The following is a 115,343-nucleotide window of genomic DNA, read 5'->3' on the forward strand; positions in this document are numbered from 1 at the left end:
AATGTATTATTGTTTATTGTAATTTTCGTTCAAAATCTTACGCATGGTAGCCAACTTTCTCTCGGTCTCTTCCCACTCTTCATCAACTTCTGAAGAGGAGAGAATTCCTCCGCCTGCATAGAGACGTGCATATTCAGAGCCAATCTGCATACATCTTAAGTTTACATATAGCTCTGTTCCGTTATCTGCATCCAGCAATCCTACAATACCGCTATAGTATGATCTGTCGTAGCCTTCGTTAGCAACAATAAACTCTCTTGCCTCTTCCATTGGAACACCACATATTGCCGGTGTAGGATGTAACTTATCGAGAACACGTCCCAAAGAGTTATTATCTTTCAGATGGAAGAAGAAGTCAGTCTTTCTGTGGACAAGATGACCTGCACGGGCTGCGTAAGGTCCTTTCTCATCTATATTTCCTAATATATCAATTTTCTTTATTGTCTGCCTTATATAATCGGCAACATATTTCTGTTCATCAATATTCTTCTTACTCCAATCTGTAGGGATAATGTTATCATGAACGGTCATTGTACCTGCTAAGGCAACTGTATGCCATCCTTCAGTATGTCCACTTAGTATTATTTCAGGAGTACTTCCTATCCATGTCCCTGATTTTGTTGTGTGACACAAATATATAAACATGCGTGGATAGTTGTTGCAAGCATTTACAAAAGCTTCAAAAGGAGAGAAGTTCTCGGGTATCTTCTCGTTTATAGTTCTTGAGAGTACAAGTTTGGTGAACTTGTTTTTATCTATTGAATTATGGAATTTCTCAAAGCAGCTTTCATACTCCTTTTTTGCTCTATCTTCTATCTCTGAGATAAAACTTTTATTTTCTATTTTATCCTCTGTTCTATTTACTTCCGGCAAGGACTTTTTGTAAAGGGTTCTCAGATTTGAACTTATCTCATCCCAGTCAAAGGCTAATATGTCAGGTCGTATTAATAGTATTTTCTTGTTATCATCCGAAATGAATGGAGACATTACGAACCCTTTTCTTCCGTCAAGCTCGCTTAATGAGGAGAGCTCTTCTATATCACCATCCTTTTGTAGCAGAAGATAGCATGCATCAGTCCAAGGTAGCCTGTAAAATGCAAAGTTTACGTTGCTCTTAGATAATGCATTTATGATACCAATAGTCTCTATATCGGGGATAATCATTTTATTTTTTTGATAAAATTGACAACTCTTACGGATGAGACAAGTCTTCCTCCAGGAGTGGTTATATCAACGTTCCATACGTGTGTTGTCACACCTTTATGAATAAGTTTCCCTGTTGCCAATACAGAATGTCCAACCTTTACGGAAGAAATGTGATTTGCTGAAACTTGCATACCAGCTGGAAATCTGTCATCACCACAAATAGCCATAGAACCATAACCGGCAGTAATTTCGGCAAGAGCGAGTGAAGCCCCTCCATTCAGAATACCATAAGGTTGGCATGTGCGGTTATCAACTGGCATCTCTGCAATAATAACATTGTTTTCACATGATAGGAATTTAATTCCAAGATGTTCGGTCATGGAATTATTGTAGTATGGAAATTTCTTATTTTCTGTATCCATTAATTTTTCACTTAATTATGCAAAAGTATGAATTTTATTTCTCTCATACAAAGAAAAACTATTCACTGAAAGATAAATGAATGTTGTCTGATATAACTGTTTAACTATTCATGCTGATGATTTTATACTCAAAAGTGACTATATTTGCAGCTAAATTATAAATTATCAGAAAAATGAAAGTCTTATTGTTGTCCGGCAGCCCTAGAAAAGAGGGGAACAGCTATATTGCCCTTAAAGAGATAGGTGATGAACTACAGCGTAATGGTGTTGATTATAAGATAATAGAGCTTGGCAATAAACCTGTTCGTGGATGTATAGCTTGTTATAAATGTATAGAACTTGGTCGTTGCGTTTTTGAAGATGATATCTATAACAAGGTTTTCGAAGCTGCTAAAGAGTGTGACGCTCTGGTTGTAGCATCTCCTGTATATTTCGGAGGTCCTAATGGTTCTCTATGTGCACTTCTTGACAGGCTCTTTATGTCTGCCGGAAAACATCTTCAATATAAGCCTGCCGCTTCTGTTGCAATATGTCGTAGAGGAGGAGCCAGTGCAACCTTCGATAGTGAACAAGTACTACCTTATGACAAATATGCTAGTTATCGGTTCACAATATTGGAACAGTGTTCATGGACGTACACAAGGTGAAGCTATGCAGGATGAGGAGGGATTGCAGACAATGCGTACTCTAGCCAGAAATATCGTCTGGACCTTGAATAGCATAAATGGTAAAGAGCTTCCAAAGAAAGAAGCCAAAATAGCAACAAACTTCATACGCTAATAAAAAGTGGACTCTACATACTATTGTCAGTAGATATTAGCGCGTTTTTATATAATTTTGCGAATTATTTTAATATTCATAACCAATGGAACCAGAAACTAAACAGACTCCTGCCCAATTAATTTATGGCATTTCTGATCGTCCTCCAATTAAGGAGACAATTTTTGCGGCAATACAACACTTATCAGCAATTTTTGTTGCTATTATTACTCCACCGCTTATTATCGCCGGTGCACTACAACTAGACTTAGCTACTACAAGTTTTTTAGTTTCGATGTCACTTTTTGTATCAGGTCTTGCTACTTATATTCAGTGCAAGAAATTTGGACCTGTTGGTTGTGGATTGCTCTGTATTCAGGGAACAAGTTTCTCTTTTATCGGTCCTATAATTAACATGGGACTTACAGGAGGCCTGCCTCTGATTATGGGAAGTTGCCTTGTGGCTTCTCCCGTTGAGATGATTGTCAGTAAGACATTCAAATATCTTCGTAATATAATAACACCTTTAGTATCGGGTGTTGTTGTTATCCTTATAGGTCTTAGCCTTATTAAAGTAGGAATAACAGCTTGCGGCGGTGGTAATGCTGCTATAGCAAATGGAACTTTTGCATCAATGGAAAATCTTGGAGTTGCCACAACAGTGGTACTTTGTGTACTTTTCTTCAATCGTTGCAAAAATAAATATCTGCGAATGGGCTCTATTGTTATAGGTCTTGTAATAGGATACATATTGGCACTATTCTTAGGAATGGTCAACACAGATTCTCTTAATACAATCTCTTGGTTGGATTTCAACTTCCCAATGCCATTCAAATATGGTTTGTCATTCAATATTTCAAGCATCATCGCTGTAGGTCTGGTTTATCTTATCACAGCTATTGAAGCAACGGGAGATGTTACAGCAAACTCAATGATTTCTGGTGAGCCTATTGAGGGAGAAAAATATCTGAAACGTGTATCAGGTGGTGTACTTGCCGATGGTATGAACTCCGCTTTGGCAGCTGTATTCAACTCATTCCCTAACTCAATTTTTGCTCAGAACAATGGTATCATACAACTAACAGGTGTTGCCAGTCGTTATGTAGGATATTTCATTGCAGCTATGCTTGTCATCTTGGGGCTTTTCCCTGCTGTAGGAATAATCTTCTCGCTTATGCCTGAACCGGTATTGGGTGGTGCTACACTGCTTATGTTCGGTACAGTTGCTGCTGCAGGTATCAGAATTGTAGCTTCTCAGAAGATAGACAGAAAAGCAACATTAGTCTTGGCAGTGAGCCTCTCAATGGGACTTGGCGTTGAGTTGATGCCCGATATTCTTGCTAAAATGCCTGAGGTGATAAAGGGCATTTTCTCATCAGGTATCACTACCGGTGGTTTGACTGCGATAGTTGCTAATGCACTAATTAGAATAAAGGATTAAAAAACTAAATATATAGCATAATGGAATTGCTAAAAAAGAGAATTATGCAGGATGGCAAATGTTATCCTGGAGGAATACTTAAAGTTGATAGCTTTGTAAATCATCAGATGGACCTGACTTGATGTACAAATGCGCACAGGAGTTTGTAGATCGTTTCGAGGGAACTCAGATTAATAAGATTGTTACTATCGAGGCAAGCGGTATTGCTCCGGCAATAATGGTAGGTTTCATTATGCATCTTCCTGTTGTATTCATAAAGAAAAAACAGCCAAAAACGATGGATAATATGCTTACAGCTACTGTATACTCATTTACAAAAGATCGTGAATATACTGTATGCATAAGCAACGACTTCCTTACAATGAAAGACCATGTGCTCTTTATTGATGATTTCCTTGCTAATGGAAATGCATCTTTGGGTGTTGTCGACTTGTGTAAACAGGCAGGAGCAACAATCGAGGGTATGGGATTTATAATTGAGAAGGCTTTCCAGAATGGTGGTAAGGTTCTTGAAGAACTTGGTATTCGCCATGAGAGTCTTGCTGTAGTTAAGAGTCTTGAGAATTGTCAGATAGAGTTGATGTAATAAGACTCATATACATAAAAATAGAAGAGGATATACATGGTGTATATCCTCTTCTATTTTTATATCTACAATGTAATCTTGCTATGATTTTTATTTTAATGTAACCTCAACTACGTAGTCAATATCTTTTGGAACTTCAGGAAGGTTTATAGTGATTCCATTCTTGCTCTTCGAAAAGTTCAGTTTACTCTTGTCGGCAAACTTAACCATACTATTTACCTTAGCAGGTGCCAGAGGAAGATATAGTGCATCATCCTGTAGATTTAGTATATGAATATATAGTTTGTTACCTTTCTGAGTTGACACTCCCCAAGGATGAGGCTCAACCAAACCGGCACGAGTTCCATATATTGTCTCACCATAAACATTCATCCATTTGCCAATCTCCTTTAGTCTATCTATAGCTGTTGCAGGCATCTCTCCATTTGGCTGAGGCCCAATGTTCATAAGTAGATTTGCACCTTTTCCTGCAGCCTTTACAAGGTAATGTATAAGTTCTTTTGTCGACTTATAGTTTTGGTCTGCTATCTTATATCCCCACATGCCATTCATGGTCTCGCATGTCTCAAGTGGAAGATGACTTATCTTCTGTCCCGATAGTCCTGACTGGTTCTCACCTGGTAGATCTCTTTCGAACATTTGGAAGTCCTCACCCTCAAATGGTGCATGATGATGGTTGTTACCTATAAGGCATGCAGGCTGTAGCTTATGAATCATAGCATACTGCTCAGGTAGTTGCCAGTCAAAGCCAGGGTTCTGATCCTGATCCCACCATCCATCGAACCATATTGCACCAACCTCTCCATAGTTTGTAAGAAGTTCTGTGAGCTGGTTGTTCATGAATTTATAGTAGCTCTTCCAATTACCTTTTGGATTGGGGCGACCTGTGCCATTACCTGTTCTTCCCCACACAGCATCCTCTCTTGACCAGTCTATATGTGAATAGTAAAGATGTAGTTTGATTCCCTGTTTTTTACACTCAGCGGCAAGCTCTTTAAGAATATCTCTCTTAAAAGGAGTAGCTTTAACAATGTTAAAGTCCGACCATTTAGAGTCAAACATAGAGAAACCGTCGTGATGACGTGTCGTTAAGCAAATATATTTTGCTCCCGAGCTCTTTATGTCGCTCACCCATTTTGCTGCATCGAATTTTGATGGATAGAACCCTTCTGCAAGTTTAGCGTACTCTTTGTAGTTTAAATCATTATTATTCATTGTCCATTCTCCACTAGCAAGCATGCTGTATATACCCCAATGGAGGAATATACCGAACTTCCTATCCTGAAATTCTTCTCTTGCTTTTATATTTTCCGCAGTAGGAGTGTAATTTGTTTGAGCTAAAGTTGGGAAAAGTGTTCCCAAGACAAGAGCTGCTGTGATCATACTTCTTTTCATAAAGTCTGTTACGGTTAGATTATTCACTAAATATAGTACATTTATTTAAAAGTAAACTGCTGTTTCTGCAAGAGACAGATATTTCTCCTTTTTTATAGCTGCTTTGAATTATAATCTGTGCAAGCCCGTTGAAAGTCTTTACTTTGAACCTCTTGCAATCTGCTTGAGCAGGGTGCTCAGGGTCAAGGTTCGCAGGATCACCATTCCCCACGCCAAGGATACGTCCCTCACCTGTAATTTCAATATCTATCTCCTCGCATGCAGTAGGTACAAAGCGGCCTTTCTTGTCGTATGTAGAAACAGTAAGAACAGCTACATCCTGATTGTCGGCTTTAATAGTAGTACGGTCTGCATTAACCTTTATGCTTGCAGGAGCTCCTGTAGTATAGATTGTCTCCTCCTGAGCTTTTCGTCCGTTCTTATATCCTATAGCTTTCACCTTTCCGGGTTGGTATATTGCTTTCCATGAAAGATGACCATTCTTTGGCATGCTCTTTCTCTCAAGTTTCTTTCCGTTAACAATCAGCTCCACCTCATCCATATTGCTATATACATATCTCAACCTCTTCACCTTCATGTCCTTCAAGATTCCAGTGAGGAAATATGTGCAGTACAGGCTCATTTGTCCACCATGATTTCAGGTAATATGCTTCATCTTTCTCGAAGCCGCAATAGTCTAGTATTCCGAATTCACTTCCAACAGCAGGGTACTTCAACGGATTAGGCTCACCGCGGTAGTCAAATCCTGTCCAGTAGAAGAGTCCTGCCAACCACGGTCTCTCATCATAGAATTTCCATCCTCTCTCTATTACGTTGATGGTTTTGCTATGTTCCTGCATGTTCAACGACTTCATATGTCCCTTATCTATATTGTCGAAATATACACCGCGTGTGCCACTGCCTGTTGTCTCCTCTGTTCCACAAGCTATCCATTCAGGATTTTTCTTGTGAAGTCCTTCGACATCATTCTGAGCAATATAGTTATATCCAACAACATCCAGCGACTGTATCATCTGGTTTCCTCCTGCATTAGCAACTGTTGTAAGCCTTGTAGGATCGAGTCGGTGAGTATACTCTCTCATTGATGCTGCGACTCTGATTCCTTGAATATTATTCTCCAATCCCCACTCCTCATTACCATTACTCCAAAGGATTACTGAAGGATGGTTACGATCACGTTTTACCAATCTTTCCAACAGACGAAGATGTTCATCATTTACTCCCATAAGCCTGTTCTCGTCTATAACAAGTATTCCTTTTTTGTCGCAAATATCTAATAGGGCAGGGGTCATCGGGTTATGGCTCGCACGATAAGCGTTACATCCGAAACTCTTCAGACGTTCTATCCTATATGCCTGCAGTGCATCAGGAATTGCAGCACCTACACCTGCATGATCTTGATGCATATTCACTCCTTTAAGTTTGACCTGTTTACCATTTAGCAGAAATCCTTTCTCTTTATCGAAACGGGCCTCGCGTATTCCTGTTGTAGTGATATATGAGTCGGCAACCTTATCACCATCCATCACTACTGTCTCTACACTATATAAATATGGATTCTCGCAACTCCACAATTTTGGTTTAGTTATGCTGCATTGTTGCTTAATCTTTATAATCTCTTTTGCAAGTATGTCCGTAGGAGCAGAACTATTGGTTCTTGCAATCTCCTTACCATCCATATCTCTGATAATATTATATATATAACCCTTTTTACCTTTTATATCCGAGTTCTTAATCTCTGTCTCTATAAATAGGGTTGCATTGGTATAGTTGTCTTTAAGTTCAGAGTAGATAAATGTTCCGTAGGGAGCAACATGCAGTTTCTCACTTTTACATATCGACACGTTACGATATATGCCTGCTCCCTCATAGAACCATCCTTCCTCCAGTGAAGCATCAGCTCTCACTGTTACAAGATTATCTCCACCATAGTTTATGTAATCTGTTATATCGTATACTTGTGAGGCATATCCACTAGGCTCTGTCCCCATGTAGAATCCATTTACCCAAAGTGTGGCATTACGAAAAATTCCATCAAACTCCAGTGAAATATTCTTTCCCTCATCCTCTTTCCCGATCTTAAATGTCTTGCGATACCATCCCACACTATTCTGTGGATATTTATAGCCTATGGCACGATATCCGTGGCTATGACTTGCATTTTTGTCGAATGGTAGTTGCGTTACCCAGTCGTGTGGCATTTTCACATCTTGCCACAAACTGTCACTGAATTTCTGTGAGTATGGTCCCTCATTGTGTATTGAGTTTGCTTTGGTGAGATAGTTGAAATATTCAGTTCCATTTCTGAAATCTTTCTCGTAAGATGATGCATCACCCAATGAGAATTTCCATCCATCGTTGAAAGATATTTTCTGTCGAGATGATTGTGCGCTGATAGTATAGGAGAAAAAGAAGAGAACAACGGCAATTAGATAATGTGTTTTCATATTTCAATATAGATGTTATTATATTAATTTGTTCGAAAGCAAATGTATGCAATAGGTATCTTAATGAGTGGAACTTATTTATCTTTTTCTTCTTTTATTTTATCATTGTCTTTCACTTAATTGTCCTATTTGATCAAAATATTGAGAGTTATCATCTTTTTCATCTTAAGAAACGGTTTATCATTTCTGATAATTGCTTATCATACGATATCATTTTTTATAATTGATTTAAAATTGTGGACTATATTTGTACTATCTTTGCTTATAAATCTAACGAAAAACATCTATTCAGCATAAGGATAAACCGAAATGAGAATATTGAAGAGATTATCTTTTTCTCTATTAGTTGTACTTCTTGTAGTACTGGTCATAGCAACTATAGCAGAAAAAATATATGGCACATCATACGCTTTCCAATATATATACAATTCACCTGTTTTTGTATCTCTCTGGATTGCATTAGCTCTTTCTGCATTGACATATCTAATAAAAAGAAAGATATTTCGGAAGCCTGTTACTATGTTACTTCATCTCTCTTTCTTAGTCATACTTGCGGGAGCGCTGTTTACACACATATATTCAACTGAGGGTACTATTCATCTTCGCAAAGGAGATAGCAAAGGTATGTTTATAGATAGTGATGGCATGGGACATAAGATGCCATTTTCTATTTCATTCGACAGGTTTCAGATAAATTACCACACAGGTTCACATTTGCCATCCGATTATCATAGCCGTGTAGTCATTACAGATGAAAAAGAGAGTATAGATGGCGATATATCAATGAATAACATTCTCAAATATAGGGGATATAGATTCTATCAGGCAGGGTTTGATGAAGATGAAGAGGGTGTTACACTTATGGTGAAGCATGATCCTGTCGGCATTGCCATTACATACATAGGATACTCCCTTCTTTTTATATCCATGTTGCTCTTCTTATTCTCGTCAAGGACAAAATTCAGGACTCTTATTAAAAAGATGCAGATGAATCGTGCTCTCCTTATTCTGTTATTTTTTATATCGAATCCGTTCTCTTCCTTCTCAAAAGAGAGTGCAAAATTTCTTCCCGAAGAAACTACAGCCAAGTTTGATAATATAAATGTCATGTATAATGGCAGGATTGCTCCATTGCAGACATTGATGCAGGATTTTATGTTGAAAATATATGGCTCGACATATTACCAAGGGCACACTTCGGAAGAGGTGTTTACAGGAATTATGTTCTTCCCCGACTCTTGGAAAGGAGAGAAAATTATAAAAGTTGGCGATAATAGAATACGTTCGATATTGAATATTGATGGCAGTTACGCCTCTATAAACGACCTGTTTGATAAGGATGGCAACAACAAGCTTGATGCTTTAGATTATAATAAAATATCAAATGATGCTAAGCTTGTCCGTGCAATAGATGAGATATCAGAGAAATACTCATTGGCTTTTATGGCTATGGAGGGAGAACTGTTCAGAGTAGTTCCCGTTCGTGAAGATAAGGAGATAGAGTGGGTCTCTCCAAAGCAAATATCTCTAGGCAATGATAGCCTGAAGATTGGTGAGTGGTTGGATGTAGCAAAGAAAAGTATCAGTGAAAAGAGATTCTCACAAGTAGACAGTCTGATATCCGAACTACGCCATTATCAGAGTTCTGTATCCGGAGTATCTCTACCTTCAGAGGCAAAGATTAAGTCAGAGCTATTATATAACAGGTTAAGAAACCATACCCCAATATCTATAACACTTATAGTTATAGGAGTAATCTCATTTATCTATTTTGGAATGTTGTTGTTAGATATGAGCAAGGTAAAGAGGGTAGTAGTATATCTTCTAAACGCTATTCTGTTATGCACATTTCTATATACCACCCTCCTTATTGCATTGAGATGGTTTATCGGTGGTCATATACCGGTCTCTAATGGTTTTGAGACAATGCTCTTCATGTCGTGGTCTGTTACCGTCTTAACTCTCTCACTACAGAGAAAGTTCGGAATAGTACTTCCTTTTGGACTGATATTATCCGGATTTACACTTCTTGTATCTACATTGGGTGAGACTAATCCACAGATAACATATCTTGTACCGGTATTATCATCTCCACTTCTATCTATTCATGTTGTAGTGATAATGATATCCTATTCTCTTCTTGCATTTATGATGCTCAACGGAGTTATGGCATTTCTTATAAAATGCTTTTCAAAAGAGTGTGAAATGCAGATTGAGAGGCTGCAGATATTTAGTAATATATTGCTCTATCCTGCTCTATTCCTACTAGCAGCAGGGATTTTTATTGGTGCTATATGGGCCAATATATCATGGGGTAGCTATTGGGGATGGGACCCAAAAGAGGTGTGGGCATTGATAACTATGCTCATATATTCTCTTGCTCTTCACCAAGAATCATTACCTTTGTTCAGGAATAAGATGTTTTTTCATCTATTTACTATAATTGCATTTCTAAGTGTATTATTTACCTACTTCGGGGTAAACTTTATATTGGGTGGAATGCATAGTTATGCATAAATTTATACTATATATGAGAGACTTCATAAAATACCAAAACTACGAATTAAGTACTAATGTAGAAATTTCATATTTTTCTTCACTCGCTAATGGTGTATCCGAATATATGGCAATAATAAAGGGTAATGATACCAGCCTGCCTTTTATAGACCAACTTAACAATATTAAGAAGAGCCTGGATATGTTGCCTGATAGATGCGGTGGAGCATCAGCTGTTTTTGCAAGATTTTTCCTCAGTGATATAGCAAATCAGCGTGGCATAGTGGAGGAGATAGTGGAAGATTATACAGATTGTTCATTTTCCATAATAGGTCAGCCTCCTCTTGACGGAACAAAGGTAGCTCTGTTTGTCTACTTGCAGAGTGCTATGGAATCGAAAAGCTATCCTGACGGTCTTTTGTCACAAAAGCATGGCAGCTATACTCACTATTGGGGTGCTTCAGCTTTCAACAAAGCTGCCAACTCGGAATATCAGATGAGATTACTGTTCAATGAGTATGTAATGCAGTTGGCAAACAAGGGCTGTTCTCTTTATAATAACTGTATTCGTACATGGATATTCGTACAGGATATAGATGTAAACTATCATATGGTTGTGAAAGCTCGTAATGAGGTTTTTGCATCACAGAATCTGATAAGTGAGACACACTATATTGCAAGTACAGGCATAGCAGGTGTAAATGGTGATCCTAAGGTTTCGGTACAGATGGATACTTATGCTATTGATGGATTGAAGGAGGGTCAGGTGAAATATCTCTATGCATCGCATCATCTCAACAGGACATCCGAGTATGGAGTAAGCTTTGAAAGAGGTACATATGTAATTTACGGGGATAGAACACACACCTTCATATCAGGTACTGCAAGTATAGATCACAAAGGTGAGATACTATTTGCAGGTGATGTGATAAAACAGGCCGAGAGGGCTTGCGAGAATGTTAAGGCTCTTTTAACCGAAGCAGAGTGTAGCTTTGATGATGTAATGCATATTATAGTATATCTACGTGACATATCCGATTATGCTAATGTTAGCAGCTACTATGATAGCAGATTCACTTCAATTCCGAAAGTATATGTGCTTGCACCTGTGTGCAGACCAGGTTGGTTGGTAGAGATGGAGTGTATAGCCATTAATGATAGAAGAAATGATATGTTCGAGAATTTCTAATATTCTCGGGCATATCATTATCGTAATGTCCTTTTATCAAGGTAATTATTAAAGTTTTCTTTGTAAGCATCCGAAACGCGTATAATCTCATTCCCAATGTATAAACGGTTGTTCCTGTCGATTGATCTTATCTTATCCATGGCAACTATATAGCTCCTGTGAATACGCATGAACTTCTTTGTGCTTAGCATAGATTCTACCGCTTTCATGGTGATGTGTACTATGAGTGGACGTGCAGAGTCGCAGAGATAGATATGTACATAGTCTTTAAGTCCGCTGATATATAATATATTGTCTACCTCAATACGTTGCAGTTTGCTATCTGTACGGATAAATAGATAGTCATCGTTGCTGTCGCTATCTGTCTTGGCAGAATATATATCGTTTGTCCTGTTCTCATTGGGATTGTTAGCCCCATTCCTGGCACTTTTCATCTCAAACCACTCTTGCGCTTTAGTGGTGGCCTGTATAAACTTGGAGTAGCTTATAGGCTTAAGCAGAAAGTCGAGTGCAGATACCTCATAACTGTCGAATGCATACTCTTTGAATGCTGTGGTAAATATTATTTTTGTCTCTTTCGGAACAAGTCTTGAGAGTTCCATACCATTCAGGTCAGGCATCTGTATATCTAGAAAGAGCAGATTGACCGGTCTTTCAGATATTGCTGCCAGTCCCTCTATTGAATTATCGTACGATCCGCACAGTTTAAGGAATGGTGTACGCTTTACAAAGTTCTCTATAAGCTTTATTGCAAGAGGTTCGTCATCAATTATCAAGCATGTTATTTCCATTATTGTCACACTCTTTAATAATAATTTGTGCAAAGAATATCTCTCCACGTTGTTCGTGAATAAATGAATACTGTCCAGGATAAATCAGTTCCAGTCTTCTCTTTAGGTTCCCAAGCCCTATACCTGAACCACTTCTGTTGTTCTCATTCTTTGGATAGAAAGAGTTTTCTATAGTGAATATCAGGTTATTCTCGTTAATATTAAGATCAATCTTTATTGAAGAAGTATTTGTTGCGCTCACTCCATGTTTGAAGGCATTCTCTATAAGTGAAATATAGAGCAAGGGAGGTACATATATTGGTGTCTCCGGTTTAAAGAAGTGTGACTCAATATGTACTTTAGAGCTATATCTCAGGCTCATCAGTTCTATGTAATTATTCATGAATACAATCTCATCGGTGAGCTGTACTTTTGTTTTGTTGGTCTCGTATAGAGCATATCTTAGCAGATCACTTAACTGTGATATCCTCTGCTGGGCATCATCTGGGTCAATCTGTATCAGACTGGAGATATTATTGAGCGTGTTGAAGAGGAAGTGTGGGTTGAGCTGATTCTTCAGCCAGGCCAGTTCAGCCTCAGAATATTTCTTCTCCTGCTCCATTATGGTATGTTTTACCTGATTCCAATGTACAATATATCTTACACCCACGGCACAACCTATGAAAAGAGAGTTGAACATTGTTGTGAAGAAAACAATCATTAGCCATATGGCCAGGTCGAACATGCCTTTATTTAAAAAAGGTAATATACTAAAAGACTGTGCAGCAATATATATACCTATAAGTATCATGTTGACCCCGAAGAATTTTACATACTTATGTTCAAAGAGTTTGTAAGCTAGCCAATAGAAATTGATATAATATAGTATAATAGCCGGAAGAAGGCATCTTAAAGAGTAGCTGAAGATGTAGATAGCTCCATGCATGTTATAGCCATGGCCAATCCATTCTATTGCCGGTGGCAGCAATAGAATGGTTAGCCAGAATAGCATCTGAATAATATCTATAATTCTTTTATGATATCTGATTTTCATATATTATTTCGTTAACTTTTGCTAAATAAATATTTTTTCCAGACAAATCCATCAATTTACTGATTTATAATATTTCCTATAGATTCAGTATCGCTGGTACGTTCTTTCAAATCGCTATTATTGATAGTACGTTTAGTTTTCTTAACCTTACTGCTATTATTGCTAAGAGAGTAGCTTATGCTGAATGAAATATTCGAAATAGCTATCTTGCTGATATTGTTGTTTATAAAGTCTGCACCTTTGGTGTAGCTCTTCATCTCCATCTTACCTCCTGAAAGAGGAGTCATGCAGCTCAGGCTGAGACTTAACTTATCATTCAGGAAAGTCTTGCTCACGCTTCCCATTGCCATGCTGAATCCTGTTCTCCATCCTTCAAGGCTGTAGCTGCGTGATGAGCTCATAAGATTAAGGCTTAATCTGTAATTGTATGGGAGAGTCTGTTGGAATCCTACCATTACATTATCTTGCCATCCACTGTTACTTACTCCTAGCTTATCACTTCTCATATCAACATAAGTTACGCTTGAGTTAGTATATATTCGCGTGTTCTTTCCAGGGTTCCAGTTGATGAAAGCTGTAAGTCCTAAACTATTGTTCTTGCTTATATTTCCATAGGTCGTATTCATAACATTGTTGTTGTCATAGAAGCTATAGCTATCTATTCCGTTGTTACAAAGAGAATATCTCAGTGTAAGGTTCATCATGATTCCTGTAGTATAGTAGTTGTATACCATGCTTATGTTGTGTGCCTTCTCACACTCCAGATTTGAGTTACCATAGTTTATGACCATCGGATCCTGACGGTTTACATATGGATTGAGATAGGTAATACCGGGGCGGCTTATTCTCATGTTGTATGTAAGTCCAATATTTTGCTGCTGGTTGATTGCATATGATAGATCAGCACTTGGAACAAGATTCCCATAATCTATATCAAAGTCACCACCTTGTCCGATGAGGTATTTTACGCTCTGGAAAGTATATTCATAACGTAATCCTGCTTTGTATCCTAATTTTCCACTTTTCCCGCTATATTCAGCATAAGCAGCCAATATATCACTGCTATGTTTATAGTTCATGCTGCTGTTGTTTATAAATTGATACTCTCCGTTCTTGTCAATGTAGTATTTGTTATCCGATGAGTTATTACGCAATATAAGTTTCACTCCTGCGCTTACACTATTTGTCTTCTGGAAAGTAGTTGTAAAATCTGTTTGGAATGTATGCTCGGTAGTCTTTTCATCTCCATGACTGTATCTGTCATCAAACTTGAGCCCGGTTAGTGAAGAGTTATCGAATGTGCTATACGAGTCATTTTTCATCGGAGTAGTATTTAGCTGATAGGATAGTGTGAGAATACTATTCTTATTGCTTGCAAAGTTGTGTTGGAAGTCTACGCTTCCTGTTATTGAATATCTTTTGTTCTTCTGGTTTATATAGCTTATATACGACATTTCATTGCCGCCATATGAAGTTCCGCTCATTGATGTCACTCCATTATTGTTTGTCTTGCTGTTGAATCCCATCACTCCGAAAGAAGCAGAGATCATATTGAGTTTATTTATCTCATAGCTTGCGTCCATGTTTCCCATCAGCATATCTATCTTCATATCAGTGTCTGATACTACAAGATTCGATGAGTTACCTTTGTCGCTTATCTGTATACGCTCGCCTGTAGTCGATACATCTGTTCCACTTGAGTGGTTCATATTACCGTTAACTGTTAGTGAGAGTTTTCCCTTCTGAACACTTCCGAAGAGTCCTCCTCATATCCTTTTGTGCTTGCTGTAGCACGTGCAGTTCCATTGTATCCGTCACTTATATTTTGTGCACCAGCCACTTTGCTTGTGATAAGGTTTAATACACCTCCCACACCCTCAGCATCATATTTAGCACCGGGGTTTGTCACTACTTCAACTTTAGTAACAGAAGTAGCAGGCATATATTTAAGTATTGTAGATGGGTTGGCACTTATCATTGCATTTGGTTTTCCGTCCACATACACTTTGAAGTTGCTGTTCCCGTTTACTGTTATATTATCGCTACCGTCTACAGTTATCATAGGTACCTTGCGTAACATGTCAAGCACATTGCTGGTCTTTGAGTCCGGGTCGTCAGCCATATTGTAGTTCATCTTGTCTACGTCCATCGTTACAAGGAGTTTCTGTGCTACTACCTCAACACCCTTAAGTTGAGTCACATCATCTTTAGTATATATTGTACCAAGATCAATCTCTTTTTCACCTTTTGCAGTAAATGGAACAGATATTGTGGCTTTTCCGACAGATGAGAAGGTGATTATGAATTTTCCTTTTCCTGAGATTTTCTGAGAGAAAAGGCCATTGTCATCAGTAACAGCCATTCCTACAGCTTTGTCCTTGTTGTTTGCCTTTGTGATCTTTATTGTCGCATAAGGTTCGCTCTCATTACTTATAGAATCTCTCAAAATACCTTTAATGATTGTAATATCTGCAGGTTCATTTGCAAATATTTTAGTAGGACTTCCTATAGCAAATAGGATTGTTAAAGTGAAAACTAATAGAATTTCTTTTTTCATGACTATATTACATTAATTATTTTTAAAGCTGTGTTTCATCTCCTCTCATCATTGTGATGGGGTGAACTATTTAATGCTTCAAAGATATTTATCTATATTCCTATATTAATATAATATTCGACGAGACCTTGCTTTAGTTTCGACCAAATATGAAAAAAGTAAAGTTTTAGGGGAGAGAAAATTTATGGATGTATGTTTTTCCTGCACTCAGGCATATTGCTCATGACATTGTATAGATAGGCGCAGTAATCTATATCAAGACAGTCCCCACAAGTATTGTATCCTTTGAACTCAATACATTTACGTATTTCACAAAGGCTATCGCAAAGAATGCTCTTAACACCTTCTGTGCGGCATCCCATACAATTAATATGCTCTGCTGTAATAGCAGAAATATTATTCAGGGCGCTCCATTTTTTTGCCACCTTTTTCTTTAGCTCACAATCGTTCTTAATTGTTGCAATTCGAGCTTCGCATTTTTCGCAGTCAATTCCGCAGCAAGCAATAAGGCTTTTCATTTTATTAATTAAGTATTATCATTTCACAAATTAAGTCTTATCATTTTGACAAATATAATAAACTGTTTCTTTATTACCTTATTTTAGTGTAATTATTTTTCGGAATAATTATCTACCGGATTTTCTCTTTTTTATGCCATATTCTATCGGTTTTTATACCAGATAACACCTAATGATATAACCAGCTATTTTTTCTATGATTTATCTTATTAGTTTTGCTTGGATTATCCTAAAACTTAAATAGTACGACGATGAAACAGCTACTTTACATGTTATTGTTTATTTGTTTTCCAATGGCTATTGCTACTACATCGTGTAGTAAAGATAATTTACCACCGGAAGAGCCTGCCTCAGAAACAAGTAAGCCGTCGGTGGTGAATTTTGATCCTACAGAAATAACATTTTCATCAGCTAAACTTATGGCGTCTATTACAGATAATGGTGGCAGAAATGTTACAAAACGTGGTTTCCTTATATCAAGTACTCCAATAACTGAACCAAGTATAGATTGTGGAGAAGAATTAAGTTGTGGTGATGGTTCCGGAGATTTCACTACAACAGTAAAAGAGTTGAAGGAGAGTACTAAGTACTATTATGTGTCGTATGCTAAAAATGAGAATGGTTATGGTTTTTCTTCTATTTCATCATTTACAACATTGGAAGATCCGAATAAAGTCTCAGACAACGCATCAATAGTTCTTCAGAAATTGGAATTAGTATCTATGGATTATTCTTCTGCGGGATTTGATAATGGTGGAACAAAATATCCATATCGAATGAGTTATAAGATAAGTATCGATGTAAAAGAATATACCTCTTTTCAAAAGGCAGGATTTAAAATAGATACCAGTATATGGTCTTTTAATAATGTAACTCAGGATGGTTTGTATGTTGCTGATATGGCTACCTACAGCAGTAGTTCAACAATTAGCGTATCAGTCTCATCTTATGGTACATATATTAATGGAAAAGAGTATGTAGGCAATACTGAAACTCTATCTGCAACATACAAAAGTGGTGACAGTGGTAATACAGGAGGAGAGAGTGGTAATATAACCAGTAAGGCAGCTGACGATACAAAAGCCGAATATGTATCTTCCGATAATAATGATTATATGTATATCACATGCAGTTCGTTAGTATCAAATCTCAATAGATATGGGCTTACAATATATAAGAGCGGGTCAAGCTATTATTGGAAAGACTTTGATCAAGTAAAACATTATGTGCAGCCTGGCACATCATATAGCAATAAAGTATATTATTATGATTCCTATATTTCAGGTAAAACAATTAAGACAGCATATGTCTATGTATCGTTTAGATTTTCAGCTTTTTAGTTTTTTATAGTATGTCAAGTTCAGATTTAAGTTTGGAGTAGCACCTTCGTGATGCTGTTAAAGCATAGTCCTGAAAAGGAGCTTTAAACAAGCATTTCATTGTGCTACTCTCAATAAAATAGAGATAATCTATATTTATTATATTATTCGGGTTAATCTGGACAAATTTCTCGCTTATAGCCAATATATTCTTTGATGAGGTCTGTTTAATCAATCTAATCTCCTTATCTGATTCTCTTAATGTAGCTGACCAATAGTGGGTGTCAGCTGAGTAGTTAAAACAGAATATATCATCCACATTTGCCAGAACCAATCCTGAGATAGCTCTTAGGGCTTTTGTCTTAGTGTTGTCAATTGATTCAGATGATTTATAATTCTCGGGTTCCGATTGGTTCTCGAATCGATTAAGAATATCTTCGAGCTCATCACTGGTATATGGTTTTTGAAGAAAATCGAAGTTGATTCTCTGAGAGCATTTATGATATATTCATTGTGTGCACTATACATCACCACTTTCATATCATTATTTCTGTCTAAAAGTTTAAGGAAGTCGAATCCGTTGCCCTCCGGCATCTCTACGTCCATAAATAACAGATCGATATCATTTGCCTTTATATCAGCCATAGCTTTCATAAGTGAAACGGATGTTCCTATGATATCATATTGAGGGAAGTTCTTTAAATCCTTCGCCAGCCTGTCTATACTGTGCTGATTGTCATCAATAATATATACTGAGTATTCTTTTATCATGATTATTTTAAATTAATCAAATCTATATATTGTTGGAATAATAAAACAAATTACTGTTCCATGTTCATCTTCAGAAATAGTGCTAAGGTCGGTTATTGTGAAAGAGATTTTATTATCGTTTTTGCTATTCAGCATATCAATCATTTTATGAATCAGGCTTAATCCGTTATGAGTGCCTTCGTATATTGCACTTTTTCTTGTCGATTTCGATGCTATACCTATACCATTATCTCTGATTTCTATACTAGTACTCCCTTCCATCGTTTTTCTAATAGTTATTGTTATTTTATCTTCCGATTTGTTGAAGTCCTGAAATGCATATTTTATTGCATTTTCTACAGGAACCTGTATAATCATCGATGGTATTTTGGTGTCAAGTAGATTCTGATCTTTTATATCCCATACCACTTCAGGAACATTTCTGCTGCTTGTTTCTCGCAGATCTATATATAGCCTGACCATATCAATTTCTTCTTTCAAGGTAGATGAAAGAGTGCTTGTTGTCAAATTGGCACGTAGGTACCTGATAAGTCCGTCTATTGTCTTACGCTGAGTGGAATCATATGATGCAGTAGGCAACAATACATTCAGAATATTGAATAGAAAATGAGGAGAAAGTCTGTTTTTGGCATTAAGAACTTTCAACTCCATTATTTTTATCACCTGTTTTTTTCTATTCTTTTCTGCCTTTTGTCTCACTCTTAAATATACGGCAGTAAAGATGAACAGTAACAATAGTGTAATAGATATGCTAAAGAATATAGCTCCCCAGAGCCTGTCTTCCTTCTTTTGGCTCTCTGCTATCTCTATATTCTTCTTAAGCAAAGTCTTGTCATGCTCGTATCTATATTGAAGTTCAGATATGTTGTTTTTGTTTTTAATATTTCTAAGTGAGTCATCATAAGCCATAGACTTTGTGAGGTATTTAAGGGCTTTGTCGCTATCTCCGATTTTACTGTAGTATTCTGATAATCTTTTACAGTGTATATACCAATAGCTTTTCCCTATTTTGGCAGAATCGCACTTAAAGTCCAAATATTTAGCAGCCTCTTTCATTTTATTCTCTTTTAGTGCAAGGCCTGCATATAGTCCATTTAAATAAAAAATTATACTGCTATCAGTCTCCGGTTTATTGAAGAATAATTGTGCTTTATCCAGATAATAGTGAGCAGAATCGAATTTATTTGTTAGAGTGAATATTTCGGCCATATTGCTCTCTACAATGGCTTTAGTTGAGAGAATCTTAGTCTTTTGTGCCTCTCTGTATGAGAGCCTGAAATATTTCAAGGCATTATCATATTTACCCTCAAAGTAGTATGCATTTCCACGGCTGTTATATAGAAAATAGCGTTCGTAGTCATTCTTTGGCTTATATTTATTCTCCGCCTGGTCGAAGTAGAACTGTGCCATGTCGAAGTTGCTCAAGTCGGCATACACCAATCCGAGTCCTGCCAATATGCTATGCCTTGATTTATCAATTTGTAAGGTGTCGCAATGAGATAGAGCTCTATGGTACCAGATAGCAGAATTTACAAGATTACCTTTTTGACGATATACGTCGGCAAGGTTTATGCATATATCGGGTGTTTCATTTTTATAATTACTTTTTATTGATAAGTCGTATGCATCTTTCATAAACAGAATAGATGAATCCCTTTTGTTTCTGATCTGATAAAAAATTCCTTTGAAATTGTATGATAAAATTTGTAGTCGTGCAACATTCTTATTACTATTATCTTTATCTAAACAGTAATAGATTACTTTATTGCATAGTGATAGAGCCTCATCATCGCGGCTTTGGTAGTATAGACATCTGGCCTTATAGAATTGACAAAAAAAGTAAGCAGTGCTATCTCCAGGAAGAAATGAAGGGGCCATTGAATCTAATTTTGTATATAGGCCAATAGGGTCGTTAAATATGCTTTTATTATGATAGGCCATAAAGGTATCAACCTTTGCTACTCCATAATCTTCTTCAGAACCATAATACTTTTTATTGGTACAACTTACGAAAGCTATTAATAACAATAATGTAATAAGTGTTCTCATATTTTATCTTATATAATTAAGAGTCTTATAATTAAACGCTACTAAAATAACGTATTACTTCACTAACATAAATAAAAAAATTCACTTCTTTTTCATAAAAAAGCGATAATCATATTTTTATTTGTCATAATCAATATTATCTACAGATGGAACTTGCTATCTCTTCCATGTAGTGATTATCAGTACCGCAGCATCCTCCGAATATTTTGAAACCGAATTTATCCTTTAACTCTCTGCATCCATTTGCTAGATCGGAAGCCGAAGAGGTAGCTTCCAAAGCACAACATCCATCAAGCTCTTCATACGATAGAGATGAGGTATTAGCTTGAATGCCAAGGAATCTTCTCCTGACAATATCCGTCATGTTGAATTGTTGTGAAAGAGCTTCGTTCACAATTATAGGATGTACACAATTTGTCATATAGCACAAAGGAGCATTATCAACAGTGCTATCTATGGTCTCAATAGCATGGCTTATGGTAGAGCCATCAATTAAACATCCATCTTTGCGTATAGTGAAACTTATAATATATGGAATATTAGTATCACTCATAGCCTTTGCCATTCCTATAGCTTCCGGTAGAGTAGGCATTATCCCGGCATAGAGAAAATCCACGTTTGCCTCCTTGAATAGCTGTGCCTGCCAACTATGGAACTGATAAGCCTCATCACTATCAAGTGCACCCTCTCCGGTGTAAGCATCCCCTTTACATCCCATCAATCCCCCTAGATACATATTCTGAGGTTCATCAAGTATAGTTCTGAGAAAGTCTACATTATCCTCGATTATTGATTCTGAGAAGTTGTTGCCAAGCACCCTGTCCCTGTTGGCTCTGCGGGTAGGAGTGGTAGCCATGAAAGGTAGGTTATATCGTTTTGCAATATCCTTATATTCATTCCAAATATTCCTTAAAGCTTCTTTGCCTTCTTCAGAGTAGATGAGAGAAGCCATAGCTACAGGACCATCAATATTTATATTATATTCCCTTTTAAGTCTTTCTCCCAATGCCCCTTCCATAAGGAACAGCTTTGTATTGTCGAAGTCTGTTTTTAGTGACATTATACTTTAGAATTGTAGTATTTATTTACAAAAATACATTAATTTATTAGTAGTGTATAGAGTTTTATAGATAAATATTAATCTGACACTAATGTATTTAGTAATGTATAATAGACTAAGAACCAAATTTGGAGTATTATTTACATCACTTCACACTTCAAGTTTATATACTTTACAGTTGTAATCTATATAGACTTCAATTGTGGTTTATATACTCCACATCTGTGGAGTGAATAATTAATTGAAATATCGAATAAAGTTATTAGGAATTAGATGGTAAAAAAGAACTAAAAATGGATAACGTTACTTTGTTCCTGCCGAACGATTTTTACCCACTGGAGAAAGAAACGTTCCGGCTGTACTATATTTCCGCTTTCACTGACCAGCAACAAATTAATTTGTACATAGAAGATAATTTTGGGCAGTTGGTACAGCTAACATTTGCTTTTAATAATGAGAATGATAAAGAAGAGCAAAAGTAATAGCAAGCTTTAGGCAACCTGTTGAAAAACACTTGACAAGATTGCTTGTCAGGTGTTTTTTATAGGTATTTTTGCCAATAAAATAATTAGTATGGGTAAAGGCGACATAAAAACTCGAAAAGGTAAAACCCACAGAGGTTCATTCGGGAAGAAAAGAAGTAAAAAAAAGAAAAAGCAAAAGATAAAAACCAATATTGAGTGTATATATTGTGGAAATCCGACTATTAGTAAAAATAGAGCTTTAAAGTTAGAAAAAAAACAGGCAAATACCCCAATTTAGGCCTTACTAAAGACCATGTACCTCAACAGTGTTTATACGATGGTTATGAACCCAAATATAAAGCTAATAGATATACTGTTCCTGCTTGTAGAAAATGTAATGAAGAATTTTCGAATTATGAAGCTGAATTGAGAGATTTTATCGGTGTAGCAAATGAGAATGATGCAAAGCAGGAATCTATAACTAAAAATGCCGTAAAAAACATCTTATCAAAATCTGATGGGAATAAGAGGTTACGTAAGGATGAAAATGGAAAAGTCATTGGGGTGGAATTTGATTATAATAAATTGCAGCCAAGTCATATTAAAAATTTTAAAGGAGTATATTATAAAACTTATGGTAAAAGATTAGCGGATAGTTTCGAAGTAAACGTAGTAGATATAGATCTGAAAAGCGGTTTTGAAGAACAAGCAAATAAGTTCTTAGATAAAAATAGTAATTGGAAACATTCCGGTCATGAAGATATTTTCAAGTATAGAATTGAATTAGTAAAAGCTGATGCTTCAGGAGAGTTGGTTAAGGCTAATAATTCTAATGAAGCAATAATGGTTTTATGTCAGTTAGTATATCATCAGAATTACGCAATAACCGTAATAGGTTCTAAGAAAAATCTAAAAACAAGAAAAATCAATTAAAAATAAGTTTACAGCAAAATCAACAACGTTACGTTTTATGAATCGAGATATTGCATAATTGGAACAGTAGGAATAAGGATGCTTTAGGCAACCTATTGAAAAACAATTGATAAGTAATTTTGTCAGGTGTTTTTTATGGGTATTTTTACAGGTAATAATACTAAAGAAAATGAAAAAGACAATTCTTTTTATAGCATTGGGGATGCTTATTTTAGGTGGAATTATTTCCATATATTTCATAATTAACACCTATTTAGATGGCTATTGGATATGGGGGAGTTATACTAAATATGATGTTACAGGACAATTTGGAGATTTTTTTGGTGGGGCTATAGGTACTTTTTTTTGCATTAGCAGGAACTCTTTTGGTTGTATTAACTTTTAAAGAACAAGCTAAACAAAATAAGAGAGAATCTTTTGAAACTAAATTTTATGAAATGCTCCATTTACACAAACAGAATATAGATGAAATACAAGTTGATGGTTTGAAAGGGCGAGAAGCAATAGAGAGACTTTTCTATTATTTGAAAGACATTTATAAGATTGTGGAAGATGCTGTAACTACAATAGAAAGTACAAATCCCATATCAAGTGACGAAAAGGAAGTAAAATTGTTTTACCGAATGAAGGTCTTTTTATCAAATCGGAATAATAAATTGAAGTTTATCCATAACCTTTCGTATGGATATTTCTTTTTGGAATTGAAAACTACTATGTAACAAAAGACAAACAAGATGTTCAATATGACATAAATGTTTATATAACTTTTATTCTTGTTTCACAAAAGAAACCAAAATCATTGCTTGTTCCACGTAATTCTTTATTAGGGCATTATTTTAGACATCTATATCAGACAATACAATTTATCGCAAAAGAAGAGGATTTTAAAGAAAATGATAAATATAACTATGCCAAGATGGTTCGGGCTCAACTTTCTGATTTTGAACAAGCTCTGTTATATTACAATTCTTTATCTGTAATGGGGCAAAACTGGATTAAGCCAATAGGAAAAAACAATATCAAAGAAATGTGTTTAATTGCTCGTTTTAGGCTTATAAAAAATATGCCATATTATTTCGAGTATTTTGGGATACGCCCGGGTAATTTATTTGTAACAGAAAAAAATGAGTGGGAGAGATTAGGCAAGAAATTTTTTGAAATAGAATTCAATTAATTCTAATTTCAATCTTCAGGAACATGAAAAAATCACCGGGTTAGCGGTGGATCCTTTCATCAATAAAAATCAAAAGTTTGGAAAGCGATTTCTTTGCTACTTTCTTTTTCAGAACACTTCACGAAAGAAAGTAGCGGGCGGGTTTCCGCCCGGTGGTTTATATTTCTTCAAATTTATCTATATCACATTCGATGATTACGACTTCCGACTGGTAACTGTATAAGCTGTTTTCTTTTGCTGCTGTGATGGCTTTTTCTTCCGTAGAAAAAACACCAAAGCAAACACGGCTCGACTTTGTTTTGTGTACGTCCGTTTGAAATAAAACATATACCTTAATAATTTATTGTTTTTCGTTTAGCCCATTTATCCCGCCGTTTCCGGCACTCTTCCAGCGTTTTGGCTACAGTAGAGAAAAGTTCTCCATCTGTATGGAGATAATCATACTGGAAATATTCTGTTCCTCTGAACGCCCCGGCAATGAACGTTACATATTTTTCCTGTCCCGGCTCTTGAGTTGTAGATAAGCCGTTTTTAATTAATGATTCCATAAACTTTATATTAATAATGAGAGTAATAAGGCAATGAAAATCGCAGCCATCAAAAGGCTATATAACGCGGATAGGAATAACCGCAGGATAAAGCGGATAACGAAAAACGCTATTATCAATACCGCCCATATACCCGCCGAAGTACACAGAAAATAAATTACTAAAGCCAGTAAACCCACCCGGAACAATAACCTGAATAAACCGCTTGCTTTCATTATAATTTGTTTTGTGGGCGGTTTTCCCCGCCCGGTGAACAATCAGAAAGCCCGGAAAACAAAACCATCTTCAAACCAGTAATCACCCATAAACAGGTCACGGGCAAACTTTTCGTAATCGAAGTATGTTTTTGCGAACTCTGGCGGTTCGTAGCACTCTTCTACAATTTCATAGGCGTAATCTTCTTCATCGTTGTATTTGCCTTGAAAATCGTCCCTGAGAGAAGAAATAAGGTCGTTTGCATCTTCGGTCGATAGGTAGTGTGAACCGTGATTACACCACACTAAGATAGCGGAGAGAGAGGATTATGAACCTTCGCCGCTTTATCTCGTAATAATCAACACTTTAACCAAATGCCAATTTATGTCTGTAACGTTTCTGTAACGATGCTTTGTCTGTCATAGTCTTCGATTGACTACTACGTGTCTGCTCGTTATGTTTTACATAGGCAAAGATAAAGGAAATTCTTTGGACTGCTAATTATTTGGTCTTTCTTGCAAATCTATTTTTTAATCGTAAATTTGCAAGAAATGTAATTTGTATGATAGAAAGAGTCTTAAAAACCAGGTTATTAGAATTAGCGAAGAAGTACCCGATTGTAACTGTAACAGGTCCACGACAATCTGGTAAATCCACATTGCTTAAAAACTCCTTCCCTGATTATAAATATGTCTCTTTAGAAGATCCTGATATGAGATTATTTGCGACAGATGATCCGAGAGGCTTTTTAGCTACATATTCAGATAAGACAATTATCGATGAAGTACAGCGCGTTCCAACTCTATTTTCATATATTCAGACTTATACAGATATAGAGAACAGAGAAGGTATGTATCTGCTTGCAGTATCACATAATTTCCTTTTAATGGAAAACGTAAATCAATCATTAGCTGGAAGAACTGCTATTCTAAAGTTGTTACCATTTTCTCATTACGAAATGATAGAAGGAGAAATACTTCCGAAAAGTGTTGATGAGGAAATATTCAAGGGGGCATACCCTCGCCTTTATGATAAAGAGATCTCTCCAACCGATTATTATCCATTCTATATTCAAACTTATGTGGAACGAGATGTAAGATTGATGAAAAATATTGGTGATTTGAGTAAATTCATCAAATTCATCAAACTTTGCGCCGGGAGAATAGGGCAATTACTTAACCTTTCATCATTAGCCAATGAATGTGGGGTTGCCGTTTCAACGGTTTCAGTTTGGATTTCAGTGTTAGAAGCGAGCTACATTTGCTATTTGCTAAAACCAGATTATAATAATTACGCAAAACGATTAGTGAAATCGCCAAAACTATATTTCTATGATACAGGATTAGCATGTTCCTTACTTGATATCAAAAGCGCAGATCAAGTAGCTACGCACTTTCTCCGAGGAGGACTTTTCGAAAATCTTGTTATCAATGAGTTTGTGAAAGAGTCTTATAATAGAGCGGAGAATCCAAATATTACATTTTGGAGGGATAGCACTGGCAATGAAGTTGATCTTCTTCAATACATAAATGGGAAGCAAAATGCCTATGAAATAAAATCAGGAGCTACATTTTCGCCTGATTTCTTTAAAGGAATATCCAAATGGGCAAAATTATCCGGTGCAAAACCAGAACAGTGTTTTGCCATATATAATGGAGATAAGAATATGAAAACTTCTAATGGAGAAGTTATTGACTTCAAACGATGTAGACCCAAGAGATTGGAAGGGGAAAGATAAGAATTTATCAAGCAACCTAAAATATCAGTTGAGCCGTAACTTAGAAAAATGAAATTGACAATCTTGCAATTTTAGACATATAAAAAAGGTGTAAATCTCGTTGCTACTTGATTTACACCTTTTTTTGATAGCGGAGAGACAGGGATTCGAACCCCGGGTACCTCGCAGTACAACGGTTTTCAAGACCGCCGCAATCGACCACTCTGCCACCTCTCCAAACTCCTTTTGAGAAGTACTTCGTTTCAGAAGCGGTGCAAAGGTACGCTTTTATTTTAATTATGCAAATACAGGCTGAGTTTTTTTGCAATAAAATTAGCAAATTGTACATTTGTAGATATATTAATAAGGCAATATTGTAGGGGAATTTATGATATATCCACAGAATTTTGAAAATAAGATTGGATTTGATACCATACGCAGAATGCTAAAAGGTAAATGTCTCAGTACACTGGGCGAAGACATGGTGGAAGCGATGGGATTCATGGATGACTATGAGGAGATAGATAATAGACTAAACCAGGTGGTGGAGTTCGTGAGAATTATTCAGGAGGAGGATAACTTCCCTGACCAATACTTCTTTGATGTACGACCATCTCTGAATAGAATAAAAATTGAGGGAATGTACCTCGAAGAACAGGAACTGTTTGACTTGAGACGCTCTTTGGAGACTATAAGCAGTATTGTTGCTTTTCTTAAACGTGATGCCGATGATGAGGATAGTGATTCGCCATATCCGGCACTGAAGGAGCTGGCGGGGGATGTAATAGTATTCCCTCAACTCTTATTAAGGATAAATGGTATTCTTGATAATTTAGGTAAGATAAAGGATAATGCTTCTGCCGAACTCCTTAAGATACGTCGTGAACTGGCATCTACTTCGGGTAGCATATCAAGAAGTCTGAACTCTATACTTAGAGCTGCACAGAGTGAAGGGTATGTAGATAAAGATGTTACTCCTACTATGCGTGATGGACGTCTGGTGATACCGGTAGTTCCTGCTCTGAAAAGAAAGATTAAAGGTATTGTACACGATGAGTCGGCTACTGGTAAGACGGTATTTATTGAACCTGCCGAAGTGGTTGAGGCAAACAACAGAATACGTGAGCTGGAAGGAGAGGAGAGACGTGAGATTATAAGAATACTCATTGAATTCTCAAAGGTTATACGACCACAGATTCCTGCAATACTCGACTCCTATGAGTTCCTTGCTGAGATAGATTTCATACGTGCAAAAGCTCATGTGGCTATAACAACAAACTCTACAAAACCATCTTTTGAAAATAAGAAGATACTTGACTGGATACAGTCGGTACACCCTATACTTCAGCTATCTCTTGCAAAACATGACAAGAAGGTTGTGCCTCTGGATATAACTCTTGATGAGAACCAGAGAATACTTATCATCTCGGGACCTAATGCGGGTGGTAAGTCTGTCTGCCTTAAAACAGTGGGATTGCTGCAATACATGATTCAATGTGGTATGCTCATATCAATGAATGAGAGAAGTCATGTGGGCATATTCAAGGGTATATTCATAGATATTGGCGATGAGCAATCTATAGAGGATGATCTGAGTACATATTCATCACATCTTACTAATATGAAGATAATGATGAAGAATTGTAATGATGAGAGTCTGATACTTATAGATGAGTTTGGAGGGGGTACTGAACCTCAGATTGGTGGTGCCATTGCTGAGGCTGTGCTGAAACGCTTCAACGAGAAGAAGACTTTCGGTGTGATTACAACTCACTATCAGAATCTGAAACATTTTGCTGAGGATAATGAGGGGGTGGTGAATGGTGCAATGTTGTATGACCGACATAATATGCAGGCACTATTCCAACTGCAGATTGGTAACCCAGGCAGCTCTTTCGCTGTGGAGATAGCAAGAAAGATAGGATTGCCGGAAGAGGTGATAGCCGATGCTTCGGAAATAGTGGGTAGTGAATATATCAATGCCGACAAATATCTGCAGGATATTGTGCGCGACAAACGTTATTGGGAGACTAAACGTCAGAACATACGTAAGCGTGAGAAGCAGATGGAAGAGACTATCGCAAAATATGAAACAGATATTGCTGAGTTGGAGAAGAGACGTAAGGAGATTCTGAAAACAGCAAAAGAGGAGGCTGAAAAGGTTCTTAGGGAGTCGAATGCGAAGATTGAGAATACCATCCGTACAATAAAGGAGCTCAGGCCGATAAGGAGAAAACTCGTAATGCGCGTCAGGAACTGACTGACTTCAAGAGCTCTCTTGAGGAATTAGACAGCAAGGCTGTTGATGAGAATATCGAGAAGAAGATGCAGAGATTGCGTGAGAAACAGCAGCGAAAGGAAAATAACAAGAAGAACAAGCAGAATAAAGAGACGGAACAAAAGGTAATAAAGCCTAAGGTGAGACCTATAGAGGTTGGATCGACTGTAAGAATTAAGGGACAGACTACCGTGGGCAAGGTGCTTGAGATGGGTGCGAAGAGTTCCATAGTGATGTTCGGTATGATAAAGACAAACGTCAAGACTGAGAATCTGGAACATGCATTGGAACCTGTAAAGAGCGATAAACCTATTGCAAAGAGTACTTTTGTTTCTTCTGAAACCCAGGACAGAATTTACGAAAAAAAGCTTAACTTTAAACAAGATATAGATGTGCGCGGTATGAGAGGGGATGAGGCTATGAATGCCGTAACCTACTTTATAGATGATGCCGTACTGCTTGGAATACGACGTGTACGTATATTGCATGGAACAGGAACAGGAATATTGAGAACACTGATAAGAGATTATCTCTCTACCGTACCGGGAGTAGCTCATTTCCAGGATGAACATGTACAGTTTGGCGGCGCAGGTATTACTGTAGTTGACTTAGAATAGAAAAAACTTTAATTATGAAATCAATAAGAGAGATTTATAGAATTGGTACCGGGCCATCCAGTAGCCATACTATGGGGCCGAGAAGGGCTGCAGAGATATTTCTCAAGAGATGCCCTGATGCTTCATCTTTTGAGGTTACTCTTTACGGTAGTCTGGCAGCAACAGGTAAGGGACATATGACTGATTTGGCTATTCTTGATGTCCTCGGAAAGGTTGCTCCGGTGGAGATTATATGGCAGCCACAGATCTTTTTGCCGTTCCATCCTAACGGAATGAAATTCATTGCTTTCGATAGTGATAAAAAAGTTATTGATGAGTGGATGATATATAGTGTGGGAGGTGGAGCTCTTGCTGAAGAGGGGAAAGAGTTTGAAGGTGCTGAAGTGTACGAAATGAATTCTATGAGCCAGATCCTTTATTGGTGCGAACATACAGGCAGAAGTTACTGGGAATATGTGGAACAGTGCGAAGACCAGGGAATATGGGAATATCTGGCAGAGGTATGGGGAACAATGAAAGAGGCTATAGAACGTGGACTTGACAAGGAAGGTGTACTTCCGGGACCTCTTAACCTTAGGAGAAAAGCTTCAACGTATTTCATAAAAGCTAAAGGATATAAGGATAATCTCCGTAGCCGCGGACTTGTCTTTTCGTATGCTCTTGCAGTGAGCGAGGAGAATGCTTCGGGCGGAAAGATAGTTACAGCTCCTACTTGTGGATCTTGCGGTGTTGTACCGGCAGTACTCTTTCATCTTCAGAAGAGTCGTGAGTTCAGTGATACGCGTATACTAAGAGCCCTTGCCACTGCGGGACTTGTTGGTAATATCGTAAAACGGAATGCTTCAATCTCGGGTGCTGATGTGGGTTGCCAGGGTGAGGTAGGAGTGGCTTGTGCAATGGCATCGGCTGCTGCCAGCCAACTTTTTGGTGGTAGTCCTGCTCAGATTGAATATGCTGCAGAGATGGGACTTGAACATCACCTTGGAATGACTTGCGACCCTGTGTGCGGACTTGTTCAGATTCCTTGTATTGAACGTAATGCATATGCTGCTGCACGTGCTCTGGATGCAAATATATATTCAGCTTTCACCGATGGTACTCACCGAGTCTCTTTCGATAAGGTAGTTGAGGTGATGAAACAGACAGGACATGACCTTCCATCTCTCTATAAGGAGACAAGTGAAGGCGGTCTGGCTAAAGACTATAAACAGATGGAATAAAGAAAAAGAGCTCTTTGGGGAGCTCTTTTCTATTTTAGTTGCATAGATGTTTATGCATTATGTTTCTCTTCCTTTTCTCTTACACCTTTATTATGGTTTCCATCTTATAAGGATGTAGTCAAAAAAAGCTTTTACAGATATCTATTTTATCTCTTTTACGAAACTCTCTGCCTCAATAAGGGTATCGGGTTTACCAATGTCAAGAAGTCGCAGGTTTGGATCAGCAAAGCCATATGCTTCAAGCTCTCCCTTATCCAGCATATCCATGTAGAAGTCTATAATAGAAAACTTACCGCTGTAGCCATATTTTTTCATCAGGGCGAGTGTCTTTATGTTCACCACCTGAATACCACTGAAGGCATATTCATTATATTCTCCCTCATTATATACAAAGCTTTTTGGCTTTGTCTCTCCGCTGTTCTTGTTTATCCAACCGCATAGACGGTTGCACTTATCGAACAGCAACTTGCGTGATGAGTTGCGGTCGCTGACAAGCATTGTGGCATTAGCACCAGGATGAACTTCCTTATGTGCCGAACAGAGTTTTTTTAAATTGCAGTTTGAGAGTATATCTACATTGTGAACTAAAAAAGAGTTATCTATCATACCACTATCTGTAACTTCACAAGAGAGATCTTGCTTCTCATTTTCTGAATAGTTTGAATATGGCTTAGTCGTCATAAAACAATCGCCTGACAAGAGGCTGTATGCATGGAGAAGTCCGCCGCCAGTATCAAGTAGCTCTGCCTGTTCATCCGAAATCTCTATCTCTATTCCGAAGTTATTGTTCTCCTTAAGATAGTCGGTTATCTGCTCTGCTAAGTGATGAACATTTATTACGATATGGGTAAAACCGACTTCTTTGAGCTGTTCAATGACTCTTTTTAGCATAGGCTCTCCGGCAACAGGTACAAGTGCTTTAGGCATTCTGTCTGTAAGTGGCTTAAGTCGTGTGCCAAGTCCGGCAGCAAGTATCATTGCTTTCATAGTTTCGACTCGAATGTTTTCTCAATATTCTGTTCGCGGTGAGTGAGTTCCACCTTAACGCCAAATTTCTTGTTTATATGCTCGGCAGTATGTTGTGCTGAGTATACAGAACGATGCTGACCTCCTGTACATCCGAAACAGATAGAAAGGCTGGTGAATCCTCTCTCCATATATCTTTTGACAGATGCATCTACCAGAGCATAGGCATGTTCCAGAAATGGGAATATCTCACCGTCATTCTCAAGGAATGTAATTACTGGCTCATCGAGTCCTGTAAATGGTTTATATCTCTCATATTTTCCAGGGTTATTAACGGCACGGCAGTCGAATACAAAGCCACCGCCATTTCCTGAAGGGTCATCAGGGATGCCTTTCTTGTATGCAAAGCTCATCACTTTCACAGTAAGCTGACGCTTCTTAAGTTCATCGGTGAACTGCTTGAGGTTAGTGAGTTTACGGAGAACTTCACACAGATATGGATATTCAGGATAATCTTCCTGAAGTAGTTTGGCAAGATTCTCTATGGCGAACGGTACACTCTGTATAAAATGTGGCTTTTTCTCGAAATATCCTCTGAAACCATATGCACCAAGTACCTGTAGTGTACGGAAGAGGACAAAATGACGGAGTTGTTTCATGAACTCTGTCTTGTCGACATCTACATATTTCTTTAGAGATTCAATGTAAAGGTCAATAAGTTCCATCCTTAGCGATTCCGGATATCTGGCTTTTGCCTGCCATAAGAATGAGGCTATATCGTAGTAATATGGACCTTTTCTTCCACCTTGGAAATCAATGAGCCATGGTTCGTTATCTTTTATCATCACATTGCGGCTCTGAAAGTCGCGATACATGAATGTGTTTGATGAACTCTTAAGAAGCACATCTGCCATACTCTGGAAATCATCCTCCAATCTGTCCTCCTGGAAATCCAACTCGGTAGTCTTCAGAAAACAGTATTTGAAATAGTTCAGATCCCAAAGAATTGAGCGATGGTTGAACTCAGACTGCGGGTAGCAACGGCTGAAATCAAGACCTTCCGAACCCTCAAACTGTACTGAAGGAAGGAGTTTGATGGTCTTTCTCAACAAGATTTTCTCCTCTTCCGAGAAGACATTTGTAATGCGCCCTTTCTCAATAGCATTGAATAGGAGAGTGTCGCCAAGGTCTTCCTGAAGGTAATACTCGCAATTCTCAGATACTGCATATACCTGTGGAACAGGCAATCCCTTCTCTTTGAAATGTCTGGCTATATAAATAAAAGTCTCATTCTCTTCACGGCAACTGCCATATGCTCCGATGAGATCAGCAACACCCTTCATCCTGAAATACCGTCTGTTAGAGCCTGATGATGGCATCTCTTCTATCGCTGTAGGTTTGCTTCCCGTATGCGAGATATATAGTTTTTCGAGTTCCTCTAATATCATAATAAATTATTTTTTGTAAAGTTAATAAAAACAATATTAATGGATTATGATAAGATGGTGAAATAGTTATATTATCGGAAAATTGTATGGGCTGATTGTGGCCAACAGACTCACATAACTTATTAAAGAAAAAAAAGGTGTAACTTATTATAGAATAGCTACACCTTTTATTTTATTTGATTTCGATTTCCTCTTTCATGTCAATCTCTTCTCCTTCTATATCAATAAATCGATATTGCAGGAATGCGAGGCTTTGATCTGGGAAAATCTTTATACCGATTCCGTATTTCAATTGCCACTTTCTCTTCAAGGATATTAATCCCTTGCTAAGGTAAGCGTCAATGTACGGATGGATGTACAGAGTGAAGCGTTTTATCTTCAATTTGTTTACCAGGTAATCAATTTTATTCTCTAATGTATCTGTAAATAGTATAGATGACTTGATCTTACCTTTGCCGAAACATACCGGACAATCTTCGTCGGTTGTCACGTCCATAGCCGGGCGTACTCTTTGACGGGTAATCTGCATAAGTCCAAATTTGCTAAGAGGCAATATGTTATGTTTCGCTCTATCTTTCTGCATGTTCTGGCACATACGTTCATAGAGTTTCTGCCTGTTCTCGGCAAGACCCATGTCAATAAAGTCTACTACTATTATTCCGCCCATATCCCTTAAACGAAGCTGTCTGGCTAACTCGTCGGCTGCACCAAGGTTTACATCTATTGCATTTGCCTCTTGTCCGTTGCCTGCTTTTGAGCGGTTACCGCTGTTTACATCGACAACATGAAGAGCCTCAGTATGCTCAATAATTAGATATGCACCACTTTTGTACGATACAGTCTTTCCAAACAGAGACTTAATTTGTTTGGTAATGGCGAAATTATCGAAGATTGGGAGTTCACCTTTGTAAAGCTTGACAATATTATCTCTTTCAGGGGCAATAAGCTTTACATAATCCTTTATCTCAGAGAATACAATATCGTTGTTAACGTATATGTTCTCGTAAGAGGGGTTGAACAAATCGCGAAGCATTCCTACGGTGCGGCTTGTCTCTTCATAAACAAGTGTAGGAAGTTTAGAATACCTCTGGACTTTTGTTATGGTCTCTTCCCAATGTTTGAGCAAAATTTTCAGTTCACCATCAAGCTCTGCAACCCTTTTGCCTTCCGCTACGGTGCGTACAATCACTCCAAAATTTCTTGGTTTGATGCTTTGCAATAACTGTTTCAGGCGGGCTCTCTCTTCGCTTGATTTAATTTTTTGAGAAACAGAAACCTTATCATTGAAGGGTATCAATACCAAATATCTACCTGCGAAAGATAATTCGCATGTAAGGCGTGGCCCTTTTGTTGAAATAGGTTCTTTTACGATTTGTACAATTATCTCCTGACCTTGTTTTAGGATATTTGAAATGGAACCGTCCTTCTCTATATCGGGTAGAGACGATGCTTTTGTTATTGGAAATAATTTTTTACGATCGCTGAAAACTTGCTTCAGATACTTTTCATAAGAATGAAATTGAGGACCTAAATCCAAATAGTGAAGAAAAGCGTCTTTACCAAATCCGACATCCACAAAACAGGCATTAAGACCAGGCATCATTTTCTTTACCTTGGCCAAATACATGTTCCCAACATTAAAAGAGGCTGTTCTACCCTCTTTTTGCAATTCCACTAAACTCTTATCTTCAAGAAGAGCAATGGAAATTTCTTTGGGTTGTACGTCAATTACTAATTCGCTTGTCACCTTTTTTTGTATAAAATCCTCTTAATTAAACAAAGAACAAACCTCTCAGACTTTTTTTCCACGAGGCTTGTTCCTTATTTGTCGTCAGAAAACAGACTACAAATTATTTTTTGTTTTTATGTCTGTTCTTTCTAAGTCTTTTTTTACGCTTGTGAGTAGACATTTTATGTCTTTTCTTTTTCTTTCCGCTTGGCATAGCTTCAAAATTTTAAATGTTTAACTTTAAATATTATTTAATCCTTAACAGACAAAACAAATGTCTTAGCTGGTTTAAATGTCGGTATATTATGTTCTGGTATAATAATGGTTGTATTCTTAGAGATGTTACGAGCAGTTTTCTGTTTTCTTTTCTTAACCACAAAACTACCGAAACCACGCAGGTATACATTTTCATCTTTACCTAACGACTCTTTCACCACTTCCATAAAAGCTTCTACAGACTGTAATACTGAAGCTTTGTCTATACCGGTCTTTTTCGTAATTTCATTTACGATATCTGCTTTAGTCATTTCTTTAATATTATTATTGTTATGTTTATAACTTAATTTTTTGGACTGCAAATATATAGCTTTCTACTTAATAAGCAAAACAATCTTTGGATTATTTGACACACTATTTTAATACAAAAAATTATCTCTGAATATACAAAAATACAATATATTTTGATTTAGTATAATATTATTACTTTATTCATTTTGAATAATGTTTTATTTTTATAATTTTGAACAAATAATTTAATAAATCAAAATTATGTCTGTAAATAAAGTTATTTTAATTGGAAACGTTGGAAAAGATCCTGAGGTACGATATTTGGATAATGGTGTTGCTGTTGCAACATTCTCATTAGCTACTACAGATCGTGCATACACTCTTGCTAATGGCACACAAGTCCCTGAGAGAACTGAATGGCATAATATTGTATTATGGCGTGGACTTGCTCAGACTGCTGAAAAATATGTTCATAAAGGAGACAGAATATATATCGAAGGCAAACTCCGCTATCGTTTTTATGATGACCAGAATGGCATTAAAAGAAATGTAGTAGAGGTCTTTGCTGATAATATGGAGATGTTGTCTGCCAAAGCCAATGTACAAGGTGCTGCAGCTCAACAGCCGACTAACTCTTCTCAACCTGTTGAAACTCCAAGTGAGAACGGAGAAGATGAGTTACCATTTTAATTCTTTGATGTCTAACTAAAACACTAATCCTTGGACCCTGACTCGTATTTATGCCGCTTGGCGGACTTATTTTCTAGTATAACATTTACCGCTCCATCTACAGGGGCCATTGTGTCAATAATTTTAGCCGGAGCCTTATTGTATGTCTCCGGCTTCATTTCTGCATCCGAAATAGCATTTTTCTCTCTCTCACCAAGTGACCTGAGTAAGATAGATGAAGAAAGAAGTGCTGCAGACAAGAAGATAAAGTATCTTTTGGATAATTCTGAAAGACTTCTTGCAACCATATTAATATCAAATAATTTTGTTAATGTGACTATAATCATGCTGTGCAACTACTTCTTTGCCAGCTGTATCAACTTTGGAGAATCTCTTATAGTCGAGTTTATTGTTATCACTATTATCCTTACATTCTTGCTATTGCTGTTCGGTGAGATTATTCCGAAGATATACTCTTCACAAAACACATTGAAATTCAGCCGAAAGGCAGCGGGAGCGATTATGGTACTTAACAAAATATTCTCACCATTCTCATCGTTGTTAGTTCGTTCATCATTCTTTGTGAACCGTTTCATCTCTAAGAGGAACTACAATATATCGGTAGATGATCTTTCACAAGCCTTGGAACTTACTGACAAGTCGGAAATATCCGAAGAGAGCGATATCCTGGAGGGTATAATCAGATTTGGCGCTGAAACAGTCAAAGAGGTTATGACTCCCAGACCGGATATGGTAAACCTGGATATCAACGCCTCATACCCTGAGGTTATAAAGTCTATTGTTGAGAACTCATATTCCAGAATACCGGTGTATGAAGATTCACGTGATAATATAAAAGGTATACTTTATATTAAGGACCTTTTACCATATCTTGATAAAGATGACAGCTTTAAGTGGCAGTCACTTATTCGTCCTGCCTTCTTCGTCCCTGAGACAAAGATGATTGATGACCTGTTACGCGATTTTCAGGCAAATAAGATTCATATTGCAATTGTGGTGGATGAGTTTGGTGGAACATCAGGCCTCATAACAATGGAGGATATAATTGAAGAGATTGTTGGCGAGATAAACGATGAATATGATGAAGAGGAGACAAACTTCATAAAGACCGGAGAGAACACCTATATATTCAAAGGAAAAACTCTGCTTACGGATTTCTTCCGTGCTCTGGATGTTGATGAAGAGATATTCGATCCTATTATTGGGGAGGCGGATACTCTGGCAGGATTGCTGCTTGAGATGAAGGGGGAATTTCCCTCTATTCATGAGAAATTTGATTATGAGAATTATAATTTTGAGGTTCTCGAGATGACTGAAAGACGAATTCTTAAAGTAAAAGTAACTATAACTCCAAAGGATGCCACTGATTAGTAGAAATGAGTATGATGCTTATTCCATAGCTTTATGGAATGTAGATGAGGATGAAGAGACTCTTCTCTCTATGATATCGAATAGAGATGAATATAGTGATGAACTTCAAAAAATAAAATCTGCTTTCAGAAGAAAGGAGTGGCTCGCTGTAAGAGCTCTTCTTGATAGTATGGCAAAAGGGGAGAAGATAGAGTATAGGGCATCGGGAAGTCCATATCTTAAAAGTGGGAATTATAATATCAGCATATCTCATACTGCATCTTTCGTTTCAATAATACTATCAAAAGATAAGAGGGTTGCAATAGATGTAGAAAAATATGGAGAGAGGGTTGCTAAAGTTATATCCAGATTCGTAAGTGAGGATGAACAAATAACATCTTATCGTGGTAATGAATTCTGGTCAATGCTTCTCCATTGGTCGGCTAAGGAGACTGCATTCAAGATAATCGATACTCAGAATGTGGACTTAAAGAAAGACCTTTTGATATATCCATTTGTTGTTGCAGAGAAAGGGGAATTATTCCTCAAGGAGAAAATGAGCGATGAACAGGAGATTCTTTTGATATATTATCAGCTATTCGACAATTTTGTCATGACATGGACAGTAAAGTAATGAACTAATAATATGTATAAAGCCGTTTTACTATTAATGAGTAAAAGGCTTTTCTTTAATAACTTTTATTCTGCTATACATATTGTGACACGATTCATGTCATTCTCTGCAAAAGGCTGTACAGTTGAACCTTTATAATCTGTAGAGATCCTGTCGGAATTGATGCCTCTGTTAATAAGCTCATTTTTAACAGAGAGTGCACGATGATTAGAAATCCTTTCGTTAATTGCACTTGTACCAGTTCCTTTATCGGCATATCCTACCAAATCGATTTTTGCTTCAGGATATTGGTTCAGATATTTAACTAATGCTTCAATTTTGCTCATTTCTGAATCATCAATCTTAGAAGAGTTGATGGTGAAGAAGATATTTTCTGTAATAGCTTCTTTAATCTCTTGTTTCTCTTCTACCACAACAGGTATAGGTTTTGGTTCTTCCTCTTTAACTACAGGTTCAGGAACCGGAACTGGTTCTACATATTGAGGTTCTTCAACAACCTTCTTCCCTGAGTTTCCAAACTTGAATGTCAAACCGCCAAGAGCGTTAAAATGCCAATCAGGGTTACCTGCTTTCTTGGAATTGAATTTATCTGAAAGGACATTTGAGTTAACCTCAACATTGAAGAATATATTCTGGCTTAGTCGTAGATTCGTACCTAAGCCAAAGCGTCCTACAAGAAAAGTCTTACTTCCATCCCATAGATTTTCGAGAATATAACCCTTTTTGTATAAAGCATTCGCTTCATCATTGCCACTTGCGAAATTAACGCCGCCTCCAATAAATCCGTATGCATTAAAAAAACGATCTGGATTATATTTGTAGAACAAGCTGCTTAAATCGAAAAGTGCATCAACATTTCCTTGTAAGAAATTGAACTTGTAATCTGTTTTCGGATTGACCCAAACACCCTTACCTCGCAAGCCACTGACTCCTGCGCGAAGTCCAAATACTGGAGTGAATTTGTAACCGACATTTGCAGCTACTGCCGGAGATATCAAATCAGAGAATGAGCCTTCACCTAAAGTATGAGACAAACCACCCTGAATCTGTAAGGTGTAATAAGGCTTAAATGTAGCCTTCAGACCTTCATTAGATTTCTGTGCAAACAAGCTGGTCGCACAAAATAATAGTAGAAATAAAAAATTTCTTTTTGTGTCCATAACTATAAGTATTAAGTTGATTTTAACACAAATATATCTTAAACATACATTTTGACGCAAAAAAAAGATAGTTTAACTTAATTTATCGCAAAAAATTTAAATAACAAGATATTTTGCCTCATATCAGCTACAATAATGCTTTTCTATGCCTGAAAAAGTCATTATTGTAAAACTAAATACCAACAAATAAATATAGATATAGACTATAGTTTTTTAATTTTTTGATAGTGTGAATATGAATTCAATTCCACCTGAAGGAGATTTTTTGGCTACAATTGTTCCACCATGATGAATGACTGCATTCTTTACTATGGCGAGACCTAATCCTGTTCCACCAAGTTTGCGTGAACGACCTTTATCTACTCTGTAGAACCTCTCAAAAATCCTATTTAAATGCTCTTCGGATACTCCTACACCATTATCAGCAAAACTGAAATAGTAACTATTGTCATCTTCTCTGAATTTTTTTATTGTTATGGTAGTATATGTTCCGGCATATGCTATTGCATTATCGAAGAGGTTGCGGAATATTGAATAAATAAGCGAACTGTTTCCATATATATGTAGATTATCAGGCAGATCATTATCTACTTTCATATGCTTATTATTAAGATCAAGGTATAGCTCAGACATGATACTCTTAACCATATCACTAAGATTGATTTTATCTTTCTCTATCATGCTTGGTGCCTCTTCCATTCTTGTAAGAACAGAGATGTCTTGCAGTAGATGTGTTAATCGGTTGCTTTGGGCGTAACTTCTTGTAAGGAACTCAAAAAGTTTCTCTTTAGATATGTCAGGGTTGCTGATAATGGTCTCAAGATATCCTTGAATGCTACTTACCGGTGTCTTTAACTCGTGTGCAATATTCTGAGTAAGCTGTTTCTTTAAACGTGCTTGTTGCTCATCTTGGGTGATATCATTAATATTTATTTCAAAACTGTTATCCTGAAATATGATACACTCAATTGAAAATATTCTTCCGCTTTTCTCTATGTTCAAAGAGAATCGTCTCTCTTCTGTAACACGGGTAAGCTGTTGATTCTTCTCTATGAATTTAACTATAGGTTTTATCTCAGGCACAGAGAAGAAATCCTTAGTATTCGACAGATTGCTATCTGAAATGATATTAATGTAATGTATGAAAAGGTTATTTACAATGATTTCATCTCGGTTAGACTTGAATACACCAAGTCCCTCATGTGAGATACGAAGGTGGGTAATAAGCTTTTCTCTCTCGATGTAGAGATCCTCTTTAGTATTACGAAGACGTTTGTAGATCTTTATAATATGTTTTGAAATCTCTCCAAGTTCGTTATTAGGAAAAGCCTCCTGTATACTCATATCTATAGGCTCGTTCTTATCAGCTTTCACAGCGAATAACTGAAGTCGGTCTATAGACATACTGAGCTTGTTAGTGAATTTGTAGAAAAATATAATAAGGATAAGACTTATTGCTATTGTAAACCATATGAAGTGAATATCGGCCTGTAGATGTTCTACAAGATTCATATTATATGGCATAGCCGAACGTATGATATAGTTGTTATGCGGATAGAACTTTGCGGAATAGAAATATTCTTTTCCAAAAGTTTGCGACCTCCTGTTTATTGAATAGCCTGTTCCGTTTTTCAGTGCATCGATGATCTCTTTTCGCGAAAGATGATTATTGAATTCTTCCAGATTATGCTTGTAATTATCAAAAATTACTTTTCCATTTTTCGCTATCAGCGTAACTCGAAGATCCTTCTGGTTGCAGTGCTTAATAAAGTTATTAATCTTAGCTTCATCAATAGAATCGTCAGCGAATATTAGATCGTTTATTCTGTCATTATAGTTCTGCAACTGAGTGTTAAGAAGGTCTATTTTGTAGCTTTTCTCACGTTTATACTGGAAAACTACAAAGCATATCACAAAGCCAAGAAACAGTGTTAACACATATAAGAATAGTCTCTTGCTGAATGATAGAAATTTATGTGAAACTTCGACTGCCATGCTCTATTAGGAATCAGTTGTCTGTCTCAAAACAATATCCGTAACCTAATCGAGTGACAATGTTCTTGCCATATTCACCAATCTTCTTTCTAAGTCTGGTTATGTTTACATCAATAGTTCTGTCGAGTACATAAACTTCATCATGCCATATTCTTGCAAGAATCTCGTCGCGAGAGAATACACGTCCACCATTGTTTAGAAGTAGATATAGTATTTCAAACTCTTTTTTTGTAAGAGGAATTTCCTTATGATTAATCGATACTTTCTTTTTTTCCATATCGACGGTCATAGTCTTGAATGTTAGGAGATTGCTTTGCTGCTCTTCTGAATCATTAGAAACTCTTCTCAATAGAGCCTTCACCCTTGCTATTACTTCTCGTAGAGAGAAAGGTTTTGAAATATAGTCATCGGCACCAAGGTTAAAGCCTGTTATCTTATCATTCTCAGTGTCTTTGGCTGTTATAAAGATGATAGGGATTTTCTCTGTAGACTTACTCTTCTTAATGATGTTAGCTAATTTGAAACCTGACATTTCACCCATCATAACGTCGAGTAACAATAGGTTGTATTGGTTAATATCAAGCTTAAGAGCTTCTTCTGCTGAATATGCAGTATCTACTAAATACCCTTCGTTTTCAAGATTAAACTTAAGAATCTCACAGAGATCTTCTTCGTCGTCGACTACCAGAATTCTATAATCATTCATACATCTTCTTTTTTAATATTACAAATTAAGTAACATTTATAATTTAAGCAAAAGTGTATCAATATTATTTCTCTATTATGTTATATGTATTACAAATTTGTTACATTTCCGGAATTGTGAACTCTCCTGCAACAGGATTATTCATCATTCGTCTGATCTTATGGGGTGTATACCCATGACCTAAGAGGAACATCAGTTTGGTGATTACTGACTCTACTGTAGAGTCGTATCCACTTATTATTCCAGCATCAAGTAGATGCATACCGGTCTCATACCTTCCCATTTCTACACTGCCGGTTGAACATTGTGATATATTTACAATAATTATTCCCTTAGCCGTAGCCTCTTTCAGAAGATTTATGAACCATGGTTTCTGAGGAGCATTACCCGAGCCGTATGTTTTTAGTACGACAGCTTTCAAACTTGGCGTGTGGAAGATATTCCTTATCATGTTCTCCTGTATACCAGGGAAAAGTGTAAGAACTATTACATTTGTGTCAAATAGATAATGTGGAATCAGCTTTTGTTTTGGATCAGCCTTTCTTATTTTATCGTATTCATATTTAATGTGAATGCCTGCAGTTGCAAGCGATGGATAGTTATATGAACGGAATGCATTGAAGTTCTCTGCATTTATCTTTGTAGTACGATTGCCTCTGAGAAGAAGATTTTCAAAGAATATACATACTTCGGGAACAACAGCAGTACCATCATTGTTTTTCGCTGCTGCAATCTCGATGGATGTGATAAGATTCTCTTTACCATCAGTGCGTAACATACCTATAGGAAGCTGACTTCCTGTAAGGATGACAGGCTTGGACAAATTCTCGAGCATGAAACTTAAAGCTGAAGCAGTATAAGCCATGGTATCGGTACCATGAAGGATTACAAATCCATCGAAATAGTCGTAATTATAACTTATTATCTTAACAAGTTTTGCCCATAAAGCAGGTTCCATATCCGATGAATCTATAGGAGGAGTAAACTGATATGAGGAGATTCTGTAATTGAATCTTTTCAATTCAGGCATATTCTCTTGCAACTGATCGAAATTGAAAGCTTCCAAAGCTCCTGTCTCCGGATTCTCTATCATTCCAATAGTACCACCGGTGTAAATTAGCAAAACGGAAGGGTATGTACTCATAAACATATGGAAATCTAGTTTTATAATGACACAAAGATAGTATTTTAATCTATTTTTTACAATTTAGGGCTTGATATTTAACGTTTTAATAGTCTTGAAAAGCCAAATCTCCTCATTTATTGCAAAAAATAGATTATAAATACACTATATATTCACTCTACAGTGCAAAGATAGATAAGTTATAAAGAGTAATTATTATTCCAGGGCAGAAATTAACTCTTTTGCCGCTTTATTTGCATCTCCCTCATTTTTCTCCATGAGTGTTACAAATTTGCTACCAATAATAGCTCCCGAAGCATAATTGCAAGCCATGTCAAATGTCTGTTTGTTTGATATGCCAAATCCAATCATGCGTGGGTTGTTGAGTTTCATTTCATTTATTCTTCTGAAATACTCCTCTTTCTGCTCATCAAACTTACTTTGTGAACCTGTTGTGGAAGCTGATGATACCATATATATGAATCCGTCTGTATTCTGGTCAATATGTTGGATACGTTCACTGCTTGTCTCAGGAGTTATAAGCATTATCATCTTCAGATTGTACTCAGCAGCTATCTCCTTATAATCATCCATATACTCTTTGAAAGGAAGATCGGGTATTATCATACCATCTATACCTACCTCTTTGCAACTGATGCAGAACTCTCTGAAGCCATATTGCACGATTGGGTTTAGGTAACCCATCATGACAAGAGGAATATTTATCTCATTTCTAATATCTTTCAGTTGAGCGAAAAGTTTTTTAAGTGACATCCCATTTTTAAGAGCTCTTGATGAAGCGTTCTGTATTACAGGACCATCCGCCATAGGGTCACTGAATGGTATGCCTATCTCTACCATGTCAACTCCATTATCCTGCAAGGCTTTCAGGGTTGGTTCAACATTATTCAACTGAGGAAAACCGGCACAGAAATATACGGAAAGGATATTGCTCTTTTTTTTGTTAAATAACTCGTTTATTCTATTCATGATCTTCTGATTTTTGTATTTCAGTAATGTATTGCTCTAATAATTTAATCTCTTTTATACCAGGTGATGACTCGAACTTACTGTTTAGGTCAACTCCCATGAAATATTTGTTCTTAAAATTCTTTACGTTATCCAGGTTCTCAATACCCAGTCCTCCGCTAAGAAAGAAAGGGGTGGGACCTGTGTAATTGTTGAGTATGTTCCAATCGAACTGTTTTCCTGAACCTCCATAACCCGAACATTTGGTGTCGAATAGTAGCAGGTCACAGTTGTTATGATACTCCTTATCTATACTTGATAAATCATGTTCCGTTTCGATATGGAATGCTTTAATAACACTGTATCCTCTCTCTTTGACCTCTCTGCAAAATGATGGAGTTTCATCTCCGTGCAGTTGGATATAGTTTAATTGCATCTCTTTTGCGATGTCATCTATCTCATCTATATCCATATTAACAAAGACTCCTGCTCTTTTACATTTATGAGGGATGTTCTCTGATGAGCCTCCACCGTAGAAATATCTTGAGGATTTATTGTAAAAGATGAATCCCATAATATAAATATCCAGATTCTCTACAGCGCGGATATTATCTTTATCCCGCATTCCACATACCTTGATCAACATAACTCTTTTATAAATTTAGCAAAAGCATCTCCAGGGTTCTCTTCTCTCATGAAACACTCGCCGATAAGGAATCCATTGAATCCTTTCTCCTTAAGCATCTTTATTGTAGATGGTGATGAAATTCCACTTTCTGAGATTAGTACTCTATCTTTTGGAAGTTTCTCAACCATTGCGACAGAGTTCTTTACATCTGTAACGAAAGTTCCAAGGTTTCTATTGTTCACACCAATCATCTCTACTTTATCATCTATATACTCCATCTCCTTTTCTGAATGTATCTCCAGTAGAACTTCCATACCAAGTTGATGAGCCATGTCCGATAGTTCCATGAACCTTTTTTTCTCTAAGGCTGCGGCTATTAGTAGGACTGTATCTGCGCCGATAAGTTTTGCCTGAAAGAGCTGATACTCATCAATGATAAACTCTTTTCTTAATATAGGTATATTGATTGAGTCGCGTACAGCTTTTATATCTTCCAACTTACCTCCGAAATATTTATTATCAGTAAGTATGGAGAGGGCAGAGGCACCGTTGAGTTGATAATCTTTTGTTATCTGCAATAAATCAGCCTTTTCGTTTATCCATCCTTTTGAAGGAGAGCGACGTTTGAACTCAGATATTATACCAGACTGAGATTCTCGAATGGAGTTGCTCATGCTGAGACTCTTTCTATCAAACTCTTCACAATTACTCTCAAGCAGGTCGATGCTGAAGACCTCTTTTCTCCTTGCAATCTCCTCTTTTTTATTCTCTATTATCTCCTGAAGTATGTCTTTCATAAACTTATCAGCAATTTACTTCAATAAACTTTTTAAGTGTCTCGAAAGCTTTTCCACTCTCGAGTGATTGGCGTGCTATGCTTACACACTCTTCAATATCTTTCATAGGCTCCATTGCTTGTATTGCAAAAGATGCATTTATAAGAACACAATCTTTTTGTGCTTTAGTAGAGCAGTTCTGTAGAACATTGTCAAATATCTTAGCAGCCTTTTGAGGTGTATCTCCTCCATAGAGTTCCTCCTGAGAAATCACTTCAAAGCCAAGATCGGAAGGTTTGTAAATTGATTCATATCTGTTTGTCATCACCTTGAACTCATCTGTAAGAGATATCTCATCATAACCATCAAGGTTGTTGACAACTGCAAATCCTATACCTAATTTCTGAAATACGTTTGTGTACAGACGCATCTGAGGGAGATCGGCAACTCCAAGAAGCTGATATGCAGGAAGAGATGGGTTTACAAGCGGACCAAGAAGGTTGAATATTGTCCTAACCTGAAGTGATTTACGTACTCCGGCAACGCTCTTCATAGCAGGATTGAATAGTGGAGAATGCATATATACCATATTACTCTTATCCATTGATCTCCTCAACTTATCCTGATCATTGGTGAACTTCACTCCATGTTCCTCCATTACATTGCTTGCACCACTTACAGATGTAGCTCCGTAGTTGCCATGTTTTGCTACATGATAACCGGCTCCTGCTACAACGAAACATGCACATGTGGAGATATTGAATGAGTTCTTTCCATCGCCTCCTGTTCCTACTATGTCGATAGGTTTGTATTCTGCCAAATCTATAGGAACCCTTGTTGTAAGAAGGGCATTACGGAAGCCTATAAGTTCGTCAACTTTGATACCTCTCATCTGAAATACTGTTAGAAGAGATGCAATCTGAGATTCATTGTATTTGTTCTCAGTAATATTTATCAGCAAATCTTTAGCCTCATCTTGGCTTAGTTCTTCGTGATTGAATAGTCTTGATAATATAGATTTCATATTTATTGCTGTATTAGTATGATTTGTGGTAACTCTCTATATGAATTGAGAGAATAGGAAATTTCTAATTATATTTTTCCCCAAAGGAGTAAGAACTGATTCAGGATGGAACTGTATGCCATGTACATCATAACTTTTATGCTTAAGTCCCATGATGTATCCCTCCTTACTTACTGCTGTTATCGCAAGATCCTTTGGAAGTGATGAAGAGTCAACAATCCATGAGTGATATCTTCCTGCTTCAATAACTTTTGGTAGGCCATTGAATAAATAATCTTCATCAACTATCTCTATATCACTCTTTACTCCATGAAATACATCTTTCAGATTTATCAGTTGACCACCGAAAGCTTCAGCAATGGCTTGCTCGCCAAGACATATACCCAGTATAGGCTTTGTTGCAGCGTATTTTTTTATCACGTCCAGCAGTAATCCTGCTTCTGATGGAATACCTGGTCCCGGTGAAAGAATGATCTTGTCGAATTTCTCAAGTTCTTCAAGTTTGAAAAGGTCATTTCTTAATACTGTGACTTCAGATCCAAGTTCTTTTACGATATGGCTCAGATTGTATGTGAACGAATCGTAGTTGTCTATAATAACTGTTTTCATTTTCCCTCCTTACATTTTTTCTGCCATATCAATAGCTTTCTTAAGGGCTCCGAGTTTGTTGTTCACCTCCTGTAGTTCGTTCTCAACATTACTCTTTGCTACAATACCTCCTCCGGCTTGGAACCATAACTCGTTGTTACGGCTAACGAAGGTTCTTATTGTTATAGCTTGATTAAGAGTTCCGTTCAGACCAATGAATCCTATGCATCCTCCATATGCACCTCTACTATGAGGCTCAAACTCAGAGATAAGTTGCATTGCTTTTACTTTTGGGGCACCGCTAAGAGTTCCTGCAGGGAAGGTGTCAATGAATGTCTTTATAGGATTTGCTCCCTCTTCCAACTTTCCGCTGACTCTGCTCACAAGGTGTATCACATGACTGTAGTATTGTGCCTCCTTGAACTTTTCAACTTTCACATCTTTGCAGTTTCTGCTTAAGTCATTTCTTGCAAGGTCAACCAGCATGACATGTTCTGCATTCTCTTTAGGATCGGCAAGCAGTGCTTCTGTAAGTTCCTTATCTTTTCCTTTATCACCATCTCTCCTTGATGTTCCGGCAATTGGATCGATGTATGCTCTTCCATTCTCTACCTTGCAGTGGGTCTCTGGTGAAGAACCGAATATTCTGAATCCTCCGAAGTCGAAGTAGAATAGGTAAGGAGAGGGGTTTATATTTCTCAATGCTCTGTAGAGTTTGAAGTCATCGCCTTGATAGTTCTGTACGAAACGGCGAGAGAGCACAATCTGAAAGACATCACCTCGTAGGCAGTGAGATATACCTTTACGTATATTTTCACGATGTTCATCATCGGTGAGTGTACTTCTTGTTTCACCAACTGCATGAAAGTCGTAAGTTGTGTAGTTGCGGTTGTTTATTGCTTTTGATATATAGTCTAATTTACTTTCCTCATTATCATCAGTCATTTCAATAAGAACCATGTCATGTTTGAAATCATTGAATACAATGATATACTTGTATAGAATGTAAAGCATGTCGGGTGCATCATTTTTTTGCAGACGGCTCTCTTTTACATCAATATGTTCAAAATATTTAATTGCATCGAATGTGGTGAAGCCATAAAGTCCGCAATAGTTTTTGTATTCACCGTTCACCTTGAATGCAGATAGAAATTCGTTAATGGCATTCTCGACGCTATATGATTCATCAATAGCTTTTTCAGATATATCTCCATCAGGATACTTACATGTTACTATGTCATGGTTAACAGAAATACTTGCAATTGGTTTCAAACCAATAAATGAGCGATTGTCTTCACTACCATGATAATCAGAGCTCTCCATAAGTGCACTCTGAGGGAACAGGTCACGCAATTTCAGATAAGTTGTTACCGGCGTATGCAAATCGCCAAGCATTGTTTTGTATTTTGTACTGTAGCTATAATTTTTCATAATATTATTATTTAATCAGCCATATTTTTGTTTGACAGATAAGTGTCAAGATCTTTATCTCCTCTTCCTGAAACTGTAAGTACCACTACATCATCTTTCTTGAAATTAATCTTACCCAGAGCACCTAAAGCGTGAGCGGATTCCAATGCCGGGATAATACCTTCAAGTTGTGTAAGTTCATATGCAGCACGTACTGCCTCATTGTCGTTTATGGCAAGCACTATGGCTCTTTTCTTATCTGATAGATTGGCATGCATAGGTCCTATGCCCGGATAATCAAGTCCGGCTGAGATAGAGTATGGTTCCTCAATCTGTCCGTCCTCGTTCTGTATGACAAGTGTCTTTGCACCATGAATGATTCCCATTTTTCCTAGCTGTATGGTAGCAGCTGATAGGCCTGTATCGATACCTTTACCACCAGCTTCGGCAAGTACAATCTGAACTTTCTCGTCATCAATATAGTGGTATATGGTACCGGCAGCATTACTTCCTCCACCTACACATGCCATAAGATAATCGGGATAGTCCCTGCCTTCCTGTGAGAGGAGCTGTTTTTTTATCTCTTCACTTATGACAGACTGCAGACGTGCTACCATATCAGGATATGGATGTGGACCAACTGTTGAACCTATTACGTAATAGGTGTCATCAGGATGACAGCACCAGTAGCGGATAGCCTCATTGGTCGCATCTTTTAGAGTCATATTTCCTGATGTCACAGGTACACTTCAGCACCAAGCATTTTCATTCTCTCTACATTGACATGTTGTCTTTCAACATCGGTCTTTCCCATAAAGACAGTGCAAGGAAGATTCATAAGAGCACATACTGTAGCTGTAGCTACGCCATGTTGACCTGCTCCTGTCTCAGCAATAATCTTATTCTTTCCCAATCTTTTGGCAAGTAGAACCTGACCTATTGCATTGTTTATCTTGTGAGCACCTGTATGGTTAAGGTCCTCTCTTTTGAGATAGATCTTGCATCCATATTTTTCACTTAGTCTGTTGGCTAGATAGAGTGGGGAAGGGCGTCCAACATAATCACGGAGTAGTTGTGCATATTCCGCTTTGAAACTTTCACTTTCGAGAATCTTGATATAATTCTCTTTTAAGTTCTCTACACATGCATGGAGTATTTCTGGAATATATGCACCTCCAAATTCTCCATAATAACCGTTGTCATCTACAAGAAAAGTCTTCATTTAAGTTGTATTTATATTTTGATTGTAATTTTTCGAGAATAAAAAAAGGGCTGTCGTAAGTTCGACAGCCCTTTATAATAGCTTTATGTTATAGCAAATATATATATATAGGTTTTCCGCTTACGACTTTATGAGTTGTAAGTAGCGCCACCAATACATATTTTGCATATTCTTATTCATTCTTTTCAGCTTTTTTCGTTGAATTATTGCGCAAATGTAACGATATAATTTTATAATCAAAATATTCTTGAACTTTTTTTAAAATTTTGTATCCAATATTATAAATGATGCATCTTTATTCCTTTATTTGCACTTGTGAACTTATTCTGTGCATATAATTAATAAATATTAATTGATTATATATAGATAAACGAATAGTTTAGTCTACAGAGTATTAGTTATAGCATCCCTCTTCAGCTAATTTGGTGACTGTTTTGAACAGTATTTGCTGGTGAAGATATTTATGAAGTAGTGGCTACCCCATCGTAAGAAGTAGAGACAGTTGAAATATTACTGGCTTTTTATAATATAATTTTAAGATGAAAAATAGAGACTATTTTATTATTCAGAATGTAGCAGCTATTATAGTTGGCATGCTGCTGGTTATGTGGCCTGATTCGGCTATGATATATCTCGTTATGACTATTGGTGCCATATTCTCTGTTTCAGGAATCTTGGCGTTGGTGAGATATTACAGACACCGTAATATAATTGGATATAACTATCCGCTTATAGGAACAGGAAGTCTGTTGCTTGGTATATGGCTTCTTATAATGCCGGCATTCTTTATTAATTTTCTTATGTATATAATTGGTTTGGCTGTTATAATGGCTGGAGCAAACATGTTGGTTAATCTTAATGTAGCCAGTAGATGGAGTATGGTATCTGGCTATTTTTATATAACTCCTATATTAATTATTCTTGCCGGAATGCTTGTTCTTGTTAATCCTTTTACCGTTGCTACAATCCCATTTATTGTTTTGGGTATTAGTTGTATGGTATATGGAATAGTAAATATGATTAACACCATAAAGTTTAAGAAGGATCCTGACAAGTACGAATACTAAAAAAGTATTAAAATCTGTAGAATATTCTATCGTAATAAATTAATAATAACTACATTCGCCATATGTTCTTATTGTAATTTATACAAAAACTATATTTAATACTTTTATGAAAGACAAAAACAACAAGCTTTATCTCATTAGCGTGGTATTTGTTGCCATCTTGGGAGGACTACTATTTGGTTATGACACGGCAGTAATTTCTGGAGCAGAAAAGGGACTTCAAGCCTTTTTTATGGGCGCTACCGATTTTGTGTATTCTGATGCCATTCATGGTTTCACCTGTTCCAGTGCTCTAGTTGGTTGTATAATAGGTAGTGCTTTTTCCGGTTTAGCAGCTTCTAGATTAGGACGTAAACGTTCCTTGATTTTAGCAGGTATCTTTTTCTTCTTATCTGCATGCGGATCTTATTATCCTGAGTTCTTATTATTTGATTATGGAAAACCTTCTTTCAATTTGATGGTAGCTTTCAATTTCTACCGTATCTTAGGAGGTTTTGGTGTTGGTTTGGCTTCAGCTATCTGCCCAATGTACATTGCTGAGGTTTCTCCTTCAAATATGCGTGGTACTTTGGTTTCTTGGAACCAGTTTGCTATAATATTCGGTCAGTTGGCTGTATACTTTATCAACTTCCTTCTTTTGGGTGAACACACTAACCCTATAATTGAAGAGACTGCAAAAGGTGTTTATAACGTATTACCATCATCCGATCCTTGGACAATCTCTACTGGATGGCGATATATGTTTGGTAGTGAATGTTTTCCTGCCGGACTATTTACATTGCTAGTATGCTTTGTTCCTGAAACCCCTCGTTATCTTGCTATGATCGGTCAGGATATGAAGGCTTTGGCGGTACTTGAACGTATTAATGGAGCAACAAAAGCTAAAGAGATTCTTGCTGAAATAAAATCTACAGTAGAAGAGAAAAAAGAGAAACTATTTACTTATGGTTGGGTAGTTATCTTTGTTGGAATCATGCTTTCAGTTTTCCAACAGGCAGTAGGTATCAATGCTGTACTATATTTTGCTCCTCGTATATTTGAATCTATGAATATGGGTAACCCAATGGTTCAAACAGTAATTATGGGTATTGTTAATATATTATTTACCTTAGTTGCTATATTCACTGTAGAAAAATGGGGTCGCAAGCCTTTGCTAATTTATGGTTCTATAGGTATGGCTATAGGTGCGGCTGGTGTAGCAATGACTAACCTTCTTGGTTTGCCTGCTATTGTATCTGTAGTAAGCATCATGGTTTACTCAGCTTCTTTCATGTTCTCTTGGGGACCTATATGCTGGGTATTGATTGCAGAAATCTTCCCAAATACTATCCGTGGCGCTGCTGTAGCTATCGCTGTTGCTTTCCAGTGGATATTCAACTTCATAGTTTCATCTACATTCGTACCTATGTATAATATGCGTCTATTGGGTATGGATAACTTCGGTCACATTTTTGCTTATGCATTGTACGGCGTAATCTGTGTGTTAGCTGCTATCTTTGTATGGAAGATGGTTCCAGAAACAAAGGGAAAGACTTTGGAAGATATGACTCGTCTATGGAATGATAGAAGAAATAAAAAGTAATAACAGTTCTTTCTATTAGAAATTCAATAAAATATAATGTCCGGACTCTCTTTATAGGGAGCCCGGATTTTTTTATGGCAAAAATAGGCATATCATTAAATATGCCTATTTGCTATAATATTTTATCTCTATCTCTTTTTTACAAAGAAAGATCTAAATCTTCTCATAATACCAATCCCCATCTTTATCCCGTCAAAGATAGCTAATCCATATGAAAGCTTGCTCATAACACCTTCAATACCTCTTATCTTATCCTGCTTAGGTCCAAGCATTTCTCCAGCAATTAAATGAATGTTCTCTTTCACTTGACGTATCTCCTGGAGTTTTCTCTCTTTCTCAAGGATAATCCATTCAAAGGTAATCTTCTCTCTATTTAGCTCATTCATCTTACTTTCTGTTTAATAAAAGTTTAGCTAGAAAATTTGTAAGAGGTTGTACTATCAGTCTCTTCCTAAACAATACAACAAAGATGATGATAAGTATAATAATTCCTGTTATTATGGCAAAGCTGCCGGTGAGTCCACCAACATATGGTGCAAGCAGATAAGCAAATGTAAACGACAGATATAACAGAGCAATCATTCCCAATACAAGGAATATAAGTACTGATATAAGTGTAGATAATATTATTATCAGCTTTTCTAGAATCTCTAGAGTGGCATACTCTTTCTGAAGTTGAAGATATTTCTTTACCTCATTAAAGAGCTCTTGCAGATTGTCAATACTTTTATCGTCTACAAACATAATAACAGGAATTAAGATTATTCATTGCCTTTAATTTCTGAAGATATTTTATCAACAAGATCGTTCATATCTTCACGATTAAGCTTAATACCTTTTTCACGAAGTAAATCTACGATTTTCTTACGTGTCTCTTCTCCTTTATCTGGAGCAAAGAGAATACCAATTGCTGCGCCAATTGCAGCGCCGCCTATGAAGGCTGCTAAAACATTTAATCCTTTCATATTCGTAAATAATTAATTGTTACTATAAAATAAACAAATAAAAAAAGAAGTGGTTTACTATATTAATGGAAATAATTGAAAAAAGATAAAATACTTCGAAGATTAACCAAAATTAATAGTATAAATGTGACGATAGGAATATATATATTACTATTTTTGCAATATTATTGGTAAAAAATATAATAGTATTAATAATAAAATATCATCAATCATGAAAAAATTAATGATCCTTGGAATGGGAGTTTGCGTAGCATTTGCATTCTCTTCATGTAAGTCAAGTGAGAGTGCTTATAAAAAGGCATATGAAAAGGCAAAGCAACAAGAATTAGCAGTGGCTCCTGCTGAGGAAGCTCAACAGCCTACTCAAGTTGTTACTAATACAGTATCTCCTGCTCCAACAGCTGTTGCATCAGGTCCAGTTCGTGAAGAGAGAGTTCAACTTGTATCAGGTCAAGGATTAAAAGCATATAGTGTTGTTTGCGGAAGCTTTGGTGTTAAGGCTAATGCTGATGCTTTGAAAGAGAGACTTGATAATCAAGGTTACAGTGCACTAGTTGTTTTCAACGCAGAGAGAAACATGTACAGAGTAATTACTTCTTCTTTTGATACTCGTGCTGAAGCATCACAGGCTAGAGACGCTTTTAAGGCTAAATATCCTGATAATGTTGAGTTTCAGAAATCTTGGTTACTTTACAATATAAATTAATTTTTATAACAGAATAAAAGAGAGAGAGAGCGGAGCTATTAAGCGCCGCTCTCTCTCTTTTTATTATTTGATCTATTCTTGTAACAAGTAACCCATTTGCAATATTGATTATGTGATTATATTGTGGTTTATCCGAAGCTATACTATCAAGACCACGATCGGTAAGGTTACATTACACAGTGCAATGATGGTATTACTCTATATAGATCATCTTTTTTGTCATTCCGCCATCTATAGTGATATTCTCTCCATTGATGAAATCATTCTCTTCATCGCATATGAAAAGAGCCATACGGGCTATATCTTCAGGCTTGCCAACTCTCCTTGATGGATGCTGAAGGTGGTCTTCCTCTTTCAAAGTATCATAGTTATAGTTTTCTATCCATCCCGGAGAGATAGAATTTACTGTAATATTGTATTCAGAGAGTGATACAGCAAGAGAGTGTGTGAGTGAGTATATTCCACCTTTTGATGCAGAGTATCCCTCAGTACCTGCTTCACTCATAAGATATCTTGTAGAACATAGATTGATAATTCTACCAAACTTGTTTTTGATAAGTTTATCTTTTCTATGTATCGCCAACTTTCTAGATGTAATGAATACTGGTCTTAGGTTTGTAGAAATAACTTCGTCAAAATCATCAACAGTGCATTCTGTGATTGGCTTAAAATTGCCTACCCCTACATTATTGATTACTATATCTATGTCTCCCCATTCGCTAAACATATAGTCCATGCATGCCTCCAATTCGTCAGCCTTACATACATCAACAACAAAATATTTAGACTTCGTCTCCAGAGCTGTTATCTCAGCAATATGTGAATCAATATCGCAAAAAGCTACTCTATACCCAGCGTTGCTGAATGCCTTAACTATAGCTTTCCCTATTCCTGATGCTCCGCCGGTAATGAAGACCCTTTTTCCTAAACCGCTCTTTTTCGATGATTGACGTTTGGATTTTCCCATTGAAACCTTACGAGCTTTGTACTGTTGGTACTGTTTTTCTAAATAATTGTCAGCCATTGTCTTAAATTGTTTATACAAAAATAGGCTTAATAGTTTATATAAACAAGATAGTCACCTTCAGCTTCAATAGTAACCGTGTCGTAGAGAGTTTCATTCAATGTACCTTGCCACCATTTAGTGAAGTCACTGAGAGGATACTTCAGATCTTTACTATATATTCGTTTTGCATCGAAATTTATTATTGAGAGTTGTTGTTTCGGATTTGTTGAGAAGGTACATGTGCCATGGCATGGAATGAATACACCATAGTCTGTATACATACGTACATTTGCTCCCATATTCATATAGTCCATTATCAGACTTATGTTGCCAAGGGTATGGTCCTCTCTTTTGCCGGTTGCACCTACTATATTAAACTCCGTTATCCCGGAATCGAGTAGGTATTTAACCGATTTTGTAAGGTCGTTAGTCTCCTGATCGGTAACCTGTATAATGATGTTTTTGTATAGATTCTTGAAGTTCTTAGAGAGAGAGTCGCAGTCACCTATAATTTTATAGGGTAGCATACCGTTAGATACATAGTTTTCTGCAGCTCCGTCACAGCATATAACATGCTCTGCATTGTATAGGATTGATAGTGGGATAGAGGATGTAGGGTATTCTCCATTTCCAAGTATTACAAACTTTTTGTAGTCATTCAATCTCATCTTTCATCATTTTTTCCCATTTATAATAGCCAAAGATAGCTATAATGGCGTAAACTCCATATAATATAGATGTAAAAATAAGATCCTTGTATATGTAAAGGCCGCAGTATACAACATCTACAGCTATCCATACTATCCATTGCTCTAGATATTTCCTTGCAAGCATTATCATTCCTACAATGCTCAACGCAGTGGTAAATGAGTCTAGCCAAGGTACATTACTGTCGGTGAACTTTACTAATACCAAACCTATTAAAATAAAAGTCAAAATGAATATTGCACTATATATATAATAGCATTTTATGGGAGTACGGGTAATCTTCAACTCTTCAACAGTAGCTGATTTCTCATCATCAGCTATCTCTCTTTTTGCAGACTTTTTCCTGCTCCTTCTCTTGAGATAGCCTTTTGTCCATAGAATATATCCATACACTGCAATAAGGAGATAATATATATTGATGGCAACATCGGCATAAAGTCCGGCATCATAATATACGAATATATATATGGCCGGCATAATTATACCTGCTATCCAAAGATAGAAGCTAGCTCTGTATTCCAAAATGAGGTATACAAAGCCAACTATTGTTCCTATTATCTCAAGATAATTCATATCATCAGAATCTCAGTGATATATTGCACATAACATTTGTACCAGCTTGAGCTGCATATCCTGCATAGTTGTATCTCACTTTATTATTATTATCATCCATATAGAATCCACTTCCTGCATAGCCATTATTCTCATACTCCTCATTGAATAGGTTGTTAATGCTTAAACCAAGTGTAATAGCTTTTACGGTATTAGTCTTGAAAGTGTACGACAAATGTAGATTTGATACAAAATAAGAGTCAAGCAAATGATCATTCTGATTTGCATTGCTCATATATTGTTTTCCCACATATTGTGACTGCAACATAGCCATGAAGTCTCCAGCAGAAAATGTAACTGGTTGTTAAGAAGAAAATCAGGAGAGAAAGCAATGTTAGCACTTTTGTGGTTTATAACCCATTGTGACTTTGACTTGTTCTCATCTTCATAAATTGTCTCTGTGAAATTCTTTATTCTGTTGCGACTTATAGTTGCATTGATATTCCAGTCGAACATATTACATGGTTTTACTCCAAGCATAAGTTCAATACCTGTACGGTAGCTATTCGGCATATTCTCTGCCATAGGTTCGCCTATTTCATTAAGCTGACCTGTAAGAACTAGCTGGTCCTTATAATCCATATAATATAGGTTGACACCCGCTGACATCCATCTGTTGGCAAAGACATATCCTAATTCATAGTCATTAAGTCTCTCTGAACGTGGAGAGGTAGCAAACTTGCTGTCTGTATAGTTATTTCTTGTTGGCTCTTTCTGGGCAACGGAGAATGATGCATATAGCCGGTTCTTCATATCTATCTGCCAGTTTAATCCGAACTTTGGATTGAAGAAGTTAAAGTCATCTTTCACTGCCAGAGATTGCATTCTGCTGTTACTCCAGTCATATTTATCATTTGCACCATGTATACTGTACCTTATATGTCGATACTGAAGATCTGTAAATGCACTTAATGATGAGGTGATGTCATAATTTGCTTTAAGATAAATGTTTCCGTCGAACTTGGTAGAGTGGTTTCTGTAATATTCATGACTAGGGTCAAGGGAACCGATATAGTTTTTTATCCAAATAACTTTTCCGAAGTGGTCTCCGTCATAATTATTCAGCCCACCGCCAAGTACAGCAGAGAGTCTGTCGTTTCTATAGTTCAGTGAGAAAACTGCTCCTCCAAAATCATTTGCCATCTTCTTCTGACGTACAAGATCGCTGCTATAAATATCTTTACCATCTAACTTGAAAGGGTTAAGTCCGTATTCTTGAAACCATCTGTCACTCTTATACTCTTGGTAATATCCATCTCCGCGAGTATAATGGATGGCAGCATTTAGGCTCCAGTTATTATCTATTACTCTGTTCAATAGTATCTGGTAGTTAGTTTGGACATAGTTGTCAGTCTGGTCATCATAAAACTTTATGTTGCCATTCTCATCATAATATATTCCACATGGATTATATCTGCGTCCATATTTCTCCATTTTCTGCTTGCTGGCATAGTACCATGCATGATATGTCTTTTCCTTTCCTCCAAAAATGATAAAACGTAAGGAAGTTTTATCATCATAATATCCTGCCTGAGCTAAGTATGAGTAAAGATTTACTGAAGCACGGTCAATATATCCGTCTGTCCCGATATTACTCAGTCTTCCCTCGAAAGACCAATGATTGTTGATAAGTCCTGTGCCGAATTTAATTGTCTCTTTGTGGGTGTTGAAGGTACCGAAACCTGCATTGAACTCAGCAAAAGGATTAGGAGAAGATGACTCTGTTGCCATGTTTATACTTGCACCAAAAGCTCCGGAACCATTAGTAGATGTACCTGCACCTCTTTGTACCTGAATGCTCTTTACAGAGGATGCGAAATCGGGCATGTTCACCCAAAATAGAGTATGACTCTCTGCATCGTTCATCGGTACTCCATTGGCAGTAACATTGATTCTAGTACCATCTGTACCTCTTACTCTGAATGTTGTGTAACCTATTCCTGTTCCGGCATCACTTGTGGTGATTGCAGAAGGTGTCATACCAAGCAGGTAAGGAATGTCCTGACCGAAGTTTGCCTTCTTAATCTCTTCGCTTGAGACATTGGTAAAAGCTACTGGAGTCTTTTGTGTGGCACGTGTAGCAATTACAAACACTTCGTCAATGTTGACAACTTTAATTGAATCTTTCTCTGCATCTGCTGCAAAAGAGAATAGATTGCTCGCAAAAACTGCGGCAACTGATAATAAGATTTTTTTCATTGATAATAAATTTTTCTACGCCGGCATTACCCGGATCAGATATAAGAGTATGATCTCAGCCCGATTTGTTAAGGCACCCCTATTTCTTTGAATTTTGCACAAAGTTATAGTTTATAATAGTAATAACAAAAAAAAGTTGCAATTATACTTTCGGATAAATAAAAAAGGAGCACATCGGTGCTCCTTAAATTATTTTTATAGAATTTATATTTATCATTCCATGTTATTGATCTTTATACTGGTGTATGGTTTCACCTCTTTCTCCAGCAGTTTCATATCTGTTTTCTCCTCCACATTTCCATAATGGTATGGGAAGAATATGGTAGGACGCATTGCTTTTACAACATCTGTAACTTGTTCTACAGTCATAGTATAAGGTTGATTGACCGGTAGGAAAGCTATATCTATATTTTTCAATGATTTCATCTCCTCAATGTTTTCACTATCTCCAGCTACATATATTCTAGTCTTGCCAATGTTGAAAAGATAACCGCAGTTATTGGCACTCTTTGGATGGAATTTAGTATGACCTTCGGTTATGTTATAGGCAGCAATAGCTTCTACTTTCACTCCTTTGCCTAAATCTGCAATATCTCCGGGCTTCATGGCTGTCATCTTCATATCACTGATCTTTTCAGAAGTAGCCTTATCACAGTATATATGAGTAGTAGGTCGCGATATACTTTTAATGGTCTTCATGTCGAAATGATCGCCGTGAGAATGAGTTACGAATATCTTATCAGTTCTTTTTTCTTTGCTGTAATCGGCCATTCCGCTGACCGGGTCTATATAAAACATAGTTCCATCGGCCTCAATAGCTAAAGAAGCATGACCATAGAGATGCAGTTTGATCTCTTTTCCATCTTTCCCTTTATAAACTTCAGTACGACTGCTTTTCTGAGCATGTATGAATGTCAATCCTATAAGGATGAAAATCATTAAGATAGATACTCTTTTCATATACTTTTTTTATTGGATTAATTGACAAAAATATAAAAAATAGAATTCTAACTCAGTTATGGTCTCTCTTTTTTCAATAGCCTCTCTTTTTCAAATGATGTTGGTTTGAAGTAAATAGGAGCAATTGATGATTTCATTTCATTCTATTCTAAAAGAAGAAGCAATTGTTGTAATTATTGAGATTTTCCAACGTACAATTTTAGGCAGAGTATACATTATATGGCCAATTATGACACATTTTTATTTTTTTAAAGGGTTATGTAATGTAGGATAAAACTATTGTAACAAAATTGTTTGTTGTAGACTTTTAAAAGCTCTTATTTTGAGATTATTAAATTATAATACTTATTATTTTATGAGATTCACATTAATTTTAGCTACTATGCTGATGTTTTTCGGCTTTTCAGCAAACGCTCATACTGATGAGCAGACAGGTAACAAATCTTCTTCATTGAAAGAGCCATGGGATAAGGGTGCTTTTGAAACTCAGAAGTATCGTAATCTGTTTGCAGAGGTAGGTTACAAACAAAAAGATATTGACAAAAAACTAAATGAGGTCTTTGAATCACTCTTCTATGGACCTCAGAAAGTCTATTTTGAGGTTGGTGACTCTATGGCATATATCAGTGATATAAAGAACCATGACGTACGTACTGAGGGTATGTCTTATGGATTGATGATTGCCGTTCAATTTGATAAAAAAGATATTTTCGACAGACTATGGCGCTGGGGAAAGAAATATATGCAACACCAAAGTGGAGATCTGAAAGGTTATTTTGCATGGAGTTGCAAGACTGATGGAACACGTAATGCTGCCGGACCGGCATCTGATGGTGAACTATACTATGTTACATCGCTTATCTTTGCTTCAAACCGTTGGGGAAATAAAGGTGAGTTAAATTATCTGGCTGAGGCGCAGAATATACTAAACTGCTCAATGGAGAAGAAGGATATGCAAAGATCTGCACCTTTTATTAATCTGGAGCATAAACTTATAACATTTACTCCTGACAGATGGGGTGGACGTTTTACTGACCCTTCATATCATCTTCCTGCTTTCTATGAAGTATGGGCTCGTTGGGCAAACGACGGACGTTCTGACTTCTGGATGGAATGTGCTGCTGCAAGTCGCGAATATCTTCACAAATGTATTAATCCAGAGACAGGTCTGAATCCTGACTATAGTAATTATGATGGCTCTTTGATGAAAGGTAACCGAATAATTGGCGATGCGTTCCGTTTCGACTCATGGCGTGTTCCTATGAACATAGCATTAGACTACTCATGGAGCTGTGTTGATAAAGAGTGGCAGAATAATTACGGCAATCTTATTCAAAACTTCCTTTACAAACAAGGCCTGAAGACATTTGTTGACCAATTTAATGTTGATGGCACATTACCTGAAAAGATACTTCCAGCAGGTGGATATACCAAACTGCGTCACTCTCTTGGACTCGTCGCTACTTCTGCTGCTGCATCAATACAGAGTACAAATGATAATAGAAAAGAGTTTATCGATGAGCTTTGGAATGCAAAGCATGAACCATATGAAGATGGTTATTTTGACGCATATTATGATGGTTTGCTACGTCTTTTTGCTTTCATGCACTTAAGTGGAAATTATAAGATTATATTCCCCAAATAAGTGTTTGTATAAAGATAATATCCGGAGAAAGTCAATAAACTTTCTCCGGATATTCTTATTTTATCATATTGCAAGAAAATAGGCTTATGCTACTTAGGTAACTCGAAAACAAATTTAGAGCCCATAGTGTAAGATAGATCTACATAAACATTTCCTTCTAGCATGTTTGCTATAAGCTTGCATATATGAAGTCCGAGACCTGTTCCATTATTATGATTATTGAGCATCTTGAAACGATCGAAACAGATCTCTGCATCTTCCGGCTTAATGCCACAACCGGTGTCTCTTACAGAAAAGATAACTCTGTCATCTGTCTCTATGAAACTAAGTTGAATCTCTCCCTTTGTAGTATATTTACATGCATTGGTAAGGTAATTTGTAATAACTTGTTGCAGACGAACTGAGTCTGTATTTATTATCAAATCTTTTTTTGAAGGAGTATATTTTAATTCTACATCTTGCTTTACCTGACATCTCACGTTTTCTAATGCAGTGCGGCATATCTCATCAACATTAGTTTCACTTAGTTTGACGATATAGGTGCCACTTTCGAATTTAGCCAAGTCAAGTATCTCATTAACCAGAGTGCTTACTATCTCAATGTTTGTGTATATCATTTTAAGATATAGCTTACGCTCTTCATCAGTTATATCATATCTATCATCTCCGTTCAACACCTCATTGAAACCAGCTATAGCTCCCAGAGGAGTACGTATATCATGGCTCATATTGGCGAGAAATGCAGATTTAAGCATATTGTCTTTTTCAGCTTTTTCTTTCATCTGAATTAACCTATGCTGTTCAAGTACATCTTTTGTAATATTCTTTAAGGTACCTATAATCATGTCTGGATGTACCACATTAGCTTCAATAAGTTTCACCTTTGTCTCATAATATGTATTAGGATGTTCTGAATCAACTCTATGCTTGAATCTTTCTTCTCCAAGAGAGATCTCCTTATTTTTAATGCTCGCCAAAAGCTTATCAATTCTATCTCTATATTCATTATCAACATAGCCAAGAAATTCCTCTATTGATATGCCCTCTTTTTTATAGTCTTTATGGCTAAGGAAGCGTACATTGCCTTCTTCAATATTATAAATCCAAACAGAAATGTTGCCGGCGTCAAGCGCAAGCTGAAGTTGTTCGTATGAGTCTTTTAATTTCCGTCTCGTTCTTTTTGTTTGCCTTCTGAGTCTGTATAATATATATATTGCTCCAATTAAAAGAATAGTGCAGAATATTGATAGTAAAGATACAATTAATTGATGTGCTCTCTCTTCATATACTCCAAACCATTTATTGTATATATTATCGTATTCACCATTTGATTTAAGAACCTGAAGTGCTTCATTTAAACGGAACAATATCTCTTCATTTCCTCTTGTAACGGCATATGAATATGCTTGTGGAGGAACTCCTAAATCAGCATGATTAAGTCCATGAAAATCATTGTATTTCTCCTCATAAAAGCTTGCATAATCACTGGCAATTTTCATTATAGCTTTCATGAGGTCAACATTGAATCCTACCATCTCACCCTTTTCATTAAGACTCTCAAATGGAGCAAACGCATAGTTTCCCCTTATGATGAGTTTTTCATTGAAAACTCCCATATCTTTTAAAGGCGTGTATTTCGCAATTGCAGCGCCGGGAATGCTAAGAAGAATAGATAGTGAAATAATAATTTTGAAACTATTATGGCACAATATTCTCCTTAAATAATTGTTATTCATTTAAAATGTTTAATAAGGTGTCTTAGATAATGATAAATTGATCTATTTATATTAATTGATGTAAAAATAGGAATATTTATTAAAAGTTATATATTTGGTATAATATTTTTATCCTATAATTTATATAATATGTAGTTTAACGTCCTGATATGTATAAATTATTTATATAGGTTTTGCTTCATTTCTATCAGTTTGTGTAAAACATCATTATGATAATTGTAAACTTATAAGAATGCTTTTATTTTATTATGAAAAACATCTGTTACCTTCTATTCTATAGGCTTTTTCAATATATATTATCAAAATAGCATTATCATTTTTTTTATATTTTGTAAACTATGATGCCAATGTGGTGAGTGATTATTATATAATTTATATAAAATAATATTGATTATACTAATATAGTATGCTTTCAATCAAATATTTATCAAATGCATTTGCTTTCGGTAATGATAAAATATAATTTTGTGCATTGTAAACTTAAACTTTAAGCGCAACTATAATGAGGTAATGCTCGAGCGCAAATTGAAAAGAGAATAGATTATGTAGATAGGACTCTATTTATATTAATCATTTTTTATAAATAACTGACAACTTAATTTATGAAGAAACTAATTTTTACCTTGGTACTGGCATCTACTGTCACAAGTTCTTATAGCCAAGAATATTATGAAAAGCATCTTACCTTTCCTAAAGGTGCCACAATTGAGCAGAAATTGGATATGGCATCGAGACTTGTTCCAACAAAGCAGCAACTTGATTGGCAGAAGATGGAGTTGACATGTTTCCTCCATTTTGGCGTAAATACATTTACAGGACGAGAATGGGGGGATGGGAAAGAAGATCCGGATATCTTTAACCCAACACAGCTTGACTGTGAGCAATGGGTTAAATCGCTTAAAGATGCCGGATTCAAGATGGCTATCATTACAGCGAAGCACCACGATGGATTCTGTCTGTGGCCAACAAAGACAACTGAACACTCTGTAGCATCATCTTCATGGAAAAATGGTAGAGGTGATGTCGTTGGCGAACTAAGAAAAGCCTGTGAAAAATATGGATTAAAGTTTGGTGTTTATCTATCTCCATGGGATCGTAATGCAAAATGCTATGGTGAGGGTGATGCATATAATAAGTTCTTCATAGCCCAACTTACCGAGCTCCTTACAAATTATGGTGAGGTTCATGAGGTTTGGTTTGATGGAGCAAATGGCGAAGGTCCTAATGGCAAGAAACAAGTTTACGATTGGACTTCAATTTTGAATACAATACATAAGTTGCAACCTAAGGCAGTGACAGCATAATGGGTGATGATGTTCGCTGGGTAGGAAACGAAGGCGGATTAGGACGAACTACAGAGTGGAGTGCCACTGTACTCTCCCCTGGTTCATATGAGGATAAAACTCAGAGAAATAACTTGAAGATTAGTGAGACGTCTAAGGACTTGGGTAGCAGAGCTCTCGTAGGAGAGGCCGACAAGATGTACTGGTATCCATCTGAAGTTGATGTGTCTATTCGTCCGGGATGGTTCTATCACGCAGAAGAGGACAATCAGGTGAGGTCGCTTGCTAACCTTGCAAACATCTATTTCGAATCTGTAGGATGTAATTCGGTTCTACTTCTCAATATTCCTCCGGACAGACGTGGACTTCTTCATGAGAACGATGTAAAGAGAATAAAGGAGTTTGGTGACTATATAAAGAGCTCTTTTGCGGACAACAGAGTATTGCGTGGTGATAAACTTTGGATTGCAAAGAGCGGAAACAGTAAGACTTTCAAAGTCAATACCGGGATTGTTAACACATTCCTTATTCAGGAGGATATTACAAAGGGGCAGAGGGTTGAGAATTTCAAGGTAGAGATATTCAGCAATGGTGCATGGCACCATGTTGGCGAAGGTACCACTATAGGATACAAACGTATAATAAGGTTCTCGGACAGCAATGCCAGTAAGGTGAGAGTTACAATAACTTCAACTCGTGGTAATGCCAACATCATAAATGTAGGACTCTACTATGCAGCTCCACTAGCAGATAAACAGAGTAAGGTTAAGCTTAGCGATGTTAATAGTGATGGATGGAAATCGGTAGATGAGGATGCCTCTATGGCATTTGACGGAAAGAGAGAGAGTGCTTGGAAAGTTGATGGATTAAAACCTTTGACTGTCGACATGGGCAGAGATATTGAAATATCAGGTTTCTCATACTCACCGGTCAACGGAGATGATCTCACAGGTACTATCTTCAAATATAATTTCTACGTCAGCAAGGATGGAAAGGAGTGGATAAAATGTGATACTGCCGGAGAGTTCAGTAATATTATGCATAATCCGGTTCCATACTTCGTACGTTTTGGAAAGAGTTACAATGCACGTTATTTCAGACTTGAACCAACTCGTGAGATAAATAACAGAGCATTTACTTCTGTTGGAGAAATAGGAGTATTGCTAAAATGAGAAAATGATAATATGAAATAGTGTAATAATGGGTTACTTAATGGCGAGTGACCCATTATTTTTATACTATCTATAGCTTTACAATCACACATCTATCGAGTCTGTAATTATCACCGAGAACTTTTAATTATCAAAAGAGAAAATAATAGTATTGACTTTATACAGAAATACATTATAATAGTGAAGATTGTTCAGACGGCGACGTCAACCGATGAGTTGTCGACGTCAAATGAAAGGTTGCCGTCACCAAATGAATGGGCGCCGTCGCCAAACGAGAAAAGTCTCAATAAATAATGAATAATTGCTCTTTGATTTTGCTTTTTATGCTATAATGCTGTCGTATATTTTATTGTAAAAAGATCTCAATTTTGAATCATCCTTAATAATCAGACGTAGCTCCGCCAGTTTCTTTGCATTTCTAGACTCAGGAATCCATAGTTTGATATATCCTCCCTCGGCATATTTCTCATACAGATGCCCAAGCATACGTGCGTATTGCTCTTCTTTGTTTAGATCCGGGAAGTGGGAGATACCATATTGAATAATGCGACGCAGTACAATTTCAGTATCTATGTTTCTATCAGCTTCAGCAACTATCTTGCCATATATCGAGCGTGGTTCATTTTTGCTCGAAGCACGGTGATCTTCAATGGCTTCAGCCATTACCTTAAGCTTTTCATCAGAGAACCATTTTGTCAACTCTTTGTCTGCGAGCAGGCGTTTAGCCGATGTAATATGATGGGTCTCTCTTCCCTCAGGAATTCCTAAGTCATGATAGGCAGCAATGGCATATGCCATATCCATATCAACGCCGAAATGTTCGGCCAGGTTTAAACTCTCTTCTATAACTGTCTCTATATGATCACGCTGATGCGCTTTGTCGTAGTTGATGTATTGCGGTAAAATATTATCCTCTATATAATTTTTCAGATTCTCGTTCATTTGTAATATCTATTTATACTCTGCACTTAATTCATATCCGTTTTCTGATTTAATAACTATGCCCTGCTCCACAAGCATGGCCACTGCTCTGGAGAGAGAGGGGCGGGCAACTCCAAGAATAAAAGCTAACTCCTGAAGGTTGTGGATTGTACTATTCTTTTTCATGTATCCTATGAGACGGGTGTTTAGGTTCTGAAGTGCAAATTCATTCAATTTCCTACTTAGAAACAGACTCCTGTCGGAAATATCCTTAAGAAAGTTCTGAAGTAGGGTAGCATCTTTCTGCATCATATTCAAGAGTCCATCTTTTGAAATAATCCATAGCTTGCATGAACTAGTTGCTTCTATAGTGACAGGTAGCAGGTTCTCTGATCCATAAATAAAAGCTGAGGCAAGTATTTCGGGTGCATGCATAGTCTCAATCTTTATCTCTTTTCCTTCACTGTTTGTCATGACAGTCTTTACGCTTCCCTCACAAAGCAATAATAATGATCGGCATTTAGAACCTTGAACAGCAACAATATCACCTCTTTCGTATACAGCCATTCTATTCGATGAAGTCGAAATTAACATCTCTACAGTTTTCTCATAACAATCTTTGAATAGGGGGAAATCAGAAATTTCAAAAAACTTGTCCATATGCGTTGATTTAACTAATTTTTACAATGGTGCGTAATCTATGTTACGGTTTGGGTGATGTTACAAAGATAAATTTGCATCACAAATATAAGGAAAAAGAAATACAAATTTAAAAATTAAATATCCATGGAAAATAGCATGTTTTGTTATCAGTGCCAAGAGGCAAGTAAAGGAGTTGGTTGTACATTGAAAGGTGTATGCGGAAAAAACAGTTCAACATCAGCTGCAATAGACCTGTTACTATTCGTAGTCAGAGGTGTATCGGTAGTTGCCGACACTCTTAGAAATTGCGGATATGAAGTCGATAACAGTGTCAATATATTTGTTACTGATGCACTATTCTCAACTATAACTAATGCAAACTTTGATGATGAGAGCTTATTAAATAGGGTAAAAAAAGGTTTTGCTATTCGTGAAGAGCTAAAGCAGGTTGCTTTGAAGAACAATATCGAGCTCCCTGGAGTAGATGAAGTTCTTTGGAATGGCGGTGAAGAGAGTTTTATGGATAAGGCTAAGAGTGTAGGTGTACTTCGTGAGAAGAATGAGGACTTACGTTCATTGAAAGAGCTGGTAGTTTATGGTCTTAAGGGTATGGCTGCATATTGCGAACATGCAGCACGTCTTGGATATAATGATGATGAGGTAAATTCATTTATGCAGAGTGCGCTGAATCTGATAACAGTAAATAACCTTGGAGCAGACGAACTGGTAGCTCTTGTGATGAAAACAGGAGAGGTAGGAGTAAAGGTCATGGCGCTATTGGATACAGCAAACACAGAAAAATACGGTAATCCAGAGATAACTAAAGTAAATATTGGTGTAAGTAACAAACCAGGTATCTTGATAAGTGGCCATGACCTTCATGATATTGAAGATTTGTTGAAACAGACTGAGGGAACAGGTGTAGATGTATATACTCATGGCGAGATGTTGCCTGCTCATTACTATCCTGCTTTCAAGAAATACTCTCATTTTGTAGGAAACTATGGTAATGCATGGTGGAAGCAGAGAGAGGAGTTTACAACTTTCAACGGCCCTATAGTATTTACAACAAACTGTATCGTTCCACCACTTAGCAATGCTAGTTACACAGAGCGTATGTTTACAAGCAATTCAACAGGATATCCTGGTTGCAAGCACATTACAGAGGATAAATATGGACATAAAGATTACAGCGAGGTAATTGAGATAGCTAAAAGATGTGCTGCACCACAACAGATTGAAGAGGGTGAGATTATAGGTGGATTCGCTCATAATCAGGTTCTTCAACTAGCTGATAAGGTAGTAGATGCTGTTAAGAGTGGAGCAATAAGAAAATTTATTGTAATGGCTGGTTGTGACGGAAGAATGAAGAGCCGTGATTATTACTCTGAATTTGCAAAAGCTCTTCCACAAGATTGTGTGATACTTACAGCCGGTTGTGCAAAATATAGATATAATAAACTTAGCCTAGGTGATATCAATGGTATTCCACGTGTCTTGGATGCAGGACAGTGTAATGACAGCTACTCACTTGCAGTGATAGCAATGAAATTGAAAGAGGCTTTCCAACTTGAAGATATAAATGAACTTCCAATATCATATAACATCGCTTGGTATGAACAGAAAGCTGTTATCGTATTGTTGGCACTACTCTATCTTGGAGTAAAGAATATTCACCTTGGCCCTACACTTCCAGCGTTCCTTTCACCTGCAGTAGTTAAAGTACTTGTTGAGAATTTCGGAATAGCAGGAATCACAACTGTAGATGAAGATATCAAGAAACTGGCATAATAATTCAAAAAATTAAGAGAGATGGAAAAAGATGTATTGAAACAAATGAATGTAGGAGATATCGTTGCAAAAGATTTCTCTACTGCTAGGGTATTTAAAAAATATGGAATAGACTTTTGTTGTCATGGTGATAACTCTCTTGTTGATGCTTGTGACAAACAGAATATCTCACTAGATAAGGTGATAGCAGATCTTCAAAATTCTGATGTAAAAACAGGAGTAAACATTCCTTTTGAGTCTTGGCCACTGGACCTTTTAATTGACTATGTGCTCAAGATACATCATAGAGGCATACGAAAGAATGGACCTGTGCTAAAGGAACTTCTTGAAAAGGTGAGAGGGGTACATGGTGCAAACCACCCTGAGCTTTTTGAAATATACGACCTGGTATCTGAATCATTGGTAGACCTGGATGCCCATCTTACAAAGGAGGAGGAGGTACTATTCCCATATCTATATGATCTATTCAAATCATATGACAGCAATATGTTTATCGAACCTATGCATTGTGGAACAATAGCAAACCCAATAAGAGTGATGCGCATGGAACATGAGGCTGAAGGTGAAAGATATCTCCATATACGTGAAATAACAAACAATTTCACAGCTCCTGAAGATGGATGTGCAACATATAGATTGATGATGAGTGAATTAGAGAATTTTGTTGATGCACTATTTGAACATATACATATTGAGAATAATATTATATTTCCTGGATTTGAAAAAGTGGAAAGCGAATGTGTTAGATAACTTTACATGAAAAAATAGATTGATTTTTCTTTGGGTCCTTCTCAATTTATATTGAGGAGGACTTCTTTTTTATAACTATGAATTATATACATCCGCCCTTATTCTATCACTTTAGTCATTAATTTAGATGATTTTTTATACTGACTATAAAAAGATGCAGGATAACTTCATTTGTTGTGACTCTCTTTCTAAAAAAGTTTCCTTTATATATCTGTCACCACAAAAGTTTCATTACCAATGTTTTACAGTGACATGAGCCATTTATTGGCGTTAGAGGAGTATTGTCTCCATAATCCATTCATACTATAGTCAAACAACCGTTTGATTATAGGCAGATTAGTTTTTATTACGTAAAAGTCACATTCCAACATGTTTCTCACTGATTCATAGTGTATTATCAGTTGTAATGAGGATGAAAAAAAGGAAAAAATGTTTTGTGAAATAATGAAAATATCATTGAATGGCTACTTTTGTAAAAGTAATATCATAATTATTCAATAAAAAACCATAAATTATCAATTAGCCTTATGAAACGAAAAACATTAAGCCTATTCGCACGTGAGTGCGTATCGCAACTTGAAAAAGAAGGTCGTTATTCCACGGCCCACCTATACCGGAACTCCCTTCGTTCTTATACGGAGTATCTGGGCGGTGGCGAGGTCCTGTTTTCGGACGTTAACCGTGAGAACATCCACTCTTATTTCCGTCACCTGTTGTCCTCGGGCAAGCGTCCCAATACGGTGTCTATTTACCTGCGGATGCTCCGGAGCCTCTACAACCAGGGCGCTGACCTGGGCCTGGCTCCCCATGTGTACCGCCTGTTTCATGACGTGTATACTGGCATCGACACGCGTCACAAGAAAGCTCTGGGCCGTGACGAGCTCTTCCGCCTGCTGTATAAGGATCCTGGAACGGAGACCCTGCGCCGTACGCAGCAGACGGCACGCCTGCTGTACCAGCTTTGCGGGATGCCTTTTGTGGACTTGAGCCATCTCCGCTCTTCTGACATCTCGGAAGGCGTTTTGGAATACCGCCGGATCAAGACAGGTTCGAAGATCAGCGTAAAGATCCTTCCCTCCGCAGTAGAAACAATTTGCGCTTTGGAGACCTTCGGGCGTGAAAATGCCGGTCCGTGGGAAAGGACCCCCTACCTGCTGGCAATACTCAGCGGGAAGAATTCGCGCGGGAGCCGTGCGGAATACGTGGAGTACGGTTCGGCGCTCCGCCGTTTCAACTCGCACCTCCGGGCCCTGGCCGTGAAGGTGGACCTTAAAGGGAACGTTTCGAGCTATACGTTGCGCCATTCGTGGGCCACTGCGGCCAAACGTACCGGGGCGTCCATTGAGAAGATCAGCGAATCCCTTGGTCACCGCTCGATCAGAACCACCCAGATCTACCTGGCCGGGTTCGAGGCTTCGGAACTGGCCGAAGTTAATCGGAAAGCCTGTCTTTATGCGGTAAAACGCGAAAGAAAAGAGTCTGTTACTTCCCAAGTAACGGAAAGAGATCCCTAACAGGATTTAATACAGACTCTTAGGGGGACCGCTTAAGACGATCCCGTTAAAATAAGAGAAAAGATACCGCCTGAAACGGGGATAGAAAAGACTCCGACGTCAGATTGAAAAAACCTTCTGGACATGAAACGCTATGTGGAACTGGATTCGGTCGGAAGGTCGGGAGATCTTGTGTTTAAAATCGGAAAAGTCCATGCATTTGAAGTCTTTTGTTGAAGGGAAAGGATAGACGGGGAGGTATGAAGCCCAAACCGATGTTAAAATGTATTAAAAATGCCAGGCTAATAAAAATATTTGTTATTTTCGTCAAAAAGAAAAAGAGTCTGTTACTTGGAAAGTAACGGAGAAGTAAAGACTAGATAAAGACAGACAGAAAAAGAGAAAAGATAAACCGGAGAAAAAACGAAGAACAAAAAATAAGAATTTTAATAAAAAGAGACAAAAACAAGACAATTTATGAAAATCATGAAAAGAAAGAAAATCAATTTGTACGGCGGGGCAGCCTTAATAACGACCGCACTGCTGCTGAGCTCCTGCATCAAAGACGTGGAGCAGGCCGATCCCGGAAGTGGAACTTCGGACAAGACCCTCACACTTACCATCAACACAGGTAGTACGGCAGAAAATGCCGGGACACGTGTGACGAATATTACTAGTGATCCGAAAGCTGATGACGAAAATAAGCCTGAAGAAAAGATCAACAGGGTTACGGTGGGTGTGTTCGGTTCCGATAATAATGTAAAGATTATTAAGGAATTTACCAGTGAAGCTCTTACGGGAGTGACACATAACACGGCGACCGTGACCTCCGCCTCGCTGGCCTCAGGCGATCAGGTGCTGGTAGCGGTTAACGCACCTTCGGGCAGGTTCAGCGGTGTAACTACAGTAAGCGATTTTGAGTCGAAAACTATGTCAATAGATGAATCTCTGGCAACGTCAGATGGGATCTTAGGTGAGGTTGAAGTACCCGGAAACCTGCCCATGTTCGGTACGGGCAGTATTTCGGACGAATCTGGTCTTAAAGCGACAGTTCTTGTTTATCACCTTGTCTCGAAAATATCGTTGAATTCGCTGAGTGTGGCCTTTGATGCCTACGGAGCCTATAGTGCGGCGACTTTTACCCCTACGGAAGTTTTCTTGCTGAATGTTCCGAATAAGCTTACGGTAAGTCCTGTCGGTTCTGTCGCAACCACCTATACAGGCTATTCTTCTCCTATTGGAACGGTGAGTGATCCGTGGTGTCATGGAGCCATTTCAGATGACGGTATTAATACCACGACCTATTCGTTAAAGGAATATCTTGGTACGGGAACTTTTAATCCTATTGCTACAGCTTTGAACGGTGACGGTACTTCCCCCGCTACGGCTACATGGGGAGGCGCTAACGCTAATAAATTGTTTTTCTATACCATGCCGAACAATAATACAACAAATAATACCCGCTTGGTGATTAAGGGGGACTTTGTTCCGAAGACAGGAGTCCTGTCAACTACCTATTATTATCCTGTAAATATCAATATCGGTGATAATGGATTGGTCGTTGATGGCGGCAATGTCAAAGTTGTGGCACCGAACATCAATTATCAGTTAGGGGTAATCATCAAATCGATCGGTGTAACAGACCCGACAGGGACACTTGACCAGAATAGTGTGTCGGTTACAGCAACAGTGAAGCCTTTTGTTGATGGATCCCAGACTAGCACATTCAACTAAAAACCGTAAAAGAAGGAGCGGCATATGTCAATAAAAAGCGGCGTAAGAGTTTTTTTTCATGGCCTTTTGGTTTTGGTGGCATTCATTGTATCATCATGTACTTCGGACGGACTGACGGAGGAGACGGCGGGGCAGGAAGCCACCGCCACCCTCCGTTTGACGTTCAAGCTGGCGGACGATGCGGTTACTCGCGCCCTGTCGGATAACGAGAATACGGTCAATAACGTGATGATATTGATATTTGACAGCAACGAGCAACTGATCGGCAGCAAGTATGTGTACGGTCTTTCCACCACCACAAGTACAACGGCTACGGTGACCACCCGTGTCGCTGCCGGTTGTACGGTATATGCCATAGCCAATACAGGCAGTGCCTCATATTTCTCGGGAATCAACACCATTGAGGAACTGAATGCGGTATCCACGGCGACACTCTCCGGTGCGGCCGCATTGGGAGAGGGAAATAGTGCCGTCATGGAGGGCAGTACCCCGACTGACATTACGGAAGGCACCAACAGCATTGATGTTCCGATAAAACATCTTTGCAGCAAACTGAACTTTTCTATCGTGCCCTCAAGCGGCATTACGATAACAGGTTACCGGCTGTGTAATGCAGCCTTGGGCAGTTATATCATCGGCAGTCATACTTCTGCCGGCATTACTGTCACTCCTCCGGTCAATAGCAGCGGGGACAGTTACGGAAATTTTGATGCTGTGACCCTCAGCAGTCCCACGGCAGGAACAACGGTTACCCCGCCCGTATATTATGTCTATGAGAATCTGGCAGGGAGCAACAGTAATTGCACAACCGAACAACTGCGAACAGAGGCCAATGCCCCGGCCCATGCGATGTACCTGGAGGTATATGCCAAGACAAGTTCGTGGCATTCCGTCTATTACATCTATCTTGGAGGGATGACCAATGCAAGTACTCCGGTAATGGATCTTTCAAACTTTAATGTTTATAGGAATATGAACTATACCTATACGATAAACATCAACGGCTCCGGACAGAGTGACGCACGGGTAACCTATGTAGCAGATAATACAACACCGGTAAATGGCCAGTTTTTGTTCAGTGACGGTACATGGGGATATTACGACGCCAATAAAACGGTGATTGGTATCATATTTGCGACTTCCACCAGCAGTACGGATCAGGGACATAATTACACTCACGGATATGCCATGGCATTGAAAAATGCAGGACCCAGTAGTACGACATATCAATGGTATACATCAAATGGTGTCAATCCGACCGGTACATACTTTACAGCAGTAAATCAAATCATGGGGGATAAGAATGGTTATACTCATACCGGGAAAATACAGACAACAGGCTATGCGGCGGGCATTGCAGCTACCGGTTATGTAGCGAAAGATAAAAACGAGAATACGGTAATTCCAACGGGCACAAGCGGGTGGTATCTTCCGAGTATAGGTCAATGGTATGATATATGTGTCAATCTCGGAGGAATGGTCACGGCTAGTAGACAGTCTTATACAAAAAGTGATACCGGTTGGCTCCGGTGGTACAGCGAGGATGACAGCTCCGGTAAGGATTATTCCAGTTTGTGTGCTTCAGCCATAAATGTCTATTTGAATGCATTAAGTACAAACGGTTATAATGTGGACTTGTTCACTAACAGTAATGAGTATTATTGGAGTTCTTCGGAGTGTAATAGTTACAGCGCTTACGGCGCGCGCTTCGCTAGCGATGGTGGTATGCTCCTGCACAGCACTAGTAAGACTGGTACTTATAGAGTTCGGCCTGTTGTCGCTTTCTGATCTATTTATCTATTAAAAAAATCAAAACTATAAAGATCCATTTATACCAATTCGAAAAAATAAGAAAAAGCAATGTCATTATCCGAAGAACTACCACTCTATAAAGATACTTTGAATTTACTGAATCTGACTCTGGAAAAAACGAAATCTTATCCTAAATATTATCGATATACTTTAGGAGAAAAAATGATCAATATTAATTTGGATATCTCTCGGAGAAGAAATACCCAGAAACCTTCAGACTTATCAGATTCTATGACGAAGAAGATGATCGAGAATTCACTTTTCTTACAAATGCGAAGCATATCACTGCTAATGATGTTGCCGAACTTTATAAAAAAAGATGGTTGGTCGAGCTGTTCTTCAAATGGCTGAAGCAGCATCTCAAGATAAAGAGATTCTGGGGTACAACCGAGAATGCTGTTAGGATACAGATAAGTGTTGCAATAATCACATATTGCTTGGTAGCCATTGTCCAACACGATATGAAATTAAATCGTTCGACTTATGAGGTCTTACAGATTCTAAGCATATCCTTGACAGACAAAACACACCTAAGTAATCTGTTCGATAAGACTAATTTCAATGATGTCAAAGAGCAACTTGATTCCCTTATTCCGGGATTATTTATTTAATTTTTAATTTGTTCCGATTTTAACGGGACACTAGTGACTGGAAAACTAAAAAAAACTAACTTTACGCCATTATGAAAAACATAAAGAAAGAATCAGTACAGGCGTTAGGTAGGGTAAAATACCTTGTTCCATTTATACTTATTACAAGTTGCTTTGCACTATGGGGATTTGCAAATGACATCACACATCCCATGGTAAAAGCATTTTCGAAGATTTTCAGGATGAGTGTAACCGATGGTGCTCTTATTCAAGTGGCTTTTTATGGTGGCTATTTTGCAATGGCTTTTCCTGCTGCTATGTTCATACGAAAATATAGTTACAAGAGTGGCGTGTTGTTAGGACTTACCCTATATGCTATTGGTGCATTTATGTTTTTTCCGGCAATGAAGTTTGGTAGCTACTATCCATTCCTAATAGCATACTTTGTTCTCACCTGCGGACTCTCTTTCCTCGAGACAAGTTGTAATCCATACATACTCTCTATGGGTAGTGAGGAGACCTCAACACGTAGACTAAACTTTGCTCAATCTTTCAATCCTATGGGCTCGCTGGTTGGTATGTATGTAGCTATGAATTTTATACAGAATCGTCTGAATCCTATGGATACGGTAGGACGTAGCCAACTTTCAGATAGTGAATTCGAGATGATTAAGAATTCTGACCTTTCTGTTTTAATAGGCCCGTATCTGTTAATAGGCATTGTGGCAGTAGCAATGTTCATTATAATCTATTTATCAAAGATGCCGGATAATGGCGATCACTCTGGCAAAATGGACTTTATTCCTACAATAAAACGTATTTTTTCTATAAAGAGATATCGTGAGGGGGTAATCACACAGTTCTTCTATGTAGGAGCACAGATTATGTGCTGGACATTTATCATACAGTATGGTACACGTCTTTTTATGTTACAGGGAATGGGTGAGCAGGCTGCCGAGGTTCTTTCGCAGAGATACAATATCATTGCAATGGTAATATTCTGCTGCAGTCGTTTTATCTGTACATTCCTTCTCCGTTTTGTAAGTCCGGGTATGTTGTTGAGAACACTTGCATCCATAGCCTTCTTCCTGACTCTAGGAGTTATATTCTTCCATAATATTTGGGGAATTTACTCGCTTGTAGCTATCTCTGCATGTATGTCGCTTATGTTCCCTACTATATACGGTATTGCACTACAGGGACTTGGCGATGATGCTAAGTTCGGAGCTGCAGGCCTTATAATGGCTATCTTGGGTGGTTCTGTTCTTCCTCCTTTACAAGCACTTATAATCGATCAAGGAACTATTTTCGGTATGCCGGCTGTGAATCTCTCTTTTATACTTCCATCAGTATGCTTTGTTGTCATAACAATTTATGGTGCAAGGTCATTCAATAGAGAGTCGGCTGCAAAATAAAGGATTACCATTAAAGGTTATCCTTTATTCGTCTTGCGGTATTGATTGGGTGATATTCCCATCAAACGTGTGAATATTCGTGAGAAATAGTATGTATCCTCCATTCCTACTTTGTAGCATATCTGGTTTATTTTCATATCAGTGGTATCAAGTAACATTGTTGCTTTCTCTATTTTAAGAAGATTGAAATAGGCTAGAGGAGAATGTCCTGTTTTCTCTCGGAAAAGAGTGGAATAGTGTGAAACAGAGTAACCTGTATATGATGCAATCTCTCCAAGTGTAAGCTTTTTCTCAATGTTTTCTTTCATATAATGGATGGATTTTTTTATAATATCTGTCTCTGTGTTCTCTACAGATCCTGCTTTCCTGTATTGTTGGATGAATCTTAATGAACCTAGATAATAATGAAAGAGAGAAGATGTATACCGCAGATTATCAATGGTGTATCCTGATTTAAGCGTGCTGAATATCTCTTCGAAAAGGTCTACTCTATAACTTATTCTGGAATCAGATTGTGGAAATACATCTCTTGGATAATCATTAGCCATAGCATATTCTTTCGCTAGATTTCCTTTGAAATGAATCCAATATATTGTCCATGGATTCTTTGAATCAGCTCCATATTCGTGGGCGATTCCTGCAGGTATGATGAAATATTGATTTGACTTTACATCATACTTTGTATTTCCTATCTTAAACCACCCTTTTCCATCCATGCAATATATAAAAACATACTGATTAATAGGACTATTACGCTTTCTGTAGTGCTCTTCTGCTTTAGGATAATAACCTATATCTGTTATATATAGAGATGATGTCAGAGCATCTTCTTCCATCATATTAATAATAATCTGTGGTATGACAAGAGCTCTTTCTCCTGAAAATCCCTCTTTTCTTTTTAGCATAATAGTACTGTTTTTTTAATTCGATGAATATACATCATCTTTTATATAAAATCGTAAAATAATCCATCTTTTTTGTCGGTTTATGCATTTCTCATTTATATTGCACTAATTACTTTTGCAACAAATCATAAGTAGTAATTAATATGAAAAGCATTAATAAAAAATTTCTATTATTCGTTTGTGTGGTCTCTGCCTTAGGGGGATTACTCTTTGGTTACGATTGGGTTGTGATAGGTGGTGCCAAACCATTTTATGAAGTTTACTTCGGTATAACCAACCTTCCTGTAATGCAGGGATTGTGTATGAGTGCAGCTCTGTTAGGTTGCCTTCTTGGTGCTATGGTTGCAGGAATTATGGCAGATAAGTATGGGCGAAAACCTTTATTGATTATATCGGCTATACTTTTTTTAGTCTCTGCAATAGCTACAGGTCTGTTTAATGAGTTTATGTTATTCTGTATAGCCCGTTTTATTGGTGGAGTCGGCATAGGAGTCGCTTCATCACTATCACCAATATATATAGCTGAAATATCTCCTTCCTCAATACGTGGTAAGATGGTATCTATAAATCAGCTGACAATAGTATTAGGTATCTTGGGAGCACAAATTGTTAACTGGCTTATTGCTGATCCCGTTATTCCTGGGGAGGAAATTTTAAATACATGGAATGGACAGATGGGATGGAGATGGATGTTTTGGGCTTGTGCCGTTCCTGCCAGTGCTTTCCTTGTTTTTACCTCTTTTATACCGGAAAGTCCAAGATGGGAGGCTGCTCATGGAAGATAGAGTCTGCCAAAAAAACATTCTTATCAGTAGGTGGTGAAGCATATTCAGAAGAGCAGTTGAAATTGGTTGAAGAATCAGAGAAAAATGAGAAGGAAAAAGATAAAGGAGGATTGGCAATACTCTTCTCACGCAATTACTCACTGGTACTTATCATAGGAATAGTGGTAGCTGTATTCCAACAGTGGTGTGGTACAAATGTCATATTCAATTATGCTCAGGAGATTTTCCAAAGTGCCGGTTATCATGTCGGTGATATACTATTTAACATAGTTATAACGGGAGTAGCAAATGTGATATTTACTATTGTTGCAATATTTACTGTAGATAAATGGGGACGCCGTTCATTAATGCTTTTCGGGGCAATTGGTCTTGCTGTGATTTATTTAATTCTTGGAACCTGTTTTGCAATGGGAGTGACCGGATTCTTTATGGTGATATTGGTTGTTGCAGCTATAGCGTGTTATGCAATGTCACTTGGTCCTGTAACATGGGTGCTATTATCTGAAATATTCCCAAACCGTATTCGTGGTGTGGCGATGGCCGTCTGTACCTTCGCTCTATGGAGCGCCTGCACTATTCTTACTTTCACTTTCCCAATATTAAATAGTGAACTGGGTAGCAGTGGCACATTCTGGATTTACTCGGTGATTTGCTTTTTAGGATTTATTTTCTTCCTGATTAAGTTACCTGAGACAAAAGGAAAGAGCCTTGAAGAGTTAGAGAAAAAGTTGATTAAGAAATAATTATATATTTTATTATGGTTAAAGCTTGGAGAGAGGATGTAGTTATACCTACATATGAGATTGGTAAAGCTGAGAAAAATCCTATTTTTTTAGAGAAACGTGTTTATCAGGGGAGTAGTGGAGCTGTTTATCCTTATCCTGTGGTAGAATCACTTTCGAATGAGAAGGTTGATAAGAAATATAAGGCTATCTATATTGAGAATGAATATATCAAGGTTATGGTACTACCTGAACTTGGAGGAAGAATTCAGATGGCTTACGATAAGATTAAAGAACGTCATTTTATATATTATAATCATGTTATTAAGCCTGCTTTGGTAGGACTTACCGGCCCTTGGATATCAGGAGGTATAGAGTTCAACTGGCCGCAACATCACCGTCCAAGTACATATCTTCCTATTGATTCAACTATAGAGCAGAATCCTGATGGCAGTGTGACAGTGTGGGTAAATGAGATGGAGCGTATGTTCCATCAAAAAGGTATGGCAGGCTTTACTCTTCGTCCGGGGTGTGCTTTTTTGGAGATACGTGGTGTATTGTATAATAGGACTGAGGTTCCTCAGACATTCCTTTGGTGGGCAAATCCGGCAGTATCTGTGAACGACTATTATCAAAGTGTATTTCCACCTGATATAAATGCTGTGTTCGACCATGGGAAAAGAGCTGTAAGTAGTTTCCCTATAGCAACAGGAACATATTACAAGATGGACTATTCATCGGGAGTGGACATCTCTAATTATAAAAATATTAAGGTACCTACAAGCTATATGGCGGTAAACTCACGTTTCAACTTTGAAGGTGGGTATGAAAATGATACTCATGCGGGTATGCTTCACGTAGCTAACCATAATGTCTCACCTGGTAAGAAACAATGGACTTGGGGGAATGGCGATTTTGGACGTGCTTGGGATAGAAATCTTACTGATAGTGATGGACCATATATTGAACTAATGGCCGGAGTATATACAGAAAACCAACCGGACTTTTCTTGGCTTCAGCCTTATGAAGAGAAGAGTTTTGTTCAATACTTTCTTCCTTATCGCGAACTTGGTATCGTTAAAAATGCTACCAAGGATCTGCTTATGAATATTGAACCTGTCGGTAATGGGTCTGTATCTCTTAAGGTATTTGCTACATCTTTGCAGAAAGTAGAGATAACTCTTTGCAATGACAGTGGTGAACTCTATTATAAGAATAATGTAGCTTTATCACCTGAGAATATCCTTAATGAGATAGTAGATGTAAATGGAGCAAAGATGAATGAGATAGCTCTATTGATAACATCTGATGGAAAGGAAATTCTAACCTGGCATGCAGAGAGCGAAGAGGTTAAACCTATTCCTGATGCTGCTGAAGCTGCACTGCTACCACATGAAATAAAAACAACAGAGCAACTTTATCTGACAGGACTTCATCTGGAGCAGTATCGTCATGCTACATATAATCCGGTGGATTATTACGAAGAGGCTTTACGTCGTGATCCAATAGATGTACGCTGTAATAATGCTCTAGGATTATGGTATATACGTAAAGGCCGTTTCAATAAAGCTGAAGGCTATTTGCGTACCGCTGTAAAGACTCTTCAGCAACGTAATCCTAATCCTTATGACGGTGAACCGATATATAATCTAGCTCTTTCATTAAAATACCAGGGTAAGATTGAGGAAGCATATAAATGGTTCTACAAATCATGCTGGAATGCTGCATGGCAAGATGCCGGATATTTTGCTTGTGCTCAGATATCTCTTATGCAGGGACGATTGGCAGATGCACTTGATGAAATAGACCGCTCACTCATAAAGAATTGGCATAACCATAAAGCACGTGCTTTAAAATGTACTATACTTCGAAAGATGCATAAAGATGAAGAGGCACTTAAGCTTATTGATGACTCATTGAAAATAGATATATTCAACTATGGTTGCCGCTACGAAAGATTCCTTATAGAAAATGATGAGAAGGAGATTAATGCTATCATAGAGCTTATGCATGGAGAGCCATTTAACTATGATGAGATTGCTCTTGATTATTGTGCTGCCGGCTGCTGGGAAGAGGCTGTCTCTTTGTGGAATGTTGCAATAGAGAGAGGAGCAGTCACACCAATGACATTATACTATCAGGGATGGGCCATGGTAATGGGAGGTCTTGAAGGTAGTGAAACCGTATTTGATAAAGCTGCAAAGTATAATTCAGACTATTGTTTTCCAAATCGTCTTGAGGCTATTCTTTCATTAAGATTAGCAATGAATATAAATCCTGATGATGCAAAAGCTCCATACTATTTAGGCAATCTTTATTATGATAAGCGTCAGTATGACATTGCAATAGAGCTCTGGAACATATCTGCTAAGAAAGATGCATCTTTTCCTACTGTATGGAGGAATCTTGCACTTGCTACATTCAATAAACTTGATGATGCTAAAAAGGCGAAAGAGTATATTCAACGTGCTTTCCTTTTGGATAAGAGTGATGCCAGATTGTTTATGGAGTACGATCAGTTACTCAAGAGACTTCGTACACCTCATGAAGAGAGGTTCAGAAACTTTATGGAATATGAATATCTTATTGAACAACGTGACGACCTCGTCTTGGAGAAAATTACACTTTTGAATCAACTGGGACGTTACAATGAAGCTAAAGAGCTGCTTGATTCACATATATTCCATCCATGGGAAGGTGGTGAAGGTAAAGTTTCAGGGCAATATCAATATTCTCGTGTTGAATTGGCTAAAATTGCTCTAAAGGAGAAAAGATATGAGGATGCTTTGGCTTTATTATCTGAATGTCTTGATTATCCGGAACATTTGGGAGAGGGCAAATTGCATGGCGCTCAGGAAAATGATTTCTATTATCTGATGGGCTGTGCATATGATGCTTTAGGAGATAAAGAAAGGGCAAGGGCAAGTTGGGAAAAAGCTATTCCGGGACCTACTGAACCTGCTGCAGCTTTATACTATAATGATGCAAAACCTGATAAGATATTCTATCAGGGAATGGCTCTGCTTAGATTAGGAAGGGGGGATGAGGCAAAAGGTCGTTTCTATGCTCTTGTTAATTATGGTGAGAAACATATCTTTGATGAGGTCAAGATGGACTACTTTGCTGTATCGCTTCCTGATTTGCTGATATGGGAGGATGACCTGAATGAACGTAATATTGTACATTGTAAGTATATGATGGCTTTGGGTTTTGAGGGACTTAATAATCATGGAAAGGCTTTGTCACTTTTGGATGAGATAGAGAAAAAGGATTGTAATCATCAAGGAATTGCTGCTTTTAGAAGTTTTATGGATAATAAATTATAAATTGTACCCTATGAGGAGTGAAATAAAATATATACTGTTTTCTATATTGTCCATGTTCGTATTGAGCATGGATGCACAACAAATTATCGATTTAAGCGGTCGCTGGGATGTTAAACTTGATAGTCTGAATCAAGAAGGATCAATTATGCTTCCAGGAACGACTGATGATGCCGGATTTGGTATAGCCAATACACTTACTCCCAAGATGGAAAAGCCACAGCTTCTTCATCTTACACGGAAACACTTTTTTGTAGGAGTTGCAACCTATTCGCGGGAGATAGAAATACCAAAGAGTATGGCAGGTAAATCGTTAGAATTGCTGTTGGAACGTGTGCTGTGGAGAAGCAGGCTGTTTATTGATGGTAAAGAGAATGCTTTTTACCAGAAAAGTCTTGTTACACCACATAGATATTTCTTGACAGAAGGTTTGAGTGCAGGAAAACATAAGATTGGGATTGTTGTAGATAATCATCGTCAGCATGATATCTCTTTCAATAATTTGGCACATGCTTATACTAACGATACTCAGGTTATGTGGAATGGTATATTAGGAAAGATGCAATTGCGTGCTTTACCTTCTGTAGAGATAAGTAGGGTAGAGGTATATCCTGACGTAGAGAATAAGAAGGTACGTGTAGTTACTCTACTTAAAAAGGAGGAGAAAGGTAATCTTTCGGGAGAGTTGTCGCTTAATATACCTTCCCTTAAAATTGTCTCCAATGTACAAAAACTTAATATCTCGCAGGATAATGTCACTGTAGAGAGTGTACTTTCAATGGGTAATGATTTTGAACTATGGAGCGAGTTTAATCCTAAGTTATATAATCTTGATGTTACCTTCAAAGGTAAGAAAGCCTATTCTTCAAAGAGCGTGACCTTTGGTATGAGAAGGATTGATAACAGAGATGGTGTGTTGAATATAAACGGCAACAGAATTTTCCTTCGTGGAACGCTGGAATGTTGTATTTTCCCTTTAAAAGGTACTCCTCCAACATCAGAAAAGGAGTGGGAAAAGGTATTTACCACTGCTAAAAGCTGGGGCTTAAACCATCTTCGATTTCACTCTTGGTGCCCTCCTGAAGCTGCTTTTGCTGTAGCAGATAAGATGGGTTTCTATCTACAGGTGGAACTTCCTCTTTGGTCATTACGTGTAGGCAAGGATAATGCAACGAACAGATTCTTATATAAAGAGTTCGATAATATTATAGAGAATTATGGAAACCATCCATCGTTCTGCTTATTGAGTGTAGGTAATGAACTACAACCTGACTTCGACTTATTGAATAACTTTGTTGCATACATGAAGGAGAGAGATTCACGTCATCTTTATACAACAACGACTTTTACATTTGAAAAAGGGCATGGTGACAATCCTGAACCTCAAGATCAATTCTTTGTATCACAATGGACAGATAAGGGATGGATCAGGGGACAAGGTGTATTCGACAGCGAGACACCCTCATTCAACAAAGACTATACTAAGGCAGCATGTGGGTATGGTGTGCCTGTCATTTCACATGAAATAGGACAGTATGCTGTTTATCCAAACCTAAAAGAGATAAGTAAATATACAGGTACATTAGATCCACTCAATTTCAAGGCTATTCGTGATGACCTTACAAATAAAGGTTTGATTGATAAAGCTGAAACTTACTTGAAGGTTACAGGGAAACTGGCTTTCCGACTCTATAAAGAGGAGATTGAGAGAGCTATGAAGACTCCATGTTTCAGTGGTTTCCAATTACTTGGGCTTCAGGATTTTTCAGGACAGGGTACCGCATTAGTCGGCTTGGTTGATGCCTTTTGGGATAATAAGGGAATTGTAAAAGAGGAGGAGTTCAGACAGTTCTGTTCACCTGTTGTTCCATTGGCTCGATTTGAAAAAGCTGTATATAGTGGAGATGAGATATTTCAGGCTGAGATAGATATTGCAAATTTCTCAGACAAATCATTAGATAATCATGTATTGTGGAGATTGAAGGATGACAAAGATAATATTGTAACACAAGGACGATTCTCTGATATTCTACTACCATGTGGTAAAACGACTGGATTAGGCAGGATATCGTATGACTTGAATAAAATTAAAGAGGCAGAAAAACTTACTCTTGATGTCATTGTAGAAAATAGCGAATGGAAGAATAGTTGGTCTATATGGGTATATCCTAAAGTAGATACAATTAATTATGGGAATGTAGTAGTCACTAAAAATATAGAAGAGGCAAAGAAAGCTTTAGCTAAAGGTAAAAAAGTACTTTACTCACCTGACTCTGCTCAAGTAAAAGGCATAGAGGGTAAGTTCGTTCCTGTATTCTGGAGCCCTGTTCATTTTCCTAAGCAGGCTGGTACCATGGGACTTCTGTGCCATGATATGCATCCCGCATTGAAAGGATTTCCTACTGATGACAGTACAGATTGGCAATGGTGGAATCTGACTAAACAGTCTAAAGTGATAGTTACCGATTCTATTGAATCTCAGATAGAGCCTATAGTTGAGGTGGTAGATAATTTTACCAACAACCGTCGTCTGTCAACACTTTTCCAGGCACGTTGTAACTGTGGGAAGATTGTTGTTTGCTCAATGGATATATTATCAAACTGCAGAAATAGACCGGAAGTAAGGCAACTTCTGATATCTCTATTGAAGTATATGAATAGTGATGAATTTAATCCGGAAAGAGAAATAAAAATATCTTCGTTAAACTCTTTTACTCAATAGTCCTCATTTCTTTGTTATAGCACAATTTTGTACTACTTTTGTGCTATAACAAAGAACTACTATGGCATTGGAACCCAAACAACTCTCTCTTGAGTTCATTGAAGATACATACGATAGCAATAATGACCTTGATGAAAAGAGGAAAATTGTTGTAATGAAGATAGATAGAGAGATCGATCTACAGATAGAGGAGTTGCGAAATGTTTTCCAAATACGTAAGAATGAGCTTGATGCAATTCATCGTAAGATGGAGGCTACGATGATGAAGGAAGATGAGTTCCTCCTTTTCGGTAATAGAGAGGGAACACTTGACCTGTTTCCTACAGAGAGATGTGATTTCTCAATGTCTAATATTAAAAGAATCGAATCTCCTATTTTGATGGAGATGGAGAAAATAAATAAAGAGATTGAGGAATTGAAGAATAATCGCGAGATACTTATTAAGAGGGAACTTGATCTGCTAAGTTCACAAAAAAGCCTCTTTGATTTATGATATAGTATCTGTTATTATATTATAAAACCTCCTTATAGAGCCTTTAACAAAATCAAATTTCATAAATAAAAGGAATAATATTGAACCTATTTCACTATTTCATACTAATTTTGTTATTCTTCGAAAAAACAGATAACAGATATGAAAAAAGAGATACCAATATTGTTGTTAACAGGCTACCTGGGTAGTGGTAAGACTACTTTAGTAAATAATATACTCAAGAATCGTAAAGGTATTAAGTTTGCAGTAATTGTAAACGATATAGGTGAAGTCAACATAGATGCTGAACTTATTCAGAGAGGTGGAGTGGTAGGTAAAAAAGATGATAGCCTTGTTGCTCTGCAGAACGGATGTATATGCTGTACATTGAAGATGGATTTAGTAAATCAGGTAGGTGAGATAACCTCTACAGGGAAGTTTGACTATATTGTCATCGAAGCAAGTGGAATATGTGAACCGGAACCTATAGCACAGACATTGTGCTATCTTCCTAATATGGATGAGGAACTAATAAAGAATGGTACTCCACGTCTTGATTGTATTACTACAGTAGTTGATGCTCTTCGCCTTCAGAGTGAGTTTGATTGCGGAAAAGAACTTACACGAAAGGATATTGATGAGGAGGATATAGAGAATCTTATCATCCAGCAGATAGAGTTCTGTAATATAATCCTGTTGAATAAAGTATCGGAGGTCTCTACTCAGGAACTTGCACGAATTAAAGAGATTATTCGTGCTCTTCAGCCTACAGCAAAGATTATTGAGTGCAACTATGCAGATATAGAACTTGATAATATAATCAATACTAATCTGTTCGCATTCGAGAGGGTAGCAACATCTGCCGGATGGGTACGTGAGATAGAACGTGGAGCTACAGAGAAAGAGGAGTATGAGGCTCTGCATCCATCAGAACATCATCACGAACATTATCATGAACATGACCACCATCACTATGAACATGACGATGAAGAAGAGCATGATCATGTATGTGATGAACATTGTCACCATCATCATCACCATAACAACGAAGGGGGAGAGGTTGAAGAGTATGGTATACAGACATTCGTATATTACCGTCGTCCTGCATTCGATATACATAAGTTCGATAGATTTGTCAGCACTAAATGGCCTAAGAATATAATTCGTGCCAAAGGTGTATGTTACTTTAACTCTAACCATGACATGTCTTATCTTTTTGAACAAGCCGGAATACAGAAAAAGATTAAAGAGGCCGGTCTCTGGTATGCTACTGCACCTGAGGAGGAGCTGATACATATCATGCAGAGAGAGCCGGAACTAATGCGCGATTGGAATGAACAGTATGGCGACCGTATGCAGAAGATAGTATTTATAGGGCAGAATCTTGATAAAGAGCAGCTCATACACGATTTGGATGAGTGCCTGGAGAAGTAGAAAATGTTTGCACTTATAGATTGCGATAGTTGTTTCTGTTCGTGTGAAAGAGTATTCGATCCATCACTTGAAGGGAAACCCGTTGTTGTTCTAAGCAACAATGATGGATGTGTTGTGGCAAGAAGTAAAGAGGCTAAAGCTCTCGGGATAAAGGAGTGTATGCCTTTTTATCAACTTGCCGAACAGTTCCCTGGAGTGAAGATTGAGGCAAGAAGTTCAAACTATACTCTCTATGGCGATATATCTGCCCGAGTAATGTCTATAATACGTGACTCTGCTCTCGAAGTAGAGGTCTACTCCATTGATGAGGCTTTTTGTAACCTGCAAGGCATGGATCATATGGATCTGAAGAAATGGGGAGAGGAGTTGGCTGCAAAGATAAAGAAATGGGTAGGTATGCCTGTTAGTATAGGGATAGCTCCAACAAAGACTTTGGCAAAGTTAGCCGGAAGGTTTGCAAAGAATTATCCTGCATATAATAAATGCTGTCTTATTGATAGTGAAGATAAGAGGATAAAATCTCTATCAATATCTCCTGTATCAGATGTATGGGGAATAGGACATAGGTTTGCAAAAAAATTAAACTACTACGGCATAAATACAGCTCTTGAGCTTTCTAAAAGAAGCGAGGGATGGGTAAGGAAGGAACTGACAGTTGTAGGTCTCCGTACGTGGAAAGAGTTGAATGGAATTAGTTGCATCTCATCCGACAATATGGAGAGTAAGAAGTCTATCTGTACAAGTAGAAGCTTTCCCGGAACAGTAACAGATAGAGATGAGATTCTTACGCATGTAGCCAACCATGCAGCACGTTGTGCATCTAAGTTGAGGAGACAGAAGAGTGCCGCATCTATACTTACGCTCTTTATCGCAACTAATCATCAACGTACTGATCTGCCGCAATATAGTAAATCTATAAACATAACTTTGCCTGCTCCATCAAACAGCGCTCATGAACTTATATTGGCTGTACATAAAGCACTTGATGTTATATTCATAGAGGGATATAAATATAAGAGGGCAGGTGTAATAGTCTCAGGAATCTGCTCGGCTGACGCTATTCAACAGGATTTTTTCGATATCTCTCCTGAACTTAAGGAACGTTATCGCAAGATATCTAAGGTTATAGATTCTGTAAATCGTAAGAATGGTGATGATACCCTTATAATTGCAAGGCAGCAATACAGTGCAGATACTGTAACAGGTAAGGCTTCAAAATTTAAGAATGTAATAAAGCATGAGTATCGTTCCCCATGCTATAGCACAAATCTAAATGATATAATAAGGGTGAAGTGATTATAATCTTTTCACCCTTTTCTTTATTGTGTAAATCACAACTCCCCAGATAATAAAGTTATTGTCTTTAGTAATCTTTATGCGGTCGTACTCTTTATTGGCCGGTACAAGCCATACTACTCCCGACTCCTTCATCGACAGATCAAGATATTTCAATGTGAACTCACCATCAAGATAACCTACTACCATGTCACCGTTTTGTGCCTCCAGTGATTTATCTATTACTAAGATATCTCCCTCTTCAATTCCGGCATCAATCATGCTATTTCCTATTACTTTGCCATAGAATGTTGCAGCAGGGTGATCAATAAGTTCTTTATTCAAATCCAGGGACTCTTCCAGATAATCTTGGGCAGGGGAAGGAAATCCGGCCCTTATGCCTGCGTCTGCAAATGGTATTGATAGGCTTTGACTAAAGTCCGCAGAAAATAATTTTACTTCATTCATCATTATTAGGCGTTTTATAGCATGATTTTAATTAACTATGTAAAAGTAATAAAAAAAACGATTCCAGAAGTGAAAGTTCTCAATTTGTAAGAAAAGTTTATTGTATAAAAGAGAGATGTAACATATTTAGAAATTGTTGTAACGAAACTATAATTATAATAATATATAATTAAGTTACTTTACAAAACATACTTTGTAAACCGTTCTTGAATACATTTTTTTTATGAAAAAACACTCTCTGGTATCTTTAGCATTTTGGGCCCTGACGTCTTTATGTTACGGTCAAGGTTTTGTAAATCCTGTTCTTCCTGGATTTCATGCCGATCCAAGTGTATGCCGCGCAGGAGAAGACTTCTATCTTGTGAACAGCACTTTCCAATATTTCCCTGGTGTTCCGGTATATCATAGTAAGGACCTTATCAATTGGGAACAGATAGGTGCATGTCTTACACGTCCTTCTCAGGTTGACCTGGAACATACAGATGAGAACTCAGGAATTTATGCACCTACAATACGTTATCATGAAGGACATTTTTATATGATAACTACTCTTTTTCCCTCCAGAAAGCATTTCTATGTCTACACAGATGACCCTGCAGGGGAGTGGTCGGAACCTATTGAGATAGAGTTTACTCGTGGAAGTTGTGACCCCACTCTCTTCTTCGATGAGGGGCGGTGTTATTTCCTTTGGAAAGATGTATATATTAAGATTTGTGAGATAGATGTCAAGACAGGTAAGCAGTTATCACCAATAAAAAGATTATGGTCAGGTGAAGGGGGACGTTATCCCGAAGGACCACATATCTATAAGAAGGACGGCTACTATTATCTTATGCTTGCAGAGGGAGGAACAGAGCATGGACATCATGTAAATATTGCAAGAAGCCGTTTCCTTGAGGGCCCATATGAACCTAATCCTTCAAATCCTATACTCTCACACTTTTCAGGAGAGATGCAGAATAGTGAGATACAGGGTTTGGGACATGCCGACCTTATTCAGGCTCCTGACAGTACATGGTGGATGATATGCCTCGGATATAGAACAAGTGGTTACCTGCAACATGTAATGGGTAGAGAAACTTTCCTGGCCCCAGTCAGATGGGATGATAATGCGTGGCCTGTGGTAAATGGTAATGGAACTATTCAGATAGATATGAAGTGTAAGACTCTTCCACAGGTTAAGTTGGCTGAGGAGAAGAAGAGAGTGGATTTTGATGAAGAGTCTTTGCCGCTTTATTGGAGCTATCTATGTAATCCACATAAGGAGAACTACTCTTTTAAAGAGAAGGATGGTTTCTTCAGCATGAGAGCTACATCAATAAATATTGATGAAATCGATTCACCCACATTCATTGGACGTCGTCAGACTCAGAAAGTCTTTACGGCAACAACCGTTCTTGATATGAGTAACTTGAAAGATGGTGATGAGGCAGGAATAACTGCTTATGCTTCGCACCATAATCACTATGATGTAGTTGTGATAAAGAATGGTGGAAAATATATTGTGAAAGGTAGAATAAGGATTGGCAACATGAATCATATTGAAAAGGAGATACTTGCTAATGGAAAGAATCTCTTTCTAAGAATAAATAGTGATGGTAATGATTACATTCTCTCTTTCTCTACAGATAATAAGAGTTATACAGAATTGGCTCGTCAGGGATATCGTTATCTCAGTACCGAGACTATAGGTGGATTTACCGGCGTTCACCTTGCCCTCTTTGCTCAGTCACAGAATAAGATTGGCGGATGGGCACATTTTGGCTGGTTTTATTATGATGATAAAAAATAATTATTACTTAGTATGAATAAATTTATAATTGCATTAGTCTCCATATTCCTATTTACTTCGGAAATAGTAAATGCTGCAGACCAGTTTGTATCTTTCTCTTTAGATAAAGATGGTATGATTCTGACATCAAAGGATCTTAATAACTTTAAAATTTACTGTGATGAATCAGACCATGAAGGTGTGCTTATGGCGATGGATAACCTTAGAAATGATATATTCAAGGTAACAGGTAATAAGCCTGATGTATCTGGTGAGATAGATAAAAGTGTAAAGATTATTGTTGGGTCATTAGACAAAAGCTGCATTATAAACCGACTTGTTAAGAGTGGTAAGATTGATGCTAAACTTCTTAAGGGTAAAAATGAGAAGTTTATAATCACAACATTAAAAAGCCCTGTAAAAGGTATAGATGGTGATGTTGTTGTAATAGCCGGAAGCGATAAGCGTGGTACAATTTATGGTATTTACGAGATGTCACGTCAGATAGGAGTATCGCCATGGTATTGGTGGGCTGACGTGCCTGTCGAAAAAAGAGATACCATAACAATAAAAAGAGGTATATATACAGATGGTGAACCTAAAGTAAAATATCGTGGCATATTCATTAATGATGAGTGGCCATGCATGGGAGGATGGGCAACAGAGAAATTCGGCGGGTTCAACTCTAAGATGTATGTTCATATGTATGAACTCCTTCTACGTCTTAAAGCTAATTTTATGTGGCCGGCAATGTGGAGTGCAGCATTCTATGCTGATGATCCGCAAAATAGCGTTTTAGCTGATAAGATGGGCATTATAATCGGTACGTCTCATCATGAACCTATGGCACGCAACCATCAGGAATATGCCCGTAACAGAAAAAAATATGGTGAATGGAATTACCAGACTAATAAGGAGGGGGTAGAACGCTTCTTCCGTGAGGGGATAGAACGTATAGGCAATAAAGAAGAGGTGGTGACTATAGCAATGCGTGGCGATGGTGATGCTCCAATGGGTGATGATACAGACACTCGTCTTCTGGAAAATATAATAACAGCACAGAGAGATATCATTAAGAAGATAACCGGGAAAGATCCATCTAAGACACCTCAGGTATGGGCCCTTTATAGCGAAGTCTTGGAATATTTTGATAAAGGAATGAAGATTCCTGATGATGTGATGGTATTGCTGTGTGATGATAACTGGGGAGATGTGCGTCGTCTACCCGATTTAAAATCCAAGATACATCCCGGGGGATATGGAATGTACTATCATGTTGACTTGCATGGTGCACCACGTGCATATCAGTGGCTTAACATGACGCAGATACAGCATATGTGGGAACAGCTGTATCTCACATACAGCTATGGAGTAGATAAGATGTGGATTCTTAATGTAGGCGACTTAAAACCTAATGAATTTCCAACTGACTTCTTTCTGAAAATGGCTTGGAATCCAGAGAAATATAGAGCAGATAATCTTATGGATTATACAATAGACTTCTGTCGTGAACAGTTTGGTGAGAAGGAGTCTTATGAAGCTGCAAGAATACTTGACCTATATTGCAAATATGCATCAAGAGTGACAGCAGAGATGCTTGACGACAAAACATACAATCTTATATCCGGTGAATTTAAGGGTGTAGCAGATGAATTCTTAGCTCTTGAGGCTCATGCAGTACGTCAGTACAACTCTTTGCCTGAAGAAAAGAGGGCTGCTTATATGGAACTTATTCTTCATCCTGTTCAGGCAATGGCCAATCTTTATGAGATGTATTATTCGGTTGCAATGAACAGAAATCTTGCAAAGAATATGGATGCAAATGCAAATTATTGGGCCGATAGAGTGGAATATTGTTTTAACCGTGACTCTCTTCTCTCTTGGGAATATAACCACAAACTGATGGATGGCAAGTGGAATCATATAATGGATCAGACTCATATAGGTTACAGAAGTTGGGATGAGCCAAAAGAGGGGAACATCATGCCAAAAGTTATCAGGATAGACAAGTCTGCAAATGATGGAGGATATATATTTAATTCAAAAGATGGATATGTAGTTATGGAGGCTGAGCACTATTCTAAAGCTCTATCTAACGATAAGAGTAAGTGGACTGTAATACCTGGATTGGGGCGTACTCTTTCTGGAATATCACTAATGCCATATACAGAAGAGTTAAAAGGGGCCTCTTTGACATATAAGATTAAATTAAATAGTACTTTTAAAGATGTGCGTGTAAGAGTGATATTGGACAGTACACTCCCTTTTATAAAGGGCGGACATAGTTTCTCAATCTCTATAGATAATGATAAAGAGACAGTTGTAAACTATAACTCAGAAATGACTTGGAAAAACTGCTATTCAAAGATGTATCCGGCAGGAGCAGCAAGAGTTATCGATAGTGATATACTGTTCAATGATGTAAACTTGCAAGAGGGTGAGCATACACTTACTATAACTCCGTTATCTCCGGCAATAGTGCTGCATAAGTTTATCATTGACGGTGGTAAAGGGGAGTGGGGACGCCTTAACTTACAAGAGAGCTCATATCAACGTAATATAGGAAACAGATAAACATATTAAAATGAAGAGACAAGATTTACTTTTATTAATCTCATTATTTCTTTTGCCGCTATCATTATTGGCAGAGAACAATCCAAGAAGTGAAATAAACTTCAACAGAGAGTGGAAATATATGCGTGGAGATTATTCCAAAGCAGAGTCTAAAAATTATGATGATTCAAAGTGGGAGAATATTGGTCTGCCACACTCATTTAGCATACCATATTTCATGTCACGCGATTTCTATACAGGCTATGGATGGTATCGCAAGCAGTTCTCTCTTTCGGGACAGGACCTTAGTAAAGTTCTCTCTTTAGAGTTTGACGGAGTTTTCCAGGAGGCAGAGATCTTTATAAATGGAGAGAAGGTAGGCACGCATCGTGGTGGTTACACCGGTTTCTCTGTAGATATAACAAAATCAGCTAAGAAAGGTGAGAATATAGTTGCAGTGAGGGTGAATAATCTTTGGCAGGCAACTCTAGCGCCACGAGGAGGTGAACATGTTTTCAGCGGAGGTATCTATAGGAATGTAAGATTGATTAAGAAAGATAATACACATATCTCATGGGCAGGTATAACTGTAACTACTCCTGAACTGGAGAGTAGCAATGGAGAGGCAACTACTGTACATATAAAGAGTGAAATATGCAATAAAGATAAGTCAGATACAAACTTCAGACTTATATCCAAAGTTATTGACAAATCAGGAAAGGTCATATCAAAGGTGGAGAGCAATATAGAGGTTCCATCGATGACAACTCTTGTTATATATCAGGCTACTCCATCAGTAAAAAGCCCTTTACTCTGGTCACCCGATTCTCCTGTACTCTATTCAATGGTAAGTGAACTCTATAAAGGTGGCAAATTGATAGATAAAGAGGTAACAAAATTCGGATTCCGTTGGATAAAGTGGAGTGCCGATAAAGGATTCTTCCTGAATGGAAAACATCTCTTCTTCCATGGTGCAAATGTTCATCAGGATCAAGCCGGCTGGGGTGATGCTGTCACCGAAGAGGCTTCACGCCGAGATGTAAGGATGATTAAAGAGGCTGGTTTCAATATGATAAGAGGCTCACACTATCCTCATTCACCTGCTTTTGTTGAGGCATGCGATGAAGAGGGAGTTCTCTTCTGGTCGGAGGCACCATTTTGGGGAACTGCCGGTGACAAGAGTGACGGATACTGGACCTCAAGCGCTTATCCAAATAGAAAAGAGGACTGTGAGGAGTTTGAAAAGAGTGCACTTGACCAATTGGGAGAGATGATAAAGATACATCGTAACAGCCCTTCTATAATAGTGTGGAGTATGTGTAACGAACCATTCTTCACCTCACCAAATACCATGGATGGAGTAAAGAGTCTGTTGAAGAAGATGGTAAACCGCACTCATGAACTTGATTCGACTCGTCTTGCTGCCATTGGTGGCTCACAGCGTCCTTTAGGGAAAGACCGTATTGATTTGATTGGCGACGTGGCAGGATATAATGGAGATGGAAGTACTATTGTTGACTTCCAGAATCCAGGCATACCAAATGTTGTCACTGAATATGGAAGTACCACATCCGACAGACCGGGAGAGTATAATCCGGGATGGGGAGACTTAAATAAGGATGAAGGATGGAAAGGAAGAGATTGGCGTAGCGGACAAGCTATATGGTGTGGATTTGATCATGGAAGTATATTTGGACCCGATATGGGAAAGATGGGAATGGTAGACTATTTCCGTATCCCCAAAAGATCATGGTATTGGTATAGAAATGAGTATAGACATATTGCTCCTCCACAATGGCCTGTCGATGGTGTGCCATACAGACTGGCTCTGCATGCTAGCAAGGTGAAGAATATAGCTGCCGATGGTACCGATGATGTGCAACTCACAGTAGTTGTTCTAGACTCTTCAGGAAGAGAGATTACAGATTCTCCCGATGTAACGCTTAAGGTAATATCAGGTCCCGGCGAATTTCCAACAGGTTCATCTATATCATTCAGAAAAGATGACGATATACGCATACAGGATGGAAAGGCAGCTATATCTTTTCGCTCATATTATTCCGGAATAACTGTTGTAGAAGCTACTTCTAAGGGACTGCAAAGTGCAAAAGTCTCTCTCTCATTTATAGGTGCACCATTATATAAGAAGGGTATCTCACAGCAAGTGACAAATAGACCATATAGACGTTATGTACGGAATAAAGGGGAGGAGGCAGGTCATTTCGGACTTAACAATCCTACCTTCTCAACAACTTCCGAAAGTGGCAGATCATCAGGATATGCGTGTGATGGTAAAGTGGAGACCTTTTGGCAACCTGTTACAAGTGATAATAATGCTTCATGGACTCTTGATATGGAGAGATGGCCTGTCATAGATGAGATAGTTATTAAGTTTGCGCAGTCTGGAGCTTACAAATATATACTTGAAGTCTCTGAAGATAATAAGGGATGGACTAAAGTGAAGGACCTTTCAGATAATAAGAGCCTTTTTGACAATCAGGTCGTAAAAGTAGACTCAAAAGAAAAATATAGATTTGTCCGCATCTCATTCCCATATTATGATGGATATGTAATTCCTAAGTTAAGTGAGGTTGACGTTAAAGGTAGCTTAGATAAATAGGCATAATATTAATAGATAAGATGCTATAAGAATATAAACATTCTAAATAGGAAGAGTGTTTCTATATTTGTTAAGTATAAGAAAAAGGGTGGTAAGAACGTTTTTTAATTTCCTACCACCCTAAATATATATAACTGCCTACTATTTCTGTTTACTTGGTGCGCTTAATTGTATAAATCACTTTACCACTATTATCAATCATGTGCATATTAAGTTCTTTTTTGTCTATTGTAAAGAGTGAAAACCCAGATTCTGGGCTACAGAATTTTGTCTCTTTAATAGGCTTTACCTTACGACTTAATGAAGCAGATGAGTTTACTACATAATCAATTTTATTGCCTGGCATCTTAATGTGTTGGAAATTATGAATATGTCCGCTAGCATAGATGTCTACATTGTGTTTGCGCAGTATAGGGTCAAGGCGTTGTTGAAGATCGGTACGCTCTGTGTCACTTTTGGGAGTCTCTGCATATATAGGATGATGACCAATTACTATTACCCAATCTTCTTTAGCAGAAGTTAATACAGAGTCCAACCAATTCAACTGCTTGTCCATATCTTGTTGTGAAGCATCAGGGTATGTCTTTGTATCTTTACGATACTTATCTATTAGTGGAGTTGTATCTATTATTACAAATCTAACTGTTGTCCCTTTATCTTCGAATGTTTTAGTATAGTAGCGTGCGGGCATGCTCCAACGATGACTTACATTTGTATAGTCCAACACTGCTTGTGTGTTACCGCGGTATTCATGATTGCCTAACATAGGGAACCAGTCTATCATCAATTCCGGGTGTTTGTATATTAATTCATAATTAGTCATCCAAAGTGGATCGTTTACACTACGTACCCCTTCAAAGTGATGTACATCTCCTGCTGCAAATACACACTCAGGGCCTACTATTTCAGCCATTTCTCCCATCATTTCAGCTATTGGTTTCTGGTCGTAATATCCGTTACGTCCCAAATCGTTAGCCATATAGAAGTTCAATTGTTTCTCTAATTTACCCCATTCTGCAGCTGTCTGAGCAAAACAGCTTGAGCTTATGATGGTAGCGAAAACTAATATTATTATTTTTTTCATATTCGTTTTTATTCAGTTGTTATTAGAAATTGATCTTAACACCTGCATTAACACGTACTCCGTAGTATTCTGCTTGCATTGTACGATCTTTATGACCTTGATAGTAACGCAATGGTTGATTTAATAAGTTACCTGCTTCAGCATAGATCGTAGTCTTATATTTGCTACCCCATGTATAACTTGCATTCAAATCTAAATAGTTTACAGAATCGTAGTAGCGGTCTAGCTCACGGCTACCTGTATTCATTTGGTCGATAAATGCAGATGCAGTATTATACGACAATCTAACATTCAAACCACTCTTTTCATAGAACAAAGATGCATTAGCAGTGTGTTCAGGTGAACCAGCCATCTTGACATCATCTCCATCTGCAATACTCAGGATAGGATTGTAGTTGTTAGTTGATGAGTGAGTATAAGTATAGTTACCGTAGAAACCTACACATTTCAAAGCTGGAGCGATAAATCCGAAGTCACGTTGGTAAGCAAACTCAGCACCAAATATACGTGCATCATAAGCATTCATATTCTGTGTTACCTGAAACTTTGTATCAGCATAGTTACCCAATCCTAGTTGGCTTCCTGTCATATATCCTAATGCCTCAACGTTTACGCTTTTCACATCCTTGTAGAATACACCGGCACTAACCAAACCTACGCTCTTGAAATAGTAATCGATAGATAAATCGAAGTTGTTTGATGTTGTAGGTTTTGTGTTTGGGTCACCGATAGTAGCCTCTTCGTCTGCAAGGTTAAAACTCTTATTAGCAATTAATGCAGAGTATTTAGGGCGTGATAGCGTTTTAGTATATGAAGCACGAATGTTTCCGTTATCATTCAACTTATATTTCAATAATATACTTGGTAACAAGTCTGTATAGCTATTCTTTTGATCACCGGTAGGAGTTAGGCTCTCTTCTTCATTCTCATCCATTTGATAAATGGAACCAGATGTCTTTAGGTGTGTGTCCTCTATACGCAAACCTAATGTAAGGTCGAACTTGTCACCCAATTTTTGGTCAAAACGTAAATAACCAGCCAATATATTTTCTTTTGCTTTATAGTTACCAGCTTCTTCTTCTAGCACCTCTTTACCTTCATATTTAGAGAAGTCAATTTTACCCAAATAGCCCTTATCGATAAATGAAGTTCCTGTAGGATATTGTTTTCCTGGCATAAATCCACTTCTGATCTGAGAAGTTAAATTATTATTCCAGTCAGCAATAATATCTCCATTATATTCAAAGAAGTTTGTTTCACGTTCTTTGTCTTTGCTTACGAATTTACCACCGAATTTCAATGAGTTACCAAATTCGCCTTGTGATAATGGTAATTCAAAGTTCATACGGAATTTATACTCATTTTCTACAATAGATTGGTTAGAGTTAGTCAATTCGTCTATTTTCCATCCAGCATCTTTTATGTTTGGTAGTGATTTTGTTGAGTATGGGAATTCATCAAATACATCTGCGAAACTTGAGCCATAGTCTTCTCCTTTATATGATATAGCTGCATAACGTTCATTAGGACGATCTTCTGTAGCACGTGAATAGCTACCAGCCCAGTCCATCATTAAGTTGCCAAGCATGTGTTCACCATCAAGTGTGAAGTCCATTGTTTGTTGACGTTCTAAACGAGCATTTCTGTTGTCGCTTGACCCGGCTTTTGTTTGTAATACAACACTTTGCTTAGATGCTTTCGAGTTAAGTTTCTTATAGCTTACGCGATAACGGTTCTCCCAGTCGTTACGACGGTTATATATTCCTTTGAAAGAGATTTTATGATTTTCATTAAACTTGTAATCTAATGCTGCTGAGTAGCTTTGACGTTCGCGAGTTACATAATATTGACGAGCTTGTGCTTCCTTAAGTTCTACTTCACCATCATCGTTAGTTTCATATTCAAACTCAACGTTGTCTGAACCACCTGGAGCATATTGGTAAGAGGCTGCAAGCATAATGCCCAACTTGTCATTAAAGAGACGCTCTCCCCATGTAGCACCTAGATTCAATTGCGCTTTTTCGCTAATCCAGTTATATCCTGTACCTGCTGTTACATTAAATACACGATTATATGGTGTGTTCTTTGTAACCAAATTAATAGCTCCACCAATAGCATCACCATCCATATCCGATGTAACAACCTTGCTTACCTCTATAGTCTGCACCATATCTGCAGGTATCAAATCAAGTTGCACATTACGAGTATCACCTTCAGCAGAAGGCAATCTATTACCATTTACTGTTACAGAGGTAAGATCTGCACTTGTACCACGAACTTGTCCGAAGCGTGCTTCACCTTGGTCATATTGAACATTGATACCGCTGATGCGCTTCAAGGCATCACCGATGTTTGAGTCTGGAAATTTACCTACTTGGTCTGCCGAAACGACATTCTTTACACCCATAGCATTCTTTTGTACGCTAAGAGCTTTACGTTGTCCTGTAAAGACTCCATTTACTTTTACTTCTTGTAACTCAACGCCTTCGTTCATTACAATATCTTTCTCCAAAGTCTTACCTTTGGGTACTGTAATTTTCAATTCAATAGGATTATATCCTACGTAGCTAACTTTTACGGTATACGTTCCAGGTTTCAATCCTGTAAGAGTGTAATTACCATCTATATCACTAATAATACCTTTTTTTAAGCTCTCTACCATAATAGAAGCACCTGGCAACACTTGTTGCTCGTTGTCCATTACTCGTCCTCTCAATACACTAGCTTTTTCGCTTAATTCTTTTTCAATTGCAAAAGTATTACTACTTATACTTGTTGCTAATAACATGAAAGATACTAATTTGACAATTCTTCTCATCTTTTATTATTTAAATTGATTGTACAAAAGTATCTATGTCATATTACCATATAAATACGAAAAATTAACAATTAAGCTAAATAAAAGAAACAAACAGGTTACATAATAGAATATTGGACAAAGTAGTATGATTCATCTGAAACGTTGTATATGTCACAATTATTTATAAATTGTTTATGTTTTTGGGTGGAGCAAACATTTATTATTGTCAATTTTTTATTTTTGTACTTTTCTGACACTAACTTAATTATTGAAAATGCAGAATAATACTTTTTCCACGACATTTGCCGATTCCAAACCTCACTATGAACTATTGGATGGGTTACGAGGAGTCGCAGCTCTTCTTGTAGTTTGGTATCATATTTTCGAAGGATACTCTTTTGCTGGGAATAAACCTGTAGAAGGAATAAATCATGGATATCTTGCCGTTGATTTCTTCTTCATACTTTCAGGGTTCGTAATAGCTTATGCCTATGATGATCGCTGGGGCAAGAGTCTGACAAAGAAAGATTTCTTCAAACGTCGTCTTATACGATACATCCTATGGTCATCATGGGAGCAATCTTCGGAGTAATAACTTTTATTGTTCAGGGAGGAGTACAGTGGGATGGAACACATATTGCAAACTCTGCAGTTATGATTGCACTGCTTCTAGCAATGTTCCTTATTCCGGCTTATCCAGGAGCGAGTTATGAGGTGCGTGGAAATGGTGAGATGTTCCCACTAAACGGTCCATCTTGGTCATTGTTCTTTGAATATATAGGGAATATTCTCTATGCACTCTTTATACGTCGTCTTTCAAATATAGCACTTACCCTGCTTGTTGCCATAAGTGGCATAGCATTGGCTTGTTTTGCTATATTCGATGTATCTGGATATGGATATATTGGGGTGGGATGGACTCTTGACGGAGTGAATTTCCTTGGCGGATTTCTAAGAATGATATTCCCTTTCTCAATGGGTATGCTTCTATGGCGTAATTTCAAACCTGTAAAGATAAGAGGCATATTCTGGATATCTACAGTTGTGCTTTTTGCTCTCTTTTTTGTTCCGGAAATTGAAGGCAAATCACTTATATCTTTCAACGGACTGTTTGAGACAATATGCATTATCTTTATATTCCCGACAATAGTATGGCTGGCTGCATCGGGCAGAACAACAGATAGAAAATCTACCGCAATTTGTAAATTCCTTGGCGCAATATCTTATCCTCTATATATGGTGCATTATCCATTCATGTATCTCTTCTATGGAACGCTTATTAATACTAGGCTGTATACCTTTGCTGAGACATGGCAAGTGGCTCTGACGATATATATTTGGAATATTGTACTAGCTTATATTACTCTTAAGTATTATGATGAACCGTTTAGAAAATGGCTCTCTTCAAAGTTCCTAAAGAAGAAAGGATTGAAAACATAATAAAAAGTAATGGCTGTCACCCTACGATGACAGCCATTACTTTTTATTGTGAGAACAGATCAGTCTATATCTCTGTTTGTTGTTTTCTTGGCATTCTTCAAATAATCAGAAGGTGTTGCTCCGAACTCCTCCTTGAAACATTGCCTGAAGTAGAATATATTATTGAATCCTACATGGACTGATATTTCAGAGATGTTATATCTGCCTTCTAGCAATAACTCCCTGGCATGTTTCATCTTCATCTTTCGTATGTACTCATTTGTTGATAGTCCGGTAAGGGCTTTCATCTTGCGGTAAAGTGTTGAGCTACTCATAAACATCTTGTCTGAGAGATAAGCTATATCCATCTTATTAGATGCTAAATTCTCTGCAATCAATCCATTCAGCTTCTGCAGGAACTCGTTGTCCAGAACACTTAGTGTCACCTCCGGTTCTCCCTCCTTAACCTCTTCCTCTCTGTTGATATCATTATTCTTATAGTATGATGCCAGCATGTTGCGTGAGTTTAATAGATTCTCTATTCTGCTCCTAAGCAGACTTGAACTGAATGGCTTTGTAAGATATGAGTCTGCGCCAATTTGATATCCCTCTTCCTTGTCCTTCAATGAGTCTTTGGCTGTAAGTAGTATGATAGGAATATGACTTGTACGTATATCATTTTTCAATATCTTACACATAGTGTTACCATCCATTATAGGCATCATAATATCACTTACTATAATGTCAGGTATGATTTTCAGAGCTTCATCTCTTCCCTGTTGGCCATTTTGAGCTATATGTATTTCATAGCTATCCTTGAAGGATTCAGCAATATATTCAGCTATCTGCCTATTATCTTCAACAATGAGTAGAATATTCTTATCCGACTTGTCCTGTTCAGGCATGATCTCTTCAATAGTTTCTTCTTCGCCCTCTTCAACTTCCGAATGTAAAGCATTAGGATATGAGTTGTCAGCAGGTAGTTTTATGCGGAAGGTGCTTCCCACATTTGGAGTACTTTCAACAGATATCTCACCTTCGTGTGTCTCCACAAGTCGCTTAACTAAGGATAGTCCTATACCTGTCCCAGATACCATGCTGTTTCTCTTCTCCTGATAATAATTCTCAAAAATATGTGGCAGAGCCTCTTCACTTATACCATATCCGGTGTCGCTAACCACTATTTCCACAATACTGTTAGAGTCGTTCTCTTTCAACTCCACTCCGATAGTCACAAGCCCTTTTTCTGTATATTTCAAAGCGTTTGAAATCAGATTATCGAGTATTGTCTGAATGATCTCCTTATCAAAATAGAATGTTATATTCTCGTTAGGTATATGGCACTTTATATTTATCTCATTCTTTACATTGAGTGATATATATTTCTGACATGTATCTTTTATCTGTGGGACGATGTTCTTCTTCTCCACACATAGATGTCGGTTCTGCGTCTCAACCTTTCTGAACTCAAGTAGTTGATTTATCAGGTCAAGCAATTTGACAGCACTTTTATGTATCACATTTATCTTCTGTGAGTCACCGGAATTCAGTGATTTGTTATGAGTAAGGTCTTCCAGTGGACCAATTATCAAGGTGAGGGGAGTCCTTAGCTCATGAGTGATATTTGTATAGAAACGTAATCTCTCATTATTAAGTTCCTGCTCCTGTTCACGCATCTTCTTTTCAACTTTGTAAAGAGATTCCACCTCCAATCTATCTTTATATTGTGTGGTAAGGTAGAATATAAAGACTCCAATTAGAATAACATATATAATCTTAGCCCATATTGTAAGCCATATAGGAGGAGCTATATAGATATTCAGAGTAGATATCTCATCCGACCATTGTTGGTTATGTATTCTGCTTTTGATACTGAACTTATAGTCTCCAGGAGGCAGTCCTCTGAAAGTAACGCTGTTAGAACCATTTATGGTGTACCAATTATCTGATAACCCTTCAAGCTGATAAGCATAATCCACCTGATTGGTAAGAGCAAAGTTTGGTATGTTGAAAGTTATGGTGAAGCTGTTCTGCTTGTAGTTTAAATTCACCTCTTTTTCACCGATAATATTGATTTCATTCTGTGCATTTTCATTGCTTTCAATGACTCCGGCAACCTCAATTGTATTTATAAGTACTTTAGGTGAGGTGCGTTTTTTCAGAACATTTTCAGGATTGAAGAAACAGACTCCATTAATAGATCCGAAGTAGATATTGTTCTCCTTATCTTTTGCTACACTTCCTCTACAGAAACTTCCTAAAGGAACATCATCCCGGTGTCCATAGTTATATATAATATTTTTTCCACCAATAAGGCATGAGATACCATGGTTGCTGCTTATCCATATATTCTTTTCTCTATCTTCAGTTATAGCAAAGATATGAGCATTGGTAAGACCGCTTTCACGGTTGTATACATGATATTTCTTAAGAGAACCGTTTTCGAATTTCACAAGTCCTTCTCCAGTTCCTACCCAAATATTGCTACGGCTGTCTGCAAATATAGTGTTGACTGTATTTGATGGGAAGTTGTTGTCTACATTATGCGATACGATGAGTTTCATATCCGAAGAGTATACTGCCATTCCATCACCAAAGAAGCCAACCCATACTCTTCCCTTTGAGTCTTTATATAGAGAACGCACGAGGTTGTTTTCAAGAGAGTAGTGCTTAACCATCTTCTTGCTGTCACGGTTAACTACATAAATACCTTGGCTAGTTCCAACCCATATCAATCCACTTTTATCCTCAAAGAATGAACGTATGTCTGCATCATTCGATTCATTGTTATTGAGTGATATCTTTTCAAACTTTTGTGTCTTTGTATTGAAATATCGTATTCCACCATAGAATAATCCGAACCACAAGCCACCTTTTGAGTCGCATAGTGATGTCTGTATATTGTTGTTGTTACTTCCGTAGTCATTCGTTTTAAAGACATTTTTCCTTCTTCCGTTCTGAAAAAGGTTGATACCTCCTCCGTCAGTACCTATCCATAGTTGTCCGCTTTTGTCAAAGCATACACTTGAAGCAGTTTTATTTGTAAGTGAGTTGAAATATAGATTAGGAGTATACTCATATGTATTGAATAGGGGAGCCTCTTGGCTGATGAAGTTTATTCCGCTTCCCCATCCGCCAATCCACATATTTCCGTATGAGTCCTGATATATACTTCTTATAGAGTTACCTGATAGTCCATAGTCATCATCCCCCTCTTTTATAAAGGTGAATCCTGCTTGTATCTGTGAGTTGAACAGATGCTGAGAGAGATCAAGAATTGCAATACCCCCAAGTTCCATCGCAATCCACAACTTATTATCCTCAGTCTGCCTTATTGAGTATATTCTATGAGAAAGATTACGATTACCATCATTTATAACCATGAAGTTTTCCTTCTGAGGATTGTAAAGAGCTACTCCGTTTGATGTGCCAACCCAAATATTGCCAAGTCTGTCTTTATAGATACAGGTCACCTCATCATCAGGGATAGAGCTTGCATCACCTTCAATATGACGGAAATTTTTAATTTGCTTGGTCTTTAAATTCAGGATAGAGAATCCATGACGTACATGTCCAATATATAGGTTACCATCTTTTCCATCAAAAGCGGTCCATATATTATTGCTTGGAAGTCCAGGCAAGGTGGTGGTGTTATAATGTGTAAACTTCTTGCTCTCCTTGTTGTAATAGTCTATACCTTTCCAATATGTGCATATCCATAGGTTACCATCCGACGATGGCATAATCTTGGTAATGTCATCGGTAATCAGGCTATTTGGATCTTTGGGATTCTTTCTATAGGTATAGAATTTGTTCTTTCCGTAGTCGTATGCATTTATACCTGCCCTTTGTGTTGCTATCCATAGTATAGAGTCAACGGGGTCATCCAACAAGCCATTCAGCTCGTTGCCCGAAAGAGAGATATTTTTTCCCTTCTCTTTATAGAAAGAACGGAAATTTATACCATCGAACATATTCAAGCCTTCCTCGGTGGCAAACCACATAAAACCGCGCTTGTCTTGCTCAATAGAGAGAACATGATTGTTTGATAATCCCTCCTTAATACCTAGGCTTTTTATCACATAATTCTGTGCTAAAAGATTAAGTGGCAATATTACAAACAGTGAAAATATTAGCTTTTTCATCATAGAGATAATGGGTTTATGTTTCAGTCACAAAAATATGCAAAATATGACTATAAATCATGCAATGAATGATTTGTATACTTCAAATGAAAGATTTATTAATCGAATATTGACTTTTACCTTTCATATTTACAGCGAAAAATAAAATAAAGTAAAATTATTGTTGAACAAAATCGTAATATTTTATGAAAAAGCAATTCATGAATGTCTCTTTTTTGGCATTTCTGTCGATGGCTTTGAGTTTTTCGACTGTCAGTTGTAGCGATGATTCAAGCTATCCTGATGTTGATGGACAAGATCCAACGATGAAAATGGCAAGTGAGCATATTCAGACGGCTGCAGGCCGCTCTATTTCATTAAAAGGTACATTGGAAGATAAAGATGGTATCGCATCTGTTAATCTGAAATGTGCAGATCTTAACCTTAATAAAACAATCGACTTGATTGAAATCTATGGAGAACCAAAAGTATCATATGATTTGGACTACAAATTCCAAATTCAAAAAGATGAAATTGGTGAATCTTTCACTGTAACAGTAACAACAACCGACGTTGGTGGACGTAGTGTTTCTCAAGACGTCTTAGTTACTATGGACGGTGACTTTGAAAGTCCTGTTTTCACAGTTGCACCAGGTAGCGAAGTAGCAGTACTTCTTAAATCTGAGACACGATTCGCTCTTACCTTGAACATATCAGATGACAGAGCTTTGGATTATGTAACAGTACAGATTCCTTCTATATCAGGTTACGAGCCAAAACGTATCGAAGCAAATGGTCAGAAGAGTGTTGAATTCAAAGACAAAATTATTCTTCCAAGTGTATTGAAAGTATACGATATAGTAATGACTGCTTACGATAAGAGCGGCAACTCTACTATAAAGACTACTACACTTACTGTTTCTGAACTACAGGACTTCTCTAAGATGTATCTTGCTGATGTTGCTACTGTAGAGGAACTTAACAGTGACGTATTTGGCGTTCCTATGTTAATTAAACATACAGGAGCTTATGAATATGAGGCTGAGTACTACAACCAAAAGGCTGGTACAAACATCTTCTTTATTCCACAGAAGACTGACTTCGCACCTATCTGTTTCGGATTAGATCCAGAAGATAGCAACAGACTTACAGATGACCCTGAAACAGCTAAGCCTATAGTACTTTCTCAGGCAGGTGTATATTATAAGGTGAAATTCAACACAATGAATAGTACTTATAGTATAAGCACATTGTCAGTGGCAAATGCTATCGATCCTGCTCCACATGAATTCAACTCTATATCTTTGGATACATGGGATAATGGTGGTTCATGGTTACAGAAATTCTATTTCGGTTATATGACAAGCAACCCAAGAGAGGTGGCAACTTTTGTACAGGATCCAACTAATCCTCATCTATACTCTCTTCCAGATCCATTGGTACTTGAGGCAGGTCAAAAGATGAATTTTGTAATTCATAACTGGCATTCAGATGGATGGTGGAACTACTGTACATGGCGTGTGGACAACTCAGATGCACCTGAAACATTTGACTATTACGGAAATAAAAAGAATCCGGCTTGGACTGAACCAAACGGAAAAGATAACTGGGCTAAGCCTGTTGTTCAGAAATCCGGTTCATATAAGTTATGGTTTGATGCTCACTTGGGCAGAGGTAAACTTGTCCCTGTAAAATAAAAAAGTAAAACATTATGAGAAAGCAATTTATAATAAAGAGGGCTACTGCATTCTTGTTTTTCAGTATGCTATGTCTTATTTCCTTTGCCCAGTCGATAACTGGTACTATAAAAGATAATACCGGAGAAGCTATTATCGGTGCCAATGTAATGGTAAAGGGAACAACAAATGGAACTGTTACTGATTTAGATGGTAATTTTTCTATTAATGGAGTGAAGGCTTCGGATATCTTGTCTATATCTTATATAGGTTATTTACCACAAAGTATAAAAGTAGGTAATCAGAAGAATTTTCAGATAGTACTTGCAGCTGATACAAAAACTTTGGAAGAGGTTGTTGTAATTGGTTATGGTACTGTTAAAAAGAGCGACCTTACCAGTTCAATATCTACTGTTAAGTCAAAACAGATCACTGAAGTTACAACAGGTAATGCCATGGATGCTTTACAAGGTAAAGTAAATGGTGTTCAGGTAATGAGTGGTGGTGGTCCGGGTTCTGCTCCAAAGGTTTTGATTCGTGGTGTTACAACAGTAAACGGAAGTGACCCTCTATATGTTGTAGATGGTATGCCTGTTGGAACAAACATCAATTTCCTTAACAGCAATGATATTGAGTCTATGGAGGTATTGAAAGATGCTTCTGCTGCTGCAATTTATGGTACACGTGGTTCTAATGGTGTTATCCTTATCACAACAAAGAAGGGTTCAGCAGGAACTACTCGCTTCACTTTCAGTGCAAACGCAGGTTTTCAGACAATAGGTAATCCAAATATGGCTGATGCAGCCGAATATGAAGAGGTGTTCAAAACACGTTATACAAATGATGGACGTACTCCTACATGGGATGGTACTGGTAAGACTACTAACCCTAATGGTACAGACTGGTGGAATGAAACTGTAAACAAGACTGCTCTTGTTCAGAACTACTCTTTCGGTGTATCAGGTGGTAATGATAAGTTGATATACAATCTTAGCTTAGGTTATTTCCGTAACAACTCACAGTTTGATGTAGGTTATTGGGATAAGATTAATGCAAGATTGAATACAGAATATACATTCAATAAATACGTTAAGTTAGGATTTGACATTGCTCCACGTGTTGAGTCTTGGGATAATACTCCAGGACAGTTCAGCAGTGCAATGTCTATGGATCCAACAACTCCAATCATGCGTCCGGAAGCAGAATGGGGAGATAATGAATACAGCAACTACCAACGTTCATACAACAACCAGACATGGAATCCGGTAGCATCTGTAGCACGTTCAAATGCACATAGCCGTGAGTATGGTGTTTTATTGAACCCATATGTTCAGGTTACTCCTATAAAGAATCTTACATTGCGTACTCAACTTGGTATCAATGCTCATATTCGTCGTTCAGATAACTTTGTACCACAATTCGAGATCAATCAGCTCGAGAAATCTACTTATAGCAATGTATCACGTGGTATGACTGAGTGGTTAGACTGGAACTGGACAAATACTGCCAACTATATGACTACTTTTGCTGAGAAGCATAATATAAACCTTATGGCTGGTTTTACAGCAGAACGTTCCGCAACTTATGATGTTTATGCAGGTCGTGATGCAACTCCAAATAACTCTGATCAACTTCAGGAGGTTAGTGCAGGTACATTGAATCAGACATCTTCTGGTGGCACAAGCTACAACACTCTTCTTTCATACATCGGTCGTGTAATGTATAACTATGATAATCGTTATTACCTTACAGCTTCTATTCGTATGGATGGTTCTTCTAAATTCCCTCAAGGAAATAAATATGCTACATTCCCATCTGTATCTGCTGCTTGGCGTCTTACAAATGAACCATTCATGCAGAATCAGAAAGTTATAGACAACATGAAAGTTCGTGCTGGTTGGGGACGCGTAGGTAATCAGAGCATCAGCAACTCAGCTTATCTTACACTTGTAGGACAGTCGGATGCTGTATTCGGATCTTCTCCTGCACGTCTTACAGGTACTACTATCTCATCTGTAGGTAACAGAAATCTTAAGTGGGAGACTGTAGAGGATTATAACTTCGGTATCGATATGTCATTCCTTGACTCACGTCTTGACGTTACAATGGATGTTTATCAGAAGAAGTCTACAGACATGCTTTATCCAAAACAGAATATCCTTGCTTTAGGTTATCCAAACTGGAACAGCCAGGTAACAATGAACATCGGTAGTATGAAGGCTACAGGATGGGAACTGGGCCTTGGATGGCATGACAAAATCGGTAAGAAGTTTGACTACAACGTAGGTGTAAACATGTCTGGCGTAAAGAATAAAGCCGTTAAATTATCGGGTGATGGTCCTATCAGTGTAGGTGACTTCAATGGTGACCAGATTATCCGTAACGAAGATGGTGGTCAGATCGGTCGTTTCTATGGATATATAGCTGATGGTCTTTTCCAGAATCTTGAAGAGGTTTATGCTCATACAGATGAGCATGGAAAAGTACTTCAGGCAAGTGCTCAGCCTGGTGATATCCGTTTCTTGGATCTTAACCATGATGGTTCTATCAATGAAAAAGATAAGAGATATATCGGTAACGCATATCCAGACTTAATGCTTGGTGTTAATCTTGGTATGAAATATATGAACTTTGATTTATCAGCAAACTTCTACGGAACATTTGGAAATGATATCTATAACAAGACAAAGACTCTTTATTCAGGTGCAAGCGGTAGCAATGTATATGCAGGAACACTTGCAGCAGCATGGCATGGCGAGGGAACAAGCAATGATATCCCACGTCTTACTGCTAACGATAATAACCAGAACTATACACGTGTATCAAGTTTCTTCGTTGAAGATGGTTCATATATGCGTTGTAAACTTTTACAATTAGGTTATACAGTACCTAAGAGTTTTGTTGGTGGCGTTGATTTGCGTCTCTCTCTCTCTGCACAGAATTTGTTTACTATAACCGGATATTCAGGTATGGATCCAGAACGTCCTCAGTTGGGTAACAGTGTTCTTGATACAGGTATTGATAATACAGCATATCCAAACCCACGTACATTCTTGTTTGGTGTAGACTTTAAATTTTAACACATTGAAGTTATGAAAAAGATATTAACTATAATGGCTCTAGGAGCTACAGTCCTATTCTCTTCTTCATGTTCAGACTTCCTTACAGAGGATGTACGAGGTCAGGAGAATTTGGATACATATTTCTCTGGTGAGGCTGAAGCAGAGTCTTTCCTTACCGGATGCTACAATGCTATTACTTATCATGGATGGTGGCAGATTGAGAATTTCTGGTTGCTTACAGATATGTGTAGCGATGACTCATGGATGGGTAACACTACTCAGGACCAGAGCGGATATATCTCTTTGGCACACTATCAAGGTGTGGGACAGAGTAATGGTACTATCTCTAACTTTTGGCAGTATCGCTATAAAGGAATCTTGAGATGTAACATTGCTATCGAGAGAATTCCTGAAGCAAACATAGCAGACGCAAATAAGAAAGAACGTCTTATCGCTGAGGCTAAGTTCTTGCGTGCATATTTCTATTTCGAGTTAGTTAAGAACTTTGGTGGAGTACCTATCATAGATGGTTTCCTACTACCGGAAGAAGTTGAGGGTATACAACGCTCTTCTGTAGAAGATGTTTATAAACTAATAGAACAGGATCTTACTGATGCTGCAGCTGTTCTTCCACAGCGTAGTAAGTATGCAGCTAATGAGATGGGACGTGCTACTCGTGGTGCTGCTCTCGGACTTTTAGGAAAAGCTCAGCTTTACCAGGGGAAATGGGCAGATGCTAAAACTACTCTAGGTACTGTCATCACTGAAGGCGAATACGCTCTTATGCCTGAATTCGGACAGGTATGCAATATAGATTTCGAGAACAATAAGGAATCACTTTTCGAGGTACAGAATATGTATGATGCTACATACGACCTTGGTGGAAGTATGACTATCGTAGCAGGTAACCGCTCAGGTGGTGACCAGGATGGATGGGCTTGGGGGCTTCCTTCTGCAAACCTTGAGAATGCATTTGTTCAAGCAGGAGATAAGGAACGTTTGAGATGGACAATCATTAAGAATGGTGACACAGAAATTGCAGGTGAACCTGACTTTGCTGAACTTGTTAAGAAACAGGGTGATCAGAATGGTGATGGCACATACTGCGTTGATCCAGCAAAACATAAATCTGCAAGAATAAATCGCAAGCTTTATATACCATTGGCTAAGAGACCTGAGAAATATGATCAGCCAAAGGTTCCATTGAACTACATTATACTAAGATACGCTGATGTTCTACTTATGTATGCTGAAGCATGTAATGAGACTACAGATGATGGGAATGCACGTTTAGCTTTAAACCAAGTTCGTGCACGTGTAAACCTTGCAGCTGTAACATCTAGTGGTAATGCTCTTCGTAAAGCAATACGTGCTGAACGCCGTCTTGAACTTGCCGGTGAAAATCAGCGTCTATATGATATACGTCGTTGGACAGACGATAATGGTAAAAAGGTTATCTGTAATCTGATGGGCCCTGATGGCTCTTTTGTAAAATGGAATACAAACGAGGCTACAGCCGATCCATATGAATGGGAAAATCAGAAAGAGGCAAGTAATAAGGGTGCTACATTCGTAGAGAGCCGTGACCTTATTTTCCCTATTCCATTGTATGAAATTACAATGTCAAATGGTTCTATAGAACAGAATCCAGGTTGGAATTAGTTTTTGTATTAGTTTAGGTGTTAGTTTTTATTAACTAAAAAGAGAGTGTGCCTAGAGTGGTCATTTATATGTGATTTTATGTCTAGGTACACTTTCTATTTTTTTTGCTTATGAAATCAATAAAAAATACAAGTATTTTACTTCTCTTTGCACTGATAGGTTGTAGCAGCGGGTCGGATAATGATGTTGTTCCAACAACTCCAGATGAACCAACAACTACAAGTGTTGAGAAATCCGTTACATTCAATGTAGGAAAGACTTTTCAGACTATATCAGGTTTCGGGGCTTCCGACTGCTGGTCACCGGCATATGTTGGTAAGTCATGGACAACAAAACGTGATGGCATCAGTGAATTGCTATTTTCTTCAAATATTGTCAATGGACAACCTAAAGGTATCGGATTGTCTATGTGGCGTGTTAATCTGGGTGGTGGAAGTGCTGAACAGGGAGATGCAAGTGGCTTAGAGGATAAGTCACGTAGAGCTGAATCTTATCTTACAAGTACAGGTACATTAGACTGGAATAAATGTGAAGGACAACGTTACTTTATGAGACGCGCAAAAGAGTTTGGATGCCCTAGTTTCGTGCTCTTCAGCAATACTCCTCTTGTTCAATATACATTCAACAATAAAGGTTTCTCTGCCATGGGTGGAGTATCTAATTTGAAGAGTGAACATTATGGAGACTATGCAAAATATATGGCTCAGGTGGCTCAATATTTTATGTCCGAAGGTTATCCTGTAACAGATATCTCTCCGGTTAATGAACCACAGTACAACTGGGCTAGTGGTCAGGAGGGTAGTGGATGGACCAACGATGAGGTTGCTCGTCTTGCTCGTGAACTCGATGGTCAGCTTACAGCCAATAACCTCTCAACAAAAATATTACTTGGAGAATCTGGTGATTGGGAATATCTTTATAAAGTTAAGAGTGATGCAAACCGTAGTAATGTACTATCAGCTTTCTTCACGCAGGGATCATCTGCTTATGTCGGTGATTTAGTTCACCTTCCTAAGCGTATCTGCGGTCATAGTTACTGGACTGATGGTACATGGAGTGGTATGCAGACTACACGCCAGAATTTGGCTAATGCCGCAACACAATATGGAGTAGAAGTTTGGCAAAGTGAGTGGAGTATGTTAGGTGATGGCTACAGCTCTGCTGAGTTTGTCGGATTTGATAAGGCAAGCGAGATGGATATTGCTTTATACATGACAAAAGTTATACATAATGACCTTACTGTTGGAGGTGTGACCTCTTGGTCATATTGGACATCAATGGACGTTTCACGTTGGGGACATAAGAACAGATTCCTGCTTATCTCTTTAGTACCTAAAGGTGGAGAGTATGGTGACATAGAGCAGGAGGGTACTTACTCAGCAACTCCAACATTATGGGCATTAGGTAACTATAGTCTTTTTGTACGTCCTGGATTTAAGAGAATAGAGACATCTTTGAGCGAATCTCGTAGTTTCTTTGGATCAGCATATATCAGTCCTGATGGAAGTCAGGTTGTTGCTGTTTTCTCAAACCTTTCGGATAAAGGTGTTCGCCTAAAAGAGGTACATACCGGATGGAGCGGTGAGCCAAAGTCAATAAAGACTTATACTACAACAAAAGATAAATCACTGCTCGAAGCTACAGTAGCTTCAGGCAATCAGGTTATAATAGAGGCAAATAGTGTAACAACAGTTGTTTATAATCTAAAATAAGGATATGAAAATATTAAAAAAAGCAGCTTCGATCCTTCTTTTACTGTTAGGAGCAATTCATCCTCTGACAGCTCAGGTATCATTCGGCAATGCTTCTCTCTTTAATAATAACTGGCTATTTGAGCTGGATAAAGATAGCGCAGATGCCAAGAGTGTTACTTTTAATGATAAGGATTGGAGAAAATTAGACCTGCCGCACGACTGGAGCATTGAACATCAGCTATCGCCATCTTTGGCAAGCTGTACAGGTTATCTTCCTGGCGGTATAGGATGGTATAGAAAACATTTCACTGTAAAAGATAATGCTGCTCGTCATTACATCTATTTTGAAGGTGTTTACAATCGCAGCGAAGTCTACCTCAATGGAAAACTTTTAGGGAAACGTCCTAATGGATTTGTGTCTTTCATGTACGATATGACACCTTACCTTAATAAAGGTGAGAATGTGTTGGCTGTACGTGTTGACCATAGTCGTTATGCCGACTCTAGATGGTACACCGGTTCGGGTATCTATCGTGATGTATGGATAGTTTCAGCTCCACAGACACACTTCGCACAGTGGGGAGTGGCATGGAATGCTATCTCTATAAATGATAAGAGAGCTGTTTTAAATGTAGAGGCAGAGGTAGAGAAACATGATCAAGCAAATGGAAAACTTGAGATTGTGTCACAGCTCACAGATGCTAATGGCAAAGTTGTTGCAACATCAAAGGCATATGTAGCCGACCTAAAGAAGGGTAATAGCAAATCAAGCTTGAAGCTTAATGTCAATAGCCCTAAAATTTGGGACTTAAAGACTCCTTATCTATACAGACTTACAACAAAATTGCTTGAAAATGGTAAGGTAATTGATCAGAGTGAGTCTACTGTAGGATTACGTACACTCAAGTTTGATGCCAACAAAGGGTTTGCTCTTAATGGCAAGTGGATGAAGGTAAAGGGTGTATGTCTGCATCACGATGCTGGAGTACTTGGTGCCGTAGTTCCAAAAGAGGTATGGAAACGTCGTCTTACAAACCTTAAAGAGATTGGTGTTAACGCAATAAGAATGAGTCATAACCCACAGGCTCCTGTAGTATATGATCTATGTGACGAACTTGGCCTGTTGGTTATGGACGAAGCTTCCGATGAATGGGAGTTTCCAAAACGTAAATGGGTAAAGGGATGGAATGTTGGCACACCAAGCTTTGATGGCTCTTATGATTTCTTCGAAGAGTGGATAGAGAGAGATGTAACCGATATGGTTCGTCGTGACCGTAATCATACATCTGTCTTTTTGTGGAGCATAGGTAACGAGGTGGATTATCCTAACGACCCATACTCTCATCCTGTACTTAACGGATCTACAATAAGCCAACCTATGTTTGGTGGTTATGATCCAAAAGCTCCTGATGCTATGCGCATCGGAAAAATAGCGAAACGTCTTGCTGCTTGTGTTAAGGCTGTCGACAAGAGCCGCGCTGTAACAGGTGCACTCGCCGGAGTTGTAATGAGTAATGAGACAGAATATCCTCAGGCAGTCGATGTAGTTGGATACAACTACACTGAGGATCGTTATGATCAAGATCATGCGACCTATCCAAAGAGAGTTATCTATGGTAGTGAGAACCGCTCAGATATAGATGCTTGGTATGCTGTTAAGAAGAAAGATTTTATCTTCGGTCAGTTTATCTGGACAGGAACAGACTATCTTGGTGAGAGTGGAAGTTGGCCATCAAGAGGACTCTATACAGGTCTGCTTGATTTCGGTAGCTTCATCAAACCAAGAGGACATTTCCGTGCATCTCTATGGAGTGAGAAACCTGTAACATATATCGGAACATATAACAAACCTCAGGGAAAATATCTATCTGCTGATGCATGGGATATTTGGAACTATAATGAGGGTGATATGATAAGAGTGGTATGTTATACT

Annotated in this window: 82 protein-coding genes, 1 tRNA gene, 11 pseudogenes and 1 riboswitch (1 of these 95 running past the window's edge); of the genes and pseudogenes, 45 read left to right on the forward strand and 49 right to left on the reverse strand. The window is 37.7% G+C overall.

Features of this window, described 5'->3' with window-relative positions; all coding sequences use genetic code 11:
* Nucleotides 1-6: 6 nt before the first annotated feature.
* Entirely contained in the window at nt 7-1,164 is a 1,158-nt protein-coding gene (locus JCM15092_RS04880) for an isochorismate synthase (RefSeq protein WP_024993680.1), read from the reverse strand.
* The gene (locus tag JCM15092_RS04885) at nt 1,161-1,568 is read right to left on the reverse strand and encodes a PaaI family thioesterase (protein WP_024993681.1); all 408 of its coding nucleotides are present in this window, start codon (nt 1,566-1,568) and stop codon (nt 1,161-1,163) included. Before JCM15092_RS04885 ends, JCM15092_RS04880 begins: the two co-directional genes overlap by 4 nt.
* Before the next feature lie 173 nt (nt 1,569-1,741).
* On the opposite strand from JCM15092_RS04885, the pseudogene JCM15092_RS14995 reads away from it, so the two are divergent.
* The 3 genes and pseudogenes from JCM15092_RS14995 to xpt all read left to right on the forward strand — a co-directional run bounded on the left by JCM15092_RS14995 (nt 1,742) and on the right by xpt (nt 4,354).
* Nucleotides 1,742-2,348 (forward strand): annotated as a pseudogene (locus JCM15092_RS14995) (flavodoxin family protein).
* Nucleotides 2,349-2,433: 85 nt separating this feature from the next.
* Entirely contained in the window at nt 2,434-3,768 is a 1,335-nt protein-coding gene (locus tag JCM15092_RS04895) for a nucleobase:cation symporter-2 family protein (RefSeq protein WP_024993682.1), read from the forward strand.
* A 20-nt stretch (nt 3,769-3,788) separates the two neighbouring features.
* Nucleotides 3,789-4,354: pseudogene (gene xpt / locus JCM15092_RS15000) on the forward strand (xanthine phosphoribosyltransferase).
* A gap of 90 nt (nt 4,355-4,444) precedes the next feature.
* Here xpt and JCM15092_RS04905 read toward each other — a convergent pair.
* The 3 genes from JCM15092_RS04905 to JCM15092_RS15005 are packed head-to-tail and all read right to left on the reverse strand — an operon-like array spanning nt 4,445 to nt 8,196.
* Nucleotides 4,445-5,749, reverse strand: a complete 1,305-nt coding sequence (locus JCM15092_RS04905; protein WP_024993683.1) for an alpha-L-fucosidase — start codon at nt 5,747-5,749, stop codon at nt 4,445-4,447.
* A 19-nt stretch (nt 5,750-5,768) separates the two neighbouring features.
* Nucleotides 5,769-6,320, reverse strand: a complete 552-nt coding sequence (locus tag JCM15092_RS17470; RefSeq protein WP_235782277.1) for a DUF4982 domain-containing protein — start codon at nt 6,318-6,320, stop codon at nt 5,769-5,771.
* Nucleotides 6,295-8,196: a glycoside hydrolase family 2 TIM barrel-domain containing protein gene (locus tag JCM15092_RS15005; protein ID WP_235782278.1), complete on the reverse strand. Its 1,902-nt coding sequence runs from the start codon at nt 8,194-8,196 to the stop codon at nt 6,295-6,297. The genes JCM15092_RS17470 and JCM15092_RS15005 overlap by 26 nt, the downstream gene beginning before the upstream one ends.
* A gap of 309 nt (nt 8,197-8,505) precedes the next feature.
* Here JCM15092_RS15005 and JCM15092_RS17855 point away from each other — a divergent pair, with 309 nt between their 5' ends.
* Nucleotides 8,506-10,713, forward strand: a complete 2,208-nt coding sequence (locus JCM15092_RS17855) for a cytochrome c biogenesis protein CcsA (protein WP_024993684.1) — start codon at nt 8,506-8,508, stop codon at nt 10,711-10,713.
* Nucleotides 10,714-10,726: 13 nt separating this feature from the next.
* The gene (locus tag JCM15092_RS04920; protein ID WP_024993685.1) at nt 10,727-11,881 is read left to right on the forward strand and encodes a Rid family hydrolase; all 1,155 of its coding nucleotides are present in this window, start codon (nt 10,727-10,729) and stop codon (nt 11,879-11,881) included.
* Between the two features lie 17 nt (nt 11,882-11,898).
* Here JCM15092_RS04920 and JCM15092_RS04925 read toward each other — a convergent pair whose 3' ends face one another.
* The 5 genes from JCM15092_RS04925 to JCM15092_RS04940 all read right to left on the reverse strand — a co-directional run bounded on the left by JCM15092_RS04925 (nt 11,899) and on the right by JCM15092_RS04940 (nt 16,780).
* The gene (locus JCM15092_RS04925; RefSeq protein WP_024993686.1) at nt 11,899-12,672 is read right to left on the reverse strand and encodes a LytR/AlgR family response regulator transcription factor; all 774 of its coding nucleotides are present in this window, start codon (nt 12,670-12,672) and stop codon (nt 11,899-11,901) included.
* Nucleotides 12,647-13,705: a sensor histidine kinase gene (locus JCM15092_RS04930; RefSeq protein ID WP_024993687.1), complete on the reverse strand. Its 1,059-nt coding sequence runs from the start codon at nt 13,703-13,705 to the stop codon at nt 12,647-12,649. Before JCM15092_RS04930 ends, JCM15092_RS04925 begins: the two co-directional genes overlap by 26 nt.
* Before the next feature lie 56 nt (nt 13,706-13,761).
* The gene (locus JCM15092_RS15010) at nt 13,762-15,414 is read right to left on the reverse strand and encodes an outer membrane beta-barrel family protein (RefSeq protein ID WP_051532485.1); all 1,653 of its coding nucleotides are present in this window, start codon (nt 15,412-15,414) and stop codon (nt 13,762-13,764) included.
* A gap of 14 nt (nt 15,415-15,428) precedes the next feature.
* Nucleotides 15,429-16,262: a TonB-dependent receptor plug domain-containing protein gene (locus tag JCM15092_RS16520; protein ID WP_051532486.1), complete on the reverse strand. Its 834-nt coding sequence runs from the start codon at nt 16,260-16,262 to the stop codon at nt 15,429-15,431.
* 182 nt (nt 16,263-16,444) lie between these two features.
* A complete protein-coding gene (locus JCM15092_RS04940) occupies nt 16,445-16,780 on the reverse strand; it encodes a DUF3795 domain-containing protein (RefSeq protein ID WP_024993688.1) in 336 nt (111 codons plus the stop codon).
* A gap of 251 nt (nt 16,781-17,031) precedes the next feature.
* On the opposite strand from JCM15092_RS04940, the gene JCM15092_RS04945 reads away from it, so the two are divergent.
* Nucleotides 17,032-18,120: a hypothetical protein gene (locus JCM15092_RS04945; protein WP_034541571.1), complete on the forward strand. Its 1,089-nt coding sequence runs from the start codon at nt 17,032-17,034 to the stop codon at nt 18,118-18,120.
* Nucleotides 18,121-18,124: 4 nt separating this feature from the next.
* On the opposite strand, the gene JCM15092_RS04950 is transcribed toward JCM15092_RS04945, so the two are convergent.
* The 4 genes from JCM15092_RS04950 to JCM15092_RS04965 all read right to left on the reverse strand — a co-directional run bounded on the left by JCM15092_RS04950 (nt 18,125) and on the right by JCM15092_RS04965 (nt 21,979).
* Nucleotides 18,125-18,433, reverse strand: coding sequence for a hypothetical protein (locus tag JCM15092_RS04950; RefSeq protein WP_148296596.1), 309 nt, complete (start codon nt 18,431-18,433; stop codon nt 18,125-18,127).
* Nucleotides 18,434-18,447: 14 nt separating this feature from the next.
* Entirely contained in the window at nt 18,448-18,870 is a 423-nt protein-coding gene (locus JCM15092_RS04955) for a LytR/AlgR family response regulator transcription factor (protein WP_024993691.1), read from the reverse strand.
* A 12-nt stretch (nt 18,871-18,882) separates the two neighbouring features.
* On the reverse strand, nt 18,883-20,919 hold the full coding sequence (locus tag JCM15092_RS04960; RefSeq protein ID WP_024993692.1) for a histidine kinase: 2,037 nt from the start codon (nt 20,917-20,919) through the stop codon (nt 18,883-18,885).
* 136 nt (nt 20,920-21,055) lie between these two features.
* Nucleotides 21,056-21,979 (reverse strand): homocysteine S-methyltransferase family protein, encoded by a 924-nt coding sequence (locus JCM15092_RS04965; protein WP_024993693.1) that lies wholly within the window; start codon nt 21,977-21,979, stop codon nt 21,056-21,058.
* Nucleotides 21,980-22,251: 272 nt separating this feature from the next.
* Between JCM15092_RS04965 and JCM15092_RS04970 the strand changes: the two are divergent.
* The 6 genes and pseudogenes from JCM15092_RS04970 to JCM15092_RS05000 all read left to right on the forward strand — a co-directional run.
* Nucleotides 22,252-22,461, forward strand: a pseudogene (locus JCM15092_RS04970) (TraQ conjugal transfer family protein); the annotation flags it as partial.
* Nucleotides 22,462-22,552: 91 nt separating this feature from the next.
* Nucleotides 22,553-22,741: a 30S ribosomal protein THX gene (locus JCM15092_RS04975; RefSeq protein WP_024993695.1), complete on the forward strand. Its 189-nt coding sequence runs from the start codon at nt 22,553-22,555 to the stop codon at nt 22,739-22,741.
* A 128-nt stretch (nt 22,742-22,869) separates the two neighbouring features.
* Nucleotides 22,870-23,376: a hypothetical protein gene (locus JCM15092_RS04985; RefSeq protein ID WP_024993696.1), complete on the forward strand. Its 507-nt coding sequence runs from the start codon at nt 22,870-22,872 to the stop codon at nt 23,374-23,376.
* Between the two features lie 169 nt (nt 23,377-23,545).
* On the forward strand, nt 23,546-23,761 hold the full coding sequence (locus JCM15092_RS04990) for a hypothetical protein (protein WP_024993697.1): 216 nt from the start codon (nt 23,546-23,548) through the stop codon (nt 23,759-23,761).
* Nucleotides 23,742-24,095, forward strand: coding sequence for a hypothetical protein (locus JCM15092_RS04995; RefSeq protein WP_024993698.1), 354 nt, complete (start codon nt 23,742-23,744; stop codon nt 24,093-24,095). The genes JCM15092_RS04990 and JCM15092_RS04995 overlap by 20 nt, the downstream gene beginning before the upstream one ends.
* Before the next feature lie 80 nt (nt 24,096-24,175).
* Nucleotides 24,176-24,550, forward strand: a complete 375-nt coding sequence (locus JCM15092_RS05000) for a putative phage abortive infection protein (protein WP_024993699.1) — start codon at nt 24,176-24,178, stop codon at nt 24,548-24,550.
* A gap of 157 nt (nt 24,551-24,707) precedes the next feature.
* On the opposite strand, the gene JCM15092_RS17990 is transcribed toward JCM15092_RS05000, so the two are convergent.
* The 3 genes and pseudogenes from JCM15092_RS17990 to JCM15092_RS05010 form a co-directional block, all read right to left on the reverse strand.
* A complete protein-coding gene (locus JCM15092_RS17990; RefSeq protein WP_148296599.1) occupies nt 24,708-24,890 on the reverse strand; it encodes a DUF7336 domain-containing protein in 183 nt (60 codons plus the stop codon).
* Complete coding sequence (locus JCM15092_RS05005; RefSeq protein ID WP_024993700.1) at nt 24,883-25,098, reverse strand: DUF3873 family protein; 216 nt, start codon at nt 25,096-25,098, stop codon at nt 24,883-24,885. The genes JCM15092_RS17990 and JCM15092_RS05005 overlap by 8 nt, the downstream gene beginning before the upstream one ends.
* A 257-nt stretch (nt 25,099-25,355) precedes the next feature.
* A pseudogene (locus JCM15092_RS05010) lies at nt 25,356-25,607 on the reverse strand (antirestriction protein ArdA); the annotation flags it as partial.
* Nucleotides 25,608-25,855: 248 nt separating this feature from the next.
* Here JCM15092_RS05010 and JCM15092_RS05015 point away from each other — a divergent pair.
* A complete protein-coding gene (locus JCM15092_RS05015; protein ID WP_024993702.1) occupies nt 25,856-27,031 on the forward strand; it encodes an ATP-binding protein in 1,176 nt (391 codons plus the stop codon).
* Between the two features lie 131 nt (nt 27,032-27,162).
* Here the strand turns inward: JCM15092_RS05015 and JCM15092_RS05020 are convergent.
* Nucleotides 27,163-27,247 (reverse strand) — tRNA-Ser (locus tag JCM15092_RS05020).
* 151 nt (nt 27,248-27,398) lie between these two features.
* On the opposite strand from JCM15092_RS05020, the pseudogene JCM15092_RS15015 reads away from it, so the two are divergent.
* A pseudogene (locus JCM15092_RS15015) lies at nt 27,399-29,905 on the forward strand (endonuclease MutS2).
* 14 nt (nt 29,906-29,919) lie between these two features.
* Entirely contained in the window at nt 29,920-31,125 is a 1,206-nt protein-coding gene (locus tag JCM15092_RS05030) for an L-serine ammonia-lyase (protein WP_024993703.1), read from the forward strand.
* Between the two features lie 141 nt (nt 31,126-31,266).
* Here JCM15092_RS05030 and JCM15092_RS05035 read toward each other — a convergent pair whose 3' ends face one another.
* From JCM15092_RS05035 to JCM15092_RS05050, 4 genes are all read right to left on the reverse strand, one after another.
* Nucleotides 31,267-32,112 carry a nucleotidyltransferase family protein gene (locus JCM15092_RS05035; RefSeq protein WP_024993704.1) on the reverse strand — a complete coding sequence of 282 codons (846 nt, stop codon included), beginning with the start codon at nt 32,110-32,112 and terminating at the stop codon, nt 31,267-31,269.
* The gene (locus tag JCM15092_RS05040; RefSeq protein WP_024993705.1) at nt 32,109-33,539 is read right to left on the reverse strand and encodes a RapZ C-terminal domain-containing protein; all 1,431 of its coding nucleotides are present in this window, start codon (nt 33,537-33,539) and stop codon (nt 32,109-32,111) included. The genes JCM15092_RS05035 and JCM15092_RS05040 overlap by 4 nt, the downstream gene beginning before the upstream one ends.
* Nucleotides 33,540-33,711: 172 nt before the next feature.
* A complete protein-coding gene (locus JCM15092_RS05045; protein WP_024993706.1) occupies nt 33,712-35,286 on the reverse strand; it encodes an Rne/Rng family ribonuclease in 1,575 nt (524 codons plus the stop codon).
* Between the two features lie 233 nt (nt 35,287-35,519).
* Nucleotides 35,520-35,804 carry an HU family DNA-binding protein gene (locus tag JCM15092_RS05050; RefSeq protein ID WP_262501372.1) on the reverse strand — a complete coding sequence of 95 codons (285 nt, stop codon included), beginning with the start codon at nt 35,802-35,804 and terminating at the stop codon, nt 35,520-35,522.
* Between the two features lie 232 nt (nt 35,805-36,036).
* Here JCM15092_RS05050 and JCM15092_RS05055 point away from each other — a divergent pair, with 232 nt between their 5' ends.
* Genes JCM15092_RS05055 through JCM15092_RS05065 form a run of 3 tightly spaced genes read left to right on the forward strand, consistent with a single transcriptional unit; the run spans nt 36,037 to nt 38,449 of the window.
* Nucleotides 36,037-36,465, forward strand: coding sequence for a single-stranded DNA-binding protein (locus JCM15092_RS05055; RefSeq protein ID WP_024993708.1), 429 nt, complete (start codon nt 36,037-36,039; stop codon nt 36,463-36,465).
* Between the two features lie 30 nt (nt 36,466-36,495).
* A complete protein-coding gene (gldE, locus tag JCM15092_RS05060; RefSeq protein WP_024993709.1) occupies nt 36,496-37,836 on the forward strand; it encodes a gliding motility-associated protein GldE in 1,341 nt (446 codons plus the stop codon).
* Complete coding sequence (locus JCM15092_RS05065; protein ID WP_024993710.1) at nt 37,823-38,449, forward strand: 4'-phosphopantetheinyl transferase family protein; 627 nt, start codon at nt 37,823-37,825, stop codon at nt 38,447-38,449. The genes gldE and JCM15092_RS05065 overlap by 14 nt, the downstream gene beginning before the upstream one ends.
* A gap of 65 nt (nt 38,450-38,514) precedes the next feature.
* Here JCM15092_RS05065 and JCM15092_RS05070 read toward each other — a convergent pair whose 3' ends face one another.
* From JCM15092_RS05070 to trpB, 11 genes and pseudogenes are all read right to left on the reverse strand, one after another.
* Nucleotides 38,515-39,609, reverse strand: a complete 1,095-nt coding sequence (locus tag JCM15092_RS05070; RefSeq protein WP_024993711.1) for an OmpA family protein — start codon at nt 39,607-39,609, stop codon at nt 38,515-38,517.
* A 213-nt stretch (nt 39,610-39,822) separates the two neighbouring features.
* On the reverse strand, nt 39,823-41,604 hold the full coding sequence (gene phoR / locus JCM15092_RS05075) for a two-component system sensor histidine kinase PhoR (RefSeq protein WP_024993712.1): 1,782 nt from the start codon (nt 41,602-41,604) through the stop codon (nt 39,823-39,825).
* 13 nt (nt 41,605-41,617) lie between these two features.
* Nucleotides 41,618-42,310 carry a two-component system response regulator PhoB gene (phoB, locus tag JCM15092_RS05080; protein ID WP_024993713.1) on the reverse strand — a complete coding sequence of 231 codons (693 nt, stop codon included), beginning with the start codon at nt 42,308-42,310 and terminating at the stop codon, nt 41,618-41,620.
* A gap of 100 nt (nt 42,311-42,410) precedes the next feature.
* Nucleotides 42,411-43,460 carry an asparaginase gene (locus JCM15092_RS05085; protein ID WP_024993714.1) on the reverse strand — a complete coding sequence of 350 codons (1,050 nt, stop codon included), beginning with the start codon at nt 43,458-43,460 and terminating at the stop codon, nt 42,411-42,413.
* A 189-nt stretch (nt 43,461-43,649) separates the two neighbouring features.
* Nucleotides 43,650-44,423: a tryptophan synthase subunit alpha gene (gene trpA, locus JCM15092_RS05090; RefSeq protein WP_024993715.1), complete on the reverse strand. Its 774-nt coding sequence runs from the start codon at nt 44,421-44,423 to the stop codon at nt 43,650-43,652.
* Entirely contained in the window at nt 44,416-45,048 is a 633-nt protein-coding gene (locus JCM15092_RS05095) for a phosphoribosylanthranilate isomerase (RefSeq protein ID WP_024993716.1), read from the reverse strand. The genes trpA and JCM15092_RS05095 overlap by 8 nt, the downstream gene beginning before the upstream one ends.
* Nucleotides 45,042-45,827, reverse strand: a complete 786-nt coding sequence (trpC, locus tag JCM15092_RS05100; RefSeq protein WP_024993717.1) for an indole-3-glycerol phosphate synthase TrpC — start codon at nt 45,825-45,827, stop codon at nt 45,042-45,044. The genes JCM15092_RS05095 and trpC overlap by 7 nt, the downstream gene beginning before the upstream one ends.
* Before the next feature lie 7 nt (nt 45,828-45,834).
* Nucleotides 45,835-46,830 carry an anthranilate phosphoribosyltransferase gene (gene trpD, locus JCM15092_RS05105; protein WP_024993718.1) on the reverse strand — a complete coding sequence of 332 codons (996 nt, stop codon included), beginning with the start codon at nt 46,828-46,830 and terminating at the stop codon, nt 45,835-45,837.
* A gap of 36 nt (nt 46,831-46,866) precedes the next feature.
* Nucleotides 46,867-47,439: an anthranilate synthase component II gene (locus tag JCM15092_RS05110; RefSeq protein WP_024993719.1), complete on the reverse strand. Its 573-nt coding sequence runs from the start codon at nt 47,437-47,439 to the stop codon at nt 46,867-46,869.
* 9 nt (nt 47,440-47,448) lie between these two features.
* Nucleotides 47,449-48,849 (reverse strand): anthranilate synthase component I family protein, encoded by a 1,401-nt coding sequence (locus JCM15092_RS05115; protein ID WP_024993720.1) that lies wholly within the window; start codon nt 48,847-48,849, stop codon nt 47,449-47,451.
* A gap of 11 nt (nt 48,850-48,860) precedes the next feature.
* A pseudogene (gene trpB, locus JCM15092_RS15020) lies at nt 48,861-50,050 on the reverse strand (tryptophan synthase subunit beta).
* A 539-nt stretch (nt 50,051-50,589) separates the two neighbouring features.
* Between trpB and JCM15092_RS05125 the strand changes: the two are divergent.
* Together JCM15092_RS05125 and xylE are read left to right on the forward strand one after the other, a co-directional pair.
* Nucleotides 50,590-51,117 (forward strand): HdeD family acid-resistance protein, encoded by a 528-nt coding sequence (locus JCM15092_RS05125; protein WP_024993721.1) that lies wholly within the window; start codon nt 50,590-50,592, stop codon nt 51,115-51,117.
* 106 nt (nt 51,118-51,223) lie between these two features.
* A complete protein-coding gene (gene xylE / locus JCM15092_RS05130; protein ID WP_024993722.1) occupies nt 51,224-52,699 on the forward strand; it encodes a D-xylose transporter XylE in 1,476 nt (491 codons plus the stop codon).
* Between the two features lie 128 nt (nt 52,700-52,827).
* Here xylE and JCM15092_RS05135 read toward each other — a convergent pair whose 3' ends face one another.
* The 3 genes from JCM15092_RS05135 to JCM15092_RS05145 are packed head-to-tail and all read right to left on the reverse strand — an operon-like array spanning nt 52,828 to nt 53,664.
* Nucleotides 52,828-53,085 carry a hypothetical protein gene (locus tag JCM15092_RS05135; protein ID WP_024993723.1) on the reverse strand — a complete coding sequence of 86 codons (258 nt, stop codon included), beginning with the start codon at nt 53,083-53,085 and terminating at the stop codon, nt 52,828-52,830.
* A 1-nt stretch (nt 53,086) separates the two neighbouring features.
* Nucleotides 53,087-53,443, reverse strand: coding sequence for a phage holin family protein (locus JCM15092_RS05140; protein ID WP_024993724.1), 357 nt, complete (start codon nt 53,441-53,443; stop codon nt 53,087-53,089).
* A 17-nt stretch (nt 53,444-53,460) separates the two neighbouring features.
* Entirely contained in the window at nt 53,461-53,664 is a 204-nt protein-coding gene (locus JCM15092_RS05145) for a YtxH domain-containing protein (protein WP_024993725.1), read from the reverse strand.
* A 211-nt stretch (nt 53,665-53,875) separates the two neighbouring features.
* On the opposite strand from JCM15092_RS05145, the gene JCM15092_RS05150 reads away from it, so the two are divergent.
* The gene (locus tag JCM15092_RS05150; RefSeq protein ID WP_024993726.1) at nt 53,876-54,370 is read left to right on the forward strand and encodes an SPOR domain-containing protein; all 495 of its coding nucleotides are present in this window, start codon (nt 53,876-53,878) and stop codon (nt 54,368-54,370) included.
* A 193-nt stretch (nt 54,371-54,563) separates the two neighbouring features.
* Here the strand turns inward: JCM15092_RS05150 and JCM15092_RS05155 are convergent, their stop codons facing one another.
* The 5 genes and pseudogenes from JCM15092_RS05155 to JCM15092_RS05175 form a co-directional block, all read right to left on the reverse strand.
* Nucleotides 54,564-55,394 carry an SDR family NAD(P)-dependent oxidoreductase gene (locus JCM15092_RS05155; protein WP_024993727.1) on the reverse strand — a complete coding sequence of 277 codons (831 nt, stop codon included), beginning with the start codon at nt 55,392-55,394 and terminating at the stop codon, nt 54,564-54,566.
* Nucleotides 55,395-55,423: 29 nt separating this feature from the next.
* Nucleotides 55,424-56,044, reverse strand: coding sequence for a thiamine diphosphokinase (locus tag JCM15092_RS05160; protein WP_024993728.1), 621 nt, complete (start codon nt 56,042-56,044; stop codon nt 55,424-55,426).
* Nucleotides 56,031-56,657 (reverse strand): nicotinamide riboside transporter PnuC, encoded by a 627-nt coding sequence (gene pnuC, locus JCM15092_RS05165; protein WP_024993729.1) that lies wholly within the window; start codon nt 56,655-56,657, stop codon nt 56,031-56,033. The genes JCM15092_RS05160 and pnuC overlap by 14 nt, the downstream gene beginning before the upstream one ends.
* Before the next feature lie 4 nt (nt 56,658-56,661).
* Nucleotides 56,662-58,895, reverse strand: a pseudogene (locus JCM15092_RS15025) (TonB-dependent receptor).
* Nucleotides 58,890-58,986: riboswitch (TPP riboswitch) on the reverse strand. Its footprint overlaps the pseudogene before it by 6 nt.
* Nucleotides 58,987-59,108: 122 nt before the next feature.
* A complete protein-coding gene (locus JCM15092_RS05175) occupies nt 59,109-59,855 on the reverse strand; it encodes an MBL fold metallo-hydrolase (protein ID WP_024993730.1) in 747 nt (248 codons plus the stop codon).
* Between the two features lie 355 nt (nt 59,856-60,210).
* Here JCM15092_RS05175 and JCM15092_RS15030 point away from each other — a divergent pair, with 355 nt between their 5' ends.
* A complete protein-coding gene (locus JCM15092_RS15030) occupies nt 60,211-61,500 on the forward strand; it encodes a family 8 glycosyl hydrolase (RefSeq protein WP_235782279.1) in 1,290 nt (429 codons plus the stop codon).
* A gap of 89 nt (nt 61,501-61,589) precedes the next feature.
* Here JCM15092_RS15030 and JCM15092_RS16525 read toward each other — a convergent pair whose 3' ends face one another.
* Nucleotides 61,590-63,236, reverse strand: coding sequence for an ATP-binding protein (locus tag JCM15092_RS16525; RefSeq protein WP_084488453.1), 1,647 nt, complete (start codon nt 63,234-63,236; stop codon nt 61,590-61,592).
* A 602-nt stretch (nt 63,237-63,838) separates the two neighbouring features.
* On the opposite strand from JCM15092_RS16525, the pseudogene JCM15092_RS15040 reads away from it, so the two are divergent.
* Nucleotides 63,839-65,691, forward strand: a pseudogene (locus JCM15092_RS15040) (alpha-L-fucosidase).
* 321 nt (nt 65,692-66,012) lie between these two features.
* Here JCM15092_RS15040 and JCM15092_RS05195 read toward each other — a convergent pair.
* Both JCM15092_RS05195 and JCM15092_RS05200 read right to left on the reverse strand, forming a co-directional pair.
* Nucleotides 66,013-66,633: an HD domain-containing protein gene (locus tag JCM15092_RS05195; RefSeq protein ID WP_024993732.1), complete on the reverse strand. Its 621-nt coding sequence runs from the start codon at nt 66,631-66,633 to the stop codon at nt 66,013-66,015.
* 9 nt (nt 66,634-66,642) lie between these two features.
* Nucleotides 66,643-67,272, reverse strand: a complete 630-nt coding sequence (locus tag JCM15092_RS05200; protein ID WP_024993733.1) for a Crp/Fnr family transcriptional regulator — start codon at nt 67,270-67,272, stop codon at nt 66,643-66,645.
* Nucleotides 67,273-67,398: 126 nt separating this feature from the next.
* Between JCM15092_RS05200 and hcp the strand changes: the two genes are divergently transcribed.
* The 7 genes and pseudogenes from hcp to fucP all read left to right on the forward strand — a co-directional run bounded on the left by hcp (nt 67,399) and on the right by fucP (nt 76,839).
* Nucleotides 67,399-69,045 carry a hydroxylamine reductase gene (hcp, locus tag JCM15092_RS05205; RefSeq protein WP_024993734.1) on the forward strand — a complete coding sequence of 549 codons (1,647 nt, stop codon included), beginning with the start codon at nt 67,399-67,401 and terminating at the stop codon, nt 69,043-69,045.
* Nucleotides 69,046-69,066: 21 nt separating this feature from the next.
* Complete coding sequence (gene ric / locus JCM15092_RS05210; protein ID WP_024993735.1) at nt 69,067-69,795, forward strand: iron-sulfur cluster repair di-iron protein; 729 nt, start codon at nt 69,067-69,069, stop codon at nt 69,793-69,795.
* Nucleotides 69,796-70,322: 527 nt separating this feature from the next.
* The gene (locus tag JCM15092_RS16820) at nt 70,323-71,309 is read left to right on the forward strand and encodes a tyrosine-type recombinase/integrase (protein ID WP_084488455.1); all 987 of its coding nucleotides are present in this window, start codon (nt 70,323-70,325) and stop codon (nt 71,307-71,309) included.
* A 456-nt stretch (nt 71,310-71,765) separates the two neighbouring features.
* The gene (locus JCM15092_RS05225) at nt 71,766-73,022 is read left to right on the forward strand and encodes a fimbrial protein (RefSeq protein ID WP_024993737.1); all 1,257 of its coding nucleotides are present in this window, start codon (nt 71,766-71,768) and stop codon (nt 73,020-73,022) included.
* A gap of 24 nt (nt 73,023-73,046) precedes the next feature.
* Nucleotides 73,047-74,810, forward strand: coding sequence for a DUF4906 domain-containing protein (locus JCM15092_RS18050; protein WP_034541577.1), 1,764 nt, complete (start codon nt 73,047-73,049; stop codon nt 74,808-74,810).
* Nucleotides 74,811-75,013: 203 nt separating this feature from the next.
* Nucleotides 75,014-75,445, forward strand: a pseudogene (locus tag JCM15092_RS15045) (IS4 family transposase); the annotation flags it as partial.
* Between the two features lie 71 nt (nt 75,446-75,516).
* Nucleotides 75,517-76,839 (forward strand): L-fucose:H+ symporter permease, encoded by a 1,323-nt coding sequence (gene fucP, locus JCM15092_RS05240; protein ID WP_024993740.1) that lies wholly within the window; start codon nt 75,517-75,519, stop codon nt 76,837-76,839.
* A 17-nt stretch (nt 76,840-76,856) separates the two neighbouring features.
* Here fucP and JCM15092_RS05245 read toward each other — a convergent pair whose 3' ends face one another.
* The gene (locus tag JCM15092_RS05245; RefSeq protein WP_024993741.1) at nt 76,857-77,744 is read right to left on the reverse strand and encodes an AraC family transcriptional regulator; all 888 of its coding nucleotides are present in this window, start codon (nt 77,742-77,744) and stop codon (nt 76,857-76,859) included.
* Between the two features lie 143 nt (nt 77,745-77,887).
* Here JCM15092_RS05245 and JCM15092_RS15050 point away from each other — a divergent pair.
* The 6 genes and pseudogenes from JCM15092_RS15050 to JCM15092_RS05275 all read left to right on the forward strand — a co-directional run bounded on the left by JCM15092_RS15050 (nt 77,888) and on the right by JCM15092_RS05275 (nt 88,498).
* Nucleotides 77,888-79,272 (forward strand): annotated as a pseudogene (locus JCM15092_RS15050) (sugar porter family MFS transporter).
* A 14-nt stretch (nt 79,273-79,286) separates the two neighbouring features.
* Nucleotides 79,287-82,577 (forward strand): DUF5107 domain-containing protein, encoded by a 3,291-nt coding sequence (locus JCM15092_RS05255; RefSeq protein ID WP_024993742.1) that lies wholly within the window; start codon nt 79,287-79,289, stop codon nt 82,575-82,577.
* 10 nt (nt 82,578-82,587) lie between these two features.
* Nucleotides 82,588-85,296 (forward strand): DUF8487 domain-containing protein, encoded by a 2,709-nt coding sequence (locus JCM15092_RS05260; RefSeq protein ID WP_024993743.1) that lies wholly within the window; start codon nt 82,588-82,590, stop codon nt 85,294-85,296.
* Between the two features lie 61 nt (nt 85,297-85,357).
* Complete coding sequence (locus tag JCM15092_RS05265) at nt 85,358-85,789, forward strand: hypothetical protein (RefSeq protein ID WP_024993744.1); 432 nt, start codon at nt 85,358-85,360, stop codon at nt 85,787-85,789.
* A gap of 141 nt (nt 85,790-85,930) precedes the next feature.
* The gene (locus JCM15092_RS05270; protein WP_024993745.1) at nt 85,931-87,202 is read left to right on the forward strand and encodes a GTP-binding protein; all 1,272 of its coding nucleotides are present in this window, start codon (nt 85,931-85,933) and stop codon (nt 87,200-87,202) included.
* A 3-nt stretch (nt 87,203-87,205) separates the two neighbouring features.
* Complete coding sequence (locus JCM15092_RS05275; protein WP_024993746.1) at nt 87,206-88,498, forward strand: Y-family DNA polymerase; 1,293 nt, start codon at nt 87,206-87,208, stop codon at nt 88,496-88,498.
* Here JCM15092_RS05275 and JCM15092_RS05280 read toward each other — a convergent pair whose 3' ends face one another.
* Complete coding sequence (locus JCM15092_RS05280) at nt 88,499-88,948, reverse strand: LexA family protein (protein WP_024993747.1); 450 nt, start codon at nt 88,946-88,948, stop codon at nt 88,499-88,501.
* Between the two features lie 220 nt (nt 88,949-89,168).
* Here JCM15092_RS05280 and JCM15092_RS05285 point away from each other — a divergent pair, with 220 nt between their 5' ends.
* From JCM15092_RS05285 to JCM15092_RS05295, 3 genes are read left to right on the forward strand one after another with little or no spacing between them, the layout of a single operon-like run.
* Nucleotides 89,169-90,737 (forward strand): glycoside hydrolase family 43 protein, encoded by a 1,569-nt coding sequence (locus tag JCM15092_RS05285; RefSeq protein WP_024993748.1) that lies wholly within the window; start codon nt 89,169-89,171, stop codon nt 90,735-90,737.
* A 12-nt stretch (nt 90,738-90,749) separates the two neighbouring features.
* Nucleotides 90,750-93,290, forward strand: a complete 2,541-nt coding sequence (locus JCM15092_RS05290) for a glycosyl hydrolase 115 family protein (RefSeq protein WP_024993749.1) — start codon at nt 90,750-90,752, stop codon at nt 93,288-93,290.
* Nucleotides 93,291-93,300: 10 nt separating this feature from the next.
* Nucleotides 93,301-95,889 (forward strand): glycoside hydrolase family 2 protein, encoded by a 2,589-nt coding sequence (locus JCM15092_RS05295; RefSeq protein WP_024993750.1) that lies wholly within the window; start codon nt 93,301-93,303, stop codon nt 95,887-95,889.
* A 151-nt stretch (nt 95,890-96,040) separates the two neighbouring features.
* Here JCM15092_RS05295 and JCM15092_RS05300 read toward each other — a convergent pair whose 3' ends face one another.
* A complete protein-coding gene (locus JCM15092_RS05300) occupies nt 96,041-96,973 on the reverse strand; it encodes a metallophosphoesterase (RefSeq protein ID WP_024993751.1) in 933 nt (310 codons plus the stop codon).
* Between the two features lie 22 nt (nt 96,974-96,995).
* A complete protein-coding gene (locus JCM15092_RS05305) occupies nt 96,996-99,791 on the reverse strand; it encodes a TonB-dependent receptor (protein ID WP_024993752.1) in 2,796 nt (931 codons plus the stop codon).
* A gap of 256 nt (nt 99,792-100,047) precedes the next feature.
* On the opposite strand from JCM15092_RS05305, the pseudogene JCM15092_RS15055 reads away from it, so the two are divergent.
* Nucleotides 100,048-101,213: pseudogene (locus JCM15092_RS15055) on the forward strand (acyltransferase family protein).
* Nucleotides 101,214-101,272: 59 nt separating this feature from the next.
* Here the strand turns inward: JCM15092_RS15055 and JCM15092_RS05315 are convergent.
* Nucleotides 101,273-105,337: a hybrid sensor histidine kinase/response regulator transcription factor gene (locus tag JCM15092_RS05315; protein ID WP_024993753.1), complete on the reverse strand. Its 4,065-nt coding sequence runs from the start codon at nt 105,335-105,337 to the stop codon at nt 101,273-101,275.
* A gap of 185 nt (nt 105,338-105,522) precedes the next feature.
* On the opposite strand from JCM15092_RS05315, the gene JCM15092_RS05320 reads away from it, so the two are divergent.
* The 5 genes from JCM15092_RS05320 to JCM15092_RS05340 form a co-directional block, all read left to right on the forward strand.
* On the forward strand, nt 105,523-107,013 hold the full coding sequence (locus JCM15092_RS05320) for a hypothetical protein (protein WP_024993754.1): 1,491 nt from the start codon (nt 105,523-105,525) through the stop codon (nt 107,011-107,013).
* Between the two features lie 14 nt (nt 107,014-107,027).
* Nucleotides 107,028-110,072, forward strand: a complete 3,045-nt coding sequence (locus JCM15092_RS05325; protein ID WP_148296597.1) for a SusC/RagA family TonB-linked outer membrane protein — start codon at nt 107,028-107,030, stop codon at nt 110,070-110,072.
* 12 nt (nt 110,073-110,084) lie between these two features.
* Nucleotides 110,085-111,716: a RagB/SusD family nutrient uptake outer membrane protein gene (locus JCM15092_RS05330; RefSeq protein ID WP_024993756.1), complete on the forward strand. Its 1,632-nt coding sequence runs from the start codon at nt 110,085-110,087 to the stop codon at nt 111,714-111,716.
* Nucleotides 111,717-111,826: 110 nt separating this feature from the next.
* Nucleotides 111,827-113,428 (forward strand): glycoside hydrolase, encoded by a 1,602-nt coding sequence (locus JCM15092_RS05335; protein ID WP_024993757.1) that lies wholly within the window; start codon nt 111,827-111,829, stop codon nt 113,426-113,428.
* A 4-nt stretch (nt 113,429-113,432) separates the two neighbouring features.
* Nucleotides 113,433-115,343, forward strand: the 5' portion of a protein-coding gene (locus JCM15092_RS05340; RefSeq protein WP_024993758.1) for a glycoside hydrolase family 2 TIM barrel-domain containing protein. Its footprint extends 510 nt past the window's final position; the window shows 1,911 of its 2,421 coding nt (coding positions 1-1,911); the start codon lies at nt 113,433-113,435; the stop codon falls past the right edge of the window.

This window comes from Phocaeicola paurosaccharolyticus JCM 15092 (assembly GCF_000613805.1).
GTDB lineage: Bacteria > Bacteroidota > Bacteroidia > Bacteroidales > Bacteroidaceae > Phocaeicola > Phocaeicola paurosaccharolyticus.

Excerpts from the sequence above, each read along its gene's own strand:
- JCM15092_RS04880 (WP_024993680.1), bottom strand. The coding sequence starts at position 1,164 with ATGATTATCCCCGATATAGAGACTATTGGTATCATAAATGCATTATCT.
- JCM15092_RS04885 (WP_024993681.1), bottom strand. The coding sequence starts at position 1,568 with ATGGATACAGAAAATAAGAAATTTCCATACTACAATAATTCCATGACC.
- JCM15092_RS04895 (WP_024993682.1), top strand. The coding sequence starts at position 2,434 with ATGGAACCAGAAACTAAACAGACTCCTGCCCAATTAATTTATGGCATT.
- JCM15092_RS04905 (WP_024993683.1), bottom strand. The coding sequence starts at position 5,749 with ATGAAAAGAAGTATGATCACAGCAGCTCTTGTCTTGGGAACACTTTTC.
- JCM15092_RS15005 (WP_235782278.1), bottom strand. The coding sequence starts at position 8,196 with ATGAAAACACATTATCTAATTGCCGTTGTTCTCTTCTTTTTCTCCTAT.
- JCM15092_RS17855 (WP_024993684.1), top strand. The coding sequence starts at position 8,506 with ATGAGAATATTGAAGAGATTATCTTTTTCTCTATTAGTTGTACTTCTT.
- JCM15092_RS04920 (WP_024993685.1), top strand. The coding sequence starts at position 10,727 with ATGAGAGACTTCATAAAATACCAAAACTACGAATTAAGTACTAATGTA.
- JCM15092_RS04925 (WP_024993686.1), bottom strand. The coding sequence starts at position 12,672 with ATGGAAATAACATGCTTGATAATTGATGACGAACCTCTTGCAATAAAG.
- JCM15092_RS04930 (WP_024993687.1), bottom strand. The coding sequence starts at position 13,705 with ATGAAAATCAGATATCATAAAAGAATTATAGATATTATTCAGATGCTA.
- JCM15092_RS15010 (WP_051532485.1), bottom strand. The coding sequence starts at position 15,414 with ATGAACCACTCAAGTGGAACAGATGTATCGACTACAGGCGAGCGTATA.
- JCM15092_RS16520 (WP_051532486.1), bottom strand. The coding sequence starts at position 16,262 with ATGAAAAAAGAAATTCTATTAGTTTTCACTTTAACAATCCTATTTGCT.
- JCM15092_RS04940 (WP_024993688.1), bottom strand. The coding sequence starts at position 16,780 with ATGAAAAGCCTTATTGCTTGCTGCGGAATTGACTGCGAAAAATGCGAA.
- JCM15092_RS04945 (WP_034541571.1), top strand. The coding sequence starts at position 17,032 with ATGAAACAGCTACTTTACATGTTATTGTTTATTTGTTTTCCAATGGCT.
- JCM15092_RS04955 (WP_024993691.1), bottom strand. The coding sequence starts at position 18,870 with ATGATAAAAGAATACTCAGTATATATTATTGATGACAATCAGCACAGT.
- JCM15092_RS04960 (WP_024993692.1), bottom strand. The coding sequence starts at position 20,919 with ATGAGAACACTTATTACATTATTGTTATTAATAGCTTTCGTAAGTTGT.
- JCM15092_RS04965 (WP_024993693.1), bottom strand. The coding sequence starts at position 21,979 with ATGTCACTAAAAACAGACTTCGACAATACAAAGCTGTTCCTTATGGAA.
- JCM15092_RS04975 (WP_024993695.1), top strand. The coding sequence starts at position 22,553 with ATGGGTAAAGGCGACATAAAAACTCGAAAAGGTAAAACCCACAGAGGT.
- JCM15092_RS04990 (WP_024993697.1), top strand. The coding sequence starts at position 23,546 with ATGAAAAAGACAATTCTTTTTATAGCATTGGGGATGCTTATTTTAGGT.
- JCM15092_RS05005 (WP_024993700.1), bottom strand. The coding sequence starts at position 25,098 with ATGGAATCATTAATTAAAAACGGCTTATCTACAACTCAAGAGCCGGGA.
- JCM15092_RS05015 (WP_024993702.1), top strand. The coding sequence starts at position 25,856 with ATGATAGAAAGAGTCTTAAAAACCAGGTTATTAGAATTAGCGAAGAAG.
- JCM15092_RS05030 (WP_024993703.1), top strand. The coding sequence starts at position 29,920 with ATGAAATCAATAAGAGAGATTTATAGAATTGGTACCGGGCCATCCAGT.
- JCM15092_RS05035 (WP_024993704.1), bottom strand. The coding sequence starts at position 32,112 with ATGAAAGCAATGATACTTGCTGCCGGACTTGGCACACGACTTAAGCCA.
- JCM15092_RS05040 (WP_024993705.1), bottom strand. The coding sequence starts at position 33,539 with ATGATATTAGAGGAACTCGAAAAACTATATATCTCGCATACGGGAAGC.
- JCM15092_RS05055 (WP_024993708.1), top strand. The coding sequence starts at position 36,037 with ATGTCTGTAAATAAAGTTATTTTAATTGGAAACGTTGGAAAAGATCCT.
- JCM15092_RS05065 (WP_024993710.1), top strand. The coding sequence starts at position 37,823 with ATGCCACTGATTAGTAGAAATGAGTATGATGCTTATTCCATAGCTTTA.
- JCM15092_RS05070 (WP_024993711.1), bottom strand. The coding sequence starts at position 39,609 with ATGGACACAAAAAGAAATTTTTTATTTCTACTATTATTTTGTGCGACC.
- phoR (WP_024993712.1), bottom strand. The coding sequence starts at position 41,604 with ATGGCAGTCGAAGTTTCACATAAATTTCTATCATTCAGCAAGAGACTA.
- phoB (WP_024993713.1), bottom strand. The coding sequence starts at position 42,310 with ATGAATGATTATAGAATTCTGGTAGTCGACGACGAAGAAGATCTCTGT.
- JCM15092_RS05085 (WP_024993714.1), bottom strand. The coding sequence starts at position 43,460 with ATGTTTATGAGTACATACCCTTCCGTTTTGCTAATTTACACCGGTGGT.
- trpA (WP_024993715.1), bottom strand. The coding sequence starts at position 44,423 with ATGAATAGAATAAACGAGTTATTTAACAAAAAAAAGAGCAATATCCTT.
- JCM15092_RS05095 (WP_024993716.1), bottom strand. The coding sequence starts at position 45,048 with ATGTTGATCAAGGTATGTGGAATGCGGGATAAAGATAATATCCGCGCT.
- trpC (WP_024993717.1), bottom strand. The coding sequence starts at position 45,827 with ATGAAAGACATACTTCAGGAGATAATAGAGAATAAAAAAGAGGAGATT.
- trpD (WP_024993718.1), bottom strand. The coding sequence starts at position 46,830 with ATGAAATCTATATTATCAAGACTATTCAATCACGAAGAACTAAGCCAA.
- JCM15092_RS05110 (WP_024993719.1), bottom strand. The coding sequence starts at position 47,439 with ATGAAAACAGTTATTATAGACAACTACGATTCGTTCACATACAATCTG.
- JCM15092_RS05115 (WP_024993720.1), bottom strand. The coding sequence starts at position 48,849 with ATGAAAAATTATAGCTACAGTACAAAATACAAAACAATGCTTGGCGAT.
- JCM15092_RS05125 (WP_024993721.1), top strand. The coding sequence starts at position 50,590 with ATGAAAAATAGAGACTATTTTATTATTCAGAATGTAGCAGCTATTATA.
- xylE (WP_024993722.1), top strand. The coding sequence starts at position 51,224 with ATGAAAGACAAAAACAACAAGCTTTATCTCATTAGCGTGGTATTTGTT.
- JCM15092_RS05135 (WP_024993723.1), bottom strand. The coding sequence starts at position 53,085 with ATGAATGAGCTAAATAGAGAGAAGATTACCTTTGAATGGATTATCCTT.
- JCM15092_RS05140 (WP_024993724.1), bottom strand. The coding sequence starts at position 53,443 with ATGTTTGTAGACGATAAAAGTATTGACAATCTGCAAGAGCTCTTTAAT.
- JCM15092_RS05145 (WP_024993725.1), bottom strand. The coding sequence starts at position 53,664 with ATGAAAGGATTAAATGTTTTAGCAGCCTTCATAGGCGGCGCTGCAATT.
- JCM15092_RS05150 (WP_024993726.1), top strand. The coding sequence starts at position 53,876 with ATGAAAAAATTAATGATCCTTGGAATGGGAGTTTGCGTAGCATTTGCA.
- JCM15092_RS05155 (WP_024993727.1), bottom strand. The coding sequence starts at position 55,394 with ATGGCTGACAATTATTTAGAAAAACAGTACCAACAGTACAAAGCTCGT.
- JCM15092_RS05160 (WP_024993728.1), bottom strand. The coding sequence starts at position 56,044 with ATGAGATTGAATGACTACAAAAAGTTTGTAATACTTGGAAATGGAGAA.
- pnuC (WP_024993729.1), bottom strand. The coding sequence starts at position 56,657 with ATGAATTATCTTGAGATAATAGGAACAATAGTTGGCTTTGTATACCTC.
- JCM15092_RS05175 (WP_024993730.1), bottom strand. The coding sequence starts at position 59,855 with ATGAAAAGAGTATCTATCTTAATGATTTTCATCCTTATAGGATTGACA.
- JCM15092_RS15030 (WP_235782279.1), top strand. The coding sequence starts at position 60,211 with ATGAGATTCACATTAATTTTAGCTACTATGCTGATGTTTTTCGGCTTT.
- JCM15092_RS16525 (WP_084488453.1), bottom strand. The coding sequence starts at position 63,236 with ATGAATAACAATTATTTAAGGAGAATATTGTGCCATAATAGTTTCAAA.
- JCM15092_RS05195 (WP_024993732.1), bottom strand. The coding sequence starts at position 66,633 with ATGAACGAGAATCTGAAAAATTATATAGAGGATAATATTTTACCGCAA.
- JCM15092_RS05200 (WP_024993733.1), bottom strand. The coding sequence starts at position 67,272 with ATGGACAAGTTTTTTGAAATTTCTGATTTCCCCCTATTCAAAGATTGT.
- hcp (WP_024993734.1), top strand. The coding sequence starts at position 67,399 with ATGGAAAATAGCATGTTTTGTTATCAGTGCCAAGAGGCAAGTAAAGGA.
- ric (WP_024993735.1), top strand. The coding sequence starts at position 69,067 with ATGGAAAAAGATGTATTGAAACAAATGAATGTAGGAGATATCGTTGCA.
- JCM15092_RS16820 (WP_084488455.1), top strand. The coding sequence starts at position 70,323 with ATGAAACGAAAAACATTAAGCCTATTCGCACGTGAGTGCGTATCGCAA.
- JCM15092_RS05225 (WP_024993737.1), top strand. The coding sequence starts at position 71,766 with ATGAAAATCATGAAAAGAAAGAAAATCAATTTGTACGGCGGGGCAGCC.
- JCM15092_RS18050 (WP_034541577.1), top strand. The coding sequence starts at position 73,047 with ATGTCAATAAAAAGCGGCGTAAGAGTTTTTTTTCATGGCCTTTTGGTT.
- fucP (WP_024993740.1), top strand. The coding sequence starts at position 75,517 with ATGAAAAACATAAAGAAAGAATCAGTACAGGCGTTAGGTAGGGTAAAA.
- JCM15092_RS05245 (WP_024993741.1), bottom strand. The coding sequence starts at position 77,744 with ATGCTAAAAAGAAAAGAGGGATTTTCAGGAGAAAGAGCTCTTGTCATA.
- JCM15092_RS05255 (WP_024993742.1), top strand. The coding sequence starts at position 79,287 with ATGGTTAAAGCTTGGAGAGAGGATGTAGTTATACCTACATATGAGATT.
- JCM15092_RS05260 (WP_024993743.1), top strand. The coding sequence starts at position 82,588 with ATGAGGAGTGAAATAAAATATATACTGTTTTCTATATTGTCCATGTTC.
- JCM15092_RS05265 (WP_024993744.1), top strand. The coding sequence starts at position 85,358 with ATGGCATTGGAACCCAAACAACTCTCTCTTGAGTTCATTGAAGATACA.
- JCM15092_RS05270 (WP_024993745.1), top strand. The coding sequence starts at position 85,931 with ATGAAAAAAGAGATACCAATATTGTTGTTAACAGGCTACCTGGGTAGT.
- JCM15092_RS05275 (WP_024993746.1), top strand. The coding sequence starts at position 87,206 with ATGTTTGCACTTATAGATTGCGATAGTTGTTTCTGTTCGTGTGAAAGA.
- JCM15092_RS05280 (WP_024993747.1), bottom strand. The coding sequence starts at position 88,948 with ATGATGAATGAAGTAAAATTATTTTCTGCGGACTTTAGTCAAAGCCTA.
- JCM15092_RS05285 (WP_024993748.1), top strand. The coding sequence starts at position 89,169 with ATGAAAAAACACTCTCTGGTATCTTTAGCATTTTGGGCCCTGACGTCT.
- JCM15092_RS05290 (WP_024993749.1), top strand. The coding sequence starts at position 90,750 with ATGAATAAATTTATAATTGCATTAGTCTCCATATTCCTATTTACTTCG.
- JCM15092_RS05295 (WP_024993750.1), top strand. The coding sequence starts at position 93,301 with ATGAAGAGACAAGATTTACTTTTATTAATCTCATTATTTCTTTTGCCG.
- JCM15092_RS05300 (WP_024993751.1), bottom strand. The coding sequence starts at position 96,973 with ATGAAAAAAATAATAATATTAGTTTTCGCTACCATCATAAGCTCAAGC.
- JCM15092_RS05305 (WP_024993752.1), bottom strand. The coding sequence starts at position 99,791 with ATGAGAAGAATTGTCAAATTAGTATCTTTCATGTTATTAGCAACAAGT.
- JCM15092_RS05315 (WP_024993753.1), bottom strand. The coding sequence starts at position 105,337 with ATGAAAAAGCTAATATTTTCACTGTTTGTAATATTGCCACTTAATCTT.
- JCM15092_RS05320 (WP_024993754.1), top strand. The coding sequence starts at position 105,523 with ATGAAAAAGCAATTCATGAATGTCTCTTTTTTGGCATTTCTGTCGATG.
- JCM15092_RS05325 (WP_148296597.1), top strand. The coding sequence starts at position 107,028 with ATGAGAAAGCAATTTATAATAAAGAGGGCTACTGCATTCTTGTTTTTC.
- JCM15092_RS05330 (WP_024993756.1), top strand. The coding sequence starts at position 110,085 with ATGAAAAAGATATTAACTATAATGGCTCTAGGAGCTACAGTCCTATTC.
- JCM15092_RS05335 (WP_024993757.1), top strand. The coding sequence starts at position 111,827 with ATGAAATCAATAAAAAATACAAGTATTTTACTTCTCTTTGCACTGATA.